This window comes from Oryzomicrobium sp. (genome assembly GCF_036820405.1).
Classification (GTDB): domain Bacteria; phylum Pseudomonadota; class Gammaproteobacteria; order Burkholderiales; family Rhodocyclaceae; genus Oryzomicrobium.
Map to the genome: position 1 here is coordinate 1 of NZ_DAISLS010000004.1, position 112,973 is coordinate 112,973.

Below are 112,973 nucleotides of genomic sequence, written 5' to 3' on the forward strand. Positions count from 1 at the left end.
AGGTTTCGCCTTTGCCGCCCATGGCCACCGCTTGTGCCGGCAGGTTCAGCTCGCGACGCAGGTAGTCGGCCACGGCCAGGGCCCGGGCTTCGGAGAGGCCCTGGTTGTCCCGGAACAGCCGCCGGGCGTTGGCCGAGAGGCGCTGGTTGTCGGTGTGGCCTACCACCGACAGGCGCAGGCCGGGCTTGCCGGTGTAGCTCTTGGCCAGGGCTGTGAGGCTGGCACGCGCCGCAGGCAGCAGGTCGGCTTTGCCCGATTCGAACAGGGCGCCCACGCCGCTTTCGCTGAGGGTTTCCTGTTGCTGGGCGCGCCGCGCCGGCAGGACGGCGGCGGCCGCGCGCATGGCCCGGGCTTCCGCCAGGGTCACGCCGGAGGGCAGCGGGTAGGCGAAACCTTCCGGTTGCACTTCCCCGGGCGGTGGTACCGGGTGCACTTCCACACGACCGTTGTCGATGCGCTTGCCCTGACGCCGTTCGTCGCCGTCGTCATCGGCCCAACCCGGCGCGACGCTGCTGAGCATCGCCAGGGCGGCCAGGGTGGCGGCCACGGAGCGCTTGGGCGCCAGGCGGGCCAGATTGAACTGGGAGTTCACGGTCTTCACGTTCTTGTGCTGGCGTTTCATTAGCGCTCTCCCTTCGCGTCGCCGTCGAAGGACTCCGTTTCGATCACCAGCGGCGGTGTCGCTCGTTCCTCCTCTTTTTCCTTGGCAGTCAGTTCGGCATAGCCGGCCTTGATACGGCGGCTCAGTGCGGACAGGCGCTTGCTAGCCAACCCGTCGTTGCCGGCGGTCCGGTAGGCGATGCGCAATACGCTGGGGCGTTCGCGCAGCTGGGTCAGCAGGGCCGGCAGGCGCTTCTCCCACTGGGGCGCTAGGGCCGTCTCGCCGGCCACGAAGGCCCGGCCGTCGACTTCCAGCCGCACCACCTTGTGCACCGTCGCGCCGAAATTCAGCTTCACCATCTTGCCGCGCGTCACCCGCACGTCCCGCGGGTTCTCCGTCGTCAGCCGGTATCCCGACGGCAGCGTCCGTTCGTCCAGCTTCATCACGAAGTTGCTGCCACGGTCGGCTTGCGGGATCGCCGCGCAGGCCACGTGGAACCGACCTTCCGCGTCCGTCGTCACCAGCAGGCCCCGCGCCGTCACCACCCGCACGTTCGGAATCCCCGGCTCGCCCTGGTCCTGGTAGCCGTTGGCGTTCTTGTCGTCGAACACCTTCCCGATGATGTCCGAGCAGTCGAACGTCGGATCGGGCACCACCCTCACGGTGGCGCTGCCGACGTTGGAGACGCGGCTCTGCACCAGGTTGTTGAGGGCCCAGGCCTGGTTCACGTACTCGCCTTCGCCCACGCCGGCACCGATCACCAGGATCAGCTTGTAGGTCTTCTTCTCGCCCGGGGCGAAGCTCTGGTTGCGCCAGATCACCAGGCGGCCGGAGATGCTCGGCTCCAGGGGCAGGCCGTTGTAGGTGGCCGAGCCGTTGCGGTACTTGAAGCCGGCGGGCAGCTGATCCTGCACGTCGATGTTGGCCAGGGTCGCCCCCAGAGTGTTGGTGGCGGTGATGGTGTAGGGCACCAGGTCGCCCTTGGTCACGTTGAGCATGGGCGTGGTCTTGCTCACCACGATGGCGCCGCCCAGCACCGGATCCAGGGGCAGGTGGTTGTTCAGCACGTTGGCCGACGTCCCGTTCAGGTTGAAGCTGAAGTAGTACTGGGTGGTGTTGGCGCCGCCCAGCACCGTGCCGACGCAAGCCGCCGGGTTGGCGTTGGGGATGGCCGCCGAAGGCGCCGTGTTGCTGGCCTGGATGAGGGCCGGATCGGGCAGCGGCCCCACCGCCAGGGTGCCCACGCAGGCCGGAATGAGGGTGGACGGGGCCGGCAGGTAGCCCGGCGCGCTGACGCCGAGCACGTAGGTGCCGGCCGGCGCGCCCGCCGTCAGCAGGAACTGGTAGAAGCCATTGGCGCCGGTGACCTGGCTGGCGCTGCCGCTCAGCAGATGGATGGCGGGATTGAACCCGGCCGGGCCGCTGATGGTGACGGTGGCGCCGGCCACCGGCTGGCGGGTCACGGCGTCATAGACGACGCCGCTGGGGTCCAGGGGCAAGCTCTGCTCGACGATGTTGTCGCCGGCCAGCAGCGTCATACCGGTGAGGACGCCGTTCTGCACCGTGGCGCCCGCCGGGTTGCCGCTGTTGGTGCCGCCGTTGGGCTGGGTGCTGTCGCGCACGCCCGGGGCGGGCACGATGCCCTGCTCGTTGGTGACGCTGCGGCCATACACGGTACCGGTGAGCGGATCGCGGAAGCGCACTTCGTAGCCGCTGCCCGGCGCCAGGCCAGCGACGGTGTACTTGCCGTCGGGACCGGTGGTGGTGGTCGCCACCACTACGCCGCCGAGCAGCACCTCGACCCGCCAGCCGGCCATCTTCGGATCGCTGGCACTGGGGATGCGGTCGTGGTTCTGATCCAGCCAGATGGTGCCGCTCAACCGGGCAGTGGTGGCCACCGGCACCGGGTCGGTGGCGGTGTTGTTGCCGTCGAAGCCCGGAGGCTCGCCGCCGCCGGAGATCACCGCGGTGTTGGTCAGGATCTGGCCAGCCAGGCCGTTGGCCACCACCACGTGCAGGGTGATCGGGTTGCCGGTGCCGTTGGCCGGGATGGGCACGGTGCTGGTGCAGGTGACCACGCTGGCGCCGACGCTGCCGAGGCAGGACCAGCCGGTGCCCGTGGCCACCGCGCCGACGGTCATGCCGGCCGGCAGGGTATCGGTGATGGTGACGGTGCCGGAGGTGGCCACCGTGCCGATGTTGCGCGGCGTGATGGTGAAGTAGCCGGTGCCGGAGCCTTCGCCGAAACTGGCCGGGGCGTGGGTCTTGGCGATCGCCAGGTCAGGGGCGGCTCCCGGCACTTCGGCGAAGTTGTTGTTGGCCGACACCGTATTGGCGCCGGTCAGGTTGATGTTGGCGATGGCGCTCGGCAGGGTGGCTACCGGGGTGGCCGTGCCGCCGGTGCTGCCGGCGGTGGTGATGCCGTTGGTGGTACCCGGCGGCTGCACCGGCTGGGTCACGGTATAGGTGCCTTCCGGCAGGCCGGTGAAGCGGTAGCTGCCGTCCGGCGCCGTGGTGGCGCTGCGGGAGACGGCGTTGCCGTTCACGTCGGTGCCGGTCAGGTTCACCGTCTGGCCGCCGATGCCGTGGTCGTTGCCGTCGATCAGGCCGTTGTTGTTGAAATCGAGGAAGATCGAACCGGACAGGGTGCGGCCGTTGCTGATCTCGGCGAAGTTGTTGCCGCCGGCCACCGTGTTGGGCGGCAGGACGATGTTGCTGATCCGGCTCGGCAGCACGGCCGGCGTGGTGGCGGTCCCCGCCGTACCGCCGTTGGGCACGGCGCCGGCGGTGGTGATGCCGTTGGAGGTGCCGGCCGGCTGGTTGGGCTCGCGCACCGAGTAGGTGCCGGGCTGGAGGTTGTCGAAGCGGTAGCTGCCGTCGGCGGCGGTCACGGTGGTGGCAACGACGGTGCCGCCGGCATCGAGCAGTTCCACGGGAACGCCGGCGATGCCGCTGTCGGTGCCATTGAACAGGCCGTCGTTGTTCTGGTCGAGGAACACCAGGCCGGTGATGCTGGAAGGCACCACTTCGGCGAAGTTGTTGTTCACCGAGCCGCTGATCTCGCCGCTGCCGCCGTTGCCATTGAGGACGATGCCGGTGATCTGGCTGGTGGTGGGCGTCGGGTTGGTGGCGCTGCCGGCGGTGCCGGTGCTGCCATTGATGCCGACGATGGTGCCGGCAGTGGTGATGCCGTTGGTGGTACCGGCCGGCTGCACCGGCTGGCACACCGAGTAGGTACCCGCCGCCAGACTGGCGAACAGGTAGTTGCCCAGCACGTCGGTGGTGGCCGTGGCCACCAGGGGGCCGACGCAGGAGCCGCCGCTGTGCAGCTCGACGGTGGTGCCGGCGATGGGGGTGTCGGTGCCGGACTGGAAGGTGCCGTTGGGCACCACGCTGTTGTCCTTGAACACCTTGCCGCCGATATAGCCCAGGGTGTTGAGGCTCAGGGCGGCGTTGGCCGGCTGCTGGTTGTTGCCCACGTCGGTCTGCAGGGCACCGGCGGGAATGTTGTTGTTGTAGGTGCCGGCGGTGCTGCCGGTGGTCACGTCCACACTGATGGAGCAACCGCCCACGGGCACCTGGGCGCCGCTGGCGTAGGTCACGGTGGCGCTGCCGGCCGTGGCGATGACGGTGCCCGGGCAGGTCTTGCCGACGTTGGGGGGCGACGCCACCACCACGTTGTCCGGAGCGGTGGGCAGGGTGTCCACCAGGGGGGCGCTGAGGGTGATGGCCGACGCGTTGTCGTTGCCGATGAAGATGGTCAGGGTGGACTTGCCGTTGGGCGGGATCACCGCCGGCGAGAACTGCTTGCCCACCGTGGGCGGCGTGGATACCAGCAGACGGGCGCTGGTGGCCTCCTCGCTGACCACGCCTTCGGCGGTGCCGACCGCGCCGGAGGGGATGGTGTTGGTATAGGAGCCAGGCACGTTGCTGAGCACGTTCACGCTGACGGTGCACGCCCCGTTGGCGGGAATCGTGGCGCCGCTCAGGCGCAGGCTGGTGCCCGAGGCCGGGGCGATCACCGTGCCGCCGACGCAGGTGGTGGCGGCAGCCGGGGTCTGGGCGATGACCAGGCCATTGGGCAGGGTGTCGGTGAACCCGGCGCCGGTCAGGGGCGCGGCATTGGGGTTGGCCAGGCGCACGGTCAGCACCGCCGTGGCGCCAGGCGCCCGGCTGGCGGTGCCGGTGGTGAAGCCGCCCGGGTTGCCGGCGTCCAGGGTCTTGCCGTCGATGGCCTTGTTGACCACCAGGGCCGCCTTGGCGCGCAGGGTGTCGCTGGTGGGCTGGGAGTTGGTGGCCGGAGAGCCGCCGGACGTGGCGGTGACACCGCCGGCGGGAATGGTGTTGACGTAGTCGCCCTGGGCCGCCACCAGCACGTCGATCTCGACCTGGCAGGAGGCGGACACGCCGCCCGAGGCCGCCCCCAGGCTGGCGCCGGAGACTTGCACCTGGTTGGCCGCAGGCGAGCTGACGTTGGCGCCGACGCAGGTGGTGGTGGCGTTGGGGCCGCTCGGCACGGTCACCCCGGCAGGCAGGGTGTCGGTCACCGCCAGGTCGGCCAGGGGCAGGCTGGTGGGGTTGAAGAAGGTGATGCGCAGGCGCGAGCGCTGCCCCGGCTTGACCACGTTGGGAATGAACTGCTTGTTCACCCCGATGTTGCTCTGGGTGGTCAGGCTGGTGGTGGCCTGGCCGGTGTTGGACAGGCCCTGGTCGGTGACGATGGCGTTGGCCGGGATGTAGTTGGTCACGCCGCCCACCGAGGTGGAGGTGACGCTGACAGTGACCGTGCAGCTGGCGCTGGCGGCCAGGGATACGCCGCTCAGGCCCACCGAGGTGCCGCCGGCCGCCGCCGTGACGGTGCCGCCCGGGCAGGTGGTGGAGGCATTCGGGGTGGCGGCGATGCGCCAGCCGTTGAGCGCGCCGGCAGCGGTGCCATCCACCGTGAAGTAGTCGGTCACGCGCAGGTTGGTGACGGCCTGGGTACCGTTGTTCACGGTGATGGTCAGCTGGCTCGCCTGGCCCGGGAAGGTCAGGGTGCTGGGGTTGGTGGACTTGGCCACCGACAGGGTCACCGGCGGGGCATAGACCAGGGTGCCGCTCACCGGCAGCACGTTGCGCACGCCGCCGTCGGCGGTGATGTTGCCGCCCGGAATGGTGTTGACCCAGTTGGCGGAGCCGGTGGCGACCACGTCGAAGAGGAAGTCGCAGGTGCCGTTGCCGGCCAGGGCCGCGCCGGTCATGGTGGCGCTGTTGGCGCCCGCAGTGGCGGTGATGGCCGGAGAGCCGGCGCAGGTGGAATAGGCGTTGGGCGGATTGGCCAGGACCATGCCGGCGGGCAGGGGGTCGATGGCGCTCACCCCGGTGAGGGCTACGGCGCCGGCGTTGGACAGGCGCACGGTGACGGTGGAACGGCCGCCGGAGGAAACGCTGGCCGGGTTGAAGGTCTTGGCCGCCGTCAGGGACGAGGTATAGACCAGCTGGGCCGTGTTGGTGGAAACGGGGGACAGGCTGCCCGTCGTACCGTTGGCGTAGGTCTGGGTGCCGCCCAAGGTGGCAATATTGTTGTAGGTACCGGCCGGGCCGATCACGTCCACCATCAGGTAGCAGGTGCCGTTGGCGCCGGTGCCGTTGTTGGCCCGGGCAGGCACCGTCGCCCCGTTCATGGCGACCGAGGTGCTGCCGGAACTGGCGGTGAAGGTCGGGCTGCCGCAGGTGCTGGCAACGTTCGACGGTGTGGCGATGCGCAATTGGCCGCCGCTGGCATCCGTCGGCAGGGTGTCGGAAATGGTGACGTTGGTCAGGGGGTTGGCCGACTGGTTCGTCAGGACAATGGCCATCCGGACCACGGACCCCTCGGGCTTGCTCAACTGCGGGTTGGCGGGGGCGCTGCCCGGCATGGCGGAACCCGGCGCGTAGAAGACCTTGTAGGCACTCAGCACGGCGGTGCTGACCGACGGGTTGCTCGGGGTGCTCGCGGTACCGCCGTTGCAGGTGGCGCCGCCGTTGTAGCAGACGTCCCCGGCATTGATGACGTTGGCCAGGGCGGCGCCGTTGGCGGCCCCGGTGTCGGCCATGGCCCAGAAAGTGATGGCGCAGGACCCCGGCGTGTTGACGTCGGTGCGACCAGGCAGGGTGGCCACGGTGAAGGCCGGCGCGCTGGCGCCGGTGGCGCCGCTGACCGACAGGGGGGCGCAGGCCCCGGTGACCGACGGGGTGTAGTCCTTGCCGTTGATGACGCCGGTGAGATAGGTAAGGGAGGCGGGCAGGTGGTCGGTCACCGTCACGTTGGCGACGGGCGAGGTGCCGTAGTTCTCGATGGTCACCGTGTAGCGCACCGGGTTGCCCGGGGAGACGGTGGTCGGGCTGGCGCTCTTGGTCACGCGCAGGTCGTCGGCCACCAGCACGGACGCCGACGCCGCCTGGCTAACCACATTCGGAGTAGTGACCGTGACGGCGTTGGCCGGAATGGTGTTGGTGTACGAAACGGGGGTGCCGATGCTCTGCACCGTGCCGGTATAGGGCACGGTGATGGTGCAGGTGCCGCCGGCGGCGATGGTGCTGTTGGATGTCTGGGTAATGCCGGTGCCGCCGCCGGTAACGGCGTAGGTACCGTTCGTGCCGCCCGGGCAGTTCACCGTGGGCGTACCGGTCACCTTCAGGCCATAGGCGGCGTTGCCGATGCCGTCGATCGGGCTGTCGGAGAACGCGCTGACCGTCAGCGGCGCATTGCCGACGTTGCTCAGGGTAATGGTGAAGGCGTCGGAATTGCCGCTCGACAGGTAGGGATGGTTGAAGCCCTTGGTCACCCGCAGGGGCGAAGTGACGGTGATGTTGGCAGTGGCGTTGGTCAGCGGCACCAGGCCCAGGTCGTTGCCGAACTGGGTGCTGCGGTCGATGGTGTTGGTCAGGGCGCTGGTGCTGTATTGGCCGTTGCTGAAGACGCCGACCACGTCCACCTTCAGGGTGCAGGTGCCGCTGGCCTTGACCGTGCCGCCGCTGGCGCTGACCGAGCTGGCCCCGGCAGTGGGGGCAAAGGCCGCCGGGGTGCCGCCGCCGGTACACGTGGACGAGGCGTTGGGCGGGCTGGCGACCTGGATCGCCGGGTTGCCGGCCAGGGTCGGGAAGACGTCGTCGATGCTGAAGTTGGGAATGTCGACCGGGCTGGTGTTGTTCACCACGATGGTCAGGGTCACGGCCGAGCCGCCGATCACGGCGGAACCGGAGCCGAAGCTCTTGCTGATGGAGGGCGGCGTGACGGCGCGCACGTTCACGCTCTGGTTCACCGTCCCGCCGTTCTGTACCGCCGCCCCGTCGTTACCGGTGACCGAGCCGCTGGCGATCACGTAGTTGTAGGTGGCGGAGTTACCGCTGTTGGAGCCGGCGGTGACCGGGATGGTGATGACGCACACCCCGTCGCTGCCGTTGGCCCGGGCCGGGATCACCCCGCCGGACAGGCTGATGCTCTGGCTGCCGACGACGGCGCTGAAGACGCCGCTGCCGGGGCCGGTGCTGGGGCCGGCCGGATTGGTGCAGGTGTAGGTCGCGGCGCCGGCGACCTTCAGCCCGTTGGGCAGGGCGCCAGGCAGGCTGTTGCTGAAGGCGATGTTGGTGACGGAAGCCGTGTCGTTACTGTTCGACAGGGTGATCTGGAGCTGGGTCGTCTGGCCCGGATAGATGTCCGTGGGCTGCCCGTTCGCCAGGGTGACCGATGCGCCCAGGGCCGCCAGGGCCGGGCCCGACGCCAGGCCGAGCAGGCCGGCGGCAAGGGCGAGCCGCCACTGCCGGACATGGCGGCGGCAGGCGGTTGCGACACGGGATGAAAGGCGCTCGATCGGCTCGGGCATGGTCGTGCTTCCACAAATGACGGTTTCGGGAAGACGGCATGGCCCGGTGCAGTTCCGCTGGAACGGAATGCGCCGCGATATGGCGGTAGGGAAAGGTTGCGGCGGTTATGGCCGCATGCCCGTCGCCAGCGTGGTGATGGGCATTTCGCGAGACTCCCTGGGCGCCGGCTCTTGGTGGCCATGGCTACGGCGCTATCAGCCGCAGCATGCGTCTTACTCGGCCCGCATGTTAGGGAGACGTCGGCAAAGACTCACGCACAGACAATTGTCATACCTGCCTGAAAACTGACAATTCCTCACACTCGCCAGAAACATTGCCCAGCAAGGCTTTCAAGCGAACCGTCCCGGCGCCGGGCACAAAAAAACCCGCCTGTCGGACGGGTTGGAGAATGAGGCTTGGAGAGAGGGCCCGACACGGACGGTCGGTTGCACAGGGCGGCGCCGGTCGCGGCGGAAGGATCAATCCCGTTCGACACCCCGTTCGGAACGGGGAATGAACAGATAGCCGGTGCCCCGCACCGCCCTCAGGGGCAAGGCCATGCCCGCACCGGTGGCCTTGCGCCTCAGGCGGCTGACCAGGGTGTCGAGGCGGTGGAAATCGTATTCGTAGGGGTCGCCGCCCAGGGCCACCGCCAGGTCTTCCCGGGATACGGCCTCGCCGGCCCGGGCCCACAGGCATTGCAGGAAGCCTCGCTCCTGGGCGGTCAGGGGAATCGAACTGCCCTCGGGGTCGAACAGGGTCCAGCCATCCGGAGACAGGGACCAACTCCGGGGGTTGTCCTGGGCCCTGCCGTCGACGGCGCCTTCCGCGACCCCGGCCAGTCCGTTGAGATGCAGGCGCCGGGCCAGGCTGCCGATGGACGCCACCAGTTCGCGCAGATCGACGGGTTTGACCAGATACATGTCGGCACCGCCCAGGAGCGCGCGCACCCGGTCCTCGGTCTGGCCCCGAGCGGTGAGCATGATGATGCCCATGGAGCCCAGCCCGCGCAGGCGTTCGGCCACGGAAAACCCATCCTCGCCGGGCAGGCCCACATCGAGGATCAAGATGTCGCACGGCGCCGCCAACAGGGCGGCATAAAGCTCCCGCGAACCGGGAAAGTCGCGCACACCGAAGCCTGCCTCCCGCAGGGCCTCGACAATCTCTTCGCGAAAGTCCGCCTCATCCTCGACAACGCAAATTTCCAGCCGTTTGTTAGCGGCTTGCATTATTCATACCCCAGCTTCTATTGTGTTTTCTCCGACTTTTCGCGGACGTTGCGAGAGGAAGCCTTCCTATTCTTCGTGAGATGATGCTCCTTGCCTAAATAGTAGCGGAGCCTTCAGGCGACAAAAATCACAAATTCTCACAGCCGGCTCTCTTTTTCCGCCTTCCCGCATGCCTCCGCACCATCGTTTCCCGCCATTCCGGCGCCATGGCGCACTCGGCCTCTGGCTGATTGCCCTGCTCATCGCCCTGCTTTGCCCAGGAGCAGCACTGGCCGGGTGCGCGTCGGCCGCAGCCACCGGCGACCCTCACACCCCCAGCGACCTGGCGATGCGCTGGGACCCCAAGGGCGACCTGTCCCTGGCCCAGGTGTCCGCCCCCGAACAAGCCGGCCAGTTCCAGCCGGTGGCCCGCCGGATGGATGCCAGCTATACCCGCCAGATCCTGTGGCTGCGCGCCTGCCTGCCCCCTGCCGCCGCAACGGCGGCGGCCTTGCCGCGCTGGCTGCGCGTCGGGCCGTCCCAGCTCGACCTGATCGAGCTGTTCCTGCCCCAGGGCGGCGGTTATGCCGCCTACCGGAGTGGCGATCGGCTACCCTTTTCCCAGCGCCAGTGGGACTACCGCCTGTTCGCCTTCGCCGTACCCGCGGGCACCGATCCGGACCGCCCGATCTACCTGCGCATCGCCACCAGCAGCCTGATGGCCCCCACCCTGGACCTGTGGTCCGAGGCCGAATTCCGCCGCCTGACCAACCTCGATTACGCCTTCTACGGGGTTTATGGCGGCACCATGGTCCTGATGTTCGCGTTCAGCCTGGCCTTCTATATCTGGGTCCGAGAGAAGATCTACCTCGTCTTCGCCATCAACATCCTGGCCGGTTCCTGTCTGCACCTGCTCAACGCCGGTTTCGGCGGCCAGTTCCTCTATCCCGACGATACGGCCCTGAACAACTGGGTAATCGCCCTGGCCCTGGGGCCGGTCAAGGCCATCCACGTCTGGTTCTTTACCTGCATTTTCGCCGTGCGTCAGAACCTGCCGACGATCTACCGTCTGGCACAACTATTGATGCTGATCGATGTCCTGGAGGCCCCCCTCGCCCTGGTCATGGACTGGCGCGACCTGGGCAGCATGACCCGGGTGCTGGGCACGGTGGTGGGCATCTGCGGCATTCCCCTGATCGCCTACCTGGGGTGGAAGGACCGGGAACGGCGCGCCTACGCCCTGGCCTTCGTGCCCTGGGTGGTGGCACTGCTGGCCTTGTCCCTCATGCGCCTGGGCTGGATCAAGTCCAACCTGCTGATCGATTACAGTCAGGAGATCGGCGCCTTCATCCACCTCACCATCCTGCCCATCGTCATCGCCCGCCGTACCTGGCAGGCCGACAAGGCCAAGGAAAGGGCCCAGCGCCAGGCCCTGGACGAGGCCCACCGGGCGGAACGGGAACTGGAGGAGCGGGTAGCCCGGCGTACCGACGAACTCGCCCGGGAAATCCGCATCCGCAACGCTCTCCAGGAACAATTGCAGGAAGCCCTGGAAACCGAACGGGCCGCCCTGGCGGTGCAGCGCCAGTTCGTCACCATGCTCTCCCACGAATTCCGCACGCCGCTGGCGATCATCGACACCACCGCCCAGCGCCTGGGCAGCGTGCTGGCCATCGGCCAGCCGGAACTGGCGCCGCGCACGGGCAAAATCCGCCGGGCCGTGGCACGGCTGCTCAACCTGCTGGAAAACTGCCTGGCCGAGGAACGGCTCGCCACCTCGCACCTGGACCTGCGCCGGGAGGCGGTGGACCTGCGCGACTTCCTTCAGCAAAGCTACGGGGACGCCACCCTGCTGGCCTCCCGGCGCATCCGCCTGGAACTGCCCGCCGCCCCCCTGTGGGTGCAGTGCGATCGGCATCTGTTCGACGTCGCCCTGTCCAACCTGGTGGACAACGCCCTCAAATATTCCCCCGAGGAGCGGCCCATAACCATCCGCCTGGAGCCGGCCTGCGACACCGGCCACATCGCCATCCGGATCAGTGACCAGGGCGACGGCGTCCCGGCCGGGGAGCGGGAACGCATCTTTGACAAGTTCTACCGCTGCGACGGCAACCCACGCATTTCCGGCGCCGGCCTGGGCTTGCACCTGGCCCGGGAACTGATCCACCGCCACGGCGGCACCCTGAAACTGGAACCGCAACAGCCCGGCCAAGGCGCCGCCTTCACCCTGAAGCTGCCCCTGGCCGCCTGAGCGCCATCAACGCCATCCGGCTCCCGGAGCGCCGGAGCGCCCTGCGCGGGTAGCAGCGGTGCGTGGCGATTCCGGTAGCCTGGACAAAGAATTTGGACAAAAGAAAAGGGCCGGTTCCTTGCGGAACCGGCCCTTTTCCGAATTTCTGGCGCGCCCGGCGCGATTCGAACGCACGACCCCTGCCTTCGGAGGGCAGTACTCTATCCAGCTGAGCTACGGGCGCTTGGGAGGCGTGAGAATACCGAAATTCGCCGTACCTGTCCAAATTTTCCGTACAAACCGCGCCAAAACAAAGGGTTCCTACGGTTATAATCTGCGTTTTTCCAATCCCGCGCGTGTAAAAAGGATTCAGCATGGCCGAGCAGAAAGGTTCTTCGTCCAAGATCATGGTGATCACCCTGGTCGCCGCCGTGGCCCTGATGGCCGTGGTGGTTCCCTTTGCCTATGTCGGCAAGCCCATCGGCAAGGCCGCCAACAGCGACGACGTGGATTCCCGCATCGCCCCCGTGGCGCAGCTCGAGCTGGCCAAGGCCGCTCCCGTCGCCACCGGCCCCCGCGACGGCAAGACCATTTTCGAAACCGTCTGCGCCGCCTGTCACGCCACCGGCGCCGCTGGCGCGCCGAAGGCCGGCGACAAGGCCGCCTGGGCGCCGCGCATCGCCCAGGGCATGCCCGCCCTGATCAACAGCGTGACCCACGGCAAGAACGCCATGCCGGCCAAGGGCGGCGCCGACCTGAGCGACGACGAGATCAAGTCCGTGGTGAAGTACATCACCGACCTGGCCAAGTAAGCGCACTGCGACTTACCGCAGCACAAGCAAAACGGGATGCCTAGGCATCCCGTTTTGCTTTGCGGCAGCGCTCGCCGGATTACTTGGCGGCGGGAGCGGCGGCCGGAGCGGGTGCAGCTTCGGTGGCGGGCTTGGCTTCCTTGCCCTCGGCCTTGTGAGCCTTCTTGGCATGGTGGTGCTTGGCTTCGGTCTTCTTCTCGACCTTGGCGCCTTCTTCCTTCTTCATTTCCGGCTTGGCGGCGGCTTCGGCCTTCACCGGAGCGGCCGGGGTGGCGGGAGCGGCAGCCGGGGCCTGGGCGAAGGCGGCGGCGGCGAACAGGGAAGCGACGGTAGCGGCAACGATCTTCAGCATGATGTTTCTCCTCGGGTGACGGGCGGGCCCTCTGGGCGTACCGCCGCGTGGGCCGGGGAGCGGGCTGCTCCCCGGTGGATGTCGTGTCAGTGGGTGGTGCGGTTCGGTGCGGCCGGATTACTTGGCAGCGGGAGCGGCAGCCGGGGCAGCAGCGCCAGCGGCTTCACCGGCGGGCTTGGCTTCCTTGCCTTCGGCCTTGTGGGCCTTCTTGGCGTGGTGCTTGGTTTCGGCCTTCTTCTCGACCTTGGTGCCTTCTTCCTTCTTCACTTCCGGCTTGGCGGCAGCTTCGGCCTTGACGGGCGCAGCCGGGGTGGCGGGAGCGGCGGCCGGGGCCTGGGCAAAAGCGGCGGCGGCGAACAGGGAGGCAACGGTGGCGGCAACGATCTTCAGCATGATGAAACTCCTTGAACGGGTCACTACGAAAAATGCACTGCTTGAGTTCCGGTCCTGGCGGTGCTTGGTGTGTGCACCGCGCCGGGCCTTGAGTGCATTAACGCGGCCGCTGACCGTTCCGATGTCATCAGGCGCGTGACAAGGCGTTTCAAGTTGTAATCGGCGGTCTGGCGCCGCCTTAACCGCCGCTCCCTGGGCCCGTGCCGCCACCGGCGAGCATGGCCTTGAGGTTGCCGAAGCGTTTTTTCACTTCCTGCTTTTCCGGCGGCGCCGACTGCTTGCCGCCGGAGATGCGCAGGTCGTCCTTGCCCATTTCCTCGATGAAGCGCGACGGCTCGCAGGGAATCCATTCCTTGGCCTGCTTGCGTTTCTCGCAGTAGGAAACGTGCAGGCTGCGCTGAGCCCGGGTGATGCCCACGTACATCAGACGGCGTTCTTCTTCCAGCTTGTCCGGGGCGGTGGATTCGCGGTGGGGCAGGATGCCCTCCTCCACCCCCACCAAAAAGACGTGCTTGTACTCCAGCCCCTTGGAGGCGTGCAGGGTGGACAGCTGCACCGCGTCGATCTCGCCGCCGTCGGCGTTCTTCTTTTCCAGCATGTTGATCAGGGCGATGGTCTGGGTCAGCTCCACCAGGGTCTTACCGTCCTCGTCGCCCTTCTTGGTCAGCCAGGCGGCGAATTCCTGGACGTTGGCCCATTTCGATTCGGCGGCGCGGACCTCTTCGTGGTCGAACAGCCAGCGCTCGTAGCCGATGGCGTCGAGCATGTCGGCCAGCACCGGGCCGGCCGGCTCCTTCTTGGCACGCCATTCGAGGCGGTTGATGAACTCGCCGAATTCGAGCAGGGGTTCGAGTTGGCGGGCGCCGACGCGCTGGGCGAAGCCTTCTTCGAACAGGGCGGCGAACAGCGAGATGTGCCGCTCGCCGGCGTAGCGCCCGAGCACTTCCAGGGTCGAGGTGCCGACGCCGCGCTTGGGCGTGGTGACGGCGCGAATGAAGGCCGGGTCGTCGTCGCTGTTGGCCAAGAGGCGCAGGTAGCTGGTGATGTCCTTGATCTCGGCCTTGTCGAAGAAGGACTGGCCGCCGGAGATCAGGTAGGGGATGCGGGCGTCCCGCAGGTACTGCTCGATGGTGCGGGCCTGGTGGTTGCTGCGGTAGAGAATGGCGTAGTCGGCAAAGCGGGTGCGGTTCTCGAACTTGTGCGCCTGCAGGCGCATCACCACCGATTCGCCCTCGTGCTCGTTGTCTTTGCACACGGTGACGGTAATCGGGTCGCCCAGCCCCAGGTCGGACCACAGAGTCTTGTCGAACAGCTTCTCGTTGTTGGCGATAAGGGTGTTGGCGGCTTTGAGGATGCGCACCGTGGAGCGGTAGTTCTGCTCCAGCTTGATCACCTTCAGCCGGGGGAAATCCCGCGGCAGGCCGCGCAGGTTCTCGATGTCGGCGCCGCGCCAGCCGTAGATGGCCTGGTCGTCGTCGCCCACGGCGGTGAACATCGCCCGGGGGCCGGTAAGCAGCTTCAACAGCCGGTACTGGCAAGCGTTGGTGTCCTGGTACTCGTCCACCAGCAGGTAGCGCAGCTTGTTCTGCCAGCGCTCGCAGACGTCCGGGTGTTCTTCGAACAGGCGTACCGGCAGGCCGATCAGGTCGTCGAAATCCATGGCCTGGTAGGCCTTCAGGGTGGCCTCGTAGTCCCGGTAGACCCGGGCGGCCAGGGCCTCGGTCTCGCCCTGGGCGACGCTGGCAGCCCCGTCCGGACTGATCAGGGCGTTCTTCCAGCTGGAAATCTGGCTCTGCACCGCCCGCACCACCTTCTTGTCCACCGACTTGGTCAGCTCGCCGACCAGGCCGAAACAGTCGGTGGAATCCAGGATGGAAAATCCCGGCTTGTAGCCGAGCGCCCGGGATTCCTGGCGCAGCAGGCGCATGCCTAGGGAGTGGAAGGTGGAAATCAGCGGCGACGGGCCGCTGCGGTGTGTGAGCAGGCTGCCCACCCGCTCTTCCATCTCCCGCGCGGCCTTGTTGGTGAAGGTGATGGCGGCGATGGAGCCGGGATGGAAGTCGCACTCCTCGATCAGGTAGGCGATTTTCTGGGTGATCACCCGGGTCTTACCCGAGCCGGCGCCGGCCAGCACCAGCAAGGGGCCGTCCAGGTAGCGGATCGCTTCGCGCTGGGGGGGATTGAGTTCTGCCATGGGGAAAACAGCGCGCCCCGCCAGGAGCGGGGCGCCGATGGATGCACGAGGCGCCATTTTAGCCCACCCCCGCACCGGACCGAGACGCAGGCGGCGGCTGCGAGGCTCGGGCCGGTTTGTGCAATAATCGGGCCATTCTTGCAAAGGATTCCCAATATGGACGAAAACAAAGCCAAAGCCCTGGCCGCCGCACTGGCCCAGATCGAAAAGCAGTTCGGCAAGGGCTCCATCATGAAGATGGGCGAAGGCAACGTCGAAAACGACCTGCAGGTCGTGTCCACCGGCTCCCTGGGCCTGGACATCGCCCTGGGCGTGGGCGGCCTGCCCCGCGGCCGCGTGGTGGAGATCTACGGACCCGAATCCTCCGGCAAGACCACCCTGACCCTGCAGGTGGTCGCCCAGATGCAAAAGCTCGGCGGCACCGCCGCCTTCATCGACGCCGAACACGCCCTGGACCCGGGCTACGCCCAGAAGCTCGGCGTGAACCTGGACGAGCTGCTCATCTCCCAGCCCGACACCGGCGAACAGGCCCTGGAAATCGCCGACATGCTGGTGCGCTCTGGCAGCGTGGACGTGGTGGTGATCGACTCGGTAGCCGCCCTGGTGCCCAAGGCCGAAATCGAAGGCGAGATGGGCGACTCCCTGCCCGGCCTGCACGCCCGCCTGATGAGCCAGGCCCTGCGCAAGCTCACCGCCAACATCAAGAAGACCAACACCCTGGTGATCTTCATCAACCAGATCCGCATGAAGATCGGCGTGATGTTCGGCAGCCCGGAAACCACCACCGGCGGCAACGCGCTCAAGTTCTACGCCTCGGTGCGCCTCGACATCCGCCGCATCGGCGGCATCAAGAAGGGCGACGAGGTGATCGGCAACGAAACCAAGGTCAAGGTGGTGAAGAACAAGGTGTCGCCCCCGTTCCGCGAGGCCATCTTCGACATCCTCTACGGCGAGGGCATCTCCCGGGAAGGCGAGATCATCGACATGGGCGTGGCCCACAAGATCGTCGAGAAGTCTGGCGCCTGGTATGCCTACAACGGCGAGAAGATCGGCCAGGGCAAGGACAACGTGCGCGAGTACCTGCGCCAGCGTCCGGAAACCGCGGCCGAGATCGAGGCCAAAATCCGCGCCGCCGTCGGCGTCGCCTTGCCCACCGGCGTGGCGGCCCCGGCCGAGGCCTAAGGCCGGCCCCGGGAGCGCATGGCGCCGACCGAACGCTCCCTGCGGGAACGGGCCGTCGCCCTACTCGCCCGCCGCGAACATTCCCGGTCCGAACTGGCGCGCAAGCTGGCGCCCCACGCGGAAAGCCGCGAGGAACTGGACCGGCTGCTCGACGAGCTGGCCGCCCGCAAGCTGCTCTCGGACGACCGCTACGCCGAGATGCGCGTGACGGTGCGCGCCGGCCGCTACGGCAACCAGCGGCTGCGCCAGGAGCTGGCGACGGCCGGAGTCGACGACGCCACCATCGCCACCGCCCTGGCCCAGGCCGACGACGAGTCGTCCCGGGCCAAGTCGGTCTGGCAGAAGAAATTCGGCACCCCCGCCGCGGATGCGGCGGAACGGGCCAAACAGATGCGTTTCCTCGCCCAGCGGGGTTTTTCCATGGAGATCATCCGCCGCGTCGTGCGCGGCCTCGATGACGAATGACCGCATGAACGCCGCCACCCTCACCTCCACCGCCCCGGCCCAGCCGGCGCCGGCCAGCCAGAGCCGCCTATCTGCCCACAACCTGCAAAAGCGCTACAAGAAGCGCACCGTGGTCCACGACGTGTCGTTCGACGTGGCCAGCGGCGAGGTGGTCGGCCTGCTCGGCCCCAACGGCGCGGGCAAGACCACCTGTTTCTACATGGTGGTGGGCCTGGTGGCCGCCGACGGCGGCGAGGTCTACCTGGACGAGGCCCGGCTGACCCACCAGCCGATCCACCAGCGTGCCCATCAAGGCCTTTCGTACCTGCCCCAAGAAGCGTCGGTGTTCCGCAAGCTGAACGTGGCCGAGAACATCCAGGCCGTGCTCGAACTGCAGAACCTGCCCGAGGACGAGGTGAAGAACCGCCTCGAATCCCTGCTCGACGAGCTGCACATCGGCCACCTGCGCGGCACCCTGGCGGTGGCCCTGTCCGGCGGCGAGCGGCGCCGGGTCGAGATCGCCCGGGCCCTGGCCACCAATCCACGCTTCGTGCTGCTCGACGAGCCCTTCGCCGGGGTGGACCCGATCGCCGTACTGGAAATCCAGAAGATCATCCGCTTCCTCAAGGCCCGCGGCATCGGCGTGCTGATCACCGACCACAACGTGCGCGAAACCCTGGGTATCTGCGACCGGGCCTACATCATCAACGAGGGCCGCGTGCTGGCCGCCGGTCGCCCGGACGAGATCGTGCACAACGACGACGTGCGCAAGGTTTACCTGGGCGAGCATTTCCGCCTGTGACCGCGACCCGCTCCATGCCCATGCTCCACCGCCCCGCCGCCGCGCCGCCCCATGAGGCAGCAGCCGGTTGCCGCTGCCGATGAAACCCAGCCTCCAGCTCAAGCTCTCGCAGCACCTGGCGCTCACGCCCCAGTTGCAGCAGTCGATCAAGCTGCTGCAGCTGTCGACCCTCGAGCTCAACCAGGAAATCGAGCAATACCTGCTGGAAAACCCCCTGCTGGAGCGGGAGGACGATTTCGAACCCGCCGCCCGCCCCGCCGAGCCGGGCTTTGCCGACGCCTTGAGCAGCGGCGAGCAGGCGGCCGACGGCAACGCCCAGGCGGAACGGGGCGAATCCGGGGAGAACGGCGAGTCCAGTGAATCCGGTGAAGGCAGCGACTACACCGCCGAGGGTGGCGACGCCGGCGTGGACGACGGCTGGTTCGCCGAGGGCAGCTTTCCCAGCGGCAGCCGCGACAACGACGGGGACGACGAGGGCGACGGCCAGGACATCCAGGCCGCCGTCACCAGTCTGAAGGACCACCTAAACTGGCAGTTGGGCCTGACCTCCCTGTCGGACCGGGACCGCAGCCTGGCCAGCTTCATCGTCGAAGCCCTGGACGACGACGGCTACCTGGACCAGTCCCTGGACGAACTGGGCGAAGCCCTGCCCCACGAGCTGGAGGTCGAGCCGGAAGAACTGGAGATCGCCCTCAAGCACGTGCAGAACCTGGACCCCACCGGCGTGGGCGCGCGCAGTCCCCAGGAATGCCTGGCCCTGCAACTGCGCGCCCGCCCCGCCGGCCCGGTGCGCAACCTGGCGCTGACCCTGGCGGAAAAGCACCTGGACCTGCTCGCCAACCGGGACTTCACCCGGCTCAAGCGCCAGCTCGGCTGCGACGACGAGACGCTGAAGGCGGTGCAGGCCATGATCATGGGCCTGGACCCGCGCCCGGGAGCCCGCTACGCGCCCCTGGAAACCCGCTACATCATCCCCGACGTGATCGTGCGCAAGGTGCGCAATCAGTGGGTAGCGAGCATCAACCCAGACGCCTTCCCTCGCCTGCGGGTCAACCGGCTCTACGCCGACCTGCTGCAAAAGCACCGCACCCGCGGCGAGAGCGGCGGCATGTCCGGCCAGTTGCAGGAGGCCCGCTGGCTGATCAAGAACGTGCAGCAGCGCTTTGACACCATCCTGCGCGTCTCCCAGGCCATCGTGGACCGGCAGCGCGCCTTCTTCGACCACGGCGAGGTGGCGATGCGCCCCCTGGTGCTGCGCGAGATCGCCGACATCCTCGACCTGCACGAATCCACCGTGTCCCGGGTGACCACCCAGAAGTACATGGCCTCACCCCGGGGTATCTTCGAACTGAAGTATTTTTTCGGCAGCCACGTGGCCACCGATACCGGCGGAGCCTGTTCGGCCACCGCCATCCGCGCCCTCATCAAGCAGCTGGTGGGCTCGGAAAACGCCAAGAAGCCTCTCTCGGACAACCAGATTGCTGACATCCTCGGCCAGCAGGGCATTGTCGTCGCCCGCCGGACGATAGCAAAATACCGGGAGGGGATGGGCATTCCAGCTGCCAATCTCCGCAAGTCCCTCTAAAGGAGTAGAACCATGAATCTGCAGATCAGTGGGCATCACCTGGAAGTCACTCCGGCGATCCGTGAATACGTGACCGGCAAACTGGACCGCGTCATCCGTCACTTCGACAACGTGATCGACGTAAGCGTGATTCTCTCGGTCGAGAAGCTGAAGCAAAAGGCCGAAGTGACCGTCCACGTGCGCGGCAAGGACATCTTCGTCGAGAGCGAGGATTCCGACCTGTACGCCGCCATCGACAGCCTGATCGACAAGCTGGACCGCCAAGTCATCAAGCACAAGCAAAAAATCCAGGATCACCACCGGGACGAGAAGAACATCCCCGTCGCCGAGTGATCTAACCAACGGATCGGCCGGGCCCCGCGGGGGCCCGCCGACTGTTCCCCTCACGGGCCCCTCGACCCTCGCTGCCCGGGGCGCAGCCCCCGTCAGCGCAACGACCGGAAATCCTGTATCCTCCCGGCCACGTTTCGCCCTTAGTCTCCGAGACCCCGGCCCGATTTCCTCCCGGCCCGCTCCGAATCCCATCGCCACACCGGTGGCACCGTGCATTCAAGGCTGGCCCGTTCAACGTCTCCGTGGATCGTCCGATGGAGCTCATCGCCAAACTCCTTCCTCTCGAAAACGTCGTCCTAGACCTGGAAGCGACCAGCAAGAAGCGGGTCTTCGAACAGGCCGGCATTCTCTTCGAAAACCGCAACGGCATTGCCCGCGCCACGGTCTTCGACAGCTTGTTCGCCCGGGAAAAGCTCGGTTCCACCGGGCTGGGTCAGGGCGTCGCCATTCCCCACGGCCGCATCAAGGGTCTCAAGGAAGCCGTCGGCGCCTTCCTGCGCCTGGCCGCGCCGGTGCCTTTCGACGCTCCCGACGGCAAGCCGGTGAGCCTGGTGTTCGTGCTCCTGGTGCCGGAACAGGCCACCGAGCAGCACCTGCAAATCCTGTCCGAACTGGCCCAGCGCTTCTCCGATCGCGGCTTCCGCGAACAGCTCGCCAGCGGCGGCGACGCCACCATCCTGCGCGACCTCTTCATCCACGGGGCACCCCATGCGCCAGATCAGCATCGCGCAGCTGTTTGAGGACCACCGCGACAAGCTCGACCTGACCTGGGTCGCCGCCAACGGCGCCAAACGTCATCTGGAACTCAAGGAGCGGGGCAACTACGGGGCCGACGTGGTCGGCCACCTCAACCTGATCCACCCCGAGCGCCTCCAGGTGTTCGGCGTGGCCGAGCGGGAATGGTCCCTGCGGGTCGCTCCCCAGCGCCTCAAGCAGCAGGTGGACGACCTGATCGCCGCCCACCCGCCGGCGATCATCATCGCCGACGGCCTGGAAGTCCTGCCCACCATCCAGGAAGCCTGCGAGGCCACCGGCACTCCCCTGTTCGCCACTCCCAAGCCCTGCTCGGCGGTGATCGACCTGCTGCGCATCTACCTGTCGCGCCGCCTGGCCGACACGGTGGCGGTGCACGGCGTGTTCATGGACGTGCTCGGCATGGGTGTGCTGATCACCGGCGACTCCGGCGCCGGCAAGAGCGAACTGGCCCTGGAACTGATCTCCCGGGGCCACGGCCTGGTGGCCGACGACGTGGTGGAGCTGGCGCGCATCGCCCCCACCACCATCGAGGGCCGCTGCCCGGGCATGCTCAAGGATTACCTGGAAGTGCGCGGCCTGGGGCTGCTCAACATCCGCACCATCTTCGGCGAGACCGCCTCGCGGCGGAAGATGAAGCTCAAGCTGATCGTGCACCTGCAAAAGCCGGTGGCCGGGGTGGAAAGCCCGCGCCTGCCGCTGGACGCCCAGACCCAGGACATCCTGGGCGTACCGGTACGCAAGGTCATCATTCCCGTGGCTGCCGGGCGCAACCTGGCGGTGCTGCTTGAGGCGGCGGTGCGCAACACCATCCTGCAGCTGCGCGGCATCGACAGCATGGAAGAATTCATCCAGCGCCAGCAGCGTGAATTGTTGGACGAAGACCTGTAAGCTAGTTCGCCGTCATCATCCCCTCTGGAGGAAGTGCCATGAAGACCCTAGCCGCCGCTGTCGCCCTGACCTTTGCCACCCTCGCCGCCGGCTCCGCCCTGGCCGCCGACGAGAAGAAGCCCACGCCCCAGCAGGAACGGATGAAGTCCTGTAACAAGGAGGCCGGCGACAAGGCCCTGAAAGGCGACGAGCGCAAGAAGTTCATGAGCTCCTGCCTCAAGGGCGAGACCGCCGCCGAGGACAGCAAGGCGACCCCGCAGCAGGAAAAGATGAAGTCCTGCAACAAGGAAGCCGGCGACAAGGCCCTCAAGGGCGACGAGCGCAAGAAGTTCATGAGCTCCTGCCTGAAAGGCTGAGGCGACGGCACCGGGCTGGGCTGCATTGCCGGCCCGCCTCATCAAGCACACAAACAAAAGGCCGATCCCGCGGGATCGGCCTTTTGCCTTGCACGCCCGGAAAACGCCCGGGGCCAGCGAGGGATCAGAGGTGCTCGAAGGTCACCACCTCCACCCCGGGGGCGGTGGTGGAATGGCCGAAGGCCAGCTGGCCAGCGCCGTTCAGGATGATCTCCTCGCGGCGCAGGAACATTTCCGGCCCCCCGGTGCAGACCAGGTAGGTGCCGTTGGTGCTCTGGTCCACCAGCACGAAGCCGCCGGGGCGGCGCTCGATGCGGGCGTGGCTGCGCGACACTTTGCCGTCGGTGACGATCACGTCGTTGCCGTTGCCGCGGCCGATCGACAGAGCCACGGAGCCCTCGTCGAGCAAATAGGCCTTGCCCCGGTAGCGCACGCAGAAACGGCCGCTGCCGGCGGGCGGGACCGGCTCGCCGATGCGGAGCCCCAGGGCGGCACCGGCCGAACCGTTGAGGTTGGCCACGGTGGTGGCGGTCAGGGGCATGGCGGTGGAGGGATCGGTGGTTTCCGGATCGAAGACATAGACCGGCGCCAGGCCGTCGGGCACCCCATCCGCTTCCACCAGATGCTCCTGTTCGTCGGGGGCCAGCATCTCCCGGGTGCCAGCGTCCAGGGCCACCCGGCCGGGCACGCAGAGGTCGGCCAGGCGGGCGGCGCGCTGCGCCACCGCGGCATCGTCCAGGGCGCCGGCGCACAGCCCCAGCTGCAAATCGAGCTTGATGCCCGATACCGGAGGCAGGTCGTCCACCCGCACCAGCATCTCCAGGGTGCCATGCCAGGCGCTCTCGGCGGACGGGAAGCCGGCCACCATCTGGCCGCCGACGCACTGGCCGACGACGCCGCCGGCCCCCAGCACCGAACGCTCTACCCGCTTCAGGCAGCGGTCCACGGCGTGCTGGGCCTCCAGCCGGCCGATCTTGCCGGCCAGGCGGGCCGACCCCACCACGTCGATATGCAGTACCAGCGCCACTGGATTAATCATGGCGTTCCCCCCGGTTTGCCCACATGCGTGCCACCCCCATACAGTGTCGATCCCAGTCGATTCTTAGTTAGTGTGCGAGGCTGCCAGGCGCCGGTTCCTCCCGGAACCGGTCTGGCGGCCAGTGTAGCAAACCGTTTATTGTCCGGCTGCCACGTTGCCGCCCATGTCATCGTGCTACGACCGGGAGCGGAAAATTGCCCAGCGGCGTATCGCTGCCATCCTCCGCGCCGCCGCCGGCCCGGGCCCAGGCCGCGGCGTCCATGGCCGGCATCACCGGCGGCAGCTCGGGGGCGTCGAAGGCCAGGTCGCCGCCGTCGGCATCGGCCGGGTCCATACCCAGGCGCAGGCCCTTGAAGTCGAACAGGGCGTTGTCGGCCAGATGGGACGGCACCACGTTCTGCAGCGCGGTCATCACCGATTCGGTGCGGCCCGGGTACTTGCGGTCCCACTCGGCCATCATTTCGCGGATCTTCTGCCGCTGCAGGTTCTCCTGGGAGCCACACAGGTTGCAGGGGATGATCGGATAGCCCATGCCCCGGGCGAAACGGGCGATGTCGGCCTCGTCGCAGTAGGCGAGGGGGCGGATCACCACGTGGGCGCCGTCGTCGGTCACCAGCTTGGGCGGCATGGCCTTGAGCTTGCCGCCGAAGAACAGGTTGAGGAACAGGGTGTGCACGATGTCGTCCCGGTGGTGGCCCAGGGCGATCTTGTTGGCGCCCAGCTCCTTGGCGGTGCGGTAGATGATGCCGCGGCGCAGGCGCGAGCACAGGGAGCAGGTGGTCTTGCCCTCGGGAATCTTCTCCTTGACCACCGAGTAGGTGTCGGCCTCGACGATGCGGTGTTCGACCCCCAGCTGGGCCAGGTAGGTGGGCAGCACGTCGGCGGGAAAGCCGGGCTGCTTCTGGTCCAGGTTCATGGCGATGATGCGGAACTTGATCGGCGCCCGCTCGCGCAGGGCCAGCAGCACCGACAACAGGGTGTAGGAGTCCTTGCCGCCGGACAGGCACACCATCACGGTGTCGCCGTCCTCGATCATGGCGTAGTCGCCGATGGCCCGGCCCACCTGGCTCTCGAGCTTCTTCTTGAGGCGCAGGAAATTGTTCGAAAATTCCACGATGCTGCTTCTTTCACGGGCGCCAGCGGCACCCGATTTCAGAGGTGGGCGCTGCGCCCACCGTCCACGTTGATGACCTGGCCGGTGACGTAGGTCGCCTCGGCCAACAAGAAGCACACCGCCCGAGCGATGTCGTCCGGGCTGCCCTCGCGCTTCAGGAGGGTGTGATCGACGATGGCCTGACGGGCCGCCGCCGGAAAATCGTCGCCTTCAGGCCACAGGATCGGCCCCGGCGCCACCGCGTTGACCCGCACCGCCGGCCCCAGCTCGACGGCCAGCGCCCGGGTCAGGGTGAGCAGGGCGCCCTTGGCGGCGCAATACAGGGCGTAGCCCGCCAGAGGCCGCTCGGCGTGGATGTCGGTGATGTTGACCACCGCGCCGCGGCTGGCCGCCAGGGCCGGCGCCGCCGCCTGGGTGAGGAACAGGGGCGCCTTGAAGTTGCTGCCCACCAAGTCGTCCCAGGCTGCCTCGGTGATCTCCCCCAGCGGCGTGGGAAAGAAGCTGGAGGCGTTGTTCACCAGTCCGTCGAGGCGGCCGAAACGCTCCAGCACCCCGTCCACCAGGCCGGGCAGGCTGGCGGTGTCGAGCAGGTCGGCTTGCAGGCAGGCCGCCGATCCCGGGCGCAGGGCCTCGAACTCGGCGGCAAGGGCCTGGGCCTCGGCGGCGGCGTGGCGATAGTGCAACGCCACCGTCGCCCCGGCGCCGTGCAGGCGGCGGGCGATCGCCTCCCCCACCCGCCGGGCCGCCCCGGTCACCAGAACCACCTTGCCTGCCAATTCGTGCATCGCTTCCTCGGCTTTGTCCCGTATGTTGCGCTAAGTTTGCGAATTTTAACGGATTGCCCGATGATTCCGGCCTTTTCCCGAGCGCCGGAAGGCGTGAAAAATTTCACACACCAGGAAATATTTCACACTTCGCTTCCCTTCGCCTCTCCGTCCCTCCTCCGCGGTCCCACTTCCCCAGCGATCCCTGCCATGGCCCTGCCCCTGCCCTCCCCCGACGCCCAAGCCGCCAGCGACGCCCTGAGCGACCAGCTCCGTGCGGCGATCCGCGAGGCCGGAGGCTGGCTGTCCTTCGCCCGCTTCATGGAACTGGCGCTCTACGCCCCCCGGCTCGGCTACTACGCCGGCGGCGCCCACAAGTTCGGCGCGGCCGGGGATTTCGTCACCGCGCCGGAACTGACGCCCCTGTTCGCCCAGGCTGTCGCCGTCCAGGTGGCCCAGGGCATGGCCGGCAGCGCGCCCCAGGTGCTGGAAGCCGGCGGCGGCAGCGGCCGGCTGGCCGCCGACCTGCTGCTCGCCCTGGAAGCCCGGGGTGCACTGCCGGACACCTACGCCATCCTGGAAGTCTCCGGCGAGCTGGCCGCCCGCCAGCGCGACACCATCGCCGCCGCTGCCCCCCACCTGCTGCCCCGGGTGCACTGGCTCGACCGGCTGCCGGAACGCTGGCGCGGCGTGGTGCTGGGCAACGAGGTGCTCGACGCCATGCCGGTGCAACTGGTGCGCTGGAGCGATACCGGGCCCCAGGAACGGGGCGTGGCCCTGGCAGAGGACGGCCGCTTCGCCTTCGCCGACCGGCCCGCCGCCGGGGCGCTGGCCGCCGGCGCGGCACGGCTGGCCGGGGACTACGGCATCGCGCCGGGCTACCTGTCGGAAATCAACCTGGCGGCGGAAGCCTGGATGGGCGAATGGGGCCGGCGCCTGGAGGCCGGCCTGGTGCTGCTGTTCGACTACGGTTTTCCCGGCCGGGAGTACTACCACCCGGACCGCCGCGCCGGCACCCTGATGTGCCACTACCGGCACCACGCCCACCCGGACCCGTTCTTTTTGCCCGGCTTGCAGGACATCACCGCCCACGTGGATTTCACCGCCATGGCCGAAGCGGCCTTTACCGGCGGCCTGGACGTGCTCGGCTACACCGGCCAGGCGGCCTTCCTCTACAACTGCGGGCTGCTCGACGCCCTGGCCGCCCTGCCCGACGAGAACGCCCGGCTGCGCGCCACCGGCGCGGTGCACAAGCTGACCTCGCCGGCGGAAATGGGGGAACTGTTCAAGGTGCTGGCCTGCGGCAAGGGCCTGGCCGAACCCCTGGTCGGCTTCGCCCGCCACGACCGGCTGGCGGCGCTGTAAGCCTTCGGCTCTCCCCGCCCGGGCGGCGGAGGGTCATTCGGCGGCGTCTTCGCCCGGATATTGTCCGGATTCGGGCCGCCGCGTACGGGCCGGCCAGGCTCCGAATTTCGTCTCAGGCCCCGTCCTTGGCCTGCCAGAGGGCCCGGGCGAACGCCTTCCAGGCGTCGTTGCCGTGGGCCAGGATGCCCTGGTCGGCGCTGTGCTCCATGGTCATCAGCATGATCCCGGACAGGCCGAACAGGTCGAGCTTGGCCTGGGCCAGATGGTCGCCGCCGGCGGCCTGCTCGCGGATGCGGTGCAGGGCGGTCTCGTCGAGCATCTCTTCGGCCAGGGCACGCATCTGGGCGGGGTTGCCCCAGTCGGCCCCGAGAGCGATCAGGCGGCGGGTGATTTCCAGGGAAACGGCGTCGGCATCTTGGCCGTAGCGCAGGGCATCGATCATGGCGTGTCCTTGTAGGCATGTGCGTGCCGGCGGGGCTCGTGCCCCCGGCCGGCACGGGCGGGATCGACTATGATAAAGTTGTTGCCGTACGTTGTTGTCTGTTGTTTGCTTGCCGCCCTCCGGGGCCGATGAATCGGGAGAGTCCGATGGACGTCACCAGCATTGCCGCCACCGCCACGGCCATGACCACCCTCAACCAGACCAACCAGGTCCAGTTGAGCGTGCTCAAGAAGGCTATGCAGATCGAGCAGCAGGGCGCCATGGCCCTGATCGCCGCCCTGCCCCAGCCCGTTCAGTCCGCCAATCTGCCGGACCACCTGGGCCAGAACGTCAACACCACCGCCTGAGGCTCACAGCTCCAGGCTCTCCAGCCAGGCGGCCAGGTGCTCGGCCACCTGGAGCCAGTCCCGTTCCAGCATCATGCCGTGGCCCATGTCGGGGAAGACGTGGGCCGGCACCCCGTAGGCCCCCGCCGTGGCCCGCACCTGGGCGGCCGGAATCAGCCGGTCCGCCTCCGCCCCCATCACCAGCAGGGGCGGCACCCGCATCGCGTACAGCCGCGGCAGGTCGAACAGGCTCATGTCCCACAGCGCCCGGGACGATTCCCCCTGCATCAGTCCGTAGTAGCGCTCCAGCCGCGCCTCATCCATCGGGTGGGCGAACAGCACGTCGGCCAGCAGGTCAGGATGGGCCGCGTGGCCGGCCATGTAGCGGTTGATCTCGCCGAACAGGTCGGGCCGGGCCAGGGCCAGGTGCATGGTGCTGGCCGCCAGCCCGTGGGGCGGCACCGCGGCCAGCAGGGCCGCCGCCGGCCAGGGTTCGTCCTTGGCGTATTCCAGGCACTTCTGCACGACGAAACCGCCCATGGAATGGCCGATCAGCACCGGCGGCCGCTCCATGCCGGCGGCGACGAAGCGCACGTCGCGCACGTAGTCGCCGATGCTCCACCAGTCCAGGTGGTCGTGCCCCTCGCTCTGGCCGTGGCCGCGCAGGGACACGGCTTGGGTCACGTAGCCCCGGGCGGCGAACCAGGCTAGGAAGTACTCGTCCCAGCACCAGGCGCCGATGAAGGCGCCATGGACGAACAGCAGGGGCACGGGCTTGCGCGCCACGCCTGCGGGCGGCAGGCGGGTGATGATTTCCAGTTTTGGGGTCATGGTCGGATCAGGAGAGCGGAGGGAAACCGCCCCGGCGCATCGGCAAGGCGGCGGGGCCGCCGGCCGGGAGGGCATGGTTAAATGGCGGCTTCGGTTTTGGGTTTTTTGTCATGCTGAAGTGGATTATTGCATTGGGCCTGGCGGTCATCGTCATCGGCGTGCTGCATCCGGCCATGGCCCGGCGTCTGCCCCTGGGCCGGCTGCCGGGCGATGTGCGTGTGGCCTTCCGCGGTCGAGCCTACCATTTTCCCTTTACCACCACGTTGCTCTTGTCGGCCCTGCTGGGCCTGGTACTGCGCCTGCTGTAGGCCGGAACCGGCAACGGCCCTGAGACTCCAACCGCCATGACCCGCGCCCCCCTGCTCTGCCTCCTCCCCGCCATCCTGGCCCTGGCCGCCGTTCCGGCGAGCGCCCAGATGTACCGCTACGTGACCCCGGACGGCCGCGTCGTCTTCGGCGACTCGGTACCTGCCGGCGCCCGCAAGGTGGAAAGCATCGCTCCGGCGGACACGGTGACCCCCGAGCAGAGCGCCGAGGCCCAGCGCCGCCTGCAACAGGAAAAGGCGGAAGCCGCCCAGGGCGATGCGCGCCAGGAGCGCTTCGACGCCTCCTACGATGCCCTCAAGGCGGCGGAACAGAACCTGGAGGCCGCCCGGCAACGGCAGAAGGACGGCGAGGAGCCCCTGCCCGGCGAGCGGGTCGGCAACGTGGGCGGCACCTCGCGCCTGCGCGAGAGCTACTTCCAGCGCCAGGAACAGCTCAAGGCCGACGTGCAGCGGGCCGAGCGCAAGGTGGAAGCCCTGCGCTCCCAGACCCGGTCCCTGGAGTAAGGGCCGCCGGCTGCGGCCGGCGCCGTGGGTATGCGGCTACGGCCGTACCGCCCCGACCCTCCCTCTCCTGCTCATCCCTCCCGTTCAGCGTCTTCGCCCGTCGCGGGCACCGGCATGTCCCGACATGCCTGGCGGCGCCATCGCCAACGGGTGCCCGGGGCGTCCGGGGAGCACTTTCGATCTATTAATTTTCTTCATGTTTCCCAACAGGCGGAGCGCCAAAAACCAATACTGGCGCGGACCTTTGCTTTCCGCCAAGCTGGATAGATGAATTTTATTAATACATTCGGCGCCGCCTAGCCGCTCCGTCGTCCCTATTGCCTGCCCGATACCAACGGCTAGCCGGTCCAGCCCGGGCGGATCGGCCAGCCTCACGACCCCGCAGCGCCCCCTGTGGAAAGACGCACCCCGCTTGGCGTTCCCGCGCATGGCCGTGCAACGCTGCAGCGTCGACCGTTCCTCACATCCTTTATCGGAAAATCGGCCAGGGGCGCCGGGTTACAGGCGCACGCCCGTCCAGCCCCTCTACCCCTTAGCCGGACAACGCCTCGGCCACCGCCCGCACCCGGGCCTGGTGCAGCCGCTCGGGGATGGTCGCCGGCTTGCCCGCTTCCTGGCACTGCCGGGCGATGGCGCCGCCGTCCACCGCCGCCGCCGCGGCCCGGGCCCGCTCCCACAGCGCCGCTGCCGGATAGGGGTCGTCACCATGGCCGAGGCGCCCCTGGGCGTCGCAGGCGCAGGCGGCGAGGAGCTGGGCGAAGCGCTCCGGGCGGCGGAAGGCGTCGCAATGCTCCAGCACCTTGACGTAGGTGGACGGGGTGAGGTGCTCGTCACGCCCGGCGGCCCGGTGGATGGTGCCGTGGTAGCGGGTGCACAGGCGGGCCAGATCGCGGCAGTCGGTCGGCACCTTCCAGCGGGCGGCCAGGGCCTCCACCAGGGGCACGCCGCGCTCTTCGTGGCCGTGGTGGCGGGGCAGGTACTCGGCCGGGGTGGTGCCCTTGCCCAGGTCGTGGCACAGGGCGGCAAAGCGCACCGGCAGGGGCTCGCCCCGGGCCGCGGCCCGGTCGAGCACCAGCAGCAGGTGGGCGGCCACGTCCCCTTCCGGGTGGAATTCGTGGCGCTGGGGCACGCCGAACAGGGCGTCGATCTCCGGCGCCAGCCGGGCCAGGGCGCCGCACTCGCGCAGCACCTGGATCAGGCGCGACGGCGCCGGCTCCATCAATCCGCGGGAAACCTCCTGCCAGACCCGCTCGGGCACCAGGTGGTCGGCCTCGCCGTCGTCCACCATGCCGCGCATCAGGGCCAAGGTTTCCGGCGCCACGGTGAAATCGGCGAAGCGGGCGGCGAAGCGGGCCAGGCGCAGGATACGCACCGGGTCCTCGGCAAAGGCCGGGCCGACGTGGCGCAGCACCTTGGCGGCCAGGTCGGCCCGGCCGCCGTAGGGGTCCACCACCGTGCCGTCGCCGCCCACTTCCTCGGCCATGGCGTTGATGGTCAGGTCGCGCCGGGCCAGGTCCTCTTCCAGGGTGACGTCTTCCGCCGCGTAAAAGGCAAAACCGTGATAGCCGCGCCCCGTCTTGCGCTCGGTGCGAGCGAGCGCATACTCCTCCTTGCTTTTGGGATGGAGAAAGACGGGAAAATCCCGCCCCACGGGCAGGTAGCCCTGGGCCACCATGGCCTCGGGGGAGGCGCCGACCACCACGTAGTCCCGGTCGTTGACCGGTCGGCCGAGGAGCCGGTCGCGCACGGCGCCGCCGACGATGTAGGTTTTCATGGGCAGGAAGGCTGGGTTCGCTCAGGTGGAGGAAAGCCCCGGCAAACCGGGGCGCGGGAGAACACACTGCAACGAAGGCCGCTCGCCCGGTAGCAGGCACCGATACGCCAGCCCCCACGGGCGGGTTCGGGCAGCGTCCCGCACAGGACCGACCTGCGCCGAACGAAGCGCCGCTGGCTGCCGCCGGGTCGATGCCAACGGCCAAAAGACGCAAGGCCCTCGGTCGAGGGCCTTGCAGCGGGCGACCGCGGGGGTCTCCTGGAAAGCGCCGGCTGGCGCGGTGCGGTCAGCGACCGGCGTGGGCGCGGAACACGTCCAGGCGCAGCTTGGGCTGGTGGCGGCCCAGATAGGTGGGGGCCACCGCTTCCAGGTATTCCGGGTTCCAGCCGGCCGGGGCGACGCTGTCGCCGGCCAGCACGCTGTCGATCTCCATGGAGCGCAGGTTGTCCGGGGACAGGGGCGGCTTGGGCAGCAGGGTCATCAGGCCGGCCTGCAGGTAGGCCCAGCCGTCGGACAAGGCGATCACCGGGCGGCGGTGACCGGTGAGCTGGCCCACGTACTCGACGATCTGGCGCAGGCTGTAGACCCGGGGGCCGGCCAGGTCGTAGGCGCGGCCGAAGGTGGATTCGTCTTCCAGGCTGGCGATGAAGGCCCGGGCCACGTCCTCGACCCACACCGGCTGGAAGCGGGCGCTGGTGCCGCCCAGGGGCATCACCGGGAAGGACTTGAGCAGACGGGCGAACATGTTGAGGAAGGCGTCGCCGCGGCCGAAGATCACCGAGGGGCGGAACACGGTCACGTCCAGCTCGCCCTGGGCAGCCAGGACGATGGCTTCGCCGGCGGCCTTGGAGCGCAGGTATTCGGAAGGGGCGTCGGCGGCAGCCTTGAGGGCGCTCATGTGCACCAGGCGGCGCACGCCGGCCTTCTTGCAGGCGGAAACGATGATCTGCGGCAGGTCCACGTGGGCGCGCTTGAAGGCCGGGCCGTAGGGCAGGGCCGGGTCGCTGTGCAGCACGCCGACCAGGTTCACCACCGCGTCCACGCCGTCCATCAGGCGCACCAGGGCGGCTTCGTCGAAGACGTCGGCCTGGATCATGTCCACGGCGGGCAGCAGGATCAGCTGCTTGGTGCGCTCGCGGCGGCGGGTGGGCACCACCACCGAGATGTTCCGTTCCACGAGCTGGTTGGCCAGGTGGGTGCCAACGAAACCGCTACCGCCGATTACCAGGATCTTGTTCATCGCCATGGGTGCAAAACCGTCGTTTTAGGAAGGGGGACGGCCGCGCCGTCCGGGAAGCGTGCTTTTGCTTTACGCCGGCATTTTACGCCAAAACGCGGCGTTTTCGCCCTTCCCTCCGGTTTCTGCCCCGTTTATGGCAGTTCCTCGCCCTTCTCCAGCAGGCTCGCATCGGCCCCGCCCCGGGGCGCCACGGTGCCCAGCAGGCGCTTCAGCGACGGCGGGGTACCGTCGAACAGGGCGCCGTAGTAGACCGCGTTGTTCATCACTTTCTTGACGTAGTCGCGGGTCTCGGAGAAGGGGATGGTCTCGGCGTACACCGCCCCTTCCAGGGGCTTCACATCCTTCCACTTGCGCGCCCGGCCGGGGCCGGCGTTGTAGGCGGCGGAGGCCAGCACCGGGTGGTTGTCCAGGCTTTCCTTGACCAGACGCAGGTAGGAGGTGCCGAGCATCAGGTTCACCTCGGTGTCGGTGACCCGGCCCGGGTGGTAGTCGGCCAAGCCGATCTTCTTGGCCACCCAGCGGGCGGTGGCGGGCATCAGCTGCATCAGGCCGGAGGCGCCCACCGACGAGCGGGCGCCGGTGACGAAGCGCGATTCCTGGCGCATCAGGCCGTACACCCAGGCTTCGTCCACCTGGGCCGAGCGGGCGGCAGGGCGCACCTGGTCGGCGTAGGGAGCCAGGTAGCGCAGGGAGAAGTCGTGCTCGCCCCGGGTCTTTTCCGCGGAATAGATGGCCCGGTCGTAGAACTCGGCGCGGCGCGCCACCTCGGCGGCGGCGAGCAGGTCCCGGTCGGAAAGGCCCCGGGTGCCCCAGTTCCATTCGCGCACGGCCTCGGTGCGCAGGCCCAGGCGGTTCAAGGCCAGGGCGCGGCGGAAGGCGGGGTTGGCGCCGGCCTTGGCCAGCTCTTCGGGGCTGGCGGGGCGGGCCTTGGGCGGCACGGTGATGCTGCGCCCCATCTCTTCGTCGGCCAGGGTGCCGTAAAAGTGGGGCTGGCCGGACAACCGGGCGAACAGGGCGTTGGCCGCCTCCAGCTGGCCGCCGGCCTTCTTGGCCCGGCCGAGCCAGTACACCCATTCCGGCTGGGCGGCCTGGGCGGGCGCCATGGCCTCGATGCTGCGCAGTACCTCACCCCAGTCCTGGGCGCGCAGGGCGGCCCGGGTGCGGAAGGCCAGGGCGTCGTCGGACACCAGGGGGGCGGCCAGGGGCTTGCCCAGGGCCGCGTCGGCCTTGCGGTAGTAGCCCAGGGCCTCGGGCATCAGGCGGAAGGCGGCCTGCCAGCCGGCGTAGGCCCAGGCGTAGGCCCGGTCCTCGGGGGTGAGGCGGGCGCCCAGGCGATCCAGCTGCTCGGCAGCCATGGCCGGGTCGTTCTTGGCGATGCGGGCCAGGGCGAGCACCGCCAGTTCGCGGCTGGTGCGGCCGTCCAGGCTGCCGGCGGGTTGCTTGATCAGGTAGGGCAGGGGCTTGTCGAGCACCAGGTCGAACAGCTTGGCCGAGGGGGTCTGGCCCTCGGGCAGGTACTGGAGGGTGGCCCGTGCCGCCCCCTGCTTGCCGGTTTCCACCTGGCGGCGCACCCTGGCCCAGACGTCGGTGGTGCCGACCTTGCCCTGGGTGACTAGGGCATTGAGCACCGGCTGGCAGCCCTCGGGCACTTCCAGCTGGGTCAGCCACAGGGCCCGGGCGTCGTCCAGGGCGGCGGCGTCGCCCCGGGCCAGGCGGGATTGCAGGGCGTAGCAGTTGAGTTCGGGGTCGCCCTGGACCAGCTTCGGGTATTCGGCGTCGAAGACGCTCCAGCGGCCGTAGCGGCCCAGCTGCTTGAGCCACTCGCCGCGCAGCTTGTCGGCCAGGTAGGTGCCGTCTTCCCGGGTCAGAAAGGCGCGGATGGCGTTGTCGTCGACGTCGCCGGGGCGTTTCAGGGTGGCGGAAAGGAGCCAGTAGGTCGGGTAGGCCCCCAGTTCGCTGCCCTGGAGATCGGACGCCAGGGCGGTGAGCTTGGCCCGGTCGCCGAGGCGGGCGGCATCCTTGGCGGCGAGCAGACGATCGTCGTCGCTCTGGGCCAGGGCGGTGTTGCAGGTCAGGGGCGCCAGGGCCAGGACGAAGGACAAGCGGGCGGCGGCGACCAGGGGCGCGAAGCGGGTGGCGCGGCGGAGCAGGCGGCGAGACGGCATGTGATAGGCTGCGGCAAATTGCGGACGTCCCGGCTTTCGCACCTGGCAGGCCGGTAGGGCCGCTACGGACGAATGGGAGGCTGGGGACGAGTGGGACGGTTTGAGGATAACACGGTGAACGCAGGGGATGCCCCCAGGATGACAGCGCCGGCCGACGGGATTGCCGGGGCCGCCCGGGATGCTGCGCAGCGGACGGCGGCGCGCAAGCGGCTGCGCCAGGACATGATCGCCCGGCGCGAGGCCCTGCCCCCCACCGATGCGGCGCAGCGCAGCGCCGCCGTGTGCGCCCACCTGACGGCGCGCTTTTCCGCCGACTTCTTCGCCTTCTTCCCCGACGGGCGAGCCAAGACCATCGGGTTTTGCTGGCCGGTGCAGAACGAGCCGGACCTGCGCCCGGCGATCCGCACCTGGCTGGCCCAGGGCGGCCACGCCTGCCTGCCGGTGGTGGTGGCCCCCGGCGAGCCCCTGGCCTTCCGCCCGTGGACCCCGGCCACGCCGCTGGCGCCGGACCGCTACGGCATTCCCACGCCGAGCGAAGGCGACCTGGTGCTGCCCGACGTGCTGCTGATCCCGGTCAACGCGGTGGATGGGGCGGGCTTTCGCCTCGGCTACGGCGGCGGCTTCTTCGACCGCACCCTGGCCAGGCTGGCGGCTGTCGGCCACCCGGTGGTGACCCTGGGAGTGGGCTTTGACTTCCAGCGGGTGGACACCATCCACCCGGAACCCCACGACGCGCCCCTGATGGGGCTGGTGACCGAATCGGGCTTCGTCGAATTCGACTGAGCCGGTCGGTTTACTCAGGCATCGGACAGAAGCCCCGCCCCGCCTCGTTCTCCAGACAGCCATATCGGAAAGCCGCGCCCCGCTTGGGGTTGCGGCGTGCAGCTTCTCGCCGCCGCGGTGTTCGTTCGGTGTTACAGGGCGCCGGGGGACAGCGCCCCCCGGCGCGCAGCGCCTCCGCCGGCCTCAGCCGAGGAACAGCTTGTAGGCCGGGTTGTCGCTCTCGTTCCAGTACAGGTAGCCGAGCTGATCGAGGAAGCGGTTGAAGTCGCCCATGTCCTCCGGCGGCACCTGCATGCCCACCAGCACCCGGCCGTAGTCGGCGCCGTGGTTGCGGTAGTGGAACAGGCTGATGTTCCAGCCGGCGCTCATCTTGTTGAGGAAGTTCATCAGGGCGCCGGGCCGCTCGGGGAATTCGAAGCGGTAGAGGATCTCGTTCCGCACGTTGGGCGCGTGGCCGCCGACCAGGTGGCGGATGTGCATCTTGGCCATCTCGTCGTCGGTCAGGTCCAGGGTCGGGTAGCCGTGCTTCTGCAACTGCTCCACCAGCTTCAGGGACTCGGCCCGGTTGCCCACTTGCAGGCCGACGAAGACGTGGGCCTCGGACTTGTCGTTGTAGCGGTAGTTGAACTCGGTGATGTTGCGCGAGCCGATCAGGGAGACGAACTTCTTGTAGCTGCCGGGCTTCTCCGGCAGGGTCACCGCCAGCACCGCCTCGCGCTGCTCGCCCACCTCGGCCCGCTCGGCGACGAAGCGCAGGCGGTCGAAGTTGGTGTTGGCGCCGGAGGCCACCGCCACCAGGGTCTGGCCCTTGAGCTTGTGGCGCTTGGCGTATTCCTTGGCGCCGGCCAGGGCCAGGGCGCCGGAGGGTTCGAGGATCGAGCGGGTGTCCTCGAACACGTCCTTGATGGCGGCGCAGATGGCGTCGGTGTCCACCAGCACCACCTCGTCCAGGTATTCCTGGCACAGGCGGAAGGTTTCCTCGCCGACGAACTTGACCGCCGTGCCGTCGGCGAACAGGCCCACCTGGTCGAGACGCACCCGCCGCCCGGCCTTGAGCGAACGGGCCATGGCGTCGGCGTCGAAGGTTTCCACGCCGATGATCTTGATGTCCGGACGCACCCGCTTCACGTAGGCGGCCACCCCGGCGGCCAGGCCGCCGCCGCCGATGGCGCAGAAGATGGCGTGGATCGGTCCGTCGTGGCGCGAATGCTGGCGCAGGATCTCCATGCCGATGGTGCCCTGGCCGGCGATCACGTCCGGATCGTCGAAGGGATGGACGAAGGTCAGCTTCTCGGCCTTTTCCAGCTCCACCGCGTGGGCGTAGGCCTCGTCGAAGGACTCGCCGGCCAGCACCACCTCGCCGCCCCGGGCCGCCACCGCCTGGACCTTGATCTGGGGCGTGGTGGTGGGCATGACGATCACCGCCCGGCAGCCGATCTTGGCCGCCGACAGGGCCACGCCCTGGGCGTGGTTGCCGGCGGAGGCGCAGATCACGCCGCGCTTGAGCTGGGCCGGCGACAGGTGGGCGATCTTGTTGTAGGCCCCGCGCAGCTTGAACGAGAACACCGGCTGCATGTCCTCGCGCTTGAGCAGGAAGCGGTTGCCGAGGCGAGCCGACAGGTTGGTGGCGAAATCCAGGGGGGTCTCGACGGCGGCGTCGTAGACCTGGGCGTTTAGCACCTTGGTAAGGTAATCGTGCGGCATGGGAAGAGGGGGCTGCCGAAGGCGTAAAGCGACCCAGTGTACCCCCCGGGTCGGGGCTCAGTCCATGCGCGGAGCGTCCCGAGCGGCATATCCGCCGCCGGCCCCAAAAAAACGGGGCGGGAGCCTGCCGGCCCCGCCCCGCTGGTCCGCCGTGGCGAACCGGATGGGTCAGAACGAGTTGCGGATACTGAGGCTGAAGCTGTGCATGGTCATGGAACCCATGCTGTTGCTGTACTGGTAGCGGGCGCCCAGGGACCAGGATCGCTTGAAGTCGACGTCGCTGCCCAGGCCGAACACCAGGGCGTTGCGGTTGATCCGGGTCGGCGCGATCTGGTAGATCGCGCCCCCCAGGTCGTCCGCATAAGCGACCCGGGCCACGCCGGGGTCCTCGAAGTCGTGCTGGTACTCGGTGCGGAAATTGGGCCGGATGCGCGCCGACTCCAGGGCAATCACGGTTTCGCCGCGCAGGCCCCAGGACAGCTTGGTGGTGTTCACCGTCTGGGAGAAGTAGGTCAGGTTGTAGAACCCGGCCCCGCTCTCGCTGGTGGCGTCGAGCCGCGTCTCGGCCAGGTCAAGCCGCCCGTAGGGGGACAGCAGGAACTGGTCGGTGCGGAACTCGTAGGCGCCGCTGACCGAGGCGAACCACTGGGTGCCGCTGCGCTTGGCAGTAGCGAAGGCGCCGGCCGGCGCCGAGTAGCGGCGCGATTCCATCTCCAGGTGGCCGACGCCGACGATGGCGTCGATGAAGGTGCCGGGCATGGGCTGGTAGCTGCCGTACAGCGAGAAGGAGTAGTCGTTGCCGCTGTTGCGCCCGCCTTCCTGAAGCTTGGTCCAATCCCGGCCGAAGCCGGCGCCGACGCCCAGGACCAGCTTGTCGCCGAAGCGGCGGTCGGCGCCGAAGGAAATGCCCGAGGTGGTGAAGGTCATGCCCGCATCCTCCTGACGGCCGATGTTGATCACCCCGGCACTCCACACGTCGATGCCGCTGCCGAAGGCATCGTTGGACTTGCTGCCGATGTTCAGGGAGGGCAAGCCCTGGGCGGACAGGCGCCCGCCGGAAATCAGCGAGAAGGGATCGAATCCACCGCCCCCGGCCTGGGGCTGGGCCCCGCCGCCCATACTCCCGGACAGTACACCATTGCCGGAATTGACCCCGGCCACGCTGCCCGTGCCGATCATGGTCGGCACCGGGCTGCCCGGCTGGGCGGACGCCAGCGCGTTACCGCGCCGTTGACGCTGCTGCGGCTCCTGGGCCGGCGGTTGCGGATTCTGGGAACCCGGCCCGTCGGTGGTCGGCCCCTGCCCCGGCAGGTTCCCACCGGCCAACGGCGCTGCGGCCCCATCTTGCCGGCGCAGGCGGCCATGCAGGCTTTCCAGGCGGGACTGGAAGTTGCCGATCTGGGCCTGGCTGAAGCGCCGGGCGGTTTCCACCTGGCTGCCCACCAGGCCCGTCACCGTGGCGTCCTGGGTCGGGTCCGGACGGCCCATGACCTGGATCGTCACCGTCGCCGGAGCCGAGGTGGCCGTGGTGTTGGTCGCGGTATAGACGAAGGAATCCGTGCCCTTGAAGCCGGCATTCGGACTGTAGGTGATCGCCGCCCCATTCACCGCCACGGTGCCGTGCACCGGCGCGGTGGTCACCGCCACGCTGTTGGCCGCCCCCCCCGTCAGATTGAGGGGAATCGGGTTGTTGGCGCTGTTGATCTGCACGGTGACGTTGACCGCCCCGGCCACCGGGGCTTGGGGATTGACCGTGATCGTCACCGTCGCCGGGGCCGACGTGCCCCCGGCGTTGCTCGCCGTGTAGGTGAAGCTGTCGTTGCCCGAGTAGCCGGCGGCGGGGGTGTAGGTGATGCTGGTCCCCGACGCCGTGGCCGTGCCGTGCTGGGCCGGGGTGGCCACCGCTACGCTGGTCGGCACACCGCCGCTGATGCTGAGCGTAACCGGATTGGCGCTGCTGCCAAAGGCCACCGTGGCGCTCACCGCCCCCGCCACCGGCACCTGGGGATTGACCGTGACTGTGACCGTCGCCGGCGCCGACGTACCGCCGGCGTTGGTCGCCGTGTACGTGAAGCTGTCGCTGCCGACGTAGCCGGCGGTGGGGGTGTAGGTGATGCTGGTCCCCGACGCGGTTGCCGTGCCGTGGCTGGCCCCCGCCACCACCGCCACGCTGGTCGGCGCACCGCCGCCTGCGAGGTTGAGGGTAATCGGATTGGCCGAGCTGTTGTAGGCCACCGCAACGCTCACCGCCCCGGCCACCGGCACCTGGGGCGTCACCGTGATCGTTACCGTCGCCGGCGCCGACGTGCCGCCAGCGTTGGTCGCCGTGTACGTGAAGCTGTCGCTGCCCGAATAGCCGGCATTCGGCGTGTAAGTAATGCTGGTCCCCGACGCGGTGGCCGTGCCGTGGCTGGCCCCCGCCACCACCGCCACGCTGGACGGTGCGCCGCCGCCAATGTTGAGCGTGATGGCATTGGCCGAGCTGCCGTAGGCCACCGTGGCGCTTACCGCGCCGGCTACCGGTACCTGGGGATTGACCGTGATCGTCACCGTCGCCGGCGCCGACGTGCCTCCGGCGTTGCTCGCCGTGTAGGTAAAGCTGTCGCTGCCCGAATACCCGGCATTCGGCGTGTAAGTGATGCTGGTGCCCGACGCCACCGCCATGCCGTGGCTGGCCCCGCTCGCCACCGCCACGCTGGTCGGCATACCGCCGCCGATGTTGAGCGTGATCGGGTTGGCGCCGCTGCCGTAGGCCACTGTGGCGCTCACCGCTCCGGCCGTCGGCACCTGGGGATTGACCGTGACCGTCACCGTCGCCGGCGCCGACGTGCCCGTCGCATTGGTGGCCGTGTAGGTAAAGCTGTCGCTGCCCGAGTACCCGGTATTCGGCGTGTAAGTAATGCTGGTGCCCGACGCCACCGCCGTGCCGTGGCTGGCCCCGCTCGCCACCGCCACGCTGCTCGGGGCGCCGCCGGTGATGTTGAGGGTGACCGGATTGGCCGAACTGTTGTACGCCACCGTGGCGCTCGCCGCATTGACTATCGGTAGCGGGGGATTGACCGTCACCGAATAGGTACGGAGGGTGGAAAAGGGCGCGCCGGTGCCGCCGGTGCCGCCGGTGCTGTCGGTTGCTTGGACGGTGAAGTTGTAGGTGCCTTCGGCCGTCGGCGTCCCGGACAGGGTGCCGCCGGTAGCCAGGCTCAAGCCGGGCGGCAGACTGCCATTGGACACACTGAACGTATAGGGGGCCACGCCGCCGCCCGCCGTGAGCGTCTGGGTGTAGACCGTGTTCCGGATCGGGTTCGGCAACGAGGTTGGCGACAGGGTCAGGGTCGGGGCGTTGACGGTCACAGCAATAGTGCCGCTGGTTCCGCTGTAGGGCCCGGACCCTGTGCTGCTGTCGCTGGCACTGACGGTGAACGAATAATTTCCCGCCGCGATCGGCGTTCCGCTGACCAGGCCGGTCGCGTTGAGGGTCAAGCCCGGCGGCAGGCTGCCACTGGCCACGACAAAACTGTTGTAGGGCGCCGTGCCGCCGCTGACGTTGATCTGCTGACTGTAGGCTGTGGCCGGCGTAGCCGCCGGCAGGGTTGCCGGAGAAAAGCCCAGGATCGGTGCAGCGATGGTCAACGAAATATTGGAACTGGTCCCGGAATAGGGGCCCGTTCCGCCACTGCTGTCGGTTGCGCGCACAGCAAAGGTGAAGGTTCCGCCCGCTGTCGGCGTGCCCGACAGTACACCGCCGGAACTCAAGGTCAGGCCCGCCGGCAGGCTGCCGCTGATGATTGTATAGGTATAAGGGCCGGTACCTCCGCTCGCCGAAAACGACTGGCTGTAGGCCGTCGCCACGGTGCCTCCGGGTATGGTGGCCGGGGTTATGTTGATCCCGGGAGGTGCAATCGTCAGGGAATAGACCTGGCTGATCGTCGCGGTCGTAACGTCGGTAGCCGTCACGGTGAATGAGAACGTCCCGCTTGAGCTAGGGGTGCCCGAAACGACGCCATTGGCAGTATTGAGGCTCAAGCCAGTGGGCAGCGCTCCGGCGCTAATGGAATACACATAGGACGAGCCGCCACTGGCAGCGAAAGTCTGGCTGTAGGCAACCCCCATGGCTCCCGCCGTGAGCGTTCCAGCGGCAGGCGTCATGGCCAGGGTTGGAAAATTGGGCGACACCATCAGGTTGTCGATGCTTATAAAACCATCGCCATCTGCGGCGAACCGAAGCTCATTGATGTTGGTGAAATCCAGCTGGACCGTTTTGAAACTGTAGGTGTCACTGGTCAGCGAAATGACTTTGCCGTCCACAATCGCGCCATTGAGGTAGGCCGTGATCGTGACGGAACTGTTAGTCCCCGGGCTCGATATTTCCAGTGAACTAATATTGAAATGGTCATATCCGGAAATCGTGCCGATCCGCGCAGGGTTGGCGCTTGTACCGTAGCAGGTACCGGCGCAGTCTGTCGTCGCATACGGCCCTGGATGGGGAGGGATGTAGTTCGCCCCGGCATCGCTGTCTAGAAACCACGTGTTGTAGAACCGCAGCCCGCTGCCATCAAGTACTTCAAAAGGGAAGCCTAGCGTAGGCGAGGGCGGACCAAACGTGACCGGCCCGGTTTGCACCACAGCCCCGGCCGACGTGGCTCCCATCACGGACAGCAGCAACAACAGGATGCGCAGCAGGCGCATGACAAGCGACATTCTTGACGACACTACGTGTTCTCCAGCAACGATCGGTAATTCAGGCGGCGACTCGGTCCCCGGTATCAGGGACGTGCCGGAAAATCTCCAACTAGGCAGATACATAGGTTCAGCACGAGGTAAGGCTGGGCGTTGTCATGCGCCTGGCCTTCACCACTGACACCGATCAGTGCCGGTGACATGGCGCCATTGGCCGCTTGGCCGGCATACGTCCTCACTGGCGCGGGACGGCTTCCCACCGTCACGCCTTTCGCCCAGTAATGGCCTGCAGGAGACGTGACGGTGCCGTTGCCGTTTTGCACCGTCACGGCATGGTTATGGGCAGGCATGGCATCGGCGGTCAGGCTTTCGCTCATGGCGCCGTCCACATCCCCGACATTACGGGGGGTCAGACCCGGCCCTGCGCCGCTGCCCATGACGGTCCGGCCCTGAAGATTGGGAAGCCCGAACGTGGTTCGTCCATCTCCGCCGAAGCGGTTGCCGATGATGGAGAAAAGGGTGGTGTTCTGCGGAATTGGCACGAGTTGCCCCGCGCAGACCGCCCAGTTCACCGGAGCAAAATTGAACGCAAAGGGGCGAATCTCGCCGTAAAAGGGGTCAGCCATAAAGCGCTCCTTGAAGATCAGGATCGAGGCGGGAAAATCCCGGTGAGGGCGATGCAGTAATTCACCACCAGCGATGGCTGCATGTTGTTGTGGGCCGCCGAAGCACCGGACGGAGCCAGCGCATCCCCCGCCATGGCCCCGGTAGCAGGAAGCGCCGCATAGGCCGGGGTCGTGGCGGGGGACGAGGCAGGCAGTACACCGGTGGCATCGTTGCTCGTGCCGGTGACGGAAACACAGGACAGTTGATGGATGTGGGGCGGAATCTGGGCCGCCGTCAGGCTCACGCTTTCCTGGCCCGCTGCGCGCCCCATGGGGTAATCCTGCTCGCGGCCCTGCCCGACACAGACGCGCCCCCGCAAATCCGGAAGCTGGAAGGTGCGGATCCCATCCCCGCCGTAGGTCGTCCCCAATAAGGAAAACAGGGCTGCGTTCTGCTGGATGGGTAGGGTGCTGCCGTCGCAGAGCGCCCAGCCGCGCGGAATCACTCCAAAACCAAAGGCGCGGATTTCGCCGACAAAAGGTTCCATAGCACGGAGCTCCTTCAGCCCTGACTCGGGAAAATCCCGGTCAGGGAAATAATGAAATTGATGCAGGTGCTTGCCATGACGTTGTTGTGGACGCCGTCGTTGCCGGCACGGGAAACAGCGGCGGCCGACATGGCAGTGGGGGCGCTGACCGCGGAAGCGAATTGGTTGAAGATTCCGGCGCCAGGAATGGCACCCAATGGGGAAGAGGACGAGGCTTCACCGCCCGCCTGGATGACATGGGTGTGCTGAGGTAACTCGGACTGGCTCAACCTCACCGTTTCGCTGCCGAACGACTGACCAAGCGCGCGGACGGAACGGCCAGGCCCCTGCCCTTGGCCAAGGGGCAACCGCCCGCGCAGGTCGGGCAGGGCGAAGTTGGCGACCCCGTCCCCGCCATAAGTGGTGCCTAGCAGATAGAACAGGGCTTCGTTCCCGGCGATGGGAATGCGGCTCCCATCGCACAACGCCCATCCCTGGGGGGCGTAGTCCCCGGCAAACATCCGGATCTCGCCAATGAAGGCGTCCATGGTTTCTCCTTGCAGGTGTTTTATTTCAGGCGGCTGAATACGGCTTGGTAGCGAACGCCGCCAGGGGCGCTGCCCATCACTGGGCCGAGAAAGATGAAGAATTGGCCGAGGGCAGGATGGATAACCGCATAGGTGTCATGACGAAGGGGCGTCTCCGCTGTGCCGGTAAAAAACAGCGAGAACCCCTCCTTGGCGGCAGTGCGGGCGTCGTCGACGGACTCCAGGCGCAACGGCAGTTGCCGCCCCGAGGCCAGATCACTGACCAAGAAATCGGTGCCGATGTGCGGCAGGAAGTGCTCAAAGTGTTGAGCGCTCATGGCTGCCCTGTCGCCATGGCCATCGGGGGGCGGATCATGAACAGGTAGACGCCCCGGTCCGCCTCGACCTGGAAACCAAGCCGACGGTAGTACGCCAGGATGGGATTGCTCCGCTCCACGTGCAGGCTGATCCCGGCCTGCTCCCGCTCCGCCTCGTCGATCAAGCGCTGCAACAGCCCTCCGCCGACGCCCAGGCGCCGGTAGTCGCGCAGCAGGGCGATATCCACCACCCGGATGTCGCCCGCCTGGCGATTGACGTACAGCCGGCCGGCCGGCCGGCCGTCAACGACAATCAGGTCGAATGCCGGGTGGTCGTAATTGCGCTGATACTGGGCATGCTGGAAATCGAATTGCTGGCGTAGAAAGCGCTCCCACGCGGCCTCGTCCCAGCCGACCAGCTCCCGCTCCTCATCGCGCGACGAGGCATAGACCTGGAACAGGAATTCCAGGTCGGCGGAAGTAACGGGGCGCAACTCGACATGCGGCGGCAACGGTGTCGCCATGGAAGTCCGTTCAGGAAATCGGAACCGGTCAGACTTGCTCGATCGGCGGAATCGCCGCCGTCAAACACCAAATCCCGCGCAATATCGCTAAAGACTCCCCCTCTGGCAATTCAACCTAAGGCATAGAATCTATATATAAAGTCAGAGGAAGCCGGCTAATAACGCCAAAAATCACCATTTTGGTGCACAAATCCGTGTTTTATTTTTATGACAGGTTCGCCGAAGCGCGATTTCCTGCTCCAAAACGCACCGGCGGCGGGTAGGCCCGGTTGTCAGATCGGCCCATAATGCCGGCCACTGTCGTGGCGGACGCACCCTGGGCCGCCCACGCCTTTCACCACCTTTTCCCCGCCCCACCTCCATGCTCGAATGGCTTTCCGACCCGGCCGTTGGCCTGGGCGGCCTGTTTCTGGTCAGCCTGCTGGCCGCCACCTTGCTGCCCATCGGTTCCGAAGCGTTCTTTCTGGCGTTCGCCTACGCCCACCCGGACACCCTGGCGGCGGCGCTGCTGGTGGCGACCCTGGGCAATACCCTGGGGGGAATGACCTCCTACGCGGCCGGGCGGGTCTTGCCCCACGGGGCGCGTTGGGAACGGTTGCAGCGCGGCGACGGCCCCCTGTCGCCGGCCTGGCTGGCGCGGGTGCACCGCTGGGGCAGCGCCAGCCTGCTGCTGGCCTGGGCGCCGCTGATCGGCGACGGGCTGTGCCTGGTGGCCGGCTGGCTGCGCCTGTCCTGGCCGGCCTGCGCCCTCTACATGGCCGCCGGCAAGGCCGCCCGCTACGGGGTGCTGGCCCTGGGGGCCGGCTGGCTGGCGGGATGATGGCGGCGGCGGGGCGGACGCCCTTGCCCCGAAACGCCCGCCGCCCCGGTTAACCCCATGATGGATAGGGGCTTTGCCGCCTCCGGCGCAGGGGCCGCCGCGGTTTTTCCGCAGCGCAATACTGTAAAATCCTGTTTTTAAGGACTGCGGCGAACGCCACGCACCTCCATGACTGCACGCCTGCGCGAAATCCCCTACAACTACACGTCGTTTTCCGATCGCGAGATCATCATTCGCCTGCTCGGCGAGGAAAACTGGCAGATCGTCGAAGAACTCCGCAGCGAGCGGGTCACCGGCCGCTCTGCCCGGATGCTCTACGAAGTCCTCGGCGACGTGTGGGTGGTCACTCGCAACCCCTATCTGCAGGACGACATGCTCGGCAACCCGGGGCGCAGCAAGGCCCTGGTGGACGCCCTGCGCCACCGCCTGCGCGAGGTGGAAAAGCGCCGCCGCGCCACCGAGAACGAAGATCCGGCCCGCTCCGAGAAGGTGCGCAAGCTGGTGGTGGCCGCCGGCGAGGCGGTGGACCGCTTCGAGCAGTGGTTCGACAAGACCGGCGAGCTGCGCCGCAAGGCCCTCAAGTCCCTGTCCCGCCACACCCGCCGCGACAACATCGCCTTCGACGGCCTGGCCCGGGTGTCCCACGTGACGGACGCCACCGACTGGCGCGTCGAATACCCCTTCGTCGTCCTCTATCCCGATACGGAAGAGGAAATCGGCCCCCTGGTGCGCGACTGCATCGCCCTGGGCCTGACCATCATTCCCCGGGGCGGCGGCACCGGCTACACCGGCGGCGCCGTGCCCCTGTCGCCCTACTCGGTGGTGATCAACACCGAGAAGCTGATCGACATGGGTCCGGTGGAGCACCTGGAACTGCCGGGCGTCGGCCACAAGGTCGCCACGGTGCGCACCGGCGCCGGCGTGGTCACCCGCCGCGTCATGGAACGGGCCGAGGATGCGGACCTGGTGTTCGCCTGCGATCCGACCTCGGCGGATGCCTCCTGCATCGGCGGCAACATCGCCATGAACGCCGGCGGCAAGAAGGCCGTGCTGTGGGGCACCGCCCTCGACAACCTGGCCTGGTGGAAGATGGTCACCCCCGACGGCAACTGGCTGGAGGTGGAGCGGCTCAACCACAACATGTCGAAGATCCACGACCAGGAGCTGGCCACCTTCCGCCTGCGTCGCTTCGACGCGGAAGGCAAGACCCTGCTGGGCGAGGAGTTGCTCGAGATCCCCGGCCAGAAGTTCCGCAAGGTCGGCCTGGGCAAGGACGTCACCGACAAGTTCCTGTCCGGCCTGCCCGGGGTGCAAAAGGAAGGCACCGACGGCATCATCGTCGCCGCCCGTTGGGTGCTGCACAAGATGCCGCCGGTGACCCGCACCGTCTGCCTGGAATTCTTCGGCCAGGTGCGCGAAGCCGTGCCCTCCATCGTCGAGATCACCGACTACTTCAAGCCGGGCGGCGCCGGTGCCCAATCCGGCGTGCTGCTGGCCGGCCTGGAGCACTTGGACGAGCGCTACGTGAAGGCGGTGGGCTACGCCACCAAGGCCAAGCGCCACGGCCGGCCGAAGATGGTGCTGATCGGCGACCTGGTGGGCCACGACGAGGCCGCGGTGATGGCCGCCGCCTCGGAAGTGGTGAAGATGTGCAACCTGCGCGGCGCCGAGGGCTTCATCGCCGTCTCGCCCGAGCTGCGCAAGAAGTTCTGGCTCGACCGTTCGCGCACCGCCGCCATCTCCAAGCACACCAACGCCTTCAAGGTGAACGAGGACGTGGTGATCCCCCTGCCGCGCATGGGTGACTACTGCGACGGCATCGAGCGCATCAACATCGAACTGTCGATCCAGAACAAGCTGGAGCTGTGCGACGCCCTGACCGAGTTCCTGCAAGGCGACCTGCCGGTCAATGCCGGCGATTCGGCCCTGGACAAGGACGTGCTGATCGGCGACCGGCGCGAGGCGGCCCTGGAGCACGTAGCCCAGGTGCGCGCCCGCTGGGAATGGCTGCTGGCCAACCTGGACCTGCCCCTGGCCGAGGCCGAGGCCCGCTTCGCCGAATTCGGCATCAATGCCGGCGAGCTGACCAACCGGGCGGCCAACCCGACCCTGTTCCACCGCTTGCAGGACTATTCGGTGCGGGTGTCGTGGAAGAAGGAGCTGAAGCGCCCCCTGGAAACCATCTTCGACGGCAACGTCTACCGGCCGACCCTGGAAAAGATGGAAGAGGCCCAGAAGGCCGTGCTGCGCGGCCGGGTCTTCGTCGCCCTGCACATGCACGCCGGCGACGGCAACGTGCACACCAACATCCCGGTGAACTCGGACCACTACGCCATGCTGCAGACCGCCAACGCGGCGGTGGACCGCATCATGGCCCTGGCCCGCAGCCTGGGCGGAGTGATCTCCGGCGAGCACGGCATCGGCATCACCAAGCTCGACTACCTGACCGACGCGGAGATGCAGCCGTTCCGCGACTACAAGGCCAAGGTGGACCCGGAAGGCCGCTTCAACAAGGGCAAGCTGTTGCCCGGCGGCAACCTGGTGAACGCCTACACCCCGTCGTTCAACCTGATCGGCCACGAGTCGCTGATCATGGAGAAGTCCGAGATCGGCGGCGTGGCCAACATGATCAAGGACTGCCTGCGCTGCGGTAAGTGCAAGCCGGTGTGCTCGACCCACGTGCCCCGGGCCAACCTGCTCTACTCGCCGCGCAACAAGATCCTCGGCACCGGCCTGCTGATCGAAGCCTTCCTCTACGAGGAACAGACCCGGCGCGGCGTGTCCCTGGCCCACTTCGACGAATTCAACGACGTGGCCGACCACTGCACCATCTGCCACCGCTGCGTGAAGCCCTGCCCGGTGGACATCGACTTCGGCGACGTGTCGGTGGCGATGCGCAACTTCCTGCGCAAGCAGGGCAAGAAGCGCACCGACCCGGGCAAGGCCCTGGCCATGGCCTTCCTCACCATCAAGGACCCGGCCACCATCAAGGCGATGCGCGTCGGCATGATGGACATCGGCTACAAGGCCCAGAACCTGGCCCACAAGGTGGCCAAGTCCCTGGGGCTGATCCAGGAGCAGGTCAAGCATCCGCCCGCCACCCTGGGCACCGCGCCGATCAAGGCCCAGGTGATCCACTTCATCAACAAGCCGATGCCGGGCAACCTGCCCAAGCGCACCTCCCGGGCGCTGCTCGACATCGAGGACGATGCGGTGATCCCGGTGATCCGCAACCCGAAGAAGACCACCGAGGAGTCCGACGCGGTGTTCTACTTCCCCGGCTGCGGCTCGGAGCGCCTGTTCTCCCAAGTGGGCCTGGCCACCCAGGCCATGCTCTACGAGGTCGGCGCCACCACCGTGCTGCCCCCGGGCTACCTGTGCTGCGGCTACCCGCAGACCGCCGCCGGCGAGGAGGACAAGGGCCAGAAGATCACCACCGACAACCGGGTATTGTTCCACCGGGTGGCCAACACCCTCAACTACCTGGACATCAAGACGGTGATCGTCTCCTGCGGCACCTGCATGGATCAGCTGCAGAAGTACGAGTTCGAGAAGATCTTCCCCGGCTGCCGCCTGCTCGACATCCACGAGTACCTGATGGAAAAGGGCGTCAAGGCCGAGGGACTGAGCGGGGTGAAGTACATGTACCACGAGCCCTGCCACACGCCGATGAAGACCCACGCCTCGGCCAAGGTGCTCGAATCGCTGATGGGCGCCCCGGTGCCCCTCAACGACCGCTGCTGCGGCGAATCCGGCACCCTGGCGGTGTCCCGCCCGGACGTGTCCACCCAGGTGCGCTTCCGCAAGCAGGAAGAAATCGAGAAGGGCGCCGCCGCCCTGCGCGGCGACGATGCCGCCGCCAAGGTGAAGATCCTCACCTCCTGCCCGTCCTGCCTGCAGGGCCTCTCCCGTTACCGGGACGACGCCAACCTGGAGGCCGACTACATCGTGGTCGAAATGGCCAAGTCCGCCCTGGGCGACAACTGGATGGCCGACTACGTGCAGAAGGCCAACCAGGGCGGCATCGAGCGGGTGCTGCTGTAAGACGCCGGCCGGAACCAAACCCACTCACGGGGCATCCATTGGATGCCCCGTTTTTTTGCCCCCGACGCCCGTCTGGCGTTCCCCGGCGCAAGGCGGCACAATCTCCCCAACTCCATTTGTGTGAAATATTTCATACTTTCTCCATCCGCCTGCGGACCTTCCCGCCCCCTGGAGGCCCCGATGTCCGTGCCCGACCTGACCTCCCCCAACGCCGCGTCCGCCTACCTGGCCACCCTGCCCCTGGCCGACCCCCTGGCCACCCTGGGCCGCCTCGCCCCCTACATGGACGCCCTGGCCGCGCACGCCCTACCCGCTGCCGCCCAATTCGCGGCGCTGCACGGCGCGGAAGCGCCCCTGGCCCTGGTGGTGGAAGACGCGGAAAAGCGCCTGCGCGGCCGCCCCCTGCCCTTCGCCGAGGCCGAGACCGCCGTCCTCGCCCAGACCCTGGCCTTGCTCGCCGCCTGCGCCGATGCCTGGCGGCGCCTGGCGGACGGGCTGGCCAGCCAGGGCCCCCAACCCGTCGGCGCCCCGGCCCATGCCGAACCGGCGCAGGCCTACGAACGCGCCCTGTTCCACCGCGGCCAGGCCCTGCAAATCGCCCTGCTCGCCCGCAGCGAGCCGCCCGCCGGGCTGTGGCGCCAACTGCACGGCGACTTCGCAGCGGCCGAAGCCGCCGGCGTGGCCGCCCAGGCCTGGCCCGACCGCAAGGGCCGCACCGTAGGGCCGATGCGCCACTACGTGGCCACCCTGCTCATCGACATGGCCAAGCCCGCCTCCCAGAGCTTCCGCGAGCAGCGCCAGACCCAGCGCTGGGCGCGCCGCCTGGCTAAGCTGGCGCCGGTGATGCCGTTGCCCGCAGACGGCGAGCTGCCACCCTTCCTGATCGACCTGCGCGCCGACCGGGGCCTGCGCAGGCAAGGCCGCAACGATGGCGATGCCCGGGGCGCCCTGCGCGTCCTGGACAGCGCCCCCCTGGCCGAGCACCTGCGGCGCCTGAAAAGCCGCCTCAAGGCCGGCCACAGCCCGGCCGAACTCGGCCTGGGCGAGGGACTGGGCGCAGACGAATGCAGCCGCCTGCTTGACCACCTGCGTCCCCCCTGGTCCCAACAGGCCTTGGCCCGGGCCTACGCGCCCGAACCGATCCAGGGCCAGGCCCGACTGATCACCGCCTTCTCCGCCCTGGCCTGGCACCTCGGCCAACTGGCGCCGGATGCCGCCAGGCCGGTGCAGACCCGCAACGACTTCGACCGGCTGGTGGTGTTCGGCAGCAGCGGCAGCCAGGGCACACCCCAGGTGCCAGAAGCCAGCGAATGGGGCGTGATCGAGCAGGGGGCCGAGGCCTGGCGGCTCTTCCACCCGCGGCCACCGGAACGCCTCTTCCACGACCAACTGGTGGCGGTGGCGGATTCCGCCGGCCGCTTCGGTCTCGGCCGGGTTTCCAGCCTGCTGATGGCCTTGGGGGGCGGGCTGGCGGTCAAGGTGCGACGCATCGACGGCCCGGTGGCCGGCGTCCTCGCCCGCTTCGCCGACGGGGGCGAGACCCATCCCGCCCTATGGGTCGGCCATAACGAGCTGCCGGCCCTGCTTCTGCCCCGGGGCGCCTACCGGCGCGGCCGCCTGGCCGACGTACCGCCCCCGGCGGCGGCCGGAAACGGGCGCCAGCAGTGGCGCCTGGAAAGCGTCCTCGCCGCCGGCGCGGACTGCGAACTCGCCGCCGTCCAGCCGGTCTGACTTTCGCCCTCGGATCGGCCTCCGGCGTGATGGATTCCCTTGTCGCCCCGCCGGCCCAGGCATAGAAAAAAGGTATCAAGTCGGCCCGCGGCGTGTGGGCGGGGAGGAATCCCCGCCATTCCCGTGATTCCCACGCTATCCTCCGGCCCCGACCGGCACGGTCCGCGATGGGCGCGGCCGGCATCCACCGGCTTTTTCCGGTGCCCACTTCACGCTTTCCAGGAGCCCCCATGGCCGTCCCCGCCAGCCCGTCCGCCTGCCCCCTGTGCGCCACTCCGGGAGGCCAGCTTCTGGTGGAGAGCCCCGAGTGGCGCATCATCCGTGCCGAGGAACCCGACTACCCGGGCTTCCTGCGGGTGATCTGGTCCCGCCATGCGGGGGAGATGAGCGACCTGGACGACGGCGAACAGCAGCGCCTGATGACGGCGGTGCTGGCCTGCGAACGGGTACTGCGGCGCCTCTACGCCCCCGACAAGGTCAACCTCGCCAGCCTGGGCAACATGGTGCCTCACCTACACTGGCACATCATTCCGCGCTGGCGCGACGACCCCACCTTTCCCGGCGCGATCTGGGCGGCGCGGCGCACCGACGGCGTCGCCCCGGCCCCCCGGCCAGCGGTGGACGACCGCACCCTGGCGGAGGCCCTGAAGGCCGAGCTGGAGCCGGCCAAGGCATAACCCGGGGTATTCCCCACCCGTTCGAGGAACCGGCCATGAACATCGCACTCACCGCGCACCACCCCGCTTCCCCGAACCCACCGAAACCCGCGGGCCTACCCACGATCCCCACCCTGGACGCGGGGCTGGCCCATCTGGCCGCCCTACCCCTGGCCAACCCGGCCCAGGCCCGCCACGACCTGGCCGTGCTGCTGGACAGCCTACGCCACGCCCCCCTGCCGGCAGCGGACTACCTGACCCTGCTCGAACAGGGCCGCATCGCCTTCACCTACCTGCAGGAGGAAATGGCCCGGACCTTCACCGACCGGGCCGTTCCCCTGGGCGAGCGGGAACAGGAAGTGCTCGCCTGGGTTGCCGGGGACTGGCACCGCCTGGCCAGCGCCTATGCTCATTGCGCCCAGGTGGCGCCCGCCGACGACCCCCTGTCGCCGCAGCAGCTGGCCCTGATCCTGCAGCGCTGCCTGTACTGCACCGGCCATGCCCTGTACGACCACTACCGGGCCCGCCGCGAAGCGCCCCCCGGCCTGTGGCTCGATCTGCACGGCTACTACGCCAGCGCCGAGGAGTGGGGAGTGGCAACCCAGCCGGTGGATGAACCCCTGGACCCGGGCCGTGGCTCGACCCACGCCACAGCCACCTATGTGGAAGCCCTGCTGCTCGACCTGGCCGCCCCCTATGGGCTGGATTTGCGCGCCCTGGCCTTCGTGCGCCGCCTGGCCTCGCGCTGGGCGCCCCTGGTGCAGATCGACGCGGTGGAGACCGAAGCCCTGCCCCGCTTCGCAGTCGACCTGTTTGCCGACGCCGGGGTGCGGCCGCTGGCCGATGGCCAGTCGGGGACGGGCCTGCGCCGGCTCGACGTCGGACGCCTTACGGCCCAGTTGCAGCAGACCCAGGTCCAGCTGGCGCAGCGGGTGCAGCCCGCTCAACTCGGACTGGGGGACAACATGATGGCCGACCGCTGCGCCCACCTGATCGGCCAGCTCCATCGCCCCTGGTCCCTCACCGCCGCACCGCGCCGCTTCCGCCGCCTGCCTGCCAGCGGCGAGGCCCGGGTCTGTCGAGGCGGCGATGCCATCTTCCGCCTGCTGGCGGGGCGCGCCTTCGTCCAGCCGGCGACGGCCGTCTATTCGCGCGGGGAATTCGAACGCCTCTATATGTTCCGCCAGCAGGTCGAACCGGCCGCCGGCCTGGCCGGGACGCCCCACCACGACACCCAGGCCACCGAAACCTGGCAGGTCATCAACCACTCCGCTGCGGGATTCCGCCTCAACCGCAACCGCGCCGGACTGCGCCTCAATCACGACCAACTGCTCGCCGTGGTTCCTCCGGACGGCGCCCACTGCCTGCTTGGCCGCACCAGCTGGCTGATGGAAGACCGGGACGGCGGACTGGTGCTGGGGGTGGCGGTGCTGCCCGGCCTGCCGACGGCGGTGGCGCTGCGCCCGGTACCCAGCGGCGGGAACCGGGACCCTTACCAGCCCGGCTTTCTTCTGGCGGGACTGCCGGCCCTTGGCCAGGCGGCCTCCCTGGTGATTCCCAAGGGTTGGTACGTCACCGGCCGCCACCTGGAAGTGGCCGCCGACAACAGCCAGTGGCGGATCAGGCTGACCCGGCTGCTGGAGCAGGGAGGGGATTTCGAGCGGGTTAGTTTTACCGCGGCGGAGTGATGCCACGGCCGGCGGCGGGCTTGCGCCGGCCTCGCCTGCGGCAGCGGATCAGGCAGCCCGGGCGGTGCCGGGCGCCGGCGCCGAAACCAGGCGCGCCGCCGGAATCCTGGCGGTGAAGCGGCTGCCCTTGCCGGGCTCGCTTTCCACTTCCAGCCAGCCCTGGTGCCGGGTCAACACGTGCTTGACGATGGCCAGCCCCAGGCCGGTGCCGCCGGATTCCCGGGAACGGCCCCGGTCCACCCGGTAGAAGCGCTCGGTAAGGCGGGGAATGTGTTGGGGCGGAATGCCGATGCCGGTATCGGCCACGACGAAGGCGGCGCCACCGTCCCCGCCGGCCGCACCATCCACTTTTTGCCAGCGCAGGGCGATGCTTCCCCCTTCCGGGGTGTAGCGCACCGCGTTCGAGGCCAGGTTGCCGAAGGCGCTGCGCAATTCGGTGGTGGCGCCCAGGATGTGGCTGGGGCCGTCCATCTCCAGGGTGATGCGGTGCCGCCCCCCCGACAGGGCCAGGGTATCGGCCTGGACTGCTTCGAGCAGGGGCGCCACGGCCACCGGCTCGACCTCGGCGTTGCTGCCGCCGGTTTCCAGGGCCGACAGGGTGAGCAGGTCGGAAATCAGGTGCTGCATGCGGATCGACTGGTCGTGAGCCAGGCTCAGGTAGTGCTCCACCTGATCCGGGCTCAGGGAACCGTGCAGGTCCTGGAGGGTTTCGATGAAACCCGCGACCACGGTCAGGGGCGTCTTCAGCTCGTGGGAGACGTTGGCGACGAAGTCGCTGCGCATGGTCTCCAGCCGTTCCAGCTTGGTCACGTCGCGCACCAGCAGCAGCTGCCGCTCGCCGGCGTAGGGCACCACCTGGATCTGCAGGCTGGCCCCGTCGGCCCGGGTGTTGCGCAGCACCAGGGGATCGTCGAAGGCGCCGGTATCCAGATAGGCGCTGAAGTCCGGCTGGCGCAGCAGGTTGGTGATGGTCTGGCCCATGTCGGTGCGCTGATTGAGGCCGAGGAACAGCGCCGCCTTGGAGTTCATGCCTTCGATCTGGCGGTGCGGCGACAGGATCACCACCCCGTCGGGCAGGGCCTCGGCGGCGCGGCGGAAGCGCTCCAGGGCCAGGTTCAGGGCCCGCTGCTGCTCGTTGCGGGTGCGCACCCGGCGGTGCAGCCCGATGAACACCTTGTCCCAGATGCCGGAGCCTTCGGGCACCGGCGCATCCAGGGGGCCTTTCAGCCAGCCCATCAGCTTGTGCAACTGCTGCAGATGGTGCAGGCCGAGCAGGACGGTGAGCACCAGTGCCACCCCGAGCCCCCAGGCCGTGCCCAGGGCCAGCCCCACGCCGGTCCCCACCATGGTCAGCAGCAGGGCGGAGAAGAATGCGCCGAACCAGAGGGTTTTCACGATGGCGCCCGGCTTTCCTCAGTCTTGCAGGGAGGAAAAACGGTAGCCGCTGCCGCGCACGGTCTGCACCAGGCCTTCATGGCCGGTGGGTTCGAGGGCGCTGCGTAGGCGGCGGATGTGCACGTCCACCGTGCGCTCTTCGACGAAGACGTGGTCGCCCCATACCTGGTCGAGCAACTGGGTGCGGCTATGCACCCGTTCCGGGTGGGTCATGAAGAAGTGCAGCAGCCGGAATTCGGTGGGCCCCAGCTCCACCGGCCGGCCGTCGCCGGTGACCCGGTGGGTGGCCGGATCAAGCTTAAGGCCGCCGATTTCCACCGAGTCTTCGGTCATCTGCGGGGCGCGGCGGCGCAGCACGGCCTTGATGCGGGCCACCAGCTCCCGGGGCGAGAAGGGCTTGGTGATGTAGTCGTCGGCGCCGGTCTCCAGGCCGAGGATCTTGTCCTGCTCGTCGCTGCGGGCGGTGAGCATGATGATCGGCACGTCCTTGGTGCGCTCCTCGCCGCGCAGCTTGCGGGCGAACTGGATGCCGGACTGGCCGGGCAGCATCCAGTCGAGCAGCACCACGTCGGGCAGGGCGTCGCGCACCAGACGGCCGGCGGTTTCGGCATCGTCGGCGCGCAGCACGTGGTGGCCAGCGTGCTGCAGGTTGGCGGCGATCAGCTCCTGGATCGCGGGTTCGTCTTCGACCACGAGAATGTTGGCGGGCATGACGGTTTCTCGCTCACTACATGAATAATTGGCGGCCAGTCTATTAAAGCCCCGTGACAGATTCGTGACAACGTCACGGCCCGAAGGTGCCATGTTTTTCCAGCGGTTTTGCACAGCCGGGGAGCGGGTGGAGGGTGGCTTTGCGCTAAGATAGGCGCCCCACCGCCCCGGTCCGCCACGGCGGACGGGATATTGCCGTTTTCTCCGCGAGCTTGCCATGGCCGGACTGACCAAAGACACCCCCCTGCCCACCGCCATCACCCTGCACCAGAAGTCCCGAGTGCTGGAAATCGCCTTCGCCGATGGCCGCAGCTTCCAGCTGCCCTATGAATACCTGCGCGTCTATTCGCCCTCGGCCGAGGTGCGCGGCCACGGCCCGGGCCAGGAAAAACTCCAAGCCAACAAGCGCGAGGTAGGCATCGAACGGGTCGAACCGGTGGGCAGCTACGCCCTCAAGCCGGTGTTCTCCGACGGCCACGACAGCGGCCTGTATTCCTGGGACTACCTGTACGAACTGGGAACCAACCAGGAGGCCTGGTGGGCCGACTACCTGGCCAAGCTCGACGCCGCCGGCCTGTCCCGCGATCCCCTGCCGCAAAGCGGTGCCCCTGCCGCCGGCGGCTGCGGTTCCGGCAGTTGCGGCTGCAAGAGCTGATCCTTTGATCCGCCAATCCTCGTTTCCCGCCTTTTCCCGAATTCCAAATTCCGACTTCTGACGCCGTTCCGTCGAAAGCACTGCCATGAGCGAAACCGATACCACCAACAAGACCACCCACTTTGGCTACCAACAGGTGGCCGAAAGCGACAAGGCCAAGCGCGTCGCCGGCGTGTTCGACTCCGTGGCGACCCGCTACGACGTGATGAACGACCTCATGTCCGGTGGCCTGCACCGCCTGTGGAAGGCCTTCACCATCGGCAAGAGCGGCGTCAAGGCCGGTGACCGGGTCCTCGACGTGGCCGGCGGCACCGGCGACCTGTCCCTGGCCTTCGCCAAGCGGGTCGGCCCCACCGGCCAGGTGTGGCTCTCCGACATCAACGCCTCGATGCTGGCGGTGGGCCGCGACCGCCTCACCGACCGGGGCCAGATCGTGCCGGCGGTGCAGTGCGACGCCGAGGCCCTGCCTTTCCCCGACCAGTACTTCAACGTGGTCACCGTGGCCTTCGGCCTGCGCAACATGACCCACAAGGACCGGGCCCTGGCCGAGATGCGCCGCGTCATCAAACCCGGCGGCAAGGTCATGGTGCTGGAGTTCTCCAAGGTCTGGGAACCGGTGGCGCCGCTCTACGACTTCTATTCGTTCCAGGTGATCCCCCGGGTCGGCCAGGTGGTGACCAACGACGCCGACAGCTACCGTTACCTGGCCGAGTCGATCCGCATGCACCCGGACCAGGAAACCCTGAAGGGCATCATGGAAGGCGTGGGCTTCGACCGCGTCGAGTACCACAACCTGACCCTTGGCGTGGTGGCCCTGCATATCGGCTACCGCTTCTGACCCGGCGCGTCACCGCCGGGCAAGGGATGATACTAATCGTTACTGATTTCACGACGGATTGATGGTCTATTCGGACCATCATTAATCCGAGGAGACCCTAGTGGCCCGCTCATCCTTCTTCAAGTCCTTCGTTATCGCCACCGCCGCCATCGCCGTGGTGGCGGTGAGTCCCGTTGCCGAAGCCAAGCGGCTGGGGGGAGGCAAGTCCTACGGCATGCAGCGCCAGGCGACCCCCACCGCTCCTGCCCAAGCCCCGGGTGCCGCCCCGGCACCCACCGCGCCGCAGCGCGCCCCCAGCCAGGCCACGCCGGCCCAGCCCGCTCCGGCGGCGGCCGCCGCCCAACCCAAGCGCAACTGGCTCGGCCCCATCGCCGGCCTGGCGGCCGGCCTGGGCATCGCAGCCCTGCTGTCCCACTTCGGCATGGGCGAAGGCATGGCCAACTTCCTGATGATCGCCCTGCTGGTGATGGCGGCGGTGTTCGTCTTCCGCCTGATCTTCTCCCGCCGCGCAGCCCCGGCCCGCAACGAGCAGCCGCTCCAGTACGCCGGCGTGGGCGGCCCCAGCTACGCCCCGGCCCCGGAAGCCAGCCTGCCTGGCGGTAGCGCCGGTGCCGCTAGCGCCCCCGCTGAAGCCGCCGCTGCCGCGACCGAAGCCCCCCGGGTTCCCGCCGGCTTTGATGCCGCGGGCTTCCTCGACGTGGCCAAGCGCAACTTCGTCCGCCTCCAGGCCGCCAACGATGCCGGCCACATCGACGAGATCCGGGACTTCCTGACCCCCGAGATGTTCACCGTGGTCAACGCCCAGCTTGCCGAGCGCGGCAGCGCCAGCCAGACCACCGATGTGGTCCAGCTCAACGCCAACCTGCTGGAAGTGGCCGACGAGGGCAGCCGCTACATCGCCAGCGTGCGCTACTACGGCCTGCTGCGCGAGGAGAAGGATGCACCGCCGACGGCCTTCGACGAAATCTGGCACCTGGTCAAGCCGGCCAGCGGCGACGGCGGCTGGCGCGTCGCCGGCATCCAGCAGCTGGACTGACGCAACGCCATGACTACAGGAAGCACATTCCCCTCGCCCCGCGCCGTGCTCGAAAGCCTGGTTGCCCCGGTGCTGGCGCGGTTCCCCGCCCCGCCGCTGCCGTTTTCCGGCGCCCCGGCGGGCGCGCGGCTCTTCGTCGCCGCCGCTAATCACCTGATCGCCCAGTCCGGCTGGGCGGCAGGCCGGCTCCGGCCCTTCGCCGGGCGCCACGCCCAGGTGGTGCTGGGGAGCGGCCAGGCAGATGGCAGAGGCGGGATGCGCTTTCCCTTTTCGATCGGCGCCGACGGCCTGCTGGCCGCGACCGGGAACGACACCGACATTCCAGCGGACGTGACCCTGCGCCTACCCGGCGACGCCCTGACGGCCCTGCCGGGTGGCGGGCTGGAGGCTGTGCTGGGCCGGGTGCAGGTGAGCGGTGCGGCCGATCTGGCCGAGACCCTTGGCTTCGTCTTCCGCCAGCTGCGCTGGGACGGGGAAGCCGATCTGGCTCGCCTGGTTGGCGACATTCCGGCCCATCGCTTAAGCCGGCTCGCCGGCCAGGCCGTCACCTGGCAGCGGGAGGCCGGCCAGCGGCTGTTGGCCAACGGCACCGAATACCTGGTGGAAGAGCGGGGTTTGCTGCCGGCCAAGGGCGAGCTTGCCGTATTCGGCCACGACGTGGACCGGCTGCGCGACGATCTGGCGCGGCTGGAGAAGCGTCTACAGCGCCTCAACGAACAGTCCCGGAGCAAATGAACCAGGACTCACGTTGCGGTTGAAGCCGACAGCCTTGTGATAGGTCTGCCGGCAACGAAAAAAGGCAGCCGAATGGCTGCCTTTTTTCTTGGAGTGCCGGGCGGAAATCCGTCCGGCACGACCTTAGTGAGCGCGGCGCTTCCGCAGCTTGTCGATGGTCGCCAGCTGAGCCACGGCTTCAGCCAGTTCGGCTTCGGCCTTGGCGTAGTCGATGTTGCCGCTGCGGTTCTGCAGGGCTTCCTCGGCCGCTTTCTTGGCTTCCAGAGCCTTGGCCTCGTCCAGGTCGGCACCGCGGATGGCGGTGTCGGCCAGTACGGTGACCATGGTGGGCTGGACTTCGAGCATGCCGCCGGAGACGTAGATCACCTCGGCTTCGCCGTCCGGCACCTTGATGCGCACGGCACCCGGCTTGATCCGGGTCAGCAGCGGCGTGTGCCGCGGCCAGATGCCCAGTTCGCCGGCTTCACCGGGAAGCACCACGTATTCCGCCTCGCCGGAGTAGATCTGCTCTTCGGCGCTGACGACGTCAACGTGAACTCTCAATGCCATAGTCTGTCCTCTCGCCGACCCAGCTCGCCGGGGTCACCCCCGGGAGCGGGCGGCTGGTCGGTTACGTCCGTGCAGGATTACTGCAGGGTCTTGGCCTTTTCGAAGGCTTCCTCGATGGTGCCGACCATGTAGAAGGCCTGCTCGGGCAGGTGGTCGCACTCGCCGGAAACGATCATCTTGAAGCCCTTGATGGTTTCCTTGAGGGGGACGTACTTGCCGGGAGAGCCGGTGAACACTTCGGCCACGTGGAACGGCTGGGACAGGAAGCGCTGAATCTTACGGGCCCGGGCCACGGACAGCTTGTCTTCGGGAGACAGTTCGTCCATACCTAGAATCGCGATGATGTCGCGCAGTTCCTTGTAGCGCTGCAGAGTCATCTGCACGCCACGGGCCACGCCGTAGTGCTCTTCGCCCACGATCAGCGGGTCGAGCTGACGGGAGGTGGAGTCGAGCGGGTCCACGGCCGGGTAGATACCCAGGGCGGCGATGTCACGGGACAGCACCACGGTGGAGTCCAGGTGGAGGAAGGTGGTCGCCGGGGACGGGTCGGTCAAGTCATCCGCGGGCACATACACGGCCTGGATGGAGGTGATGGAGCCGGTCTTGGTGGAGGTGATGCGCTCCTGCAGACGACCCATTTCCTCGGCCAGGGTGGGCTGGTAGCCCACGGCGGACGGCATACGACCCAGCAGGGCGGACACTTCGGTACCGGCCAGGGTGTAGCGGTAGATGTTGTCCACGAAGAACAGGATGTCCCGGCCTTCGTCGCGGAAGCGCTCGGCCATGGTCAGACCGGTCAGCGCCACGCGCAGACGGTTGCCCGGGGGTTCGTTCATCTGACCGAACACCATGGACACCTTGTCCAGCACGTTGGAGTCCTTCATCTCGTGGTAGAAGTCGTTGCCCTCACGGGTACGCTCACCCACGCCAGCAAACACGGACAGGCCGGAGTGCTGTTTGGCGATGTTGTTGATCAGCTCCATCATGTTCACGGTCTTGCCCACACCGGCGCCACCGAACAGACCCACCTTGCCGCCCTTGGCGAACGGACAGACCAGGTCGATCACCTTGATGCCGGTTTCGAGCAGGTCCACGGAGGGGGAGAGATCCTTGAACTCGGGGGCCTTCTGGTGAATAACCCGCAGTTCGTCGGCTTCGATCGGGCCGGCTTCGTCGATGGGACGACCCAGCACGTCCATGATGCGGCCCAGGGTACCGTGGCCCACGGGCACGGCGATCCCCTTGCCGGTGTTATTCACCGGCATGCCACGACGCAGGCCGTCGGTGGAGCCCAGCGCGATGGTACGCACCACGCCGTCACCGAGTTCCTGCTGCACTTCAAAGGTAAGGCCCTTCTCGACGTTCTCATGCTCGGCAGAGGCGTCGAGCATCAGGGCGTCATAGACCTTGGGCATCGCGTCGCGGGGGAACTGGATATCCACCACCGCGCCGATGCACTGAACGATTGCACCTTGACTCATCGTCTTTTCCCTTAAACCAATAAACCGTTAAACGGCCGCAGCCCCGCTGACGATTTCCGACAGCTCTTTGGTAATCGCGGCCTGACGGGTCTTGTTGTAGACCAGTTTCAGCTCGCCGATCACCGTCTTGGCGTTGTCGGACGCCGCTTTCATCGCCACCATCCGGGCGCTCTGCTCGGAAGCCATGTTCTCTGCTACCGATTGGTAGATCAGTGCTTCCACGTAGCGCACCAGCAGTTCGTCGATGACGGACTTGGCGTCAGGCTCGTACACGTAATCCCAGCGAGTCGACTCGGTGCCGACGGTATCGTCGGACAGCGGCAGCAGCTGTTCCACCACCGGCTCCTGCTTCATGGTGTTCACGAAGCGGGTGTAGGCGATGTACAAGCGGTCGATCTTGCCTTCATTGAACGCGTCGAGCTGCACCTTGACCGGGCCGATCAGCTTTTCCAGGTGGGGGGTATCCCCCAGGCCGACCACTTGGGACACCACTTCGACACCGGCGCGCTGCAAGAAGCCCAGGCCCTTGTTGCCGATGGCGGTGGCTTGAACACCGATGCCGCTGTCGCCCCATTCCTTCATCTTGTGAAGGACGGCGCGCAGCACGTTGGAGTTCAGCCCGCCGCACAAGCCCTTGTCGGAGGTCACCACGATGAGGCCGACCTTCTTGGCCCCATCGCGGTTGATCAGGAAGGGATGCTTGTACTCGGTGATCGCGTGGGAGAGGTGGGCGGCGACGCGCCGGATCTTCTCGCCGTACGGACGCGACTGACGCATGCGTTCCTGCGCCTTGCGCATCTTCGAGGCGGCCACCATCTCCATGGCCTTGGTGATCTTGCGCGTGTTTTCGACGCTCTTGATCTTGTTGCGGATTTCCTTGCCGCCAGCCATTACGCTCTCCTCGACGGATTAGACCCAGGCGGCCTTGAATTCCTGGATGGCGGCGACGAGTTGCTTCTCGCCTTCGGAATCCAGATCCTTGGTCGTCTCCATCTTGGACACCAGGTCGGCGTACTTCTGGCGGACGAAGCCGTGCAGGCCCTTCTCGAACTCGAGCACACGCTTGACGTCGATTTCGTCCATGTGGCCGCGAGTCACGGCGAACAGGGTCACCGCCATGTCGGCGATGTTCATCGGCGCGTATTGCAGCTGCTTCAGCACTTCCACGGTACGGCGGCCGCGCTCGAGCTGCTTGCGGGTGGCCTCGTCCAGATCGGAAGCGAACTGGGCGAAGGCGGCGAGTTCGCGGTACTGGGCCAGGTCGGTACGGATACCGCCAGACAGCTTCTTGATCAGCTTGGTCTGGGCGGCGCCGCCGACGCGGGACACGGAGATACCGGCGTTGATGGCGGGACGGATACCTGCGTTGAACAGGTCGGTTTCCAGGAAGATCTGGCCATCGGTGATCGAGATCACGTTGGTCGGCACGAAGGCGGACACGTCGCCGGCCTGGGTTTCGATCACGGGCAGAGCGGTCAGGGAACCGGTCTTGCCTTTGACTTCACCGTTGGTCAGCTTCTCGACCCATTCCTCGGACACGCGGGCAGCGCGCTCGAGCAGGCGGGAGTGCAGGTAGAACACGTCGCCGGGGTAGGCTTCGCGGCCGGGAGGACGGCGCAGCAGCAGGGAGATCTGACGGTAAGCCCAGGCTTGCTTGGTCAAGTCGTCGTAAACGATCAGGGCGTCCTGGCCGCGGTCGCGGAAGTACTCGCCCATGGTGCAGCCGGCGTACGGCGCGATGAACTGCATCGCGGCGGATTCGGACGCGGTGGCGGCGACCACGATGGTGTATTCCAGGGCGCCGTGCTCTTCGAGCTTGCGCACCACGTTGGCGATGGTGGAGGCCTTCTGGCCCACCGCCACGTAGATACACATCATGTCCTGGCCCTTCTGGGCGATGATGGCATCCACGGCAACGGCGGTCTTACCGGTCTGACGGTCGCCGATGATCAGTTCGCGCTGGCCACGGCCGACGGGCACCATGGCGTCGATGGCCTTGATACCAGACTGCACCGGCTGCGACACGGACTTACGCCAGATCACGCCAGGCGCGACCTTTTCGATCTTGTCGGTCAGCTTGTTGTTGAGAGGACCCTTGCCGTCGATCGGCTGGCCCAGCGCGTTGACCACGCGGCCGAGCATTTCGGGGCCCACGGGCACTTCCAGGATGCGGCCGGTGCACTTGGCCACGTCGCCTTCCTTGATGTGCTCGTAGTCGCCCAGCACCACGACGCCGACGGAATCGCGCTCAAGGTTGAGCGCCATGCCGAAGGTGTTGCCGGGCAGTTCGATCATTTCGCCCTGCTGGGCGTCGGCCAGGCCGTGCACGCGGCAGATGCCGTCGGTCACGGAAACGATCACGCCCTGAGTGCGGGTCTCAGCGCCCACGTTCAGGCCCTGGATCTTGCTTTTAATCAGTTCGCTGATTTCAGAAGGATTCAGCTGCATGGAAATCTCCTAGCTCTTGAGCGCCGTGGCCATGGCGTCCAGCTTGCCGCGGACGGAGGCGTCGAGCACCTCGTCGCCCACCGCGGCCTTGATGCCGCCGATCAGTTCGGGATCGACTTCAACGCGGGCGGTCAGCTTGGACTTGAAATGGGACTCGAGGTGGGCGACCAGCTGCTTGAGCTGGGCGTCGTCCAGGGGGAAGGCGCTGTGGATCACAGCCTCCTTGACCCCTTCCTCGGTGCTCTTGAGTTGCTCGTAGAGCTCGTAAATTTGCGGAAGGACGGCGAGGCGCTCGTTTTCGGCAAGCGCCCGGACAAAGTTCGCGAATTCGGCGTTCTTTTCCTCACCCACCACCGCCAGCGTCACTTGCACACGCTGTTCAGAAGACAGGCTCGGGTTGGAGAACACCTCGACCATGTCCGCATTCTGCGCTGCGGCGGCGAGCGCCTTGAGGCGCTCGGACCAGGCAGCGAGAGCCTTGGCATCCCGCGCGAGGCGGAAGACCGCCTCGGCGTACGGACGGGCGATGGTGATGTTTTCAGCCATACGCGTTACAGGTCCTTCTGGATCGCCGCCACGATGTCGACATGAGCCTTGGCGTCGATTTCACGACGCAGGATCTTGCCGGCACCCGCCACGGCCAGCTCGGCCACACGGGCACGCAGCTCTTCCTTGGCACGGACGACTTCCTGAGCGACTTCGGCGCGGGCGGCGGCGATGATCTTCTCCGCCTCGGCCTTCGCGGCTTCCTTGGCTTCCTCGACGATCTGCTGGCCGCGCTTGTCGGCCTGGGAGATCAGTTCGGCAGCCTTTTCCTTGCCTTCGCGCAGGGCGTCCGAGGAGCGCTTGGTGGCAAGCTCAAGATCGTGCTTGCCGCGCTCGGCGGCAGCCAGGCCGTCGGCGATTTTCTTCGCGCGCTCGTCGAGTGCCTTCACGATGGGCGGCCACACGAATTTCATCGTGAACCACGCCAAAATGAAGAACACAACGAGCTGGGCGAACAGCGTTGCGTTCAGATTCACGGCTTCAACTCCCTATGAATTGATACGGGAAGGGGAAGTCCGGGATTACTTGAGCACGAACGGGTTGGCGAAGGCGAACATCATCGCGATACCGACGCCGATCAGGAAGGCGGCATCGATCAGACCGGCCAGCAGGAACATCTTGGTTTGCAGCTCGTTCATCAGCTCGGGCTGACGGGCGGAAGCTTCCAGGTACTTGGAGCCCATGATACCGATACCGATACAGGCACCGATGGCGCCCAGACCAATGATCAGACCGGCGGCGAGAGCGACAAAACCGAGGATGTGTTCCATGACTACTCCTTAAAGTGGGTTAAAGGTTGAAAACAAAAAGTGGTTATCGATCACCGAAAGAAACGGGCAACCCAGGGGTTGCCCGTTTCCTTTAGTGGGATTCGTGCGCCTGGCCGATGTACACCAGGGTCAGCATCATGAAGATGAAGGCCTGCAGTGCAACGATCAGGATGTGGAAGATGGCCCAGACGGTTCCGGCGATGACGCCGCCGACCCACAGGGCGGCACCGCTGGCGGTACCGGCCCAGGCGGCGCCCATCAGGGCGATCAGCATGAACACCAGTTCGCCAGCGTACATGTTGCCGAACAGCCGCATGCCGTGGGACACGGTCTTGGCCAGGAACTCGATCATCTGCATGGCGAAGTTCACCGGGTACAGCACCGGGTGGCTGCCGAAGGGGGCGGTGAACAGTTCGTGCACCCAGCCGCCCAGGCCCTTGATCTTGATGTTGTACCAGAGGCAGACCAGCAGCACGCCGATGGACATGCCCAGGGTGCCGTTCAGGTCGGCGGTGGGCACGACGCGCAGGAAGGCATGCTCGTCACCGGAGACACCGGCCCAGATCTTGGGCAGCAGGTCCACCGGCAGGAAGTCCATGGAGTTCATCAGGAAGATCCAGACGAACACGGTCAGGGCCAGGGGGGCGACGAACTTGCGGGATTCCTCGCTGTGGACGATGCCCTTGGCTTGGTTGTTCACCATTTCCAGGACGATCTCCACGGCGGCCTGCATGCGGCCGGGAACGCCGGACGTAACGCTCTTGGCGACGCGCCACATCACGAACAGGCCGAGCACGCCCATCAGGATGGAGAAGAACAGAGTGTCGAGGTTGATCACCGAGAAGTCGATGACCGACTGCTGGGCGTGACCCGTGGTGTTGAGCTGGGTCAGGTGGTGGACGATGTATTCGCCCGCGGTGGGGGCATGTGCTTCGTGACCGGTTGCCATGTCAGGACGTTTTCCAAATAGCCAAGAAATTCGCTTGCAGCACGACTACCAGGCCGATCAGCAGGGTGGGCCAGTGCACATCCCCGTAGGCCTTGGCAGCGAGCGCCAATAATCCGATCGTTGCGGCTACCTTGACGAATTCGCCCAAGAAGAACCCGGCGGCGCTCGGCGCGCGCCTGTGGGCGGAAACGGCTAAACGGACGGCGAAGAGGAAGGACGGCACCAAATAGGCGGCTGCCCCCAACGCCGCCGAAACCGCACCGCGGATTCCGACGAACCAGCCACAGAGGACCGCTGTCAAACTCGCCATCACCAGCTGCAGAAAGATCACCCGAAACACGCTTGCCGCCTTTTCTCACCTGCTGCAAACCCACCGGGACCTTGCATCTGCTCGGCGCTCGTCGGCACTCCCCGTACCGCGAACGCTGCTGGGCGCGCCTTGCCAACGGTCGCCACAAAGACGGTCTACTATAAGACGCGATCGTTATTACGTCAATGTTGGTGCTGCGCAGCAAGCGGGCTACGCCCCTCTCTGGTGCTGGATTTCGCCTATTCAAACGCCTTCCGTTATACGCAACGCCAACAGCGTTTGAAACGCAGGTTATCCACAGCCCCGGCGGCCCGTTGAAACGGGGCCGCCGGGGCCGGCTTTGAAATCAGCGCAGCCGGCCGAGCAGGCCGTCCAGTTCTTCGAGGGAATCGAAGGCGATATGCACCTTGCCGGTGCCTTTTTTGTTGGCGCGGATTTCCACCCGGGCCCCCAGGACGTCGGACAGTTCTTCTTCCAGGCGCAGCAGGTCCCGATCCACCTTGCGCGGCTCCGGTTCCTTGGGCGGTTGCAGGGCGAGCTGGGCCAGCTTCTCGGTTTCGCGTACCGACAGGCCCTTGCTCGCCACCCGCTGGGCCAGGGACAACTGGACCGGGGTAGGCAGGGGCAGCAGCGCCCGGGCGTGGCCCATGTCGATCTGGCTTTCCAGCAGTAGGTCCTGGATCGGTGCCGGCAATTGCAGCAGGCGCAGCAGGTTGGACGCCGCCGGCCGGGAGCGACCCACCGCGTCGGCCGCCTGCTGGTGGGTCAGGCCGAACTCGTCCACCAAGCGTTGCAGGCCCATGGCCTCTTCGAGGGGATTGAGGTTCTCGCGCTGGATGTTCTCGATCAGCGCCATGGCCAGGGCGGCTTCGTCCGGGATTTCCCGGATCAGCACCGGCACCTCGGACAGCCCGGCCAACTGGGAGGCCCGCCAGCGCCGCTCGCCGGCGACGATTTCGTACTTTTCGCCCAGGGGGTCGCGCAGCGGCCGCACCAGAATCGGCTGCATCACGCCCTGGGCCTTGATCGAGGCCGCCAGCTCCTGGAGCGATTCGCTGTCCATGCGCGTGCGCGGCTGGTACTTGCCCGGCAGCAGCAGGGTCACCTTGAGGCTGCGCTGCACGTCCTTGGCAGCGGGTTCGCCGGCCAGCAGGGCGTCCAGCCCCCGGCCCAGTCCCTTTTGTTTCATGAGGCGTCGTTTTCCTTGAATTCGTCGGTTGGCGGCTGAAACACCGTCCTCACTGCAACCCGGCCGGGCCCTGGCCGGTGCCCCTGGCGTGGCGCGCCAGCATTTCCTCGGCCAGGGACATGTAGGCCTGGGCGCCCCGGGAAGCCCGATCGAAGGCGATCACCGGCTTGCCGTAGGACGGCGCCTCGGCCAAACGCACGTTGCGCGGGATGAGGGTGGTGTAGACCTTCTCGCCGAAGTGGCTCTCCAGCTCGCCCGACACCTGCTGGGTGAGGGTGCTCTGGGGGTTGTACATGGTGCGCAGCAGGCCCTCGATCTCCAGGGCGGGATTGAGGTTGGCGCGCACCTTGCGCAGGGTGGTGACCAGGTCGGTCAGCCCCTCCAGGGCGTAGTACTCGCACTGCATCGGGATGATCACCGCGTTGGACGCCACCAGGCCGTTCACCGTGAGCAGGTTGAGAGCCGGCGGGCAGTCGATCAGCACGTAGTCGTAGTCGCCGGCGACCTTGGCCAGTTCGGACTTGAGGCGGGTTTCGCGCTGATCGATCTCGATCAGCTCCACCTCGGCCCCGGCCAACTCCCGGTTGGCCGGCAGCACGTCGTAGCCGAACTCGGTCTTGATCCGCACCTGGTCCAGGGTGGCGTTGCCGATCAGCATCTGATAGACCGAAGGCAGGGCCTCGCGCTTGAAGATGCCGCTGCCGGTGGTGGCGTTGCCCTGGGGGTCCAGGTCGATCATCAGCACCCGCTGGCCCTGGGCCGCCAGGCAGGCGGAAAGGTTCACGCTGGTGGTCGTCTTGCCGACGCCGCCCTTCTGGTTCGTGATGGCCAGCACGCGCATGGTGCCTTACTCCCTGTTGGCGCCCCTGGGGCGCGGTTGAACGGTATATACGGTAGTCATGATGCCGGACGCCATGTTACGCCGATGCGGCGGCGCCTTCCGGCACCACGATCACCACATGGCGCTCGCCCTCCACCTCGGGGACGGCGAGCGGATGCACCGCGGCCACTTCGACCCCCAGGCGTGCGGCATCGAGCCGCTCGATCTCTTCGGCCGGATAGACGCCCTTCATGGCCAGCCAGCGCCCGCCCGGGGCGATCAACTTGCGGGTCAGGGCGATGAAGTCGGCCAGCTCGGCAAAGGCCCGGGAGGTGATCTGGGGATAACCACCGGGGCGCTCCAGCTCCTCGACCCGGGCGCAGCGGGCAGTCACGTTGGGCAGGCCCAGTTCGATAGCCGCCTGGGTGAGGAAGGCCACCTTCTTGCTGTTGCTGTCCACCAGGGTCACCGCCAGGTCGGGTCGGGAAATCGCCACCGGGATGCCCGGCATGCCGCCGCCGCTGCCCACGTCGAGCAGGTCGCCGTCGCCGACGAAGGGCAGCAGCGCCAGGGAATCGAGCAGGTGGTAGGGCAGCACCTTGGCCGGGTCGCGCAGGGCGGTGAGGTTGTAGGTGCGGTTCCACTTCAGCAGCAGGGCCTGGTAGGCCAGCAGCTTTTCCTGGGCAGCGGCGTCCAGGTCCAGGCCCAGGGCGGCCAGCCCGGCGGTCAGTCGGGCGGCGCTCATGCGGCGGACTGGGCCGAGGAGGCGCCCTGGCCGGCGGAACCGTTGCGGCCGGTGAGCTTCTTCAGGTGGATCACCAAGAGCGAGATCGCCGCCGGGGTGATGCCCTGGATGCGCGAGGCCTGGCCCAGGGTTTCCGGGCGGTGCTGGCCGAGCTTGCCGCGCACTTCCTTGGACAGGCCGACCACCGTCTCGTAGTCCAGGTCGGCGGGCAGCACCTGGCTTTCATAGGCCGCGGCGCGGGCCACCTCGTCCTGCTGGCGGTCGATGTAGCCCTGGTACTTGGCCTGGATTTCCACCTGCTCGATCACCTGCGGGTCCAGGGCCGCCTCAGCGCGCCCCTCTGTGGCGCCGGGCAGGGTCATCAGGCTGGCGTAGCTGGCCTCGGGCCGGCGCAGCAAGTCGTGCAGGTGGTATTCCCGCTCCAGGGGCTTGCCGAACACCCGCTCGGCCTCGCCGGCGGGCAGCTTGCCCGGATGCAGCCAAGTGGCCTTGAGGCGCTGGCGCTCGGCCTCGATGGCGTCGCGCTTGCGACAGAAGGCATCCCAGCGGGCGTCCGGCACCAGGCCGAGGCGCCGGCCGGTCTCGGTGAGGCGCAGGTCGGCGTTGTCCTCGCGCAGTTGCAGCCGGTACTCGGCCCGGGAGGTGAACATGCGGTAGGGCTCGGAGACGCCGCGGGTGATCAGGTCGTCCACCAGCACCCCCAGGTAGGCCTCGTCCCGCTGGGGGCACCAGGCGTCCTTGCCCAAGGCCTGCAACGCGGCGTTGGCCCCGGCCAAAAGACCCTGGGCGGCGGCTTCCTCATACCCCGTGGTGCCGTTGATCTGACCGGCGAAGAACAGGCCGCCGATGGCCTTGGTCTCCAGGGACGACTTCAGGCCGCGCGGGTCGAAGTAGTCGTACTCGATGGCGTAGCCGGGACGCAGGATGTGGCAGCGCTCCAGGCCCTTGATCGAACGCACGATCTGCAGCTGCACGTCGAAGGGCAGGCTGGTGGAGATGCCGTTGGGGTAGATCTCGTGGGTGTCCAGGCCTTCCGGTTCGAGGAAGACGTTATGGCTGTCCTTGCCGGCGAAGCGGTGAATCTTGTCCTCGATGGATGGGCAGTAGCGCGGCCCGACGCCCTCAATCACCCCGGTGTACATCGGCGAACGGTCCAGGTTGTCGCGGATGATGTCGTGGGTGCGGGCGTTGGTCTGGGTGATCCAGCAGGGCAGCTGCCTGGGGTGCTGGGCGGCGTTGCCGAGGAAGGAAAATACCGGCAGCGGGTCGTCCGAGTACTGGGGCTCCATGCCGGCGAAGTCGATGGTCTTGCCGTCGAGGCGGGGCGGGGTGCCGGTCTTCAAGCGGCCCTGGGGCAGCTTCAGTTCCTTGAGGCGGGCGGCCAGGGATACGGACGGAGGATCGCCCATGCGCCCGCCGGTGTAGTTTTGCAGGCCGACGTGGATCAGGCCGTTGAGGAAGGTGCCGGCGGTGAGCACCACCGCCCGGGCGGAGAAGCGTACCCCGAGCTGGGTGACGGCGCCCACCACCCGGTCGCCCTCGACGATCAGATCGTCGCAGGCCTGGGCGAACAGGGTCAGGTTAGGCTGATTTTCCAGGCGCTTGCGGATCGCCTGCTTGTACAGCACCCGGTCGGCCTGGGCGCGGGTGGCGCGCACCGCCGGGCCCTTGGAGGCGTTGAGGATGCGGAACTGGATGCCACCCTCGTCGGTGGCTTCCGCCATGGCGCCGCCCAGGGCGTCCACTTCCTTGACCAGGTGGCCCTTGCCGATGCCGCCGATGGACGGGTTGCAGCTCATCGCCCCCAGGGTTTCCAGGTTGTGGGTGAGCAGCAGGGTCTTGGCCCCGGCGCGGGCCGCGGCCAGGGCCGCCTCGGTGCCGGCGTGGCCGCCACCGACGACGATAACGTCAAAGGATTCGGGGTACAGCATGGGGAAGGACTCCAGGCGGAGCGGACGAGGACTGCGGAAAAGGGGCAGGGATTATACGCCATCCCGTCCCGGCCCGGGCCGGGACAATGCGCCAATGGGCTGAATTTTAACCGCTTTTCGCCCGATCCTGGCGATCTTGCGACGCCAGCCGCGTCCGCCTCCCGTCCGGTGGCGATCCCAGGAACCTGTCATGCTTTATTCATGTCCCTTGCATCATGCGGGCCACATCCCTTAAGTTCGCCGCCCAAACAACCGTTCTTGCCCCCATGGCCGCTCCTTCCGTCCAACAATCCAACGCCCTGCTCGCCTCCCTCCAGGACCAGCTGCTGCGCCTGCGCGTACTGGTGGTGGATCGTCACCCCAACGCCCGCAACGCCCTGCGCACCATGCTGTCGACCCTGGGGGTGACCCAGGTGCACGGCGCCAGCTCGGCCTGGGAAACCCTGCGCCACGTGGCCAAGCACGAGTTCGGGGTGATCTTTTCCGACTACGTGCTGGAAGACGGCCGGGACGGCCAGCAATTGCTCGAAGAGCTGCGCCACCGCCACCTGATCCCCCTGTCCACCGTGTTCATGATCGTCACCGCCGAGCGGGGCTACCAGCACGTGGCCTCGGTGGCCGAACTGACCCCGGACGACTACCTGATCAAGCCGTTCACCGCCGACCAGCTGCAAGCCCGGCTGGCCCGGGCCCTGTTCAAGAAAAAAATCTTTTCCGCCGCTTACGCCGCCCTGGAAAAGGGCGACTGGGCCGCCGCGGTGACCGCCTGCGAGGCCATCGTCGCCAACCAGCCGGCCCACGCCGGCGAAGCGCTGCGCCTACAGGGCGAAACCCTCAACTCGGCCGGCCGCTATGCCGACGGCGAAGCCGTGTTCCGCCGCGTGCTGGCCGACAAGCCCCTGCCCTGGGCACGCATGGGGCTGGCGGTGGCGCTGCACGCCCGGGGCGCCGCCGAGGAGGCAGAAGCGCTGCTCAGCGAACTGCTGCGCGATTGCCCGGAATACCTGGCGGCCTACGACTTCCTCGCCCGCTTGCAGGAAGAACGGGGCGATTCGGCCACCGCCCAGGAAACCCTGCTCGAAGCCGGGCGCATCGCCCCCCACAACACCCAGCGCCAGCGCTTGGTGGGCGACGTGGCCAGCCGCAACGGCGATCTGGCCCAGGCCGAGCGGGCCTACCAGAACGCCCTGGCCCGGACCCGGGGCTCCACCCTGGCCTGCGCCGACGACTACGCCAACCTGTCCAAGGTGCTGATCGAAAAGGGCAACATCAACGCCGCCCGGCAGGTGATCCAGGACCTGAAGCGCGAGCGGCGCGGCGACAAGCAGGCCGAACTGGCCTCCCTGGTGCTCGAATCGGAAGCCTGCCGCAAAGAGGGCAACGAGAGCGGGGCGCGCAAGCACCTGGACCAGGCCCTGGCCCTGCACGACACCCTGGTGGCCGAGGGCGGCCACGAGGCCGCCTCGCGCCGGCTCCAGGTGGAACTGGCCCAGGCCTGCCTGGCCCAGGGCAAGGACGAGGAAGGCGGCGGGCTGATGAAGCGGCTAGCGGCGGTGCACCACGACGACCCAGCCACCCTGTCCCACATCCGCCAGGCCTTCGAGAAGGCGGGCAAGGAAGAGGCCGGCCAGGCGTTGCTGGCCGAGGTCAGCCAGGAGATCGTCACCCTCAACAACCGGGGCGTCAGCGCCGCCCAGGGCGGCGACCTGCAAGCCTCGGTGGACCTGCTCATCCAGGCCGCCGAGCGGGTGCCCAACCTGCAGTTCCTGGTTAACGCCGCCAACGCCATCTTTACCCTGCTCGAACACAAGGGCTGGCAGGAAGAAATGGCCCTGCGCGGCCGGCGCTACCTGAAGCTGGCCCGGGAACGGGACCCGCGCTCGCCCAAGCTGTTCGCCGCCTGGGAGTTCTACCAGCGGGTGGGCAAGAAGTACGGCATCCTGGTGCCGCCGATCACCGCGCCGGACCCGGAACCCCAGGGCTGACCCCTCTGAACTCCGCGCCTGGCGCGGACCTCGAAGGCACCCTTGCGAATCTCCGCGCCAATGCTCGCTCTGCGCGATGGCACCGCGTAAACGCAAGCTGGGCGCGGTGTTCCGGGGCGTTGCCGCCCGATCCGGAATACCGCGCCCAGCGCGGGGAAGACGAAGGGAAATCGTGGGCCGCGAAGTAGCGGCCCTGCGGCCTCAGCCCTTCTTGCCGCCCAGGTAGGTGGCCGCCACCCGCTCGTCCGCCGCCAGGTCGGCGCTCGGGCCTTCCAGGGCGACGTGGCCGGTTTCCAGCACATAGCCGTAGTCGGCCACCTTGAGGGCGGCCCGGGCGTTCTGCTCCACCAGCAGGATTGACACGCCGGTCTTCTTCAGCTCGGCGACGATGCGGAAGATCTCGCGGATGATCAGCGGCGCCAGGCCCAGGGAAGGCTCGTCGAGCATCAGCACCCGAGGCTTGGCCATCAGGGCCCGGCCCATGGCCAGCATCTGCCGCTCGCCGCCGGACAGGGTGCCGGCCTCCTGGCCGCGCCGTTCCTTGAGGCGCGGGAACAGGTCGTAGACCTCGGCCAGGGTGTCGTCCCGGGCGGCACGGCCCTCGGCGCGGCGGGAGAAGGCGCCCAGGCGCAGGTTGTCCTCGACGCTCATCTCGGCGAACAACTCGCGCTTTTCCGGCACCAGGATCATGCCCCGGCCGACCCGGGCTTCCACGTCCACGTCGGCGGAGAGGGGCTGGCCGTCGAGGGTCACATCGCCCCGGGCCGGTAGCAGGCCCATCAGGGCCGACAGCAGGGTGGTCTTGCCGGCGCCGTTGGGGCCGATCACGGTGACCAGCTCGCCCTGGCGCAGGGTCAGGTTGGCGCCTTGCAAGGCTTCCACCTTGCCGTAGGCCACGGCCAGGTCGCGGACTTCGAGTAGGGGTTTGTTCTTCTGTTCCATGCCGCTCATCACTCCACGCCGCCCAGGTAGGCCTCGATCACCGCCGGGTTGGTCTGGATCTCGGCGGGCAGGCCCTCGGCGATCTTCTCGCCGAATTCCATCACCACCACCCGGTCGGCCAAGCCCATGACGAAGTCCATGTCGTGCTCGACCAGCAGGATGCCCAGGCCTTCGCCCTTGAGGCTCTTGAGCAGCTCGGCCAGGGCCTGCTTTTCCAGGTAGCGCAGGCCGGCAGCCGGCTCGTCGAGGAGCAGCAGGCAGGGATCGGCGCACAGGGCCCGGGCGATTTCCAGGATGCGCTGCTGGCCGAGGGCCAGGCTGCCGGCCGGCTGGTCGGCGTAGTCGGCCAGGCCGACCCGCTCCAGGGCACGCTGGGCCTCGCGCAGCAGGCGGGCCTCTTCGCTACGCTCCAGGCGCAGGGCGGCGGCCAGGTAGCCGCCGTGGCCGCGCAGGTGGGCGCCCAGGGCCACGTTCTCGCGCACGGTCATGGTCGGCAGCAGGCGCACGTGCTGGAAGGTACGGCTCATGCCGGCCCGGGCGATGCGCCGGGATTCGGCCCCGTCCACCCGTTCGCCGAGGAAGGAAATCTCGCCGCTGGTGGGGGTGTCCACCCCGGAAATCTGGTTGAAGAAGGTGCTCTTGCCGGCGCCGTTGGGGCCGATCAGGGCGAGGATTTCGCCGGCGGCGACGGACAGGCTCATGTCCTTGTTGGCCACCAGGCCGCCGAAGCGGCGGGTCACCTGGCGGGCGTCGAGCAGCACTTCGCCGGCCTTGCGCGCCGGGCGGCGCTCCAGGGGCTCGGCCTCGGGCAGGACCCGGGCCCGGGGCGCGGCGCCCAGGCCGTGGAAAAGCTTGAGCACCAAGGGCCAGATGCCGTCCCGGGCGCGTTGCAGCATGAAGATCATGAGCAGGCCGAAGACGATGATCTCGAAGTTGCCGTCGCTGCCCAGCAACTGGGGCAGCAGGTCCTGCAGCCACTGCTTGAGCACGGTGATCAGGCCGGCGCCGACGATGGCGCCCCAGACGTGGGCGACGCCGCCCACCACCGCCATGAACAGGTACTCGATGCCCATGTTGAGGGCGAACGGAGTCGGGTTTACGAAGCGTTGCAGGTGGGCGTACAGCCAGCCCGAGGTGGCGGCCATCAGGGCGGCGATGAGGAACACCACCATCTTCACCCGGGTGGTGTTGACCCCCATGCTCTCGGCCATCACCACGCCGCCCTTGAGGGCGCGGATGGCCCGGCCGGTGCGCGAATCAAGCAGGTTGCGGGTGACCAGCACGAAGGCCAGGACGATCAGCCAGATGAGGAAGTAGAGGGATTCGCCGGACTTGAGCTCCAGGCTGCCCAGGCTCAGCGGCGGGATGCCGGTGAGGCCGGTGTGGCCGCCCAGGTCGTCCAGGTTGCCGAACAGGAAGTATAGGCTGATGCCCCAGGCCAGGGTGCCCAGGGGCAGGAAATGGCCGGACAGGCGCAGGGTGATGGCGCCGAGCAGCAGGGCGAAGCCGCCGGTGATGATCCAGCCGATCACCAGGGTGAGCCAGGGCGATAGTTCGTGGGCGGTGGTCAGGTAGGCGGTGGTGTACGCCCCCAGACCGACGAATGCGGCCTGGCCGAAGGAGGTCATGCCGCCCACGCCGGTGAGCAGCACCAGCCCCAGGGCGACCATGGCGTAGAGGCCGATGTAGTTGAGCAGGGTGACGCCGAACTCGGGCAGCCACAGGGGACCGGAGGCGAGCAAGGCGACGAACAGGGCGACGGGGAGGTGGCGGCGCATCACTCTTCTTCCTCCACGTGCCGGGTGGTCAGGGAACGCCACAGCAGCACCGGAATGATCAGGGTGAACACGATCACTTCCTTGAACGAGCTGGCGTAGAACGACGAGAAGGATTCGAGCAGGCCCACCAGCACCGCCCCCAGGGCGGCCACCGGGTAGGAGATGAGGCCGCCGATGATGGCGCCGACGAAGCCCTTGAGGCCGATCAGGAAGCCTGAGTCGTAGTACAGGGTGGTCACCGGCGAGACAAGCACGCCGGAGAAAGCCCCCATCAGGGCGGCGACGAAGAACGACAGCTTGCCCGCCAGGGTGGTGGAAATGCCCATCAGCCGGGCACCGGTGCGGTTCATGGCGGTGGCGCGCAGGGCCTTGCCGGTGAGGGTGCGGCCGAAGAACAGGTAGAGGGCGACGATCAGCACCAGGGAGACGCCGACGATCCACAGGCTCTGGTATTGCAGGGTGGCCGGGCCGAGTTCCAGGCTGCCGTCGGAGAAGGCCGGGGTGCGGAAGCCTTCGGCGCCGAAGAAGACCAGGCCCAGGCCCATCAGGGTCATGTGGGTGGCCACCGAAACGATCAGCAGCACCAGCACCGGCGCCGAGGCCAGGGGCTGGAAGGCCAGCCGGTAGATGAGCGGTCCCAGGGGCGCCACCACTGCCAGGGCGAGCAGGATTTGCAACGGCAGGGCCAGGGTGGCCGCGTCCAGACCGTGGATCAGGGCCGCCACCGCCAGGGGCACGCCCAGGGTGAGGGCGGCCAGGCCGGGCAGGCGGCGCCAGGCCCGGGCGCGCAGGGCGATCGCCGCGTCGATGACGAAGACCACGGCGCCGAGGGCCACCGCCAGCCAGATGGTGGCGGGCACCTTGCCGGCCTGGAGGGCGGCCAGGGTCAAGGCGCCGTAGGCGACGAACTCCCCCTGGGGGATGAAGATGACCCGGGTGACGGCAAACACCAGGACCAGGGCCAGCGCCAGGAGCGCGTAGATGGCCCCGTTGGTGAGCCCGTCCTGGCCAAGGAGGAGGAGGATCTGCAAGTCCATGGTCGGTCGGCTGCGGTGAGCTTGGTTGCTTCGGTGGCTACTTTGCTTCGTTCAAACGTAAAACAACGGGGGCGGCGTCCGCTGGTGTGGCGGACGCCGCCCCCGAGGTCGGCTGGCTTACTTCTGCAACTTCCAGGTGCCGTTCTCGATGCGCACCATGACCCGGGCGCGCTGATCGAAACCCATGTGGTCCTGGGGCGTCATGTTGTAGATGCCGTGGGAGCCGACCACGTTGGTGGTGCCTTCCAGGGCGTCGCGCAGGGCCTTGCGGAATTCCTTGGTGCCCGGCTGGCCCTTTTTCAGCGCCAGCGGGACGGCGTGCTGGAGCAGGATCGAGGCGTCCCAGGCGTGGGCGCCGAAGGCGGAGACGCTGCCGGCGCCATGGGCGGCCTCGTACTTCTTCACGTACTCCAGGGCGGCCTTCTTGACCGGGTTGTCGTTGGGCAGCTGGTTAGCCACCACCACCGGGCCCACCGGCAGGTAAGCGCCTTCCACGTCCTTGCCGCCGACGCGCAGGAAGTCCTGGTTGGCCACGCCGTGGGTCTGGTAGACCAGGCCCTTGTAGCCCTTTTCCTTGAGGGTCTTCTGCGGCAGCACGGCCGGGGTGCCGGCGGCACCCACCAGCACGGCGTCGGGCTTGGCGGCGAGGATCTTGAGGGCCTGGCCGGTGACCGAGGTGTCGTTGCGCTGGTAGCGCTCGGAAGCGACGATCTTGAGCTTGCGCGCTTCGGCGATCTTGGCGAATTCCTTCCACCAGCCTTCGCCGTAAGCATCGGCGAAACCGATGAAGGCCACGGTCTTCACGCCGTGGGTGGTCATGTGCTCGACGATGGCGGTGGCCATGTGGGCGTCGTTCTGCGGGGTCTTGAACACCCAGTAGCGCTTGGCGTCCATCGGCTCGACGACGATGGCCGAACCGGCCATGGAGATCATCGGCGTCTCGGTCTCGGCGGCCACGTCGGCCATGGCCAGGGAATTCGGCGTGGTGGTGGAACCGACGATCACGTCCACCTTGTTCTCGGAGGTGAGCTTCTTGACGTTCTTGGTCGCGGCGGTGGGATCGGTGGCGTCGTCGAGGACGATGTAGTTCACCTTCTGGCCGGCGATGGTGGTCGGCAGCAGGGCGAAGGTGTTCTTTTCCGGAATGCCCAGGGATGCGGCCGGCCCGGTGGCGGACAGGGACACGCCCACGTTGATGTCGGCGTGGGCCAGATTGGCGCCCAGCGCGGCCAGGGTCGCGGCAAGCAGGGTCAGACGACGCATGGTCTCTCCTCTCGTAACCTTCTTGTGGTGAAAACGGCCGGTCGATCCGGCACTGGTGCGGCGAAGCCAAAAGCGGGACAAGCGCGGGATGATAGCAAATCGCCCCGGCGGCCGCCTCCCGGAGGTCTTGGCGACGAGGTGGCGAAACGGTGCCGCCGGGCCGATTCAGCGCGTGAAGGTGTCCCAGGCGAACTTGACGATCATCGCCCCCACCACCACCAGGAAGAACTTGCGCACGAAGCGGCTGCCGCCGGAGAGGGCCAGCCGCGTGCCGACCACGGAGCCGCCCATGTTGGCCAGGGCCATGGCCAAAGCCAGGGCCGGAATCCAGTGGCCGGTGGGAACGAAGAAGGCCAGGGCTGCCAGGTTGGTGGCCACGTTGACCACCTTGGATGCTGCCGAGGCGTGCAGAAAGTCGAAACCGAAGAAGCGGATGAACAGGAAGATCAGGAACGAGCCGGTGCCTGGACCGAAAAAACCGTCGTAGAAGCCAATCACCGCCCCGAGGGCCAGTGCATAGCCCTTTTCGCGCAACCCGGCGTGGGCTGGCGCATGCAGGGCACCGAAATCCTTCTTCCAGTAGGTGTAGGCCGCCGAGCCGATCAGCAGGGCCAGGATCAGGGGGCGCAGGGATTCCTTGGGCAGCCAGGCCACCGCCATGGCGCCGAGGAAGGAAAAGGCGAAGGCCGCCATGGCAGCCGGCAGGGTAGTGCCCCAGGGCATCCTCACCCGGCGGGCGTAGCGCCAGGCGGCGTTGGCGGTGCCCACCACGCTGGCGCACTTGTTGGTGCCGAACAGGGTGGCCGGGGTTTCCCCGGGCAACACGGTGAACAGGGCGGGGATCTGCACCAGGCCGCCGCCGCCCACCACGGCATCGATCAAGCCGGCGACGAACGCCGCACCCAGCAGGGGCAGAAGAACGGCAGGTAGGTCGGCGAACAGGTCCATGACTGCTTCAGGAAGGCGGAAGAAGGGGGTTCAAGGTAGCAGAAACGGTCTTCCGGGGATAAAACCGACTCGATTCCTGTGCACAAGAGATGGATAAGTAGAGGAAAGCCAGCCTGTGGATAACTTGTTCTACTTTTATCCACAACCCCCAGGGCAGCTTTCTCACACCCAAAAAAATGCAACAACGATTTGTTTTTACAGTACAAATTTTAGTTATCCACAGACTTTGGCTTTGGTTAACTAATCTTTATCGGTTTACATACTTAAATCCTATAAGGAAAACCGATGTACAGCCGGCACCTTCAGAAACGGCACGAAAAAAGCCACGGAAAACCTCCGTGGCTTCGCAGGATCGACGAAGATGAATGAACGATCGGCGCTTTTAACTACGAAAAACGCTAATTCCAAAACCGTGGGTTGTTAGTGAACGAAGGTGAATTCGTAGGCCGGACTGGCCGGATCGGTGGTCGACCTGACCGTGTAGTACTTGCTTCCGAGCTTGAAAATGAAGTGGCACCACTGCTCGGAAGTCACCGGCCATTCGATGTGGACGCAGTAGGTGCCGTTATCGCCAAGGCGCCAGGAGCCCTTGCCGGTGAAACGGGCGTAGTTGAGCCCAGCCGTTGGGTTGGTGGCGGAAGCAACGAATTCCCTACCCTCGATGTTCTCCCAATGACGCACGGAGCCGTTACGGCTGACGTTGCTCACCTTGGCACCGGGCAGGAGCGACAGGAGGTCGTCCCGGGATTGCTGGACGGCGCCCTGGTTCATCAGGTCGCCCAAGGTCAGGTTGGCTGAGGTATCGGCCAGGGCCAACGACGGGATGATCAGCAGGAATATGGCTGAAATTCCGGTTGCGACGTAGCCAATGGCGATCGGGCTGGGTTTCATGGTGTTTTCCCCTTCCGCCGCCGGTGGACGGCAGATCAGAACATCCGGCAGAGAATTCTTTTCCTGCCGGAACACTGATGGATCAAAGTCGTTTACGCCACCACGACTTGCTCTGCCGATGAGCGAAGAGAAGGAATTGCATTTGGTGTCGGACGACCAGCTCGGGATTCGATTTCCCTTCCCCGTTTTATAGACGCCGAATTCTGTCGTGTTTTATAAAAAAATCTTTTAAAAACATTGTGTTGATTATTTTTAATGTATTTTATTTGATAGACTCTGGCATGCTTCTTAGGCCGGTCGGGAGGATTGGCTGAAAACTGTGATGTGAGAATTTTGGGTTGGCCTGATACTGTTTTTTTCAGAGAAAAATCAAGGTTAATAACGAACCAGCCGTAAAAGTCGTCATTTCTTCTATAGATGGAAATTGTGAATCCCCTGCAAATCACTGCCCCATTGCACTGTTCGGCAACAAAAAAGCCCGCAGAAACGCGGGCTTTTTTGTAACTACGTGAAAATCGTCGACGGGACTATTTACCGATGCAGAAGCGGCCGAAGATTTCGCCGAGCAGGTCGTCGGCGGTGAATTCGCCGGTAATGCTGTTGAGGGCCTGCTGGGCCAGGCGCAGTTCCTCGGCGAACAGTTCCAGGGGGGGAGGCACGAGCTTGGCCTGGTCGCGGGCGGCATCCAGGTGCAGGTTGGCCCCGGCCAGAGCCCGCAGGTGCCGTTCCCGGGCGATGAACACGTCTTCCTGGGGGTGCCAGCCGGCGATGTCGAGCAGGGCCTGGCGCAGTTCGGCCATGCCGACCCCGGTCTTGGCGGAGAGACGGATGCGCTGGCCGCCTTGGCCTTCCGGAACCAGGCCCGGCGCGTCGCCGGTCAGGTCCACCTTGTTTTCCACGGTGAGGCGGATGGCGTGGGCCGGCAGGCGGGTCAGAATCGCTTCCTCGGCGGCGGTGATGCCGTGCTGGGCATCGGTGAGCAGCAGCACCACGTCGGCCTCGTCCACCGCCTTCCAGGTGCGGGCGATGCCGATCTGTTCGACCTGGTCCTCGGTGTCGCGCAGGCCGGCGGTGTCCACCACGTGCAGGGGAATGCCTTCGATCTGCAAGGTGCCGCGTACCACGTCCCGGGTGGTGCCAGCGATAGGGGTGACGATGGCCAGCTCGTCGCCGGCCAGGGCGTTGAGCAGGGAAGACTTGCCGACGTTGGGCTGGCCCACCAGTACCACGTGCAGGCCGCCCTGGAGCAGCTTGCCCTGGCGGGCCTTGGCGAAGATGGCGGCGAGGCGCTGGCTCAGGGCGTCGAGGCGGGCAAAGGCGTTGGCCGCTTCCAGGAAGTCGATCTCCTCCTCAGGAAAGTCCAGGGTGGCCTCAGTAAGGGCACGCAGTTCGATCAGCTCGTCGTTGAGTACGTGGATTTGCCGGGAGAAGTCGCCTTGCAGCGAGCGTACCGCCGAACGGGCGGCGGAGGCCGTGGAGGCGTCGATCAGGTCAGCCACGGCTTCAGCCTGGGCCAGATCGAGCTTGCCGTTCTCGAAGGCGCGCCGGGTAAATTCGCCGGGCTCGGCCAGCCGGGCCCCCAGGTCGAGGCAGCGGGACAGCAGCAGTTGCAGCACCACCGGGCCGCCGTGACCGTGCAGTTCGATAACGTCCTCGCCGGTGAACGAACCCGGACCGGGGAAGTGCAGCAGCAGCCCTTGGTCGAGGGGTGCGCCGGCGGCGTCGCGGAAGGTGGCGAGCACCGCCTGGCGCGGCGGGACGTTGCGGCCGGCCAGGGCGGCGACGTAGGCCCCCAGATCGGGGCCGGAGATGCGGATCACGCCGATGCCGCCCCGGCCGGGGGCGGTGGCCACGGCGGCGATGACGTCGCGCTTGGGCATCATGGGGCTGGTCTCCAATGACAACAATGAAAAAGGCCCCCGGGGCGAATGTCGCCGGGGGCCTGTCGCCGCGGTGCGGGGCAGAGGGGGCCGGTCAGGCCTTGGCCGCCTTGCCGTCGCCCATCATGCGGTTGATCGACCACTGCTGGGCGATGGACAGCAGGTTGTTTACCGTCCAGTACAGCACCAGGCCGGCGGGGAAGAAGAAGAACATCACGCCGAAGACCAGGGGCATCATCCACATCACCTTGGCCTGGATCGGGTCCGGCGGGGTGGGGTTGAGCTTGGTCTGGATCAGCATGGTGACCATCATGAACACCGGCAGGATGTAGAAGGGATCGGCCACCGACAGGTCGGTGATCCAGCCCAGCCAAGGCGCCTGACGCATTTCCACGGCGCCGAGCAGTACCCAGTAGAGGGCGATGAACACCGGAATCTGCACGACGATGGGAAGACAGCCGCCCAGGGGGTTGATCTTCTCCTTCTTGTACAGCTCCATCATCTCCTGGTTCATGCGCTGGCGGTCGTCGCCGAAGCGCTCCTTGATCTGGGTCAGGCGCGGCGTCACCTGGCGCATTTTGGCCATGGACTTATAGGACGCGGCGGACAGCGGGAAGAACAGCAGCTTGAGGCCGATGGTGAGCAGGATGATCGCCCAGCCCCAGTTGCCGGTGAGCTTGTGCAGGGCTTGCAGCACCCAGAACAGGGGCGCGGCGATGATGGTCAGCCAGCCGTAGTCCACCACCAGATCCAGGCCATCGGCCAGCTTCTTCAGCTCGCTCTGCACCTGGGGACCGGCGTACATGGGCACGGTGATGCCGCCCTTAGCGCCCGGGGCGATGCTTTGCACCGGCAGGATCACGCCGGCGGCGACGGCGCCGTTGCCCACCTTGCGGGTGTAAAACTCCCGGGTCACGTTGCCCTGGGGCAGGAAGGTGGTGACGAAGTAGTGCTGCACCATGGCCACCCAGCCGTTGTCGGCGGTCTTGACGTGCTTGGCCTTGTCCTTCTCGATGTCGGAGAAGTCCACCTTCTGGTACTTGTCGGCGGCCGAATAGAAGGCCGGGCCGGTGAAGGTGCTGACCATGCGGGCCTCGCCGGCGGGCTTGGTCTCGTCGCGCTGCAACTGGAAGTAGGCGTGGGGCGCCACGGCGGCCTGGCTATGGTTGTCGATCTCGTAGCCCACGTCGATGACGTAGCTGTCGCGGTGGAAGGTGTAGGTCTTGATCACCTTCACGCCGTTGGCGGTATCGGCTTCCAGGGACAGGGTCAGGGTATCGCTGCCCTCGGCCATCTCGCGCTTGCCCGGCAGGACCTTGAAGGTGCTGCGGTGGGTAGGCAGGTTGTCGCCGATCAGGCCGGTCTGGGCTTCGTAGCGGTGGGCCGGATCGATCAGCACCAGGCGGTGGTCCGGGGAGGCGTTTTCGTCGGCGGACTTGTGCTTGAGCAGTTCGAGGCGCACCAGATCGCCGCCCTGGCTGGAGATTTCGGCCTTGAACAGGTCGGTGGTGACGGTCACCTTCTCGGCGGCGGACTGGGAAGCCGCGTCGCCGGTGGGGGCGGTCACGCCCGGCTGCAGGCTGGCCGAAGGCACCGGCGCGCCGGACTGGGCCGACGCCTGGGCGGCGCTGCCCGCCACGGGCTGGGGCGCGTGCTGCCGGTTCCAGGCCTCCCACAGCATGAAGATGGAGACGAAGAAGATGATCGAAAGGAGCAGACGACGGTTATCCATGAGCCCTGTCAGCCTTGTTTAGCCGTGTGGTGGGAATCGGCCGCCCGGAGGCGGGTTAAAAAAGAGGCGCCATTATGGCACCGGATCGTGGCCGCCGGGGTGCCAGGGGTGGCAGCGGCAGATCCGCCGCGTGCCGAGCCACAGGCCCTTGACCGCGCCGTGGCGCCGCAGGGCTTCGACCATGTACTCGGAACAGGACGGGGTGAAACGGCAGGAAGGCCCCAGGAAGGGGCTCAACGCATACTGGTAGAGACGGACCAGGCCGATCAGCAGGATGCGCATGGCGCGTCGGGGGAGGCGGGCTTGCCAGACATGCCGGACTTGGCGCGGTCGCGGACCAGATTGCGGGCGAAGAGGCCGCGCAGTTCGCTGGCCAGGGCCTGGCGGTCGAGGCGCACCGGGGCGGGCTGCCCCTTGCCGGATTTCTTCTTGCCTGGAACCGGGGCCGGAGCCGGCCCGGAACGGGGAACTGCGGCCATGCGCAACACGTAGTCGCGGGGCTTGAGTTCCGCCTGCATCATCCGGAAGGTTTCCCGGGCGATGCGCTTCACCAGGTTGCGCCGCACGGCATGGCGCAGATGGCGCTTGCCGATCACCAACCCGAGCCGGGGCTGACCGGGGGCTGTGGCGTCCCGATCCGCTGCCGGCTCAAGATAGTGCAGTACGAAATGCGGGCTTCGCGCCACGCGCCGGAAGTCGAAGACGGCCGTGAATTCCTCGGATTTCAGCAGCCGCCGGGCGCGGGGGAAGCCAAAGGGCTTCTTCAAACGGCCAGACGATGACGGCCCTTGGCGCGGCGGGCAGCGATCACTTTCTTGCCGCCGCGGGTCTTCATGCGGACGAGGAAACCGTGGGTGCGCTTACGGCGCACGACGGAAGGCTGGTAGGTACGCTTCATGATAAGTCCTTGATGCTTCGGGAAAGATAAACGCGTGATTAAACCCGGGCTGGCCTCATCTTGTCAAGGTTCCCGATCTTTGCCCTGTGGATAACTCGGGCCGGAACGGGTAGAATGGTGGTCAATCTTCGGAGGATGGCGGCGGCAGGTCCGGTCATCGCCGGTCTTGCTTTTCGGTACCGCCATGGCTTTCCAGCAGGGCTTTTGCGTTGAATGCCCGATGCCCGGGCCAGCTGTCCGCGATCCCTCCCCTCCTCCCCCGGCCCGGTGCGCAGCCTCGCCTCGGCGAAACTGCACCGGGAGCTGTTTTTATCTGGCCCGCTAGCCTGCACGGGCCGGGTGCCTTCTGCACTCAATGAGCGAATTCTGGTCTTCCTGCCTGTCCCGGCTTGAGCAAGAGCTGCCGGCGCAGCAATTCAACACCTGGATCAAGCCCTTGCGGCTTGAAGCGGGCCCCGACCCCGCCGAGGGGCTGCGTCTGTACGCCCCCAACGGCTTCATCCTGAAGTGGGTGCGCGACCGCTACCTGAGCCGCATTCAGGAATACGGACGGGAATTTTTCAACAGCGACGTTTCCATCGACCTGTCGATCGGCCAGGGCAGCGCCCCGGCGCCCCGCCCGGCAGCGGTTTCGCTCCCGTCCACCGCCACTTCCGCCGAATCTGCGGGGGCCGACAGCGGCGAACTGCCCGCCTCCGTCCCACGTCCCGCCTCGGCCGCCAAGGCGCCCAACCGGGAGAAGACCGGTTATGAGAAGACCCGGCTGAATGCCGCCTTCACCTTCGACAACCTGGTAGTGGGCAAGGCCAACGACCTGGCCCGGGCTGCTGCCATGCGCGTGGCCGAGAATCCGGGTAGCGACTACAACCCCTTGTTTATCTACGGCGGCGCCGGCCTGGGCAAGACCCACCTGATCCACGCCATCGGCAACCGCATCCTGGCCGATCGGCCGGACAAGGTGCTGCGTTATGTGCACGCCGAGGATTATTACCAGGACGTGGTACGCGCCTACCAGCAGAAGTCCTTCGACGTGTTCAAGCGCTACTACCGTTCGGTGGACGTGCTGCTGATCGACGACGTGCAGTTCCTGAACGGCAAGAACCGCACCCAGGAAGAATTCTTCTATGCCTTCAACGCCCTGATGGAGGCGAAGAAGCAGATCATCATCACCTGCGACACCTACCCCAAGGACATCACCGGTCTGGAAGACCGGCTGATCACCCGCTTCGACTGGGGCCTGACCGTGCAGATCGAGCCGCCCGAGATGGAAATGCGGGTGGCCATCCTGGAAAAGAAGGCCGAGGCCGAAGGGGTGCGCCTGGACAAGGAGGTGGCGTTCTTCATCGCCAAGCACCTCAAGTCCAACGTGCGCGAGCTGGAAGGGGCGTTAAAGAAGGTGCTGGCCTATTCCCAGTTCCACGGTCGGGCCATCGGCCTGGACATGGCCAAGGAAGCCTTGAAGGACGTGATCGGCGCCTACAATCGCCAGATCACAGTGGAAAACATCCAGAAGACGGTGGCCGAGTACTACAAGATCAAGGTCGCCGATCTCTATTCGAAGAAGCGCACCCGGATCATCGCCCGTCCCCGCCAGGTGGCGATGTGGCTGGCCAAGGACCTTACTCCGCACAGCTATCCGGCCATCGGCGACGCCTTCGGCGGGCGCGACCACACCACGGTGCTCCATGCCGTTCGCACCATCGAAGACTTGAAAATGAAGGACAATCAGCTCAACCACGACCTGCACGTGCTGTTGCAGGTGCTCAAGGGCTAGCGCTTGCAGAGTGCGGCCCGTGGACAAGCAGGCGGGAAGCCTGTGGAAAGAATGGGGGGAAGTTCCTGTTTTTTCCCGTCCGAAAAGTTGTTCCACTTGGCTCCACAGCGTCCTACAGAGGTTTTCCACCCTGTTTTTTTGGACCTAAGCCAAGGATAATCAAGACGTTTTTTTCGTTATCCACAGAGTTGTCGTTCGGTTAACTAATCACTAGGGTTTTATTTATATGCTTCTCATAAAAGCGTCTCGCGAGACCTTCCTCGCGCCTCTGCAGTCGGTGTCCGGCATCGTCGAGAAGCGGCACACCCTGCCGATCCTGTCCAACGTGCTGCTGGAAAAACGCGGTGACCAACTGACCCTGCTGGCCACCGACATCGAAATCCAGATCACCACCTCCACCGGCGGGGCCGAAGACGGCGCCGACGGCGCGGTGACCGTGGGCGCCAAGAAGCTGCAGGACATCCTGCGCTCCCTACCCGAAGGCACCGACGTTTCCCTGGTACTCGAAGACAAGCGCCTGACGGTGCGTGGCGGCAAGAGCCGCTTCGCCCTGCAGACCCTGCCGGCCGAGGATTTCCCGCGCATGGCCCTGGCCGACGGCGACACCCGCACCTTCACCGTCACCCAGAAGCAGTTCCGCCAGCTGCTGGCCCAGACCCAGTACGCCATGGCCGCCCAGGACGTGCGCTACTACCTGAACGGCCTGCTTCTGCTGGTGGACGGCGGCGAACTGCGTGCCGTGGCCACCGATGGCCACCGCCTGGCCTACGCCAGCATGGCGTTGCAAGGCGACGGCGTGGACAGCCTGCCCCGCCAGGAAATGATCCTGCCGCGCAAGACGGTGATCGAACTAAACCGCCTGCTGGCCGATTCCGACGAGCCCCTGGAACTGGCCCTGACCCCCAACCAGGTACGCTTCACCTTCGGCAACGTGGTACTGGTCTCCAAGCTGATCGACGGCAAGTTCCCCGACTATGAGCGGGTCATCCCCGCCCAGTTGCGCAACACCCTGACCCTGGAGCGCTCCACCCTGCTCTCCTCCCTGGTGCGGGTGAAGATTCTGACCAACGAGAAGTTCTCCGGTGTGCGCCTGGTGGCTGCCGACAACGCCCTCAAGCTCAACGCCGCCAACGCCGAACAGGAAGAAGCCCAGGAAGAGCTGGAAGTGGCCTATGCCGGCGAGCCCCTGGACGTGGGTTTCAACGTCAACTACCTGCTCGACGTGCTCAACAACACCCACGCCGAGACCATCGAGTGGCACTTCAACGACGCAAACTCCAGCGCCCTGATCACCCTGCCGGGCAACGACCGCTTCAAGTACGTGGTCATGCCTATGCGCATCTGATCCGGCGCGTGCAGCGATTTAAGGTCCGCCGCTCGGCGGGCCTTTTGCAGTTTTTAGTGGAACAGGAACAATGAGCGAAGAAAACCCGCAAATGAACAACCCGCAGGAAGCCTCACCGGCCTACGGCGAATCCAGCATCCAGATCCTTGAAGGCCTGGAGGCCGTGCGCAAGCGCCCGGGGATGTACATTGGCGACACTTCCGACGGCACGGGTCTGCACCATCTGGTCTTCGAGGTGGTGGATAACTCCATCGACGAAGCCCTGGCCGGTCATTGCGACGACATCGTCGTCACCATCCACGCCGACAACTCCATCTCCGTCACCGACAACGGCCGCGGCATCCCCACCGGGGTGAAGATGGACGACAAGCACGAGCCGAAGCGCTCCGCCGCCGAAATCGCCCTCACCGAACTGCACGCCGGCGGCAAGTTCAACCAGAACTCCTACAAGGTTTCCGGTGGTCTGCACGGGGTCGGCGTGTCCTGCGTGAACGCCCTCTCCAAGTGGTTGCGCCTGACCATTCGCCGCGACGGCAAGCGTCACTTCATCGAGTTCAACCGGGGCGTACCCGTCGAGCGCGTGCTGGAAATGCGTGACGGTTTCGAAGTTTCCCCCCTCAAGGTCCTGGGCGACACCGACAAGCGCGGTACCGAAGTGCATTTCCTGGCCGACGACGAGATCTTCGGCAATGTGGAATTCCACTACGAAATCCTGGCCAAGCGCCTACGCGAGCTGTCCTTCCTCAACAACGGCGTCAGCATCCGCCTGGTGGACCAGCGCAGCGGCAAGGAAGAGTTGTTCGCCTTCGCCGGCGGTGTGCAGAGCTTTGTCGAGTACATCAACCGCAACAAGTCCGTCCTGCACCCCAACATCTTCTACTCGGCCGGCGAAGCCAAAGTGGCCGACGGCGTCACCATCGGCGTCGAAGTGGCCATGCAGTGGAATGACACCTACCAGGAACAGGTGCTCTGCTTCACCAACAACATTCCCCAGTCTGACGGTGGCACCCACCTCACCGGTCTGCGGGCGGCGATGACCCGCATCATCAACAAGTACATCGAAGAGAACGAGATCGCCAAGAAGGCCAAGGTGGAAATCACCGGCGACGACATGCGCGAAGGCCTGGCCTGCGTGCTTTCGGTGAAGATGCCGGACCCCAAGTTTGCTTCCCAGACCAAGATGAAGCTGGTCTCCTCCGAAGCCCGCCCGGCGGTGGAAGAAGTGGTGGCGGCCAAGCTGTCCGAGTTCCTGCTGGAACGTCCGCTCGATGCCAAGACCATCACCGGCAAGATCGTCGAGGCCGCCCGCGCCCGGGACGCGGCGCGCAAGGCTCGGGAAATGACCCGGCGCAAGGGCGTGCTCGATGGCGTCGGGCTGCCCGGCAAACTGGCCGACTGCCAGGAAAAAGACCCCAGCCTGTGCGAGCTGTACCTGGTCGAGGGTGACTCCGCCGGCGGCTCCGCCAAGCAGGGCCGCGACCGTAAGTTCCAGGCCATCCTGCCCCTCAAGGGCAAAATCCTGAACGTGGAAAAGGCCCGTTTCGACAAGCTCATCTCCAGCCAGGAAATCGCCACCCTGATCACCGCCCTGGGCACCGGCATCGGCAAGGACGAGTACAAGCCCGAGAAGCTGCGCTACCACCGCATCATCATCATGACCGATGCCGACGTGGACGGCGCCCACATCCGTACCCTGCTGCTTACCTTCTTCTACCGGCAGATGCCCGAACTGGTGGAACGCGGCCACATCTACATCGCCCAGCCGCCGCTGTACAAGGTCAAGCACGGCAAGACCGAGCGCTACCTCAAGGACGACCACGAGTACCACCAGTTCCTGCTCAAGATGGCCCTGGAAGAATCGCGGCTCATCCCCAAAGCCGGCGCCGAGCCCATTACCGGCGCGGCCCTGGAAGAGCTGGCGCGGGAATACCTGCTCTCCGAGGCGGTTATCAACCGCCTCTCCAACCTGATCAACCCCGAGGTGCTGCACGCCATCGTCGCCAAGGACCTGCAGGTGGACGTCTCCAGCGAGGCCGCCGCCCGTGCCTCCGCCGAGGCCCTGTCGGCCCACGTCAACCACGGTACCCAGATCGTCGCCCACTTCAACGAGGCCGACGAGCGCTGGCAGCTGCGCGTCGAGCGCATGCACCACGGCAACCTCAAGGTCGGCGTGATCGACGAGGACTTCGTCCGCTCCGGCGACTACACCCAGCTGCGCAAGGCCGCCACCCTGCTCTCCGGCCTGTTCGGGCCCGGTGGCAGCATCGAACGCGGCGAGAAGAAGCAAGCGGTCGCCGACTTCGCCGAAGCCATGGCCTGGCTGCAGAACGAGGTGGAGCGCGGCATTTCCAAGCAGCGCTACAAGGGCCTGGGCGAAATGAACCCCGAGCAACTGTGGGAAACCACCATGGACCCCACCGTGCGCCGCCTGCTTCGCGTCGGCATCGAAGATGCCATCAGCGCCGACGGCGTGTTCACCACCCTCATGGGCGAACTGGTGGAACCCCGCAGGGCGTTCATCGAAAGCAACGCGCTGTATGCCCGGAACATCGATGTTTGATGGTGTAGGATCCCACGATTATCTAGATTTTTCCCAAAAGTCTAGATTTCATGGGAATCTGAGTCAGAGTAAAAGCCACCTATTTGGGTGGCTTTTATATTTTTTGATTCGTCTAGAAGTCGGCCATAACGGTTGATGTCCAGATGAGTCGTATGGGTCAGTAATTCGCCGCTTACCTGCTGTCCGGATTAAAGAGTGTCTAGGAATCCCCGACTGTCAGCAGTAGGGCAAGCAAAAAGCCCAAGCGTTTCAAGCTTGGGCTTCTGAAATCCTTGGCTTCGTAGCAATTGATCGAAGCAATGCGGCTTTCGCCGTTTGGGTACTACGCAATTATCTCAATTTGCGGCGGACTATCAGTCATGCTGCCTCCAGTCACTTTGTTTGCTTCGAGAACCGACTTACTTCTCTTTGATCTTCCATTCCAGATTACTCCTCCGCGGGCAAATGTCTAGTCTTGCGCAACTACATCCCTCAGGAGTTTAATAATCGTTTGTCTAACGGCTGCTGCGCTCTGCAACAAGCAGAAAAGCCTAAGCCAGCAACTCGGCCAAAGCTGCCAGTGAAAAATTGGTGTCGAAACGACCAAAATCACACGATCAGCAGACACTCTTGTTCGGAAAAAGCCTTTCTATCTCATCGCTCACAAATCGATCCATCTTTTCCATAGATGGATTTTTTCTCTACAACTGAACGCCATGCCGCCTTTGCAGGGAAGTCGATAGATGTATCGGCAAGTCGATTAACAGCATGCTGTCTTAGAGTTTCAAGTGAGCAGTACGCTTCAAGAACCGGCAAATCTTTGGGCAATGCATAGGCCCGACCATTCGACGAGTCGGTACTACTATGAAGAATTTCCAGTGCAAATCTGTCTAGCGAATGATCAGTGCGTTTCAATTCCTTGAATATTTGTGGGCAGATAATAGGTGCCAATCTCGCTACATTCCACAGGATGAAAGCTGCATTGCAGGTTTTTAGGAGTATCCCTTCCTTGGCTGCTGCTAACACGTTACCGGTGAAGGATTGGACCAGTTCATCTTTATCTTTTTCTTCCGCAATTAGCCATCGCTTCTCATTGCGCTCATGCGAGAGGAAGCTTGTGTAGCAAATTTGCATCGCCACGGATAAAGATTTTCGATCTTTGATAATTGATGCTGCGATAGAAGTCTTCTGATCCGGCGCGACAGCTAGTATCAAAATTCCAATTGCCCTCTCCGCAACATCTTCCGGCGACAACGAAAAAGTAACACTCTGTGCTGCGCGTTCAACAAATAGAGGGGTATCGACAAGACGCGCGATAGACAAACAAACGTCCTCTAGGTCGTCAATCCCTCTCCCATGCATTGACTCGGCAACATCCCCTAAGCGGCTAAGGAACTCTAAACAATTTCGTGCATTCAATGCTCGCACGATATCTTCGCGAGACTCGGGACATAGCAAATAGCGTCTAGCCGCCCTCAGGCTCACGTCGGTCGGACTTACGCTCAGTTGAAGGGCAACTAGTAATCTATTTGGCGCCGCCAAATGTCCCTCGACATCGGAAATACGCCCCATGGTAAAGGCATCTTCTGCTTTTGCCGTTTGTGGAAACAAGTAATGCACTAAACGGCGCACCGCATCCGGCTGGCTACACTGAGCATACGCTGCGTCTCGATGCTCTTTCCCCGCTTTCAGAATATCTTCGGATTTCTCCAGTAGGGCGTTGTCCATTGGCAAGAGACCGACGAACCATCTCGGGTGATTTCGTAGTAGCTCAAAAACTGGAGGAGCCTTAACCATCAAGGTAGCTAGGCCAACAATATCCGAAAGCGCAATCTCGCCACGTAGCGCCGGCTCAATCATGCCAGCAGAATTAAAGACTCTTGTGACGTCGCGAGGCTGTTCAAGCACTTCACGTAATCCCGAGAAATACAGCATGGATAGACGATTTTCATCGCTAGCGAAATGCCTATCCAGCGCTTCAGGATGCAGCGCTTTCAATGCCTCATCAATCAAGGTTTCTTTTGCCGTTAGAGACAAACCGGGAAGCGGCATTCGAACCTGAACGATTTTGTCCAAATAACTATCAGACTGTGGAACCGAGGCGCTCCGTAGCGCGTGAATGATGTAACGATGGTCCCATGCTAAAACATAACCCATGTTCGGCAGGTCGCCGACGGCCTTGATGATACGAACCATCTCGAAAACCTCCTGTGGGAAGAGACGGTCAACATCATCGATAAACACAATGATTGGCCGAGGAAATTTTCTCAATGCGTCTTCGACTCTTCGTTTTTGAGCTTCGATGTCGCATTCTTTCTGTTCGGAAGCGCTAGATGTCGCTTCTCCGACAGAAGACATCACGGACTTCACGATTGAAGCCCACGGTTCAGCCCCGGGGATCAACTTGACTACATCAAATACCTTTGAATAATTCTTGAGCTCTTTAGCGACTTTCTGCGCATTTTTGGCGTGATCGGTTAGTTTGACCGATGCCGCAATTTTAGAAAGGAATTGGCCAAGTAATGCATCACGATTACCTATTAGCCAAGGATTGAAGCGAACGATAACCGGCGTTCCCTTTCCATCCTCTTGCAGCACTTCTTCGATCATCGCTAGTGTCGAAGTCTTGCCACTTCCCCAAGAGCCTTCAACGGATAAGACGAACCCCGACGATGATGTAACTCGTTGCAGGGCTGTTGCTACAGACCGCGCAAACTCTTTTCGGTTAAGTCTGTCACCCGCAAGGGCTTTACCTGTCAGCAGAGGTTTGTCTGCATCGATAACTGTATGGCGCTTTTGGTCAGACACCTGGCATCTCTACTCATAAGAATTATTGGCGCCACGTTGCTGCATTAGGGCGCTTGGATACGCCTATGCTAACCCAATGGCATGGCGTTGGGCACAGGCCGGCTAGTTATAAAGTGTCAAAAGGCAAAGCCTCGCTCGAAGGTAACGCAAACTAATGGCCGGTAGCCACACCTTTGTCGTAGTACTGCCTGAGGCTCAATGACCGTTAAGGCCGATTATCTGATGGCTTTCCAAGGCCTGTCATTTAGCCTCTGCAACCACCGCCGAATACGGCAATCTGAATCGCCCCAGAACCTGTAGACACCTTTAAGCCTTAAACTTGAGGCAATGGGGAGCTGGCGATTCAGCTGTAGGAACACGCTTCAGGATTTTTCCCAAAAATCCAGGTTTCACAGGTCGCATTGAAAATGGCTGCTCTCTCTGAGCGGCCATTTTTCTCGATTACCCCCTTCTTTCCGCGATGCCCCAAACCCTTGCCGCTGCCATCCACAGCGAGCTTCTGATCAAGAAAAGCCGTTTCATCGGCTGCGTGCAGCCGGTGGCCGATCGGGCCACGGCGCAAGCCATGGTTGCCAGGTTGCGTGCCGAGCATCCGGGGGCGGCTCATGTCTGTTGGGCGCTGCTGGCCGGCGGGCAGTCGGCGGCGGTGGATGACGGTGAGCCCAGCGGCACGGCGGGGCGGCCGATGCTCGATGTGTTGCGCCACCAGGACCTGGAAGGTGTGCTGGCCACGGTGGTGCGCTACTACGGCGGCGTGAAGCTGGGGGCTGGCGGCTTGGTGCGGGCCTATACGGATTGCGTGGCCCAGGCGCTGCGCGGTGCTGAAAAAGTAGCCATCGTCCGGCAACGGGACCTGGGCTGCCAGGTGCCCTACTCTCTCGAAGGCCTACTGCGCCGGGAACTGGAGGCCGCAGGGGCAATGCTGCATACGGTACGGCACGGGGATCAGGTCGAGTTTGCCTTCGCTTTGGCCGAGACCTCGGCCGATGCGTTTGTCGTGGCACTCAACGAGGCCGGCCAGGGGCGGATCGTCTGGTTGCCGCTGGCGTGATCGAAGCAAGCAGGTGGCTCACCCTTGATGCCCCTGGGATGTGCTGGAAAAAAAGTAAACTTTCCATTATTATCAATGGCTTGCTCCGGGATCACTCTCTTCCCTCAACCACCCCGGACAAAACTCCGATGAAGGCCCACTGCGCATACCCGAGATAGGTAAGAGTTCGCCCGCCCTGCGGTGACGACGCCATGCCCGGCAAGTTTCGAGACTTGCATCTTGCGCGGCCTGGGTTGTGACCAACACCTTGACGAGGAGCTCCCATGACCCCGCGCCAATGGTTTTTTCGGGTGATGCTTACCCTGTTCTGTTGCTTTCCCCTGGTAGCCCAGGCCTGCTTCGAAGAGGCGGCGGAACAACACGATGTGCCGGTCGATGTCCTCAAGGCCATCGCCAAAATCGAATCCGGCGGCAATCCGAACGCGGTGGCCCGCAGCAAGAACGGCACGATGTACATCGGCCTGATGCAGATCGGCACCGGCTGGCTGCCGACCCTGGCCAAGTTCGGGATCACCCGGGAAAAGCTCAAGGACCGCTGCACCAACGTCCAGACGGCGGCCTGGATTCTGGCCGGTTACGTGGCCCGCTATGGCGATCTCTGGGCGGCGGTGGAGGCCTACCACTCCGGCTTTCCGCGCAAAGCCCAGCTGTACAGCAAACGGGTGCAACGGCTGATGCCGCCCTCGACCCTGGCCCAGGAGTGATCCGCGCTATCCCGGTATTCATGCACCGGCTGACGCTTTTTCACAGCGTTCGATGAGTGCCGGCGAGAGGCGCGTCGTTGGGCCGTCTACAGCCTGCAACCTGACCCGATCGAGCAAAACAACAACGGCCCGCCTTGGCGTGGCCGTTGCCTTTTCATGGTCGTAGCAGAAAGCTACAGGGGCCGCACCGGCACGCACAGCTGGCATTCCATGATGCCGCTGGCGGCGTCGTAGTAGGCATCGGCCGGGTAGTACTCGAAGAACGGCCGGCTGTCAGGCTGCATGCCGCTGCTGGGCAGCCAGCGGCGCAGCAGCTCGATCCAGGCGCCGCCGATGGCCGGGCCGTCGCCACGGAAATCGGCCACGGCATAACGTCCCCCCGGCAGGGTGGCGATGCTGACGGGGGCATGGGCGACGAATTCCTCCAGAACCACCACGCAGGCATCGTAGCGGCACTTGCTGGGCGGGGTGACGTCCGGGTCGTCGTAACCGATGCCGTAGCAGGACGCCTGCTCCAGCCCATTGGCGTGGCGCCAGGGCAGGAACTGCTCTTGCCAGAAGCGGCTGATGCTCGGGCCGTAGGGGCCGATGTGGCGCATATAGGCGACCCGTACCGGGGCCAGGGTGGCAATCGTGATGTTCATGATGGGCTCCTCGAAAAGGGGTTCGCCATCATGGCCGCTCCCTTCCCCTGGCACCTGATCGCGCTTGCTTTCCGCCTGATCGGGATTGCGCCGCGCCGCCAAACTGGCCTCCCGGCGGGCGGGGGCGCTCCTGCGCCAATCGCTCGGGGTCATGCCGAAATGCTGCTTGAAGGCCCGGGAAAAGGCTTCGCTGGAGCCAAAGCCCACGTCCAGGGCGATGTTGAGCACCGGCGTGTGGCGCTGGTGGTTCAGCATCAGGGCTCCGGCTTCGAGGCGCCGCCGCCGCACGTAGTCCCCCAGGGTTTCGCCCATCCAGGCGAGGAACAGCCGGTGGAAGTGGTAGGGCGAAAAATTCGCCACGTCGGCGATGCTGGCCAGGTCCACCGTACCGGCCAGGTGCCGGTCGATGTGGTCGATCACCCGGTTCATGCGCTGGGCGTACTCGCGCCACGAATGCCGCGAATCGGCGCCGGAGGATGCGCCGTTGCTTTGGGAAGTCATTCTTGTCGCCTGGCCGTGAAAGGAAACACCGCCATGGCAATGGCGGCCCGGGCGGCGATTTTATTCCATCGGAGTGGAAAGGGCGGCTAGCGGCTGCCCCGGCGCGGGCTGCGGATCACCAGGGCGATGCCACCCAGCACCGCCAGGGAGGCCAGCATCAGCCGCAGGGTGATAGCCTCGCCGAGGAAGGCCGCCGCGCCCAAAGCCGCTAGTACCGGCACGCTCAGCTGCACCGTAGCGGCGGTGGTGGCGCGCAGCATCGGTAGGGCACCGTACCACAGGGCGTAGCCCAGGCCCGAGGCCAGGGCGCCGGAAGCCACGGCATAAGCGGCACCGGCGGCATCGACGCTGGCGCTGGAAAGCTGGACCAGGCTCAGGACCAGGGCGAAGGGCACAGCGCGCAGGAAGTTGCCGGCGGTGCTGGCGGCCGGGTTGGCGACGCCGCGGCCGCGCAGGGAATAAATCCCCCAGGCCACGCCGCTGGCCAGCATCAGTACGGCACCCTGCAACGGCGGGGCGGACAATCCGGGCAGCAGCAACCCCACCAGTCCGGCGGCGGCCAACGCCATGCCGCCGGATTGGCGGGGGCCGAGGCGTTCGCCGCGCCACAGGCCGTAGCCGATCATGGTGGCCTGCACCGCGCCGAAGAGCAGCAATGCCCCGGCCCCGGCGGGCAGGGTGCGGTAGGCGAAGGAGAAGGCGGCGGCGTAGGCGAACAGGGCCAGGGCCGAGGCCCAGCTGCCGTGCTTTCCACCATTGGCCCCGCCGCGCAGACGCACCAGCAGCCACAGCATGAGCGCCCCGGAAACCAGTCGCAGGGTGGTGAAGCTGGCGGCGTCGATGCCGGTTTCGCGCAGGGCCAGGCGACAGAACAGGGAGTTGGCGGCAAAGGCCACCATGGCCAGTGCGACGAACAGCAGGAGGCGCAGCGGGGGCATGGGAGAAGTCCCGGGTGGGGTTGATGGTCGTTCGTCAGGGCGCCGCAGCCGCCGGCCCGTGCGCATCCCGCGCCAGCTCTTCGCGCAGCCAGTCGCGGAAGGCGGCGACGATGGGCCGTTCCAGGGCGCCTGGGGGGCACACCACGTGGTAGGCGACAGGGGCGCGGAGCGGCTGGGGGAAGGCCACCACCAGCTTGTCCGCCGCCTGCTCGGCCTGGGTCAGGGCGGCGCTGCCGAGCAGCACCCCCTGACCGGTGGCGGCGGCCTCCAGGGCCAGCAGGCCGTTGCCGAAGCGCTGTTCGCGCAGCGGCGTGGGTACCGCCACCCCGGCGGCGCGCAGCCACTCGGCCCAACCGAAGCGTTCCGCCGGGCGCAGCAGGGTGCTGTCGCACAGCAGCGGCACGGCGAGCAGGTCGGCCGGCGTCGCCAGGCGCGGCGCCAGGGCCGGGGCGCACAGGGGCACCAGGTCGAGATCGAGCAGGGGCGCGGCCTCCAGGTCGGCGTACTGGCCGTAGCCGAGGCGTACCGACAGGTCGATGCCGGCACGGCGGAAGCTGGCTGCGGTGACCGGGCCGCCGGGGGCGGAATCCACCGAACTCAAGCTGGCCTGCAGGCGTACCTCGGCCTCGGGGCAGCGGGCGTAGAAGCGGTGCAGGCGCGGCACCAGCCACTTGGTGGCGAACAGGGGCTCGGCGCAGACCGTGACCACGGCCTGATCCTCATCGTGGGCGCGCAGTTGCTCCACCGCCTCGGCCAGGGCGGCAAAGCCCTCTTGCAGGCGCGGCAGGGCGGCCTCGGCGGACCGGGTCAGCACCACCCGGTGCGGCTGGCGGACGAACAGTGCGATGCCCAGGTGGGCCTCCAGGGCCTTCACCTGGTGGCTGATGGCGGCGGGGGAAACGTGTAGCAGCCGGGCGGCCTCGACGAAGCTGCCGGTACGGGCGGCGGCTTCGAAGTAGGACAGGGCGATCAGCGGCGGCAGACGGCGCGGCGCTTCCCGCTGACGCGGGGGCGCATCGGCCCGGCAGGCGGGGCCGGTGGAGTCGGCAGAATCGGTGAAATTGCCGGAATCGCCTGCGGTTGCCGTATCCGGCGGTGGCTCGGGCAGGTGGGAAGAAGGTGCGCTTCGGGACATGGCCGCATCCTACGCGATGCCGGGCCGGCGCTGCGGGCGTGGCGTCCCGGCCGGTCCGTATGCCGGCATGGCCGTCAGTCAGGCCGACGCGTCCGGGGAACGCCACTGCGGGGCGCGCTTGGCGAGGAAGGCGTCGATGCCCTCGGCGGCGTCCGGCTCCATCATGTTGCGTGCCATCACGTCGGCAGCGAAGGCGTAGGCATCGCCCAGGGCCATCTGCCGCTGGCGGTAGAACATGGCCTTGCCGTAGCGCACCGCCGCCGGGCTCTTGGCCAGGATTTCGCCGACCTTGGCGGCGACGGCCGCATCCAGGGCGTCGTCGGGCACGGCGGCGTTGATCAGGCCCCAGTCGGCGGCGGTGGCGGCGTCGATGAAGCGGCCGGTGACCAGCATGTCGAAGGCGCGCTTGGCCGAGACGTTGCGCGACAGGGCCACCGCCGGGGTGGCGCAGAACAGGCCGACGTTGATGCCGGAGACGGCGAAGCGGGCGCTTTCGGCGGCAATCGCCAGGTCGCAACTGGCCACCAGCTGGCAGCCGGCGGCGGTGGCGATGCCGTGGACCCGGGCGATCACCGGCACCGGCAGGGCTTGCAGGCTCTGCATCAGGCGGCCGCAGCGGTTGAACAGGGCCTGGTAGTAAGAGAGGCGGGGGCTGGCGCGCATCTCGCGCAGGTCGTGGCCGGCGCTGAAGGCCTTGCCGGCTCCGGCCAGGACGACGCAGCGCACCGCCGGGTCGCTGGCGATGCAGTCCAGCTCGGTTTGCAGGGCGTCCAGCAGGCCCTCGCTGAGGGCATTGAACTGGCCGGGGCGGTCGAGGGTGAGGGTGGTCACCCCGTCCCGGTCGTCGCGGCGCAGCAGGGGTGGGGTAGCAAGTTGGGCGGTCATCGCGGGCTCCGTTGGGGTTGGGGCGTGGTCCGGTCGGTTGTAATGGTCATGACGCGCTGGCGTCACGCCGCGTTGACCGTGACCTGGGCGGTGATCGAATGGGCGATGAAACAGTGGCGATGGGCGCCGTCGTGCAGACGGGCCAGGGCCATGGCGTCGGGCTGCTTGTCGCCGGAGAAGGCGACCTGGGGGTTGAGTTCGATGCGCGTCACCGCCAGGCGGCCGGCCTCGTTCTTTTCCAGGTGGGCCACCGGTTCGTCCCGGTAGGACTCGACCCGGTAGCCCTGAACGTCGGCGATGGCCAGGAAGGTGAGCATGTGGCAGCTGGCCAGGGCGGTGAGGAGCAGCTGTTCCGGGTCGGCGCAGGCTGGGTCGCCCTTGTATTCGGGGGAGGCCGAGACGGCCACGGTCTGGCCGCCGGCGAGGCTGGCCAGGTGGTTGCGCGAGTAGGTGCCGGGCTCGGCGGCGTTGGGCGCGCGCTGCCAGGCGATGGCGGTGTGGTGCTGGGACATGGCGGGTTCCTTGCAGGGGCGGGGGCCACCGGGGTGGTGGGCCCGCCCTGCGCTGATCCGTTCATGCTAGGGGCGCGGCGCCGGGGCGTAAAACGATCTTTTTCGGGGGTGAGGCTTAGTTTGATTGAGCCTCATGCGCCGCTACCGGCGGCGGCGTCATGGCGATGCGGCTTACGTCAGGGACGTGAGCATCTGCATCATTTCCTTGAAGTCGCTGCCCACCTGCTGCACGGCGAATTCGTAGCGGATCGAGTTTTCGGAGAACTTGGCCCGTTCCACGTCCATTTCGACGGTGTTGCCGTCCACTGCCGCCTGGTAGGGCTGGTGGTAGAGCAGGGTCTGGCCGATGGGGGCCGGGCTGCCGTGGGCCGGGATGTGGCTGTTGGCGGTGAGGTTGAGCTCCACCGGCTTGCGCTGCACGTTGTTCAGCGCGGTGTGCAGGGCCTCGGCGAAATCGATGTCCACTGCCTTGTACTGGGGCGTATCGGCGTTGGCGATGTTGGAGGCGATCATGGACTGGCGCTTGGCCAGGACATTGAGCGCCGCTTCCTGGAAGCGGTTGTCGGAACCGCTGGCGGCGAGCGGGATGAAGGCGGGGCCCGTGATCGGATCGGACATGGGGATGCGGCCGGAGTAACGGTGACTATGGGTGGCAATGGCGGTCGGCCGAGTCTAGTGGCCCTGCCTGTCATCTCCCTGTCAGCCGCGCTTGTTGGTAAGCTTGCGGCCCGAATTTGTTTTGACGAGGTGGGCCCATGCAACTCGACCGTCTCTTGCAGAGCCAGGGCTTCGGCAGCCGCAAGGAATGCCGCCAGCTGGTGCGCAATGGCTGGCTGACGATTAACGGCGAGCGGATCGAAGACCCCTTCCTGGAGGTGGAGCCGGCCGGGCTGCGCTTCGAGGTGGACGACGAGCCCTGGGAGTACCGGGAAAAGGCCTACCTGATGGTCAACAAGCCCGAGGGCTACGAATGCTCCCGGGACCCGATGTTCAACAAGGGTGTGTTCGCCCTGCTGCCCGAGCCCCTGGTGGAGCGGGGCGTGCAGCCCGTGGGACGGCTCGACAGCGACACCACCGGGCTGCTGCTGATGTCCGACGACGGCCAGTTCATCCACGCCCTGACCTCGCCCAAGCGCAAGGTGCCCAAGACCTACCGGGTCGGCCTGAAGCACGCCGCCGACGCGGCCTTCACCCAGAAATTGCTCGACGGGGTGTGGCTCAACGACGAGACCGAGGCTACCCAGGCCGCCGGCGCCGAGCTGGTGGAGCCCACGGTGCTGCTGCTGACCATCACCGAGGGCAAGTACCACCAGGTGAAGCGCATGGTGGCCGCCGCCGGCAACCGGGTCGAGGCCCTGTGCCGGGTGGCGGTGGGCGGCCTCGCCCTGCCCGACGATCTGCCCGAGGGCGAGTGGCGCTGGCTGGGCGAGGCCGAACTGGCGGCGATCCAGGGCTGATCCGGGAGGGGCGCGCCCTTCCTCCTCCCCTGCCCTGCTCTTTTCGCCAAAATCAAACTCCGCGCCCCGCCTTGCTTTCCGGGCATCTGCCCTGGAGAGCGAGCATCCATGCGGGTCTGCAACGACACCGCGCCAGGATCGAGTCCTGGCGCGGCGTTTCACTGAGGGGCCGGAGCAAGTCCGGCCCTTTTGCCTCTCCTACCCTGCCCTCGCTGGGTCAGGCGCCCAGGGCGGTGTCGAGCAGCATCATCACCGCGAAGCCGTCCACCAGGCCCAGGGTGGCCAGAGTTTCCCGGCCGCGGCGGTGGGATTCGGGGATGATTTCGTGGCTGATTACGAACAGCATGGCGCCGCCGGCCAGGGCCAGCCCCCAGGGCAGAGCCATGGCGGCGCTGCCCACCACGGCGGCGCCCACCGCCGCCATCACCGGTTCCACCAGGCCGCTGGCGATGCCGGCCACCGCTGCCCAGCCCCGCCCCACCCCGACGCTGGCCAGGGCCATGGCCACCACGAAGCCTTCCGGAATGTCCTGGAGGGCGATGCCCATGGCCAGGGCGGTGGCGCCGGCCTCGCTGCCGCCGTGGCCGACGCCGATGGCCAGGCCTTCGGGCAGGTTGTGCAGGGTCACCGCCAGAACGAACAGCATCACCCGCTGCACTTGGGGATTGGCCACCCGGGCGGCGCCGGCAGCGTTGGCGCTGATTTTGGCTATGTCGTCCTCGGCCTGGTCGAAATGCACGTGGGGGATGATCCGCTCCAGAGCGAGCAGCAGCAGGGCGCCGCCGACCAGGCCGAAGGCCACCAGGGTGCCGGCGCCCCAGGGGCCGTGGCCCAGGGCTTTGGCCGATTCCAGGCCGGGCAGCACCAGGGAGAAGGCGGTGGCGCCGAGCATCACCCCGGCGCCGAAGCCGAGCAGGCCGTCGTGGGCCGCTTCCGGCAGGCGCCGGGCGAACAGCACCGGCAATGTGCCGGCGGCGGTGGCCAGGGCCGCCAGGGTGCCGTCGCGCAGGGCGGCGCCGACCATGGGCCGCTCGGCCAGCCACGCCAGCAGCCAGGCGCCGCCCTGGACTGCCAACAGGCCGGCGCCGACGAGCCAGAGGGCCAGGCCCAGGATGCGGCGCGGCGCGACGGCGAGGACGGCGGCGGGAACGGGAGCGGGGATGGAGTCAATGACGGCGGTGGGCGGCATGGCGAACCTCAACGGCTGGGGACGGCGATGAACGCCTGGGCGGCGGTGGGCAGCGGGGCATCGAGCCAGGTGCCGGCCCACTGGGCGAACTGTTGAAGGCGCGGAAGGCGGCTGGCGCTGGGTTGGGCGGATTGGTTCATAGCGTTGCTCCATCGATCGTTGAGTCGATGATAGGCAGCGGTCATTTATTGTTCAAATTGAATGTCGGGATAATTGCTATAGAATCATCCTATGAGACCACCTGCCGAAAGGACTGCCATGCTCACTCTCACCGACATGCGCTACCTGGTCGCCCTGGCCCGGGAACGCCACTTCGGCCGCGCCGCTGCCACCTGCCGCGTCTCCCAGCCGACCCTGTCGGTGGCCATCAAGAAGGTGGAGGAACGCCTCGGAGTGTTGTTGTTCGAGCGCAATGCCACGGAAATCCGCATCACCGAGGTGGGCCAGCGGCTGGTGGACCAGGCCGAACGGGTGCTGGCCGAGGCCCTCAAGCTCGAAGAACTGGCCAACCAGGGCAAGGACCCGCTCAAGGGCCCGTTGCGCCTGGGGGTGATCTACACCATCGCCCCCTACCTGCTGCCCCCCCTGATCCCCGCCCTGCACGAGCGGGCGCCGGAGATGCCCCTGTTCCTCAAGGAAGATTTCACCGGCCACCTGATCCCGGCCCTGAAGCGCGGCGAGCTGGACGTGATCGTCATCGCCCTGCCGGTGGGTGCGCCGTTCAACGAGCCGGGCCTGGTGGCCCAGCCGGTCTATGACGAGCCCTTCCGTGTGGTGGTGCCGGCCGACCACCCCTGGGCCACGCGCGAATCGGTGGGGCGCGGCGAGTTGAGTGGCGAGCACCTGCTGCTGCTCGGCCAGGGCAACTGCTTCCGCGACCAGGTGTTGGAAGCCTGCCCCCACGGCACCGGCGAGGGTGGCGAAGGCGGCACCCTGGAGGGCAGCTCCCTGGAAACCATCCGCCACATGGTCGCTTCCGGCGCCGGGGTGGCGGTGATGCCGTCCACCGCCGCCGACCCGCTGCGCGACAAGGAGCCCCTGGTGAAGGTGCTGCCCTTCGCCGAGGACGTGGCCGGCGCGGGCGCCGAGGCCTTCCGCCGCGTCGGTCTGGTGTGGCGCGTCACCTTCCCCCGCCCGCCGGCCCTGGACGCGGTCAAGGCCGCCGTGCTGGCCTGCGTCAGCCAGGGCCTGCCCGGCGCCGCGCCGGTGCGCTCCTAGGCGCTGGCCGGCCTTTCCCTGCCTGTCTGGCGGATGGCCCTCCTGAAACCGACCCCTTGAAACGCCGCGCCCCGCTTCACTGAGCGGGGCGCGTGGCTGAAACTCCGCGACTGGCGCGGGGTTTCAGCGGGGGTGGCTGGAGAGCCGCGTCAGCCTTCGGCCTTGGCGGGTGCCTTCTTCGCCGGGGCCTTGGCGGCGGCTTTCGGGGCCTTGGGCGCCTTGGCCTCGAACTCGAAGCCCACCTTGCCGTCGGTGCCGACCTTGAGGAAGGCCGAGAACTTGCGCCGGGTGCGGGCCGAGACGAAGTCCTTGAGCAGGTCGGTCTTGCCCGTGGCCAGCAGCTTGTTCATCTGCTCCCGGTCCACCGGCTGTTGCAGGATGATCTTGCCGGAGCGGAAGTCGCAGGTGCGTTCCGGCCCGACGCTCTTTTCGCAGACGTAGGCGTTGCCGTGCTCGAACACCCGGCTCTTGCACTTGGGGCAGGTGCCCAGGGGTTCCTGGCCGGAGAAGTCCACCGGGGCGTCGCCACCCTCTTCTCCCGCCGGGCCGTTGCCGAAGTCGAACTCCGGCTCCAGCTTGTCGTTGAGCTTGACGGCGGCGGCGAAGGGCCGGCCCATCTTGTTGCGGAAGCCGATCAGGGGGCCGACCTCGCGCTTTTCCAGCAGGGTCTCGATCTCGGCCGGTTCGAACTGGCGGCCGGCGACGATCTTCCACAGGGCGAAGTCGCAGGCGGTGCACTGGAACTTCTTGTAGGTCTCCTTCACCTTGCCGCCGCAGCGCGGGCAGGGGGTGGCCAGCTCGCCGAAATCGCCGGGGATGGTGTCCGCCTCGTAGGACTTGGCCCGTTCGACGATGCGCCGGGTCATCTCGGTGATTTCGTCCATGAACGCGGCCCGGGAGAGGTCGCCCCGCTCCATGCGCGCCAGCTTCCATTCCCATTCGCCGGTTAGTTCCGGCGCGGTCAGTTCGGCCACGCCCAGGCCGTTGAGCAGGGTGAACAGGGAGAAGGCCTTGGCGGTGGGCAGCAGCACCCGGTCTTCGCGCAGCAGGTAGTTTTCGGCGATCAGGTTCTCGATGATCTGGGCGCGGGTGGCCGGGGTGCCCAGGCCGCGGCCGGCCATGGCGGCGCGCAGTTCTTCGTCGTCCACCATCTTGCCGGCGCCTTCCATGGCCGACAGCAGGGTGGCTTCGGAATAGCGCGCCGGCGGGCGGGTCTGGGTGGCCTTGATGCGCACCTCCTCGGTGGCCACGGTCTCGCCGGCAGTCACCGGCACCAGGGTGGCGTCGTCCTCGCCGGCGGCTTCCTTGCCGTAGATGGCCAGCCAGCCGGGCTGGGTGAGGATCTTGCCCTCGGTCTTGAAGGCGTGGGTGGCGCCACCGCCATTGATCCGGGTGATGCGGGTGGTGACCAGGTATTCGGCGGCGGGGAAGAACACCGCCAGGAAGCGCTTCACCACCAGGTCGTAAAGCTTCTGCTCCGGCTCGGAGAGGTGCTTGGGCGCGGCCTGGGTGGGGATGATGGCGAAGTGGTCGGAGACTTTGGCGTTGTTGAAGATGCGCTTGTTCGGCTTGACCCAGTCGGCGTGCAGGATCTTGCGCGCGTGGGGGCTGAAGCGGTGGATCAGGGCTTCGTCGTGGCCCTTGCCCAGGTCGTCGCCGGTGAGCATGGCCAGGGTGGCCTTGACCGTGGCCAGGTAGTCCTCCGGCAGGTAGCGGGAGTCGGTCCGGGGGTAGGTCAGGACCTTGTGCTTTTCGTAGAGGGCCTGGGCCAGGCCCAGGGTGGCCTTGGCCGAGAAGCCGAAGCGGCTGTTGGCCTCGCGTTGCAGGCTGGTCAGGTCGAAGAGCAGCGGCGAGAGGCGGGTCTCGGGCTTGGACTCCTCGCTCACCTGGCCGTTCTGGCCCTGGCAGGCGGCGCGGATGGCCTCGGCCTGGGCGGCGTTCCAGATGCGGTCGGCCCGGGCGTGCTCGTCGTCCTGGTCCTTGCTCTTGAAGGTCTCGTCGAACCACTTGCCGGCGTAGCTGCCGGCCTGGGCGGCGAAGTCGGCGTCCACTTCCCAGTAGTCCCGGGGCTTGAAAGCGCGGATGGCCTTTTCACGCTCGACCACGATGGCCAGGGTCGGGGTCTGCACCCGGCCGACGGTGGTGAGGTGGAAGCCGCCGGTCTTGGAGTTGAAGGCGGTCATCGCCCGGGTGCCGTTGATGCCCACCAGCCAGTCGGATTCGGAGCGGCACACGGCGGCGTCGCGCAGGCCGTTCATCTCCTCGCCGCTGCGCAGCTTGGCGAAGCCGTCGCGGATCGCCTGGGGCGTCATGGATTGCAGCCACAGCCGCTGCACCGGCTTGTCGGTCTTGGCGTGGCGGGCGATGTAGTTGAAGATCAGCTCCCCTTCGCGCCCCGCGTCGCAGGCGTTCACCAGGCTGTCCACGTCCTTGCGCTTGATCAGCTTGGTGAGGAGCTTGAGGCGCGATTCGGTCTTTTCGATCGGCTTCAGCTCGAAGTGGGGCGGGATCACCGGCAGGTGGGCGAAGGACCATTTGCCGCGCTTGACCTCGACGCCTTCGGGCAGGGTCAGTTCGAGCAGGTGGCCGATGGCCGACGAGATGACGGCGTCCTCGGATTCGAAGTAGTCGTCGTGCTTGGTGAACCCGCCCAGCGCCCGGGCAATGTCGTTGGCGACGGAGGGTTTCTCGGCAATGATCAGCTTTTTGCCCATGGGGGGACCTTCGGGTGCGGGCCCGGCGGCGATGGCCGGGCCACGGGGGTTCGGTGAGCCGTAAACGGCGAAATTGCGGCCGATGATATGCGGCCGCCTGGGGGCTGGCAACCGGAACCGGCGGCAAGGGGCCTCAGGCGGGGGAAACGGCAGGGGATGGCGGAGGGAATCCCGGACCCGCTGCGGGGGCGCGGGAACCGCGAGGGATGCGGCGCGCGCGGGGGGCGGCGAGCCCGCCCGGCACGGTCAGGTCAGTGCAGGACCTCGTCCTCGGGGTCGGTCAGCAGGGCCTCGATCAGCAGGGTGTCGAGCTCCACGGACTGGCTCCACAGCACCATCAGCACGATCACCTTGAACTCGGGCAGGGACATGCCCTCCTCACCGCCAGCCAAGGCGGTGGCGCGCTCCAGGATAATCTCGCGCTGGAACGGGGAGACGATGCGGGAGTTTTCCAGGAACAGCAGGAAGCCCAGGCATTCGGTGCCCAGGCGTTGCTGCTCCTCGGTGGTGAACACCCGGTGCGGGGTGGTGCCGGCCGGATCGGCGACGGCGTGGTCGTCCTGCTCGTTGAGCCCGTTCAGCCAAGCCAGGGCTTCATCGATTTCGCCCTGTTCGAACCCCACCGCCGAGAGCTTCTTGGCCAGGGTCCCGGGTTCCGGGCGGGCGCTGAACTCCATGTAGTGCTGGAAGAGATAGACGAGGATATCGAACATGGCTGGGTCGTGACGTGGTGCGGTGATACGAGGCGCTGCTGGAAGCTGCGGGGGGATTGCGCGCTGGTGGTGCTGGCCCCGGGTGGGGTCAGGCCAGGCGCTGGTAGCGCCCGCCGGGCAGGCGCGCGATGCGTCCGTCCAGTTCCAGCGTCCCCAGCATCGCAAGAACCCCCTCGCCCGTCAAGTTTGCGCCCCCGCCGGCCAGCCGTTCCACGAGCTCGTCCAGGGTGGCGGGGCCGTGGCCCAGAACGGCCAGGAGTGGGTTGTCGTCTGCCGGCGGGGCGGAAGGGGAAGCCTGGAGGGCTGTGGCGCTGGGCGTTGCGGCAGCGTGGGCCGGCCAGCGCAGTTCTTCCAGGATGTCGGCGGCGTCGTCCACCAGCTTGGCCCCGTCCTTGATCAGGCGGTGGCAGCCCTTGGCCAGGGGCGAGTGGATCGAGCCGGGCACGGCGAACACTTCCCGGCCCAGTTCTCCGGCCAGCCGGGCGGTGATCAGGGAGCCGCTTTCCAGAGCCGCCTCGACCACCAGGCAGCCGGCCGACAGCCCGGCGATGAGGCGGTTGCGGCGCGGGAAGTTGTGGGCCAGGGGCGGCATGCCCAGGGGGAATTCGCTGATCACCGCGCCCCGGGCGGCCACCAGCCGGGCCAGTTCCCGGTGCTGGGCCGGGTAGATGCGGTCGGCGCCGGTGCCGACCACCGCCACGGTGGGGCCTTCCGCCGCCAGGGCGCCCCGATGGGCGGCGCCGTCGATGCCCAGGGCCAGCCCGCTGACGACGGTGATGCCCTGCCCCGCCAGGTGGGCGGCGAAGGCTTCGGCGTCGCGCAGCCCCTGGGGCGTGGCATTGCGTCCGCCGACGATGGCCAGGGACGGGGTGTTGAGCAGGCCGGCGTCGCCTTTTACATAGAGCAGGCTCGGTGGATCGGGGGTGTCGAGCAGGGCCCGGGGGTAGTCCGGGTCGGCCAGGGTGACCAAGGCGTTGCCCGGCTGCTCGTTCCAGGCCAAGGCGGCGTCCACGGCGGCGGCGTTGTCGCTGTCGAACAGCTGCCGCGCCACCGGGTCGCCGGCCACCCGGGCGACCACGGCGAATCCGGCGGCGAAAACCGCCTCCGGCCCGCCGAAGGCCCCCAGCAGGTCACGCTGGGTCTTGGGACCGACCCCGGGGGCCAGGGTCAGCCGCAGCCATGCCGCCAGGGTGGCGTCGGCCATGGCACGCTCCGGGTCAGGGGTTGCGCAGGGTGTCGTTGGCCTCGACGGGCAGAGTGGCGTCGAGCACCAGGGCGTAGGCCACCCGGTCCATGACGCGGAAGACGAAGGCCAGCCCGTTGCGGTTCTCGGGGATTTCCACCGTCTCCTTGCGTCCGGCCTCGTTGCGTTGCTGGACCAGTTGGGTGCTGCGGTAGAGGGCGAGCACGTGGCCCACTGCGAGGCCGTCCTGGCTGCCCTTGTTGAGCACGATCATGGAGTAGCGCCCGGCCTGGGCCAGGCCCCCATAGATCGCCACGACCTTGGCCGAGACGTTGGCCTCGGGGCCCCGAGGGGCGTAGGTGATGATGTCCGGCTCGACGTAGGGGGTCAGCCGGTCGCCGCGGCCCACTTCCTGGTTGGCGGTGACGATGTCGACCACTGCCGGCTCACCTTCCTTGCGCACCCGGGCGGTGCCCAGGTAGATGGCTTCGTAGCCGAGCAGCTCCTTGGTGTCCGGATCGATCAGCTTCTTGCCAGGGCGGTAGATCAGCCACTGGTGCTTGCCTTCGGGGATGCCGCTGACGATGGCGCTGTCGCCTCCGCCGAGCATGACCCGCCCTTCCTGGGGGGCGATGATGCGCGGCGCCTCGGTCAGGCTGTCGGCAGTCACCACCATCGGCTTGGATAAGAAGGGCTCGATCTCCCGGGGCGGAATGCTCGGGATGGCGTCCTTGGTGTTGGTGATGTAGGTGGTGGGCTTGAGGGTCTTGGGCGCCGTGCTGCCGCCCTCGCCGATGCGCCGGGCCAGGATCAGCTGGGGCCGGCCGTCGGCGCCCTTGCCCAGCACGATGATGTCGCCCGGGTAGATGCGGTGCGGGTTCTTCACCTCATCCTTGTTGAGCCGCCAGATTTCCGGCCAGCGCCAGGGCTGCTGCAGGAACTTGCCGGAGATGCCCCACAGGGTGTCGCCCTTGACCACCACGTGCCGGTCGGGGGCGCCGTCGGCCAGGGTCAGGGGAGCGGTGGCCTGGGCCGAAGCGGTGGCCGCGATCATCCCCAGCGTCAGGGCGGCTATAATTCGTTTCATCGAGCGGTTCCTTGAGAACGGCGGATTTGGCCGAAAGGCGTGGGGCCCTGCAAACGCGGGGCGGACGTCCCGAACCGGAGGCGGCGGTTTTCGGCCGATCATGGTGCAAACCGGATCAACCGCGCGGACGACCGCGCAAACCGCCCCGTTCCCAGCCGCAACCGTTATTTTTCCCCCTGGTGCCGGGCGCCGAGTCTGTGCCGATTCTGCCCCCATTCCCTGCCCGGAGCAAGCTTGCCATGGCCCTTCTACCCATTTTGCGCTACCCCGATCCCCGACTGACGAAAATCGCCGCTCCCGTCGAGAATATTGACGACGACATTCGCCGGCTGGCTGCCGACATGGCCGAAACCATGTACGAGGCCCCGGGCATCGGCCTGGCGGCGACCCAGGTGAATGTGCATAAACGGCTCATCGTCATCGATATCTCCGAAACCCGGGATGAATTGCTTACCTTGATCAATCCGACGATCGTCGTCGCCGACGGCCACCAGGTTTACGAGGAAGGCTGCCTGTCGGTGCCCGGCATCTACGACAAGGTGGAGCGTGCCGCCACCGTGACCGTGCGCTACCTGGATCTGGACGGCCAGGAATGCAGCCTCGATACCGACGGCCTGCTGGCAGTGTGCGTGCAGCACGAGATCGACCATCTCAACGGCAAGGTCTTCGTGGACCATCTCTCCCGCCTCAAGCAGGAGCGCATCCGCTCCAAGCTGGCCAAGCAGGCCCGCATCACCGCCTGACGCAAAGGCCGGGCGCCCCGCGCTAGCGGGGCGCCGCAGACCGCCCGCGCAAGGCGGGCGGATACTTTTTGTCACAGCTTTTCCCCGCCTTATTCACAAAACTATCCACAGGTGGAGGCCGTCACCTCCGCAGGAGAAACCATGCGTGTTGCCTTTGCCGGTACGCCGGAATTCGCCGCCGTCGCCCTGGAGGCGATCCTTGCCGCCGGGTTCGACGTCCCCCTGGTACTGACCCAGCCCGATCGCCCCGCCGGCCGGGGCCTGGCCCTGCAGCCCTCGCCGGTCAAGAAGCTGGCCGAGGCTCACGGCCTACCGGTGTTCCAGCCCCTCACCCTCAAGGATGCCGATGCCCAGGCGCGGGTCGCCGCGGCCGGTGCCGACGTGATGGTGGTGGCGGCCTACGGCCTGATCCTGCCCCAGGCGGTCCTCGACCTGCCCCGGCTGGGCTGCATCAACATCCATGCTTCGCTACTGCCCCGCTGGCGCGGCGCGGCTCCGATCCATAGGGCGATTCTGGCCGGCGACGACGAGACCGGGGTGTGCATCATGCAGATGGAGGCTGGACTGGACACCGGCCCGGTGCTGGCCCGGGCGGCCCTGCCGATTGCCGGCGACGACAACGCCAGTCGCCTGCACGACAAGCTGGCTGCCCTGGGCGCCCGGCTGGCGGTGGAAACTCTTGGCCGCCTGACGGCCGGCCCCCTGCCCGCCGAACCCCAGCCCGAGGCCGGGGTGACGTACGCCGCCAAGTTGGCCAAGAGCGAAGCGCCCCTGGACTTCGCCCGGCCGGCGGCTGACTTGCAGCGCCAGGTGCGCGCCTTCGATCCCTTCCCCGGGTCCACCGCCGAACTAGCCGGCGCCCCCCTCAAGGTCTGGGGCGCCCGGGATGTGGAGATGGCCGAGGCTGCAATACCGGGCACGGTTCTGTCCGCCGGCAAGGACGGCATTCTGGTGGCCTGCGGCGAGGGCGGGCTGCTGCTCACCGAACTGCAAAAACCCGGTGGCAAGCGCCTACCGGCGGAACAGTTCCTGGCCGGCTTCCGTATTGCCGCCGGCGACCGCTTCGCCCTGCCCCAGGCTTGAAAGCCCGGGCGAAGGCCCCATTTATTGAATGATCCCCGGATGATCCGCCGACCCTACGGTCGCCCAAATCAAGGAGATTGCACATGTTTGGAAACTGGTTGAAAACGTCCGTCCTGATGGCGGCCATCATCGCCCTGTTCGGGGTGATCGGCGGTCTCATCGGCGGCAAGCAGGGGATGGTCCTGGCGCTGCTCTTCGGCGGCGCCATGAACCTGTTCTCGTACTGGTTCTCGGACAAGATGGTCCTGAAGATGTACGACGCCCAGGAGGTGGACGAGACCACCAGCCCCTACCTCTACAACATGGTCAAGGAACTGGCGGGCCGTGCCGGCCTGCCCATGCCCCGGGTGTACATCATCAACGAGGCCCAGCCCAACGCCTTCGCCACCGGGCGCAACCCTGAGAATGCCGCCGTAGCCGCCACCACCGGCATCCTGCAAATGCTCTCGGCCCGCGAGCTGCGCGGCGTGATGGCTCACGAACTGGCCCACGTGCGCCATCGGGACATTCTCATCTCGACCATCTCCGCCACCATGGCTGGCGCCATCTCCGCCCTGGCCAACTTCGCCGTGTTCTTCGGCGGGCGCGACAGTGAAGGCCGTCCGGCCAATCCTATCGCCGGCATCGCGGTGGCCCTGCTGGCGCCCTTGGCGGCGTCCCTGATCCAGATGGCTATTTCCCGCGCCCGGGAATTCGAAGCCGACCGCGGCGGCGCCGAGATCAGCGGCGACCCCCTGGCCCTGGCCGATGCCCTGGCCAAGATCGACGCCTACGCCCGAGGCATTCCCATGGCGACCGCTGAAGCCCATCCGGAAACCGCCCAGATGATGATCATGAATCCCCTTTCCGGTGAAGGGCTGGCCGGTCTGTTCCGCACCCATCCGGCTACCGAGGAACGCATTGCACGGTTGCGGCAGTTGGCGGGGCGGTGAAGCCTCCTCTTCTTCCCTATTCGCCCCGGCCTTGTGCCGGGGTTTTTGTTTCACGTGAAACATCGGGGGACAAAACCCTGCCTCAATGTTCCACGTGAAACATTGTCAGCGGATCAGGAGCAAGGCATCGAGCCAGGTGGCTAGGCGACGTCCGGCGGCCACGATCTGGCGGTCGGCGGTGCGTTGGGCGGCGCTGCGATAGGCGTCGTCCAAGGTGATGGGCTCGGAACCCAAGTCCCGGTAAGCGACGGTGCGGGCAAGTTGCTGGGCCTCGCGTAGCCACTCGATGGGCGTGCGCTGAGGGGTGGCCGGGGTGGCCTCGTCCAACCGAGCAGCCCGGACGAGCAGTTTATCGCCGCGCAGCCAGGGTGGACCGGGGCGGTCGTCCCACCAGGCGTGCAGGGATTGCTGGGTCAGGCGGGGATGGCTCGGGTCGTGGATGGTCAGGCCGTTGCCCCCGGCATCGTCGCCATCGGGGTTGAGCCGGGTGACGGTGTGCAGGGGCTGGTGGGCGTCGCCCACCAGATGGATCAGCCAGGCCAGGGCATGGGCGCGGCGAAGGTCGGATTGCGTCGGATCGGCGAGAACGCGTGGCAGCTGTTCCAGAGCCTGGTCGAGGTTGCCACCCAGGGTGCCGGAATGCAGCCGGCCGCGGGCGTCGAGGGGGCGGTTCAGATAGTGCCAGTCGCCATGGGCGCTGCCATCCGCCGGATCGAGAACGGCGCTGCCATCGGCCTTGGCGGGCGAATGCTCGTGGCGCGGTGCCGTGCGGCGCAACTCGTCGGCCCAGGTGGAGGCGGCGATGAAGGCGCTGAGCCCGGAATCGTCCAGGCCGGTGTTGCCAGCACTCCAGCGCGGCCAGTCCGGGTGATGGCGCAGCAGACGGACCGCTTCGCCGCGGGCGGCGGGGTCCAGGTGCTGCCAGGCGATGGCGGCCACCAGACGGTGCCCGGCGCCGTTCCAGGCCAGGGCCGCCGGAGGCGACAGCAGAAAGAGAACGGCACAGGTCAGCGCCCGGAGGGAGGGGCGGATTCGAGGGCGGGGAAAGGAGCGCGGCATGGCCCGGATTATCCCCGCAAACCCGCCCAATCAGGCCGCCGGCCTGGGCGGGACGGGCATAGGGGCATGCTAAACTGCCCCCATGCTCAAACGTCCCACCCGTTCCCCGGCCTATGCCGGTTCGCCGTCCCGTTCCGCTCCGTCGCGCCCGCAGGCTCCCGGTCGCCCCAGAACCGATTCCGCGCCGCTGCGGCTACCTCCCTGGCCGCCGGCCGACGCCCTGGCCACCGCTTTTCTGCTGGCCGTGCCCGTGGTGGCCGGCGTGCTCGCCGGGCGCAGCCTGGCCGAACTGCTCGGGCGCGGCGTGCCCGTGCCCCGGGGGCGGGACGTCACCGGCACGGTGCGGGCCCAGGCCCAGGACATGATCTACTGGACCCTGCGCCGTTACGGCATCGGCGACGCCATCCTGGGTGAGCTGCTCGAACGCCCGCTACCCAGCGAAGATATCCATGCTCTGCTGCTGCTCGCCCTGTACCGTCTGGCGGCGGAGCCCGAGGACAACCACACGACGGTGGACCAGGCGGTGGAAGCAGCCGGCCACCTGGCTGGCGGACGTTTCCGCGCCCTGGTGAACGGGGTGCTGCGCAATGCCCTGCGCCGCCGCGAACGGCTCGCTCAGGCCCTGGCCGGCAACGAGGATGCCCAGACCTGGCACCCGGCCTGGTGGCGCGACAAGCTGCGTCTGGCGTATCCGGACCGCTGGCAGGAGCTGCTCGTCGCCGCCAATCTGGCGCCGCCCATGGCCCTGCGGGTCAACCGCCGCCGCGCCGCGGTGGCGGAGATGGCGGAGCGGCTGGCGGCGGCGGATTGCCCGAGCACGCCCGTCGGCGCCGAGGGCCTGGCCCTGGCGCGACCCCGGCCGGTCCAGGACATTCCGGGCTTTGCCGAAGGCCTGGTGTCGGTGCAGGACCCGGGCGCCCAACGCGCCGCCCACCTGCTGGAACTGGCCGCCGGCCAGCGCATCCTGGACGCCTGCGCGGCCCCGGGGGGCAAGGCTGCCCATATCCTGGAACTGGCCGACGTGCGCCTGCTCGCCCTGGACGTTTCCCCGGAGCGCTGCCAACGCATCGAGCAGAACCTGGAGCGCCTGGGCCTGGCGGCAGCGGTGAAGGCGGCGGATTGCCGCGACACGGCGCGCTGGTGGGACGGCAAGCCCTTCGACCGCATCCTGGCCGACGTGCCTTGCTCCGCCTCCGGCGTGGCCCGCCGCCACCCCGACAGCAAATGGCTGCGCCGCCCCGAGGACCTCGCCTCGTTCGCCCGCACCCAGGGCGAAATCCTGCGCGCCCTATGGCCGACCCTGGCCCGGGGCGGAAAAATGCTCTACGCCACCTGCTCCGTCTTCCCCGAGGAAAACACCGGACAAATCGCCGCGTTCCTTGCCGATCCTGCCATCCAGGGCCAGGCGGTGCTGCTCCACGAGGAAACCTGGCTGCCCGGCCCCGACCACGATGGCTTCTATTACGCCCTCCTGCACAAACCGCTGTGACCCCCGCCGCGGGGATGCCGGCTGGCGGCGCCGCTTCGCCGGGCCGCTGCTGGCCCTGCTCGCCTGGTGCTGCCTCGCCGTCCTGCCGGCAGCGGCGGCGGAAATTGAAATCCGCCAGCCGGCCCTGAGCGCCGGGGACGACGGCTACGTCCTGTCCGCCGACTTCGCCTTCGAGCTGCCCGCCCGTCTTGAAGAAGCCGCGACCCGGGGCGTGGTGCTGCCCTTCGTCATCGACTTCGAGGTGACCCGGCGGCGCTGGTGGTGGCTCGACGAAACCGTGGCCAGCCGCAGCCAGACCTTCCGCCTCTCCTACCACGCCCTGACCCGCCAGTACCGCTTGTCCGTGGGCGCCCTG

General features: G+C 67.0%; 98 protein-coding genes, 1 tRNA gene and 1 pseudogene (1 of these 100 running past the window's edge). 37 read left to right on the forward strand and 63 right to left on the reverse strand.

What is annotated here, in order from left to right:
• The 3 genes from V7Z98_RS04275 to V7Z98_RS04285 all read right to left on the reverse strand — a co-directional run.
• On the reverse strand, positions 1 to 622 hold a 622-nt coding region (locus V7Z98_RS04275; protein WP_334157116.1), incomplete at its 3' end, for an OmpA family protein.
• Positions 622 to 8,445, reverse strand: coding sequence for a DUF7933 domain-containing protein (locus V7Z98_RS04280; protein WP_334157117.1), 7,824 nt, complete (start codon positions 8,443 to 8,445; stop codon positions 622 to 624). The genes V7Z98_RS04280 and V7Z98_RS04275, both read right to left, overlap by 1 nt.
• Positions 8,446 to 8,904: 459 nt before the next feature.
• A complete protein-coding gene (locus tag V7Z98_RS04285; RefSeq protein WP_334157118.1) occupies positions 8,905 to 9,654 on the reverse strand; it encodes a response regulator transcription factor in 750 nt (249 codons plus the stop codon).
• A gap of 328 nt (positions 9,655 to 9,982) precedes the next feature.
• Here V7Z98_RS04285 and V7Z98_RS04290 point away from each other — a divergent pair, with 328 nt between their 5' ends.
• The gene (locus V7Z98_RS04290; RefSeq protein ID WP_334157119.1) at positions 9,983 to 11,884 is read left to right on the forward strand and encodes a sensor histidine kinase; all 1,902 of its coding nucleotides are present in this window, start codon (positions 9,983 to 9,985) and stop codon (positions 11,882 to 11,884) included.
• Positions 11,885 to 12,030: 146 nt separating this feature from the next.
• Here the strand turns inward: V7Z98_RS04290 and V7Z98_RS04295 are convergent.
• Positions 12,031 to 12,107: transfer RNA gene (locus V7Z98_RS04295), tRNA-Arg, on the reverse strand.
• 130 nt (positions 12,108 to 12,237) lie between these two features.
• Between V7Z98_RS04295 and V7Z98_RS04300 the strand changes: the two genes are divergently transcribed.
• On the forward strand, positions 12,238 to 12,675 hold the full coding sequence (locus V7Z98_RS04300) for a c-type cytochrome (protein ID WP_293261261.1): 438 nt from the start codon (positions 12,238 to 12,240) through the stop codon (positions 12,673 to 12,675).
• 79 nt (positions 12,676 to 12,754) lie between these two features.
• On the opposite strand, the gene V7Z98_RS04305 is transcribed toward V7Z98_RS04300, so the two are convergent.
• The 3 genes from V7Z98_RS04305 to V7Z98_RS04315 all read right to left on the reverse strand — a co-directional run bounded on the left by V7Z98_RS04305 (position 12,755) and on the right by V7Z98_RS04315 (position 15,614).
• Positions 12,755 to 13,027, reverse strand: a complete 273-nt coding sequence (locus tag V7Z98_RS04305) for a hypothetical protein (protein WP_334157120.1) — start codon at positions 13,025 to 13,027, stop codon at positions 12,755 to 12,757.
• 117 nt (positions 13,028 to 13,144) lie between these two features.
• Positions 13,145 to 13,420 carry a hypothetical protein gene (locus tag V7Z98_RS04310; protein ID WP_293261255.1) on the reverse strand — a complete coding sequence of 92 codons (276 nt, stop codon included), beginning with the start codon at positions 13,418 to 13,420 and terminating at the stop codon, positions 13,145 to 13,147.
• A 178-nt stretch (positions 13,421 to 13,598) separates the two neighbouring features.
• On the reverse strand, positions 13,599 to 15,614 hold the full coding sequence (locus V7Z98_RS04315; protein WP_334157121.1) for a UvrD-helicase domain-containing protein: 2,016 nt from the start codon (positions 15,612 to 15,614) through the stop codon (positions 13,599 to 13,601).
• Positions 15,615 to 15,770: 156 nt separating this feature from the next.
• Here V7Z98_RS04315 and recA point away from each other — a divergent pair, with 156 nt between their 5' ends.
• The 8 genes from recA to V7Z98_RS04355 all read left to right on the forward strand — a co-directional run bounded on the left by recA (position 15,771) and on the right by V7Z98_RS04355 (position 21,960).
• Entirely contained in the window at positions 15,771 to 16,796 is a 1,026-nt protein-coding gene (gene recA, locus V7Z98_RS04320; protein ID WP_293261249.1) for a recombinase RecA, read from the forward strand.
• Positions 16,797 to 16,814: 18 nt separating this feature from the next.
• Positions 16,815 to 17,261 carry a recombination regulator RecX gene (gene recX / locus V7Z98_RS04325; protein ID WP_334157122.1) on the forward strand — a complete coding sequence of 149 codons (447 nt, stop codon included), beginning with the start codon at positions 16,815 to 16,817 and terminating at the stop codon, positions 17,259 to 17,261.
• 4 nt (positions 17,262 to 17,265) lie between these two features.
• On the forward strand, positions 17,266 to 18,042 hold the full coding sequence (lptB, locus tag V7Z98_RS04330) for an LPS export ABC transporter ATP-binding protein (protein ID WP_293261243.1): 777 nt from the start codon (positions 17,266 to 17,268) through the stop codon (positions 18,040 to 18,042).
• Between the two features lie 79 nt (positions 18,043 to 18,121).
• A complete protein-coding gene (locus V7Z98_RS04335; protein ID WP_334157123.1) occupies positions 18,122 to 19,627 on the forward strand; it encodes an RNA polymerase factor sigma-54 in 1,506 nt (501 codons plus the stop codon).
• A 12-nt stretch (positions 19,628 to 19,639) separates the two neighbouring features.
• Positions 19,640 to 19,960 carry a ribosome hibernation-promoting factor, HPF/YfiA family gene (gene hpf / locus V7Z98_RS04340; protein ID WP_293261238.1) on the forward strand — a complete coding sequence of 107 codons (321 nt, stop codon included), beginning with the start codon at positions 19,640 to 19,642 and terminating at the stop codon, positions 19,958 to 19,960.
• Positions 19,961 to 20,214: 254 nt separating this feature from the next.
• Positions 20,215 to 20,700, forward strand: coding sequence for a PTS IIA-like nitrogen regulatory protein PtsN (ptsN, locus tag V7Z98_RS04345; RefSeq protein ID WP_293261236.1), 486 nt, complete (start codon positions 20,215 to 20,217; stop codon positions 20,698 to 20,700).
• Positions 20,669 to 21,604 (forward strand): HPr(Ser) kinase/phosphatase, encoded by a 936-nt coding sequence (gene hprK / locus V7Z98_RS04350; protein WP_293261233.1) that lies wholly within the window; start codon positions 20,669 to 20,671, stop codon positions 21,602 to 21,604. The genes ptsN and hprK overlap by 32 nt, the downstream gene beginning before the upstream one ends.
• Before the next feature lie 38 nt (positions 21,605 to 21,642).
• Positions 21,643 to 21,960, forward strand: coding sequence for a PsiF family protein (locus tag V7Z98_RS04355; protein WP_334157124.1), 318 nt, complete (start codon positions 21,643 to 21,645; stop codon positions 21,958 to 21,960).
• 124 nt (positions 21,961 to 22,084) lie between these two features.
• On the opposite strand, the gene V7Z98_RS04360 is transcribed toward V7Z98_RS04355, so the two are convergent.
• The 3 genes from V7Z98_RS04360 to V7Z98_RS04370 all read right to left on the reverse strand — a co-directional run bounded on the left by V7Z98_RS04360 (position 22,085) and on the right by V7Z98_RS04370 (position 24,898).
• A complete protein-coding gene (locus tag V7Z98_RS04360) occupies positions 22,085 to 22,999 on the reverse strand; it encodes an FHA domain-containing protein (RefSeq protein WP_334157125.1) in 915 nt (304 codons plus the stop codon).
• A gap of 166 nt (positions 23,000 to 23,165) precedes the next feature.
• Complete coding sequence (ttcA, locus tag V7Z98_RS04365; protein WP_334157126.1) at positions 23,166 to 24,113, reverse strand: tRNA 2-thiocytidine(32) synthetase TtcA; 948 nt, start codon at positions 24,111 to 24,113, stop codon at positions 23,166 to 23,168.
• A 38-nt stretch (positions 24,114 to 24,151) separates the two neighbouring features.
• Positions 24,152 to 24,898, reverse strand: a complete 747-nt coding sequence (locus V7Z98_RS04370) for a pteridine reductase (RefSeq protein WP_334157127.1) — start codon at positions 24,896 to 24,898, stop codon at positions 24,152 to 24,154.
• A 189-nt stretch (positions 24,899 to 25,087) separates the two neighbouring features.
• On the opposite strand from V7Z98_RS04370, the gene V7Z98_RS04375 reads away from it, so the two are divergent.
• On the forward strand, positions 25,088 to 26,242 hold the full coding sequence (locus tag V7Z98_RS04375; protein WP_334157128.1) for a class I SAM-dependent methyltransferase: 1,155 nt from the start codon (positions 25,088 to 25,090) through the stop codon (positions 26,240 to 26,242).
• Between the two features lie 112 nt (positions 26,243 to 26,354).
• Here the strand turns inward: V7Z98_RS04375 and V7Z98_RS04380 are convergent, their stop codons facing one another.
• The gene (locus V7Z98_RS04380) at positions 26,355 to 26,684 is read right to left on the reverse strand and encodes a hypothetical protein (RefSeq protein ID WP_293261216.1); all 330 of its coding nucleotides are present in this window, start codon (positions 26,682 to 26,684) and stop codon (positions 26,355 to 26,357) included.
• A 146-nt stretch (positions 26,685 to 26,830) separates the two neighbouring features.
• On the opposite strand from V7Z98_RS04380, the gene V7Z98_RS04385 reads away from it, so the two are divergent.
• Positions 26,831 to 27,031 (forward strand): putative motility protein, encoded by a 201-nt coding sequence (locus tag V7Z98_RS04385; protein WP_293261213.1) that lies wholly within the window; start codon positions 26,831 to 26,833, stop codon positions 27,029 to 27,031.
• Between the two features lie 3 nt (positions 27,032 to 27,034).
• Here V7Z98_RS04385 and V7Z98_RS04390 read toward each other — a convergent pair whose 3' ends face one another.
• On the reverse strand, positions 27,035 to 27,841 hold the full coding sequence (locus tag V7Z98_RS04390) for an alpha/beta hydrolase (RefSeq protein WP_334157129.1): 807 nt from the start codon (positions 27,839 to 27,841) through the stop codon (positions 27,035 to 27,037).
• Between the two features lie 110 nt (positions 27,842 to 27,951).
• On the opposite strand from V7Z98_RS04390, the gene V7Z98_RS04395 reads away from it, so the two are divergent.
• The gene (locus tag V7Z98_RS04395) at positions 27,952 to 28,149 is read left to right on the forward strand and encodes a DUF2905 domain-containing protein (protein WP_293261207.1); all 198 of its coding nucleotides are present in this window, start codon (positions 27,952 to 27,954) and stop codon (positions 28,147 to 28,149) included.
• Between the two features lie 36 nt (positions 28,150 to 28,185).
• A complete protein-coding gene (locus V7Z98_RS04400) occupies positions 28,186 to 28,671 on the forward strand; it encodes a DUF4124 domain-containing protein (RefSeq protein ID WP_293261204.1) in 486 nt (161 codons plus the stop codon).
• Between the two features lie 532 nt (positions 28,672 to 29,203).
• On the opposite strand, the gene V7Z98_RS04405 is transcribed toward V7Z98_RS04400, so the two are convergent.
• From V7Z98_RS04405 to V7Z98_RS04415, 3 genes are all read right to left on the reverse strand, one after another.
• Positions 29,204 to 30,445, reverse strand: a complete 1,242-nt coding sequence (locus tag V7Z98_RS04405; protein ID WP_334157130.1) for a multifunctional CCA addition/repair protein — start codon at positions 30,443 to 30,445, stop codon at positions 29,204 to 29,206.
• Between the two features lie 286 nt (positions 30,446 to 30,731).
• Positions 30,732 to 31,691, reverse strand: a complete 960-nt coding sequence (locus V7Z98_RS04410) for a complex I NDUFA9 subunit family protein (RefSeq protein ID WP_334157131.1) — start codon at positions 31,689 to 31,691, stop codon at positions 30,732 to 30,734.
• 125 nt (positions 31,692 to 31,816) lie between these two features.
• The gene (locus V7Z98_RS04415) at positions 31,817 to 33,850 is read right to left on the reverse strand and encodes a lytic transglycosylase domain-containing protein (RefSeq protein ID WP_334157132.1); all 2,034 of its coding nucleotides are present in this window, start codon (positions 33,848 to 33,850) and stop codon (positions 31,817 to 31,819) included.
• Between the two features lie 114 nt (positions 33,851 to 33,964).
• On the opposite strand from V7Z98_RS04415, the gene V7Z98_RS04420 reads away from it, so the two are divergent.
• A complete protein-coding gene (locus tag V7Z98_RS04420; protein ID WP_334157133.1) occupies positions 33,965 to 34,633 on the forward strand; it encodes a 5-formyltetrahydrofolate cyclo-ligase in 669 nt (222 codons plus the stop codon).
• A gap of 183 nt (positions 34,634 to 34,816) precedes the next feature.
• On the opposite strand, the gene ilvA is transcribed toward V7Z98_RS04420, so the two are convergent.
• The 8 genes and pseudogenes from ilvA to V7Z98_RS04455 all read right to left on the reverse strand — a co-directional run bounded on the left by ilvA (position 34,817) and on the right by V7Z98_RS04455 (position 43,484).
• Complete coding sequence (gene ilvA / locus V7Z98_RS04425) at positions 34,817 to 36,337, reverse strand: threonine ammonia-lyase, biosynthetic (protein WP_293261189.1); 1,521 nt, start codon at positions 36,335 to 36,337, stop codon at positions 34,817 to 34,819.
• Positions 36,338 to 36,505: 168 nt separating this feature from the next.
• Complete coding sequence (locus V7Z98_RS04430; RefSeq protein WP_334157134.1) at positions 36,506 to 39,967, reverse strand: Ig-like domain-containing protein; 3,462 nt, start codon at positions 39,965 to 39,967, stop codon at positions 36,506 to 36,508.
• Between the two features lie 36 nt (positions 39,968 to 40,003).
• Positions 40,004 to 41,140, reverse strand: a pseudogene (locus tag V7Z98_RS17845) (putative Ig domain-containing protein); the annotation flags it as partial.
• A complete protein-coding gene (locus V7Z98_RS04435; protein WP_334157135.1) occupies positions 41,101 to 41,640 on the reverse strand; it encodes a phage tail protein in 540 nt (179 codons plus the stop codon). The pseudogene V7Z98_RS17845 and the gene V7Z98_RS04435, both read right to left, overlap by 40 nt.
• A gap of 17 nt (positions 41,641 to 41,657) precedes the next feature.
• Positions 41,658 to 42,167, reverse strand: a complete 510-nt coding sequence (locus V7Z98_RS04440; protein ID WP_334157136.1) for a phage tail protein — start codon at positions 42,165 to 42,167, stop codon at positions 41,658 to 41,660.
• Between the two features lie 14 nt (positions 42,168 to 42,181).
• Positions 42,182 to 42,694: a phage tail protein gene (locus V7Z98_RS04445; RefSeq protein ID WP_334157137.1), complete on the reverse strand. Its 513-nt coding sequence runs from the start codon at positions 42,692 to 42,694 to the stop codon at positions 42,182 to 42,184.
• A 20-nt stretch (positions 42,695 to 42,714) separates the two neighbouring features.
• Entirely contained in the window at positions 42,715 to 43,011 is a 297-nt protein-coding gene (locus tag V7Z98_RS04450; protein WP_334157138.1) for a DUF6916 family protein, read from the reverse strand.
• Positions 43,008 to 43,484, reverse strand: a complete 477-nt coding sequence (locus tag V7Z98_RS04455; protein WP_334157139.1) for a GNAT family N-acetyltransferase — start codon at positions 43,482 to 43,484, stop codon at positions 43,008 to 43,010. Before V7Z98_RS04455 ends, V7Z98_RS04450 begins: the two co-directional genes overlap by 4 nt.
• Positions 43,485 to 43,875: 391 nt before the next feature.
• On the opposite strand from V7Z98_RS04455, the gene V7Z98_RS04460 reads away from it, so the two are divergent.
• The 5 genes from V7Z98_RS04460 (at position 43,876) to V7Z98_RS04480 (ending at position 52,453) form a co-directional block, all read left to right on the forward strand.
• Positions 43,876 to 44,334, forward strand: a complete 459-nt coding sequence (locus V7Z98_RS04460; RefSeq protein ID WP_334157140.1) for a YqaA family protein — start codon at positions 43,876 to 43,878, stop codon at positions 44,332 to 44,334.
• Positions 44,335 to 44,502: 168 nt separating this feature from the next.
• On the forward strand, positions 44,503 to 48,378 hold the full coding sequence (locus V7Z98_RS04465) for a DUF3683 domain-containing protein (RefSeq protein WP_334157141.1): 3,876 nt from the start codon (positions 44,503 to 44,505) through the stop codon (positions 48,376 to 48,378).
• Positions 48,379 to 48,558: 180 nt separating this feature from the next.
• Positions 48,559 to 50,109, forward strand: a complete 1,551-nt coding sequence (locus V7Z98_RS04470; RefSeq protein WP_334157142.1) for a hypothetical protein — start codon at positions 48,559 to 48,561, stop codon at positions 50,107 to 50,109.
• Positions 50,110 to 50,339: 230 nt separating this feature from the next.
• Positions 50,340 to 50,786: an HIT family protein gene (locus V7Z98_RS04475; protein ID WP_334157143.1), complete on the forward strand. Its 447-nt coding sequence runs from the start codon at positions 50,340 to 50,342 to the stop codon at positions 50,784 to 50,786.
• Positions 50,787 to 50,821: 35 nt separating this feature from the next.
• On the forward strand, positions 50,822 to 52,453 hold the full coding sequence (locus V7Z98_RS04480; RefSeq protein ID WP_334157144.1) for a hypothetical protein: 1,632 nt from the start codon (positions 50,822 to 50,824) through the stop codon (positions 52,451 to 52,453).
• 48 nt (positions 52,454 to 52,501) lie between these two features.
• Here V7Z98_RS04480 and phoR read toward each other — a convergent pair whose 3' ends face one another.
• Together phoR and phoB are read right to left on the reverse strand one after the other, a co-directional pair.
• Positions 52,502 to 53,848, reverse strand: coding sequence for a phosphate regulon sensor histidine kinase PhoR (gene phoR / locus V7Z98_RS04485; protein ID WP_293261164.1), 1,347 nt, complete (start codon positions 53,846 to 53,848; stop codon positions 52,502 to 52,504).
• An 18-nt stretch (positions 53,849 to 53,866) separates the two neighbouring features.
• Positions 53,867 to 54,559, reverse strand: coding sequence for a phosphate regulon transcriptional regulator PhoB (gene phoB, locus V7Z98_RS04490; protein ID WP_293261161.1), 693 nt, complete (start codon positions 54,557 to 54,559; stop codon positions 53,867 to 53,869).
• 217 nt (positions 54,560 to 54,776) lie between these two features.
• Between phoB and V7Z98_RS04495 the strand changes: the two genes are divergently transcribed.
• From V7Z98_RS04495 to V7Z98_RS04510, 4 genes are all read left to right on the forward strand, one after another.
• Positions 54,777 to 55,214, forward strand: coding sequence for a DUF971 domain-containing protein (locus V7Z98_RS04495; protein ID WP_334157145.1), 438 nt, complete (start codon positions 54,777 to 54,779; stop codon positions 55,212 to 55,214).
• Positions 55,215 to 55,299: 85 nt separating this feature from the next.
• A complete protein-coding gene (gene ubiE / locus V7Z98_RS04500) occupies positions 55,300 to 56,052 on the forward strand; it encodes a bifunctional demethylmenaquinone methyltransferase/2-methoxy-6-polyprenyl-1,4-benzoquinol methylase UbiE (RefSeq protein ID WP_293261155.1) in 753 nt (250 codons plus the stop codon).
• Between the two features lie 100 nt (positions 56,053 to 56,152).
• Positions 56,153 to 57,088: a Tim44 domain-containing protein gene (locus V7Z98_RS04505; protein WP_293261152.1), complete on the forward strand. Its 936-nt coding sequence runs from the start codon at positions 56,153 to 56,155 to the stop codon at positions 57,086 to 57,088.
• Between the two features lie 9 nt (positions 57,089 to 57,097).
• Complete coding sequence (locus V7Z98_RS04510; protein WP_334157146.1) at positions 57,098 to 57,823, forward strand: ubiquinone biosynthesis accessory factor UbiJ; 726 nt, start codon at positions 57,098 to 57,100, stop codon at positions 57,821 to 57,823.
• Positions 57,824 to 57,946: 123 nt separating this feature from the next.
• On the opposite strand, the gene V7Z98_RS04515 is transcribed toward V7Z98_RS04510, so the two are convergent.
• The 13 genes from V7Z98_RS04515 to mnmG all read right to left on the reverse strand — a co-directional run bounded on the left by V7Z98_RS04515 (position 57,947) and on the right by mnmG (position 69,561).
• Positions 57,947 to 58,372, reverse strand: a complete 426-nt coding sequence (locus V7Z98_RS04515; protein WP_293261146.1) for a F0F1 ATP synthase subunit epsilon — start codon at positions 58,370 to 58,372, stop codon at positions 57,947 to 57,949.
• A gap of 77 nt (positions 58,373 to 58,449) precedes the next feature.
• Complete coding sequence (gene atpD, locus V7Z98_RS04520) at positions 58,450 to 59,853, reverse strand: F0F1 ATP synthase subunit beta (protein WP_293261143.1); 1,404 nt, start codon at positions 59,851 to 59,853, stop codon at positions 58,450 to 58,452.
• A gap of 27 nt (positions 59,854 to 59,880) precedes the next feature.
• Positions 59,881 to 60,744: a F0F1 ATP synthase subunit gamma gene (gene atpG / locus V7Z98_RS04525; RefSeq protein ID WP_293261140.1), complete on the reverse strand. Its 864-nt coding sequence runs from the start codon at positions 60,742 to 60,744 to the stop codon at positions 59,881 to 59,883.
• Positions 60,745 to 60,762: 18 nt separating this feature from the next.
• Positions 60,763 to 62,301, reverse strand: coding sequence for a F0F1 ATP synthase subunit alpha (atpA, locus tag V7Z98_RS04530; protein ID WP_293261137.1), 1,539 nt, complete (start codon positions 62,299 to 62,301; stop codon positions 60,763 to 60,765).
• Between the two features lie 9 nt (positions 62,302 to 62,310).
• Complete coding sequence (locus V7Z98_RS04535) at positions 62,311 to 62,847, reverse strand: F0F1 ATP synthase subunit delta (RefSeq protein ID WP_293261134.1); 537 nt, start codon at positions 62,845 to 62,847, stop codon at positions 62,311 to 62,313.
• Between the two features lie 5 nt (positions 62,848 to 62,852).
• Complete coding sequence (locus tag V7Z98_RS04540) at positions 62,853 to 63,323, reverse strand: F0F1 ATP synthase subunit B (RefSeq protein WP_293261131.1); 471 nt, start codon at positions 63,321 to 63,323, stop codon at positions 62,853 to 62,855.
• 45 nt (positions 63,324 to 63,368) lie between these two features.
• The gene (gene atpE / locus V7Z98_RS04545) at positions 63,369 to 63,617 is read right to left on the reverse strand and encodes a F0F1 ATP synthase subunit C (RefSeq protein WP_014235959.1); all 249 of its coding nucleotides are present in this window, start codon (positions 63,615 to 63,617) and stop codon (positions 63,369 to 63,371) included.
• Between the two features lie 91 nt (positions 63,618 to 63,708).
• Positions 63,709 to 64,566 carry a F0F1 ATP synthase subunit A gene (gene atpB, locus V7Z98_RS04550; RefSeq protein WP_293261107.1) on the reverse strand — a complete coding sequence of 286 codons (858 nt, stop codon included), beginning with the start codon at positions 64,564 to 64,566 and terminating at the stop codon, positions 63,709 to 63,711.
• A gap of 1 nt (position 64,567) precedes the next feature.
• Positions 64,568 to 64,906, reverse strand: coding sequence for an ATP synthase subunit I (locus V7Z98_RS04555; protein WP_293261104.1), 339 nt, complete (start codon positions 64,904 to 64,906; stop codon positions 64,568 to 64,570).
• A gap of 316 nt (positions 64,907 to 65,222) precedes the next feature.
• Complete coding sequence (locus V7Z98_RS04560) at positions 65,223 to 66,065, reverse strand: ParB/RepB/Spo0J family partition protein (protein WP_293261101.1); 843 nt, start codon at positions 66,063 to 66,065, stop codon at positions 65,223 to 65,225.
• 49 nt (positions 66,066 to 66,114) lie between these two features.
• Positions 66,115 to 66,906, reverse strand: coding sequence for a ParA family protein (locus V7Z98_RS04565; protein WP_293261098.1), 792 nt, complete (start codon positions 66,904 to 66,906; stop codon positions 66,115 to 66,117).
• A gap of 76 nt (positions 66,907 to 66,982) precedes the next feature.
• Complete coding sequence (gene rsmG / locus V7Z98_RS04570) at positions 66,983 to 67,630, reverse strand: 16S rRNA (guanine(527)-N(7))-methyltransferase RsmG (RefSeq protein ID WP_334157147.1); 648 nt, start codon at positions 67,628 to 67,630, stop codon at positions 66,983 to 66,985.
• Entirely contained in the window at positions 67,627 to 69,561 is a 1,935-nt protein-coding gene (mnmG, locus tag V7Z98_RS04575) for a tRNA uridine-5-carboxymethylaminomethyl(34) synthesis enzyme MnmG (protein WP_334157148.1), read from the reverse strand. The genes rsmG and mnmG overlap by 4 nt, the downstream gene beginning before the upstream one ends.
• Positions 69,562 to 69,827: 266 nt before the next feature.
• On the opposite strand from mnmG, the gene V7Z98_RS04580 reads away from it, so the two are divergent.
• Complete coding sequence (locus V7Z98_RS04580) at positions 69,828 to 71,546, forward strand: response regulator (protein ID WP_334157149.1); 1,719 nt, start codon at positions 69,828 to 69,830, stop codon at positions 71,544 to 71,546.
• A 201-nt stretch (positions 71,547 to 71,747) separates the two neighbouring features.
• Here V7Z98_RS04580 and V7Z98_RS04585 read toward each other — a convergent pair whose 3' ends face one another.
• The 11 genes from V7Z98_RS04585 to rpmH all read right to left on the reverse strand — a co-directional run bounded on the left by V7Z98_RS04585 (position 71,748) and on the right by rpmH (position 82,915).
• Complete coding sequence (locus V7Z98_RS04585) at positions 71,748 to 72,497, reverse strand: ABC transporter ATP-binding protein (RefSeq protein ID WP_442951811.1); 750 nt, start codon at positions 72,495 to 72,497, stop codon at positions 71,748 to 71,750.
• Positions 72,497 to 74,266 carry a branched-chain amino acid ABC transporter ATP-binding protein/permease gene (locus tag V7Z98_RS04590; protein ID WP_334157151.1) on the reverse strand — a complete coding sequence of 590 codons (1,770 nt, stop codon included), beginning with the start codon at positions 74,264 to 74,266 and terminating at the stop codon, positions 72,497 to 72,499. Before V7Z98_RS04590 ends, V7Z98_RS04585 begins: the two co-directional genes overlap by 1 nt.
• Positions 74,266 to 75,303: a branched-chain amino acid ABC transporter permease gene (locus V7Z98_RS04595; RefSeq protein ID WP_293261081.1), complete on the reverse strand. Its 1,038-nt coding sequence runs from the start codon at positions 75,301 to 75,303 to the stop codon at positions 74,266 to 74,268. Before V7Z98_RS04595 ends, V7Z98_RS04590 begins: the two co-directional genes overlap by 1 nt.
• Before the next feature lie 117 nt (positions 75,304 to 75,420).
• Entirely contained in the window at positions 75,421 to 76,566 is a 1,146-nt protein-coding gene (locus V7Z98_RS04600) for an ABC transporter substrate-binding protein (RefSeq protein WP_293261078.1), read from the reverse strand.
• Between the two features lie 165 nt (positions 76,567 to 76,731).
• Positions 76,732 to 77,514 carry a sulfite exporter TauE/SafE family protein gene (locus V7Z98_RS04605; protein ID WP_334157152.1) on the reverse strand — a complete coding sequence of 261 codons (783 nt, stop codon included), beginning with the start codon at positions 77,512 to 77,514 and terminating at the stop codon, positions 76,732 to 76,734.
• Between the two features lie 420 nt (positions 77,515 to 77,934).
• Complete coding sequence (locus tag V7Z98_RS04610) at positions 77,935 to 78,405, reverse strand: hypothetical protein (protein ID WP_293261072.1); 471 nt, start codon at positions 78,403 to 78,405, stop codon at positions 77,935 to 77,937.
• Positions 78,406 to 78,932: 527 nt separating this feature from the next.
• Positions 78,933 to 80,288: a tRNA uridine-5-carboxymethylaminomethyl(34) synthesis GTPase MnmE gene (gene mnmE, locus V7Z98_RS04615; RefSeq protein ID WP_334157153.1), complete on the reverse strand. Its 1,356-nt coding sequence runs from the start codon at positions 80,286 to 80,288 to the stop codon at positions 78,933 to 78,935.
• 91 nt (positions 80,289 to 80,379) lie between these two features.
• On the reverse strand, positions 80,380 to 82,017 hold the full coding sequence (yidC, locus tag V7Z98_RS04620; RefSeq protein WP_334157154.1) for a membrane protein insertase YidC: 1,638 nt from the start codon (positions 82,015 to 82,017) through the stop codon (positions 80,380 to 80,382).
• Between the two features lie 72 nt (positions 82,018 to 82,089).
• Entirely contained in the window at positions 82,090 to 82,299 is a 210-nt protein-coding gene (yidD, locus tag V7Z98_RS04625; RefSeq protein ID WP_293261063.1) for a membrane protein insertion efficiency factor YidD, read from the reverse strand.
• Entirely contained in the window at positions 82,284 to 82,784 is a 501-nt protein-coding gene (rnpA, locus tag V7Z98_RS04630) for a ribonuclease P protein component (protein ID WP_293261060.1), read from the reverse strand. The genes yidD and rnpA overlap by 16 nt, the downstream gene beginning before the upstream one ends.
• Positions 82,781 to 82,915, reverse strand: coding sequence for a 50S ribosomal protein L34 (gene rpmH, locus V7Z98_RS04635; RefSeq protein ID WP_293261057.1), 135 nt, complete (start codon positions 82,913 to 82,915; stop codon positions 82,781 to 82,783). Before rpmH ends, rnpA begins: the two co-directional genes overlap by 4 nt.
• Positions 82,916 to 83,270: 355 nt before the next feature.
• On the opposite strand from rpmH, the gene dnaA reads away from it, so the two are divergent.
• The 3 genes from dnaA (at position 83,271) to gyrB (ending at position 88,594) form a co-directional block, all read left to right on the forward strand.
• On the forward strand, positions 83,271 to 84,689 hold the full coding sequence (gene dnaA, locus V7Z98_RS04640; RefSeq protein WP_334157155.1) for a chromosomal replication initiator protein DnaA: 1,419 nt from the start codon (positions 83,271 to 83,273) through the stop codon (positions 84,687 to 84,689).
• 226 nt (positions 84,690 to 84,915) lie between these two features.
• Positions 84,916 to 86,034 (forward strand): DNA polymerase III subunit beta, encoded by a 1,119-nt coding sequence (gene dnaN, locus V7Z98_RS04645; protein ID WP_293261051.1) that lies wholly within the window; start codon positions 84,916 to 84,918, stop codon positions 86,032 to 86,034.
• Between the two features lie 70 nt (positions 86,035 to 86,104).
• Positions 86,105 to 88,594 (forward strand): DNA topoisomerase (ATP-hydrolyzing) subunit B, encoded by a 2,490-nt coding sequence (gene gyrB / locus V7Z98_RS04650; protein WP_334157156.1) that lies wholly within the window; start codon positions 86,105 to 86,107, stop codon positions 88,592 to 88,594.
• A gap of 633 nt (positions 88,595 to 89,227) precedes the next feature.
• Here the strand turns inward: gyrB and V7Z98_RS04655 are convergent.
• Complete coding sequence (locus V7Z98_RS04655) at positions 89,228 to 91,381, reverse strand: KAP family P-loop NTPase fold protein (protein ID WP_334157157.1); 2,154 nt, start codon at positions 91,379 to 91,381, stop codon at positions 89,228 to 89,230.
• A gap of 460 nt (positions 91,382 to 91,841) precedes the next feature.
• Between V7Z98_RS04655 and V7Z98_RS04660 the strand changes: the two genes are divergently transcribed.
• Together V7Z98_RS04660 and V7Z98_RS04665 are read left to right on the forward strand one after the other, a co-directional pair.
• Positions 91,842 to 92,432, forward strand: a complete 591-nt coding sequence (locus tag V7Z98_RS04660; RefSeq protein WP_334157158.1) for an IMPACT family protein — start codon at positions 91,842 to 91,844, stop codon at positions 92,430 to 92,432.
• A 263-nt stretch (positions 92,433 to 92,695) separates the two neighbouring features.
• Positions 92,696 to 93,136 (forward strand): lytic transglycosylase domain-containing protein, encoded by a 441-nt coding sequence (locus V7Z98_RS04665; protein ID WP_334157159.1) that lies wholly within the window; start codon positions 92,696 to 92,698, stop codon positions 93,134 to 93,136.
• Positions 93,137 to 93,309: 173 nt separating this feature from the next.
• Here V7Z98_RS04665 and V7Z98_RS04670 read toward each other — a convergent pair whose 3' ends face one another.
• The 6 genes from V7Z98_RS04670 to flgB all read right to left on the reverse strand — a co-directional run bounded on the left by V7Z98_RS04670 (position 93,310) and on the right by flgB (position 98,369).
• A complete protein-coding gene (locus V7Z98_RS04670; protein WP_334157160.1) occupies positions 93,310 to 94,281 on the reverse strand; it encodes an AraC family transcriptional regulator in 972 nt (323 codons plus the stop codon).
• A gap of 86 nt (positions 94,282 to 94,367) precedes the next feature.
• Positions 94,368 to 95,219 carry a DMT family transporter gene (locus V7Z98_RS04675; RefSeq protein WP_334157161.1) on the reverse strand — a complete coding sequence of 284 codons (852 nt, stop codon included), beginning with the start codon at positions 95,217 to 95,219 and terminating at the stop codon, positions 94,368 to 94,370.
• A gap of 34 nt (positions 95,220 to 95,253) precedes the next feature.
• The gene (locus tag V7Z98_RS04680) at positions 95,254 to 96,354 is read right to left on the reverse strand and encodes a LysR substrate-binding domain-containing protein (RefSeq protein ID WP_334157162.1); all 1,101 of its coding nucleotides are present in this window, start codon (positions 96,352 to 96,354) and stop codon (positions 95,254 to 95,256) included.
• Between the two features lie 78 nt (positions 96,355 to 96,432).
• Positions 96,433 to 97,239: an enoyl-CoA hydratase gene (locus V7Z98_RS04685; RefSeq protein WP_334157163.1), complete on the reverse strand. Its 807-nt coding sequence runs from the start codon at positions 97,237 to 97,239 to the stop codon at positions 96,433 to 96,435.
• 62 nt (positions 97,240 to 97,301) lie between these two features.
• The gene (locus V7Z98_RS04690; protein WP_334157164.1) at positions 97,302 to 97,751 is read right to left on the reverse strand and encodes an OsmC family protein; all 450 of its coding nucleotides are present in this window, start codon (positions 97,749 to 97,751) and stop codon (positions 97,302 to 97,304) included.
• A gap of 171 nt (positions 97,752 to 97,922) precedes the next feature.
• A complete protein-coding gene (gene flgB / locus V7Z98_RS04695) occupies positions 97,923 to 98,369 on the reverse strand; it encodes a flagellar basal body rod protein FlgB (RefSeq protein WP_334157165.1) in 447 nt (148 codons plus the stop codon).
• Between the two features lie 137 nt (positions 98,370 to 98,506).
• Between flgB and V7Z98_RS04700 the strand changes: the two genes are divergently transcribed.
• Positions 98,507 to 99,208 (forward strand): pseudouridine synthase, encoded by a 702-nt coding sequence (locus V7Z98_RS04700; protein ID WP_334157166.1) that lies wholly within the window; start codon positions 98,507 to 98,509, stop codon positions 99,206 to 99,208.
• 217 nt (positions 99,209 to 99,425) lie between these two features.
• Here the strand turns inward: V7Z98_RS04700 and V7Z98_RS04705 are convergent, their stop codons facing one another.
• Positions 99,426 to 100,397 (reverse strand): ZIP family metal transporter, encoded by a 972-nt coding sequence (locus V7Z98_RS04705; RefSeq protein ID WP_334157167.1) that lies wholly within the window; start codon positions 100,395 to 100,397, stop codon positions 99,426 to 99,428.
• Between the two features lie 8 nt (positions 100,398 to 100,405).
• Positions 100,406 to 100,537 (reverse strand): hypothetical protein, encoded by a 132-nt coding sequence (locus V7Z98_RS04710; protein WP_334157168.1) that lies wholly within the window; start codon positions 100,535 to 100,537, stop codon positions 100,406 to 100,408.
• Positions 100,538 to 100,655: 118 nt separating this feature from the next.
• Between V7Z98_RS04710 and V7Z98_RS04715 the strand changes: the two genes are divergently transcribed.
• Positions 100,656 to 101,615 (forward strand): LysR substrate-binding domain-containing protein, encoded by a 960-nt coding sequence (locus tag V7Z98_RS04715; RefSeq protein WP_293260999.1) that lies wholly within the window; start codon positions 100,656 to 100,658, stop codon positions 101,613 to 101,615.
• Positions 101,616 to 101,764: 149 nt separating this feature from the next.
• On the opposite strand, the gene V7Z98_RS04720 is transcribed toward V7Z98_RS04715, so the two are convergent.
• The 4 genes from V7Z98_RS04720 to V7Z98_RS04735 form a co-directional block, all read right to left on the reverse strand.
• Positions 101,765 to 104,329 carry a DNA topoisomerase III gene (locus tag V7Z98_RS04720; RefSeq protein WP_293260997.1) on the reverse strand — a complete coding sequence of 855 codons (2,565 nt, stop codon included), beginning with the start codon at positions 104,327 to 104,329 and terminating at the stop codon, positions 101,765 to 101,767.
• Between the two features lie 251 nt (positions 104,330 to 104,580).
• Positions 104,581 to 105,042, reverse strand: a complete 462-nt coding sequence (locus tag V7Z98_RS04725; RefSeq protein WP_334157169.1) for a DUF494 family protein — start codon at positions 105,040 to 105,042, stop codon at positions 104,581 to 104,583.
• Between the two features lie 88 nt (positions 105,043 to 105,130).
• Positions 105,131 to 106,246 (reverse strand): DNA-processing protein DprA, encoded by a 1,116-nt coding sequence (dprA, locus tag V7Z98_RS04730; protein WP_293260991.1) that lies wholly within the window; start codon positions 106,244 to 106,246, stop codon positions 105,131 to 105,133.
• A 13-nt stretch (positions 106,247 to 106,259) separates the two neighbouring features.
• A complete protein-coding gene (locus V7Z98_RS04735; protein WP_293260988.1) occupies positions 106,260 to 107,312 on the reverse strand; it encodes a LysM peptidoglycan-binding domain-containing protein in 1,053 nt (350 codons plus the stop codon).
• A gap of 239 nt (positions 107,313 to 107,551) precedes the next feature.
• Between V7Z98_RS04735 and def the strand changes: the two genes are divergently transcribed.
• The 3 genes from def to htpX all read left to right on the forward strand — a co-directional run bounded on the left by def (position 107,552) and on the right by htpX (position 110,070).
• Positions 107,552 to 108,055 (forward strand): peptide deformylase, encoded by a 504-nt coding sequence (def, locus tag V7Z98_RS04740; RefSeq protein ID WP_293260985.1) that lies wholly within the window; start codon positions 107,552 to 107,554, stop codon positions 108,053 to 108,055.
• A 141-nt stretch (positions 108,056 to 108,196) separates the two neighbouring features.
• Positions 108,197 to 109,138 carry a methionyl-tRNA formyltransferase gene (gene fmt, locus V7Z98_RS04745; protein ID WP_293260982.1) on the forward strand — a complete coding sequence of 314 codons (942 nt, stop codon included), beginning with the start codon at positions 108,197 to 108,199 and terminating at the stop codon, positions 109,136 to 109,138.
• Positions 109,139 to 109,221: 83 nt separating this feature from the next.
• On the forward strand, positions 109,222 to 110,070 hold the full coding sequence (gene htpX / locus V7Z98_RS04750) for a zinc metalloprotease HtpX (RefSeq protein WP_293260979.1): 849 nt from the start codon (positions 109,222 to 109,224) through the stop codon (positions 110,068 to 110,070).
• Positions 110,071 to 110,175: 105 nt separating this feature from the next.
• Here htpX and V7Z98_RS04755 read toward each other — a convergent pair whose 3' ends face one another.
• On the reverse strand, positions 110,176 to 111,129 hold the full coding sequence (locus V7Z98_RS04755; RefSeq protein ID WP_334157170.1) for a S1/P1 nuclease: 954 nt from the start codon (positions 111,127 to 111,129) through the stop codon (positions 110,176 to 110,178).
• Positions 111,130 to 111,211: 82 nt separating this feature from the next.
• Here V7Z98_RS04755 and rsmB point away from each other — a divergent pair, with 82 nt between their 5' ends.
• Entirely contained in the window at positions 111,212 to 112,618 is a 1,407-nt protein-coding gene (gene rsmB / locus V7Z98_RS04760) for a 16S rRNA (cytosine(967)-C(5))-methyltransferase RsmB (RefSeq protein ID WP_334157171.1), read from the forward strand.
• Positions 112,581 to 112,973: the 5' portion of a DUF4390 domain-containing protein gene (locus V7Z98_RS04765; protein WP_334157172.1), read on the forward strand. 249 nt of this gene lie beyond the right edge of the window; only the first 393 of its 642 coding nucleotides appear in the window; it begins with the start codon at positions 112,581 to 112,583; its stop codon lies off the right edge, out of view. Before rsmB ends, V7Z98_RS04765 begins: the two co-directional genes overlap by 38 nt.

Bases quoted from the DNA above. Each gene is read 5' to 3' on its own strand.
- V7Z98_RS04720 (WP_293260997.1), bottom strand. From the start codon at position 104,329: ATGGGCAAAAAGCTGATCATTGCCGAGAAACCCTCCGTCGCCAACGAC.
- dnaN (WP_293261051.1), top strand. From the start codon at position 84,916: ATGCTTCTCATAAAAGCGTCTCGCGAGACCTTCCTCGCGCCTCTGCAG.
- V7Z98_RS04585 (WP_442951811.1), bottom strand. From the start codon at position 72,497: ATGAGCGGCATGGAACAGAAGAACAAACCCCTACTCGAAGTCCGCGAC.
- V7Z98_RS04580 (WP_334157149.1), top strand. From the start codon at position 69,828: ATGGCCGCTCCTTCCGTCCAACAATCCAACGCCCTGCTCGCCTCCCTC.
- V7Z98_RS04605 (WP_334157152.1), bottom strand. From the start codon at position 77,514: ATGGACCTGTTCGCCGACCTACCTGCCGTTCTTCTGCCCCTGCTGGGT.
- mnmG (WP_334157148.1), bottom strand. From the start codon at position 69,561: ATGCTGTACCCCGAATCCTTTGACGTTATCGTCGTCGGTGGCGGCCAC.
- rsmB (WP_334157171.1), top strand. From the start codon at position 111,212: ATGCTCAAACGTCCCACCCGTTCCCCGGCCTATGCCGGTTCGCCGTCC.
- V7Z98_RS04450 (WP_334157138.1), bottom strand. From the start codon at position 43,011: ATGAGCGCTCAACACTTTGAGCACTTCCTGCCGCACATCGGCACCGAT.
- htpX (WP_293260979.1), top strand. From the start codon at position 109,222: ATGTTTGGAAACTGGTTGAAAACGTCCGTCCTGATGGCGGCCATCATC.
- V7Z98_RS04395 (WP_293261207.1), top strand. From the start codon at position 27,952: ATGCTGAAGTGGATTATTGCATTGGGCCTGGCGGTCATCGTCATCGGC.
- V7Z98_RS04590 (WP_334157151.1), bottom strand. From the start codon at position 74,266: ATGCGCCGCCACCTCCCCGTCGCCCTGTTCGTCGCCTTGCTCGCCTCC.
- hprK (WP_293261233.1), top strand. From the start codon at position 20,669: ATGCGCCAGATCAGCATCGCGCAGCTGTTTGAGGACCACCGCGACAAG.
- V7Z98_RS04710 (WP_334157168.1), bottom strand. From the start codon at position 100,537: ATGAACCAATCCGCCCAACCCAGCGCCAGCCGCCTTCCGCGCCTTCAA.
- V7Z98_RS04335 (WP_334157123.1), top strand. From the start codon at position 18,122: ATGAAACCCAGCCTCCAGCTCAAGCTCTCGCAGCACCTGGCGCTCACG.
- V7Z98_RS04310 (WP_293261255.1), bottom strand. From the start codon at position 13,420: ATGCTGAAGATCGTTGCCGCCACCGTTGCCTCCCTGTTCGCCGCCGCC.
- V7Z98_RS04305 (WP_334157120.1), bottom strand. From the start codon at position 13,027: ATGCTGAAGATCGTTGCCGCTACCGTCGCTTCCCTGTTCGCCGCCGCC.
- V7Z98_RS04725 (WP_334157169.1), bottom strand. From the start codon at position 105,042: ATGTTCGATATCCTCGTCTATCTCTTCCAGCACTACATGGAGTTCAGC.
- V7Z98_RS04680 (WP_334157162.1), bottom strand. From the start codon at position 96,354: ATGTCCCGAAGCGCACCTTCTTCCCACCTGCCCGAGCCACCGCCGGAT.
- V7Z98_RS04495 (WP_334157145.1), top strand. From the start codon at position 54,777: ATGGCCGGACTGACCAAAGACACCCCCCTGCCCACCGCCATCACCCTG.
- V7Z98_RS04290 (WP_334157119.1), top strand. From the start codon at position 9,983: ATGCGCTGGGACCCCAAGGGCGACCTGTCCCTGGCCCAGGTGTCCGCC.
- V7Z98_RS04660 (WP_334157158.1), top strand. From the start codon at position 91,842: ATGCCCCAAACCCTTGCCGCTGCCATCCACAGCGAGCTTCTGATCAAG.
- V7Z98_RS04285 (WP_334157118.1), bottom strand. From the start codon at position 9,654: ATGCAAGCCGCTAACAAACGGCTGGAAATTTGCGTTGTCGAGGATGAG.
- V7Z98_RS04445 (WP_334157137.1), bottom strand. From the start codon at position 42,694: ATGGACGCCTTCATTGGCGAGATCCGGATGTTTGCCGGGGACTACGCC.
- V7Z98_RS04565 (WP_293261098.1), bottom strand. From the start codon at position 66,906: ATGCGCGTGCTGGCCATCACGAACCAGAAGGGCGGCGTCGGCAAGACG.
- V7Z98_RS04670 (WP_334157160.1), bottom strand. From the start codon at position 94,281: ATGACTTCCCAAAGCAACGGCGCATCCTCCGGCGCCGATTCGCGGCAT.
- V7Z98_RS04685 (WP_334157163.1), bottom strand. From the start codon at position 97,239: ATGACCGCCCAACTTGCTACCCCACCCCTGCTGCGCCGCGACGACCGG.
- hpf (WP_293261238.1), top strand. From the start codon at position 19,640: ATGAATCTGCAGATCAGTGGGCATCACCTGGAAGTCACTCCGGCGATC.
- V7Z98_RS04370 (WP_334157127.1), bottom strand. From the start codon at position 24,898: ATGCACGAATTGGCAGGCAAGGTGGTTCTGGTGACCGGGGCGGCCCGG.
- V7Z98_RS04560 (WP_293261101.1), bottom strand. From the start codon at position 66,065: ATGAAACAAAAGGGACTGGGCCGGGGGCTGGACGCCCTGCTGGCCGGC.
- atpA (WP_293261137.1), bottom strand. From the start codon at position 62,301: ATGCAGCTGAATCCTTCTGAAATCAGCGAACTGATTAAAAGCAAGATC.
- V7Z98_RS04515 (WP_293261146.1), bottom strand. From the start codon at position 58,372: ATGGCATTGAGAGTTCACGTTGACGTCGTCAGCGCCGAAGAGCAGATC.
- V7Z98_RS04380 (WP_293261216.1), bottom strand. From the start codon at position 26,684: ATGATCGATGCCCTGCGCTACGGCCAAGATGCCGACGCCGTTTCCCTG.
- V7Z98_RS04355 (WP_334157124.1), top strand. From the start codon at position 21,643: ATGAAGACCCTAGCCGCCGCTGTCGCCCTGACCTTTGCCACCCTCGCC.
- V7Z98_RS04400 (WP_293261204.1), top strand. From the start codon at position 28,186: ATGACCCGCGCCCCCCTGCTCTGCCTCCTCCCCGCCATCCTGGCCCTG.
- V7Z98_RS04280 (WP_334157117.1), bottom strand. From the start codon at position 8,445: ATGCCCGAGCCGATCGAGCGCCTTTCATCCCGTGTCGCAACCGCCTGC.
- V7Z98_RS04410 (WP_334157131.1), bottom strand. From the start codon at position 31,691: ATGGCGATGAACAAGATCCTGGTAATCGGCGGTAGCGGTTTCGTTGGC.
- V7Z98_RS04510 (WP_334157146.1), top strand. From the start codon at position 57,098: ATGACTACAGGAAGCACATTCCCCTCGCCCCGCGCCGTGCTCGAAAGC.
- dprA (WP_293260991.1), bottom strand. From the start codon at position 106,246: ATGGCCGACGCCACCCTGGCGGCATGGCTGCGGCTGACCCTGGCCCCC.
- V7Z98_RS04435 (WP_334157135.1), bottom strand. From the start codon at position 41,640: ATGGCTGACCCCTTTTACGGCGAGATTCGCCCCTTTGCGTTCAATTTT.
- ubiE (WP_293261155.1), top strand. From the start codon at position 55,300: ATGAGCGAAACCGATACCACCAACAAGACCACCCACTTTGGCTACCAA.
- V7Z98_RS04735 (WP_293260988.1), bottom strand. From the start codon at position 107,312: ATGAAACGAATTATAGCCGCCCTGACGCTGGGGATGATCGCGGCCACC.
- V7Z98_RS04470 (WP_334157142.1), top strand. From the start codon at position 48,559: ATGTCCGTGCCCGACCTGACCTCCCCCAACGCCGCGTCCGCCTACCTG.
- V7Z98_RS04475 (WP_334157143.1), top strand. From the start codon at position 50,340: ATGGCCGTCCCCGCCAGCCCGTCCGCCTGCCCCCTGTGCGCCACTCCG.
- atpD (WP_293261143.1), bottom strand. From the start codon at position 59,853: ATGAGTCAAGGTGCAATCGTTCAGTGCATCGGCGCGGTGGTGGATATC.
- V7Z98_RS04315 (WP_334157121.1), bottom strand. From the start codon at position 15,614: ATGGCAGAACTCAATCCCCCCCAGCGCGAAGCGATCCGCTACCTGGAC.
- V7Z98_RS04480 (WP_334157144.1), top strand. From the start codon at position 50,822: ATGAACATCGCACTCACCGCGCACCACCCCGCTTCCCCGAACCCACCG.
- V7Z98_RS04610 (WP_293261072.1), bottom strand. From the start codon at position 78,405: ATGAAACCCAGCCCGATCGCCATTGGCTACGTCGCAACCGGAATTTCA.
- V7Z98_RS04705 (WP_334157167.1), bottom strand. From the start codon at position 100,397: ATGCCGCCCACCGCCGTCATTGACTCCATCCCCGCTCCCGTTCCCGCC.
- rsmG (WP_334157147.1), bottom strand. From the start codon at position 67,630: ATGAGCGCCGCCCGACTGACCGCCGGGCTGGCCGCCCTGGGCCTGGAC.
- V7Z98_RS04755 (WP_334157170.1), bottom strand. From the start codon at position 111,129: ATGCCGCGCTCCTTTCCCCGCCCTCGAATCCGCCCCTCCCTCCGGGCG.
- atpG (WP_293261140.1), bottom strand. From the start codon at position 60,744: ATGGCTGGCGGCAAGGAAATCCGCAACAAGATCAAGAGCGTCGAAAAC.
- yidC (WP_334157154.1), bottom strand. From the start codon at position 82,017: ATGGATAACCGTCGTCTGCTCCTTTCGATCATCTTCTTCGTCTCCATC.
- V7Z98_RS04465 (WP_334157141.1), top strand. From the start codon at position 44,503: ATGACTGCACGCCTGCGCGAAATCCCCTACAACTACACGTCGTTTTCC.
- recA (WP_293261249.1), top strand. From the start codon at position 15,771: ATGGACGAAAACAAAGCCAAAGCCCTGGCCGCCGCACTGGCCCAGATC.
- rpmH (WP_293261057.1), bottom strand. From the start codon at position 82,915: ATGAAGCGTACCTACCAGCCTTCCGTCGTGCGCCGTAAGCGCACCCAC.
- V7Z98_RS04440 (WP_334157136.1), bottom strand. From the start codon at position 42,167: ATGGAACCTTTTGTCGGCGAAATCCGCGCCTTTGGTTTTGGAGTGATT.
- phoB (WP_293261161.1), bottom strand. From the start codon at position 54,559: ATGCCCGCCAACATTCTCGTGGTCGAAGACGAACCCGCGATCCAGGAG.
- atpE (WP_014235959.1), bottom strand. From the start codon at position 63,617: ATGGAACACATCCTCGGTTTTGTCGCTCTCGCCGCCGGTCTGATCATT.
- V7Z98_RS04460 (WP_334157140.1), top strand. From the start codon at position 43,876: ATGCTCGAATGGCTTTCCGACCCGGCCGTTGGCCTGGGCGGCCTGTTT.
- lptB (WP_293261243.1), top strand. From the start codon at position 17,266: ATGAACGCCGCCACCCTCACCTCCACCGCCCCGGCCCAGCCGGCGCCG.
- V7Z98_RS04690 (WP_334157164.1), bottom strand. From the start codon at position 97,751: ATGTCCCAGCACCACACCGCCATCGCCTGGCAGCGCGCGCCCAACGCC.
- fmt (WP_293260982.1), top strand. From the start codon at position 108,197: ATGCGTGTTGCCTTTGCCGGTACGCCGGAATTCGCCGCCGTCGCCCTG.
- recX (WP_334157122.1), top strand. From the start codon at position 16,815: ATGGCGCCGACCGAACGCTCCCTGCGGGAACGGGCCGTCGCCCTACTC.
- V7Z98_RS04415 (WP_334157132.1), bottom strand. From the start codon at position 33,850: ATGCCGTCTCGCCGCCTGCTCCGCCGCGCCACCCGCTTCGCGCCCCTG.
- ptsN (WP_293261236.1), top strand. From the start codon at position 20,215: ATGGAGCTCATCGCCAAACTCCTTCCTCTCGAAAACGTCGTCCTAGAC.
- yidD (WP_293261063.1), bottom strand. From the start codon at position 82,299: ATGCGCATCCTGCTGATCGGCCTGGTCCGTCTCTACCAGTATGCGTTG.
- def (WP_293260985.1), top strand. From the start codon at position 107,552: ATGGCCCTTCTACCCATTTTGCGCTACCCCGATCCCCGACTGACGAAA.
- V7Z98_RS04595 (WP_293261081.1), bottom strand. From the start codon at position 75,303: ATGGACTTGCAGATCCTCCTCCTCCTTGGCCAGGACGGGCTCACCAAC.
- V7Z98_RS04405 (WP_334157130.1), bottom strand. From the start codon at position 30,445: ATGAAAACCTACATCGTCGGCGGCGCCGTGCGCGACCGGCTCCTCGGC.
- ilvA (WP_293261189.1), bottom strand. From the start codon at position 36,337: ATGCCGCACGATTACCTTACCAAGGTGCTAAACGCCCAGGTCTACGAC.
- dnaA (WP_334157155.1), top strand. From the start codon at position 83,271: ATGAGCGAATTCTGGTCTTCCTGCCTGTCCCGGCTTGAGCAAGAGCTG.
- V7Z98_RS04375 (WP_334157128.1), top strand. From the start codon at position 25,088: ATGGCCCTGCCCCTGCCCTCCCCCGACGCCCAAGCCGCCAGCGACGCC.
- flgB (WP_334157165.1), bottom strand. From the start codon at position 98,369: ATGTCCGATCCGATCACGGGCCCCGCCTTCATCCCGCTCGCCGCCAGC.
- V7Z98_RS04300 (WP_293261261.1), top strand. From the start codon at position 12,238: ATGGCCGAGCAGAAAGGTTCTTCGTCCAAGATCATGGTGATCACCCTG.
- V7Z98_RS04700 (WP_334157166.1), top strand. From the start codon at position 98,507: ATGCAACTCGACCGTCTCTTGCAGAGCCAGGGCTTCGGCAGCCGCAAG.
- V7Z98_RS04665 (WP_334157159.1), top strand. From the start codon at position 92,696: ATGACCCCGCGCCAATGGTTTTTTCGGGTGATGCTTACCCTGTTCTGT.
- mnmE (WP_334157153.1), bottom strand. From the start codon at position 80,288: ATGATGCCCAAGCGCGACGTCATCGCCGCCGTGGCCACCGCCCCCGGC.
- V7Z98_RS04715 (WP_293260999.1), top strand. From the start codon at position 100,656: ATGCTCACTCTCACCGACATGCGCTACCTGGTCGCCCTGGCCCGGGAA.
- gyrB (WP_334157156.1), top strand. From the start codon at position 86,105: ATGAGCGAAGAAAACCCGCAAATGAACAACCCGCAGGAAGCCTCACCG.
- V7Z98_RS04675 (WP_334157161.1), bottom strand. From the start codon at position 95,219: ATGCCCCCGCTGCGCCTCCTGCTGTTCGTCGCACTGGCCATGGTGGCC.
- V7Z98_RS04600 (WP_293261078.1), bottom strand. From the start codon at position 76,566: ATGCGTCGTCTGACCCTGCTTGCCGCGACCCTGGCCGCGCTGGGCGCC.
- V7Z98_RS04535 (WP_293261134.1), bottom strand. From the start codon at position 62,847: ATGGCTGAAAACATCACCATCGCCCGTCCGTACGCCGAGGCGGTCTTC.
- atpB (WP_293261107.1), bottom strand. From the start codon at position 64,566: ATGGCAACCGGTCACGAAGCACATGCCCCCACCGCGGGCGAATACATC.
- V7Z98_RS04390 (WP_334157129.1), bottom strand. From the start codon at position 27,841: ATGACCCCAAAACTGGAAATCATCACCCGCCTGCCGCCCGCAGGCGTG.
- V7Z98_RS04360 (WP_334157125.1), bottom strand. From the start codon at position 22,999: ATGATTAATCCAGTGGCGCTGGTACTGCATATCGACGTGGTGGGGTCG.
- V7Z98_RS04385 (WP_293261213.1), top strand. From the start codon at position 26,831: ATGGACGTCACCAGCATTGCCGCCACCGCCACGGCCATGACCACCCTC.